A 115343-nucleotide genomic window follows, 5' to 3' on the forward strand; every position below is an offset into this window, starting at 1 on the left:
ACTCTATCGCTGGTGGCTGGAGGAATACCGGGTTTCGCTGTTCGCCCAGCAACTGGGGACCAAGGTGCCGATCTCCGACAAGCGCTTGAACAAGCAATGGACCCAGGTCGAACCCTAGGGGCGGAGGCTTGCACAATACCTGTGGGAGCGGGCTTTTGTGGTGAGGGGATTTATCTGTGGCGAGGGGATTTATCCCCGTTGGGGTGGCGAAGCCGCCCCAAAACCTGCAGCCTTGGTCTATCAGGCACACCGAGTGCGCTGGTTTCACGACTGCTTCGCAGCCGAACGGGGATAAATCCCCTCGCCACATAGGTTTACACAGGTCCTCCGTTGCTTTCGCAAATGGCGCCAAAACCCAATGTTTATGGCAAACTTCGCGCCTATAAACGCCGGTCCCGCGGTTTTGAGCCTCTCAAGGTTCGGGCGGTACGGAATAAAGCGATGCCAGGTGTGCTTCCCGTGACGGGAACAGACCCTTTGTGTGTTGGTACGTCGGTGCCAATGCTTTCTGCCTGAACAGATTAGAGAAACGACCATGCATAACGTCGTCATCAGCGGCACCGGCCTGTACACCCCGGCCAACAGCATCTCCAATGAAGAGCTGGTGCAGTCTTTCAACGCTTACGTCGCGCTATTCAACGCCGACAACGCTGACGCCATTGCCCGTGGTGAAGTCGAAGCGTTGACCGAATCCAGCGCTGCGTTTATCGAAAAGGCGTCCGGCATCAAGAGCCGCTTTGTCATGGACAAGGACGGCATCCTCGACCCGCAACGCATGGCCCCGCGTCTGCCTGAGCGTTCCAACGACGAATGGTCGGTGCTTTGCCAGATGGCCATCGGCGCGGCCGAACAAGCCTTGCAGCGTGCCGGCAAGACCGCCGCGGACATCGACGGTGTGATCGTCGCCTGCTCCAACCTGCAACGCGCCTACCCGGCCATCGCCATCGAAGTCCAGGAAGCGTTGGGCATCCAGGGTTTCGGTTTCGACATGAACGTGGCCTGCTCCTCGGCGACCTTCGGCATCCAGGCCGCCGCCAACAGCGTGCAACTGGGCCAGGCCCGGGCAGTCCTGATGGTCAACCCGGAAGTCTGCACCGGTCACCTGAACTTCCGCGACCGTGACAGCCACTTCATCTTTGGCGACGCGGCGACGGCGGTGATCATCGAGCGTGCAGACCTGGCGACGTCCAAGTATCAGTTCGACGTGGTCAGTACCAAACTGCTGACCAAGTTCTCCAACAACATCCGCAACAACTTCGGCTTCCTCAACCGCGCAGCGGAAGAGGGCATCGGTGCCAAGGACAAACTGTTCGTGCAGGAAGGCCGCAAGGTGTTCCGCGACGTCTGCCCGATGGTCGCCGAGCTGATCGCCACGCACCTGGAAGAGAACAAGCTCAACGTCAGCGACGTGAAGCGCTTCTGGTTGCACCAGGCCAACCTCAGCATGAACCACCTGATCGTCAAGAAACTGCTGGGCCGCGAAGCCACCGAAGAAGAAGCACCGGTGATTCTCGACACCTACGCCAATACCAGCTCCGCCGGCTCGGTGATTTCGTTTCACAAACATCAGGACGATCTGCCTGCCGGTTCCTTGGCCGTGCTCAGTTCGTTCGGCGCCGGTTACTCGATTGGCAGCGTGCTGTTGCGCAAACGTTGAGGGGGAAGGCTGTCGTTCTTTACTTGGATTCGTGATGGCTTTTCCTACAGCCGAAACAGTCGGGACGCTGTAACTTTCGGAAATGACAGTAGGATGTTGCCGACGGCGAAGTCCTGCTGACTCATTTTTCGAGGTCAGGACAAGGGGTTTGTGAATGGCGGCTGACGACGCGAAACTGCTGGAACGATTGCTGGCAGGTGAGCAACAGGCCTTCAAAGAGTTGGTCAGCACTTATCAGAGCCCGATGCGTGCGGTGGCTTATGCGATCGTCGGCAGCCGGCATGCCGACGAAGTGGTGCAGGACGCGTGGCTGTCAGCCGTGCGCCATCTGAGCAAGTTTGAGGCGCGTTCGAGCCTCAAGACGTGGTTGCTGACCATCACCGCAAACTCGGCAAAAGGTCGCTACAAACAAAACCGTCGTGAAGTGCTGCTCGATGACCTTCCATCGCCGCATGGCAGCGTTGATGACGATCGTTTTTCTGCCGCGGACGGCCACTGGCTGGTGGCGCCATTCGCCTGGCATCAAGACACGCCAGAGGCGCTGTTGACCGAAAACGAACTACGTGAATGCCTCGAACACACCTTGCTCAGCCTGTCGGAACTGCAAAGCAGCGTCTTGTTACTTCGTGAACGTCAGGGCCTGGAGCTGGAAGAGATCTGTAATCTTCTGGAAATCTCGCTCTCCAATGTTCGCGTGCTGCTGCATCGGGCACGGTTGAAGGTCTTTGCGACCGTAGAACATTTTGAGGAAACCGGTGAATGCTGACCTGTAAGGAGCAAGTGGCACGCTCCAGTGATTATCTCGATGGCCAGTTGAGCTTTCGGGAGAAGTTGCTGGTGCGGCATCATTTAATGTTCTGCCCCAATTGCCGGCGGTTCATTCGTCAGATGCGCTTGATGCAGGCGACGCTGCGCGTCTTGCCGGAGGAGGCTGTGCCGGAGGTCGATGCACTTGCCGAACGTCTCGCTGCGGAGCGTCGCAAGGACATTCCGTAAAGTCGTGGCGTTATCGCAGGGAAGAGAAGCAGGCCGGCGTGGATGCATCGAACGGATGATGGGGATCGATCCATCCACGCCAGACTGTAAAGCACCTCAAGCGTCCATGACCTGAGGCGTGCAACGGTGCTGCTTAGAACTTGGCTTCGGCATCCAGTTGCAGGGTGTTGATGTCCGAATCCTTGAGGGTGGCGTTGGTGTAGTCAGAGTTAGCCATGAAGTACGTCGCGCCCAGGGCGAAGTTCTTGTCCAGCTCGTAACTCACTTTCAACTTGCTGCCACGCGAACCGGTGAAACCGTTGGCGAAGTCGGAGTCGGTGAAGGCACCGACCACCGCGTTACGCTGTACGTCGCGATAGTTGTAGTCCACGGCGAAGCCATAGAACTTGGTCTTTACACCCGCCAGCCAGGCAGAATCCTGATCGTTGCTGGCATCTTTGTTGTTGACGTACTGGCCGTACAGCGAGAGCGGCAGTGGCAGGCCGGTGATGTCGATCTGGCCAAAGCCTTCGTACAGTTTGAATTGCTCGTTCGGGGTGTTGCCGTTGGTGGCCAGCACGGATGGAATGCTGGTGCCGCCTGCGGTGATGTCGTCGTCGTTGTCGTAGCCGTAGACACTGCCGCCCAGGGTCAGTTTCAGGTTGTCGGTGAGGGCGAAACGCGCGCCCAACTGGCCGGCGTACAGACGCAAATCGTGCTTGAACTGCACGCCGTCGCCGTCGACGTTGTCTTTGAGGGTGTAGTGGCCGGCGCTACCGAACAGCTCGGTGCTGGCGCCCAGCGGGTATTTGTAAGTGAGTGCCAGGCCTTCGGGGCTGATGTCGCTATCCCAGATGATGTCGCCCATGCTCACCCATTGCTGTGGCATCTTGCCGCCCACGATGTGCAGGTTTTTGGCGAAGTCCGGGTGGTAGTCGACGTAACCCTGGTCCAGCCAGATCGACTTCTTGTCGAAGTAATTGTCCAGGCTCTGGTTGGTGGAACGGGCGTCGTCGTTGTTACCGGTGGCGATACGGATGCCGGTGTCGACTTGTGGGTTGATCTCGGTGTAGGCACCCAGGCGGGCACGAACGCGCTGACGATCCTGGTCGCGGTTGTTGGAAACGCCATCGTTCTTGACTGTCTCCTGGCGGAAACGCACGTCGCCCTTGAATTGGGTCTTGGCGGCCCAGGCCAGTTTCTGGTCAAAGGTGCTCAGTTCATTGGTTTTCTTCGCAGTGGCCGCGATCTGCTCGTTGGTTTCCTGCTGAGCCTGACGGGCGATTTGCTGGTCTTTCTGATCCCTGGCTAACTCGGCTTGCAGTTCGCTGTATTGCGCGTTAGTAATCGAGCCGTTTGCCTTGAGCATGTCGAGCAGTTTGGCGTCGACTGCGGCGCTGGCCGGAACGCTCATGGCCAGCAGCAGACCGCCACACAGGGCCGCCGCAGTTTTCGTGGAAGCAAGACGCATATCAATCTCCGAAGATGTAAGGGGATGACTGAGCCATCCGGGACACAACCGACCATTGACGGACGGAAACAGTGGCCGGGTAGAACCCGACGCTCTAAAAACTGGCGCCAGTATCGCGATGGTTTATTACAGAGCAGTGGCAAAGTGATGGCGTCTCGATGACGATACAAAGACTGTCTGAACTTTTGATCCAGAGCCCTGTCGGCGCTTTTTGACGGATGTGTAATGGCGGGCGATAGGCGATACTCGCCGGGCTGTTACGCGAAGAAGTCGAGAGGGTGTCAATGCCGCTGCAACGTCTGGAAAGCCTGTCCGATATTGGTCCGCGCACGTGGGATGCCCTGGTGCCGGATAATCAGCCGTTCCTGCGCCATGCCTTTCTCAGCGCGCTGGAAGACAGTGGCAGCGTCGCCGCCCATTCCGGCTGGCAGCCCGAGCATCTGTTGCATATCGAAGAGGGGCGGCTGATCGCCGCGCTACCCAGCTACCGCAAGTGGCATTCCTACGGCGAGTACGTGTTCGATCACGCCTGGGCCGATGCCTGTGAGCGTGCCGGCATCGACTATTACCCGAAGCTGTTGACCGCCGTGCCGTTCAGCCCGGTCAGCGGGCCACGGTTGCTGGCGCGCAGTGTCGAGGACGGTTTCGAGCTGCTCAAGAGCCTGCCGGGCTACCTGGAGATCGAAGAACTCTCCAGCGCTCACATCAATTTCACAGACCCTTTCACCGACGCGGCATTGGCCGAACAACCCGGCTGGTTGCAGCGGATCGGCTGTCAGTACCACTGGCAGAATCGCGGTTATCGGGACTTTCAGGATTTCCTCGACGTACTCAGTTCGCGCAAACGTAAGCAGATGCGCAAGGAGCGCGAGCAAGTGGCGGGGCAGGGGATTGATTTCGAATGGCTGGAAGGCAAGCAGCTGGATCAGGCGCAGTGGGATTTTGTCTATGCCTGCTACGCCAATACCTACGCGGTGCGTCGGCAAAGGCCCTATTTGACGCGGGAGTTTTTCAGTCTGCTGGCCGAGCGCATGCCCGAAGCCATTCGCGTGGTGCTGGCCAAACAAGGTTCACGACCCGTGGCCATGGCCTTCAGCCTGGTGGGCGGCGACAGTTTTTACGGGCGTTACTGGGGCTGCCTGGCGGAGTTCGACCGTTTGCATTTCGAGACCTGTTTCTACCAGGGCATGGACTACGCGATTGCCAATGGCTTCCAGCGTTTTGATGCCGGCGCCCAAGGCGAACACAAGTTGATTCGCGGCTTTGAACCGGTGATCACCCATTCCTGGCATTACCTGCGTCACCCCGGACTGAAAGCCGCGGTCAAAGACTTCCTGCACCAGGAACGTCTTGGGGTGTTGGCCTATGCCGAGGAAGCGAGGACCGCGTTGCCTTATCGGCAGGCATGACCCTCGCCCGTGGCATCAAGTGACTTCCTTGCCCAGCCAGCGATACGTCACGCCGCCAACCACCGCGCCCAGCAGCGGCGCCACCCAGAACATCCACAATTGCGCGATGGCCCAGCCACCGACCATCAACGCCGGACCGGTGCTGCGGGCCGGGTTGACCGAGGTGTTGGTGACGGGAATCGAGATCAAGTGAATCAGTGTCAAGGCCAGGCCGATGGCAATCGGTGCAAGCCCGGCGGGCGCACGTTTGTCGGTGGCACCGAGGATGATCAGTACGAACATTGCGGTCATCACCAGTTCACAGACAAAGCCTGCGGCCATTGAGTACTTGCCCGGGGAGTGTTCGCCATAGCCGTTCGAGGCCAGGCCGGCGGAGAGGTCGAAACCTTCCTTGCCGCTGGCGATGTAGTAGATCAGCGCGGCGGCGATGATCGCGCCAATCACCTGGGCGATGATGTACGCAGGCAACTCCCGGGCCGGAAACCGGCCTCCGACACACAGGCCGACGGAGACGGCAGGGTTGAGGTGACAACCGGAAATATGGCCAATGGCGAAGGCCATGGTCAACACGGTGAGACCAAACGCGATGGCCACACCCAGCACCCCGATCCCGAGGGGCGAAGACGCGGCGAGCACCGCACTGCCGCAACCTCCCAATACGAGCCAGAACGTACCTAACAGCTCAGTGACTGAACGTTTGAACAGAGGCATGAGAGCGTCCTTGATAGGCGACCTATCGAGACTGTATCGCGTGATGCATCCTGCAGGCTTACGACAGGCTCATCTCCAGAACCTTGGCTGAGTACAGCAGGGATTTTGCGGATTTCCAGCGGCCACAAAAAACCGCCAGGGCCTGTGGGTAGCAGGCTGTGGCGGTTTTTCAGTCTGGCGGAGATCAATGTGGGAGCGAGCCTGCTCGCGATAGCGGTGTATCAAACGGCAAAAATGCTGACTGACACACCGCTATCGCGAGCAGGCTCGCTCCTACAGGTTCTGTGTTGATCTCGCGGTATCAATCGATCCCGACAAACCCACCCGTCTGGTGCTGCCACAGCCGCGCATACAACCCGCCATGCGCCAGCAGTTCGGCGTGGGTGCCGGTTTCGGCGATCTTGCCTTTTTCCAGCACCACCAGCCGATCCATCCGGGCGATGGTCGAGAGCCGGTGGGCGATGGCGATCACGGTTTTGCCCTGCATCAGGGTTTCCAGGCTTTCCTGGATCGCCGCTTCGACTTCCGAATCCAGTGCCGAGGTCGCCTCGTCCATGATCAGGATCGGTGCATCCTTGAGCAGCACGCGAGCGATCGCAATCCGCTGACGCTGGCCGCCGGAGAGTTTCACCCCGCGTTCACCCACATGCGCATCGAAACCGGTACGGCCTTCGGCGTCCGACAGCAACGGAATGAACTCATCGGCGCGGGCTTTGTGCACCGCTTCCCACAGCTCCGCGTCGGTGGCGTCGGGCCTGCCATAAAGCAAATTGTCGCGGATCGAACGGTGCAGCAACGAGGTGTCCTGAGTGATCATGCCGATGCGCTCGCGCAGGCTTTCCTGGCCGACTTCGGCGATGTCCTGCCCATCGATGAGGATTCGCCCGCCCTGCACGTCATACAGGCGCAGCAGTAGGTTGACCAGGGTCGATTTGCCCGCGCCGGACGGTCCGATCAAGCCGATTTTCTCACCGGGCTTGATCGTCAGGTTGAGGTCGCCAATGATCCCGCTCTTCTTGCCGTAGTGAAAATCCACATGTTCGAAGCGCACTTCGCCACGGGGCACGGTCAGCGGTTTGGCCTGATCGCGGTCGGTGATGCTGACCGGTTGGGCGATGGTGCGCAAACCGTCCTGGACCATGCCGATGTTTTCGAAGATGCCGGTGACTACCCACATGATCCAGCCGGACATGTTGACGATACGAATCACCAGGCCTGTCGCCAGGGCAATCGCGCCGACCGAGATCAGCGACTGCGTCCACAGCCACAGGGCCAGGCCGGTGGTGGTGACGATCAGCAGGCCGTTCATGCTGGTGATGGCCACGTCCATGCTGGTGACCACGCGCCCGGCCAGTTGCGCTTTTTCGGTTTGCTCCTTGATGGCTTCCTTGGCGTATTGCTGTTCATGGTTGGTGTGGGCGAACAGCTTCAAGGTGGTGATGTTGGTGTAGCCGTCGACGATCCGTCCCATGAGTTTGGAGCGCGCATCGGAGGATTGCACCGAGCGGTCCTTGACCCGCGGCACGAAGTAATAAAGCGCGCCGATGAACCCGGCGATCCAGGTCGTCAGCGGGATCATCAGGCGCCAGTCGGCTTCGGCAAACAGCACCAGCGCGCTGATGGCGTAGATCAGCACGTGCCAAAGGGCATCCACCGCTTGCACGGCAGAGTCGCGCAGGGCGTTGCCGGTCTGCATGATGCGCTGGGCGATGCGCCCGGCGAAGTCGTTCTGAAAGAAATTCAGGCTCTGTTTGAGCACGTAGCGGTGGTTCTGCCAGAGAATCAGGCTGGTCATGCCGGGGTTCAGCGTCTGGTGTACCAGCAGGTCGTGCAGACCGAAGAAAATCGGTCGCAGAACCAGGGTCACCACCACCATCCAGGTCAGCTCAAGTGCGTGCTCCTGGAAGAAATCCGGGTTCGGCGTGCCTTGGGCCAGGTCGATGATGCGGCTCAGGTAGTTGAACAGCGCGACTTCGATCAGGGAGGCGAATAGGCCGACGATCAGCAGGGCGGCGAAACTTGGCCAGACCTGCTTCAAGTAGTAGGTATAGAAGGGGAGAACCCGATCCGGCGGAGCCGTCGTCGGAGCGTCGCGGAATATGTCGATCAGTTTCTCGAAACGGCGATAAAGCATCAGTTCTCCGCCCGCGCACGGGCTCTCCTTTAAACAATATGAGCGGCGCCGGATACCGGCAGCCGCTCAAGCACTCCTGTGCAGATTAGTCGATAACTTTGGCAGATTTGATGAACACAGGGTCGGCCGGTACGTCTTTCATGCCGCTTTTGGTGGTGGTCTGGGAGTTGACGATGACATCGACCACATCCATGCCTTTGACGACTTTACCGAACACGGCATAGCCATCGCCCTGGTCCAGGAAGTCGTTGTCCTTGACGTTGATGAAGAATTGGCTGGTGGCCGAATCCGGGTTCGAGGTGCGGGCCATGGACAGCGTGCCACGCACGTTATGCAAGCCGTTCTTGGATTCGTTCTTGATCGGTGCCTTGGTTTCTTTTTGCTGCATCTGTTGCGTGAAACCACCGCCCTGGACCATGAAGCCAGGAATCACACGGTGGAAAATCGTGTTGTTGTAGAAGCCGCTGTTGACGTAATCAAGGAAGTTCTTGGTACTGATCGGTGCCTTGACCGAGTCCAGTTCGATTTCGATCTGGCCGTTGGTGGTTTCCAGCAACACGTGTGGCGCCTTGGCGGGCGTTGCGGCCATCAGGTTGGCGGCAAACAGAACGGAGCCGGCGACGAGGGCGATTTTTTTCAGCATGGGTCAGTGATCCTGAGTGAGGTGGTGTCGACTGCGGTGAGAAACTCGAGCAGGGTTTGGTTGAAGCGTTCGGGTTGATCCAGCGGGGTGGCGTGACGCGAATCGGCGATCACCACCAGCCGTGCATCGGGCAGCAGTTTTACGTAGGTTTCCTTCAGCGAGACCGGCGTGTAATCACGGTCGGCGGTGACGATGAGGGTTGGACAGGCGACCTTCGAAAGTCGTTCCTGAACACCCCAGCCAACGATGGCATCGAAGCTGGCGAGATAAGCATGTTTGTCGTTTTTTGCCCAGCGCTCGGCCATCTTTTGACGCAAATCAGCTTGTTCTGGATTGGGAAATAGCTTGGCGCCCAGGGCCTTGCCGATGGTGCCCAGACTGAGGACACGCATCAGGCTCCAGCGCTTGAACCACTGCCAGTAATCGTCGCGGCTGCGCAGTTTGACTTCGGGTGCGCTGTTGACGATGCACAGGCTTTTGAGCATGTGCGGCTGATCCACGGCCAGTTGAAAACCGATCATGCCGCCCATGGATAAGCCCACATAATGCGTGGGGCCGAGGTTCAGGTGCTCCATCAGGGCGACCAGGTCGGCGCTGAATCCGGCGATGCTGTAGCGTTCGCGGGGTTTATCGGATCGACCGTGACCGCGTACGTCCGGGACGATCACGCGGTAATGAGCTGACAGCGCCGGGATCTGCTTTTCCCAGTCCAGGGTGCTGGACCCCAGCCCGTGGACCAGCAGCAACGGCGTGCCGTGGCCGTATTCCTCATAGTGCAGGTTGCAACCTTCATGTTCGAAATAGGCCATGCAGATACTCCGTATCAGGCTTGTTCAGGGGCGGCGAACGGCGCATCCAGCGGCGCGGTGTCGAAGGTGCGCAGCAGTTCGATCAGGATTTGCGTCGCCGGGCCCAAGGGTTTGTCCTTGTTTGAATACAGATAGAAGCTCGGGTTGCGGCTGCCGCCCTGGTCCAACGGTAGCAGCTTGAGCGTGCCTTCCCTCAGTTCGCGTTCGATCATGTGCCGGGGCAGCCAGGCGAAACCCAGGCCGCTGCTGACAAATGTCGCCGCGGTGGCCAGGCTGCCGACGGTCCAGCGCTGTTCGGCGCCGAGCCAGCCGACGTCCCGTGGTTGCTGGCGGCCGGAGTCGCGGATGACCACTTGCATCTGGGTTTCCAGGTCCTGGAAGTTCAGTTCGCGGTTCAGACGATGCAGCGGGTGATCGGGATGGGCAACGGCGACGAATTCAACATCGCTCAATTCCGCGCCGAGATAGCCGGGAATGCTGAAGCCGGTGATCGCCAGGTCAGCTACGCCTTCGAGCAACACTTCTTCGACACCCGACAGCACTTCTTCGCGCAGACGCACCCGGCAGCCACGGCTTTGCGGCATGAACGCGGTCAACGCACGGACGAGGCGGGCGCTCGGGTAAGCGGCGTCGACCACCAGCCGCACTTCCGCTTCCCAGCCTTGCTCCATGTGGTGGGCCAGGTCTTCCAGCTGGCTGGCCTGTTTCACCAGTTGCCGCGAGCGACGCAGCAACACGCCGCCGGCTTCGGTCAGCACTGCTTTGCGGCCGTCGATGCGCAACAGCGGCACGCCGAGTTGGTCCTGCATACGCGCCACGGTGTAGCTCACCGAGGATTGCGAACGGTGCAGCGCTTCGGCGGCCTGGGCGAAACCGCCGTGGTCAACCACGGCTTGCAAGGTTCGCCATTGATCAAGGGTCACGCGGGGCGCTTTCATGAATAGCTCCTCTTGTCCTAAGCTGGCAGTCCTTATTGGAGACTGCTGAATGAAAAAATTCTGTTATGTGGTGCTGGCGCTGCTGCCGTTGACTGCGTTTGCGTATCCGATCGATGTGACAAAGCAGCTTAATGGCATGAAGATCGACTACAACGCGTTCGATACGGATAACGACATCGCCTCCATCCAGGTCAACAACTACGGCGACACCGATGCGATCTGTAAGGTGGTTTTCAACAATGGCCCGGAAGCGCCGCGCACCCGCTCTATCGAAGTGGCCGCCGGCAAACACAAAAATGCCACCGCCAAGTTCACCCGCACCATTATCAAGATGCGAATCAACCTGACCTGCAGCCCCAAATGACTTTCAACTCTGTGGGAGCAACAGGCTCGCTCCCACGGGGCATGCTCAGCTTATAAACGAATTTATTGATGGGTTGTAGCAGTTATTTGCGCTTTTTCATCGATATGACTCTGTTTAACCTTCACTCCATCGCCTTACAGCATTCTCAGATGGAGCCTACAACCCATGTCACGCGTTCTGATCATCGAAAGCAGCGCCCGTCAGCAAGACTCGGTTTCCCGTCAGTTGACCCAGACCTTCATCAGCCAGTGGAAAGCCGCGCACCCGAACGACCAGATCACCGTGCGTGACCTCGCCGTCAACCCGGTTCCGCATCTGGACATCAATCTGCTGGGCGGCTGGATGAAACCTGCCGAACAGCGCAGCGATATCGAACAGGTCTCCCTGGAACGCTCCAACCAGTTGACCGACGAACTGCTGGCCGCCGATGTGCTGGTCATGGCCGCGCCGATGTACAACTTTGCCATTCCCAGCACCCTCAAAGCCTGGCTCGACCATGTGCTGCGTGCGGGCGTGACGTTCAAGTACACCGAGACCGGCCCGCAAGGTTTGCTCAGCGGCAAGCGCGCCTACGTGCTGACTGCTCGCGGCGGGATCTACGCAGGCAGCACGGCCGATCACCAGGAACCGTACCTGCGTCAGGTCATGGGCTTCATCGGGATCCACGACGTGACGTTTATTCACGCAGAAGGCATGAACCTGGGCGGTGACTTCCAGGAGAAAGGCCTGAACCAGGCCAACGCCAAGCTTTCCCAAGTGGCTTGAGGCTTTAATCGCCAGATAATCCCTTGATGTTCAAGTGGCCTGGCGCAACCCCTTCAAGGCTTTACGCGCATCGAACCTCCCTTTGCACTTGTTGCTCCTGAGTGCTGTCGCCCGATTGAACGCTTTAGCGAGATCGGGCTTTTTTTTGCCTGGGATTTATTGGATCGGCACACAGTCCCTGCTGGAGCGAGCTTTTGTGGTGAGGGGATTTATCCCCGTAGGGCTGCGAAGCGGCCCCAAAATCGGAATACCCGGTGTGTCAGGTACACCGCAAACAATTGTTTACGACTGCTTCGCAGCCGGACGGGGATAAATCCCCTCGCCACAAAGGCTCGGTCCCACAGGGGATCTGTGTGTGGCCGGCTGTCGCGGTGAAGGGCAAAACCCGTTATCGTCGCCGCCATTCGAAACGAGGCGAGCATGGGCTATCTACTTTTTGTCACGCTGATCCAGGCGTTTTCCTTCAGTCTGATCGGCGAATACCTGGCCGGTCATGTCGACAGTTACTTCGCGGTGCTGGTGCGTGTGCTGCTGGCGGGGCTGGTGTTTATTCCGTTGACCCGCTGGCGCTCGGTCGAGCCGGCGTTCATGCGTGGCATGCTGCTGATCGGCGCGTTGCAGTTCGGCGTGACCTACGTCTGCCTGTACCTGAGCTTCCGGGTGTTGACGGTGCCGGAAGTGTTGCTGTTTACCATCCTCACGCCGCTGCACGTGACCCTGATCGAAGACGCCCTGAACCGGCGCTTCAATCCGTGGGCGCTGGTGGCGGCACTGGTAGCGGTGCTCGGCGCGGCGGTGATCCGTTACGACCGGATCAACCCGGATTTCTTCATGGGCTTCCTGCTGCTGCAACTGGCCAACTTCACCTACGCCGCCGGGCAAGTGCTTTATAAGCATCTGGTGGCGCGTCATCCGAGCGATCTGCCGCATTACCGACGTTTTGGCTATTTCTACCTGGGCGCGCTGGCGGTGGCATTGCCGGCGTTCCTGATGTTCGGCAAACAGAACTTCCTGCCCGAGGCACCGTTGCAGTGGGGCGTGCTGCTGTTCCTCGGCCTGGTCTCGACCGCGTTGGGGTTGTACTGGTGGAACAAGGGCGCCTGCCTGGTGAATGGCGGGACGCTGGCGGTGATGAACAACCTGCATGTGCCAGTGGGATTGCTGATCAATCTGCTGATCTGGAATCAGCATGAAGAGCTGGGGCGGTTGTTGTTTGGTGGATCGGTGATTTTGATAGCGGTGTGGATCAGTCGGTTGGGCATCAGACCCACCGCAATCCGTACCTTGTAGGAGCGAGGCTTGCCCGCGAAGACGGTGTGTCAATCAACATTAATGTAGGCTGATACACCGCCTTCGCGGGCAAGCCTCGCTCCTACAGGGGGATGTGGTGCTACATGATGTGCTTTTCAGGCTCGGGAATGTGGCTTGCGCCGAGCACGGCAGGGAGCAGCCCCGAGCGCAAATCCCCGCCACTCGGCTGCTGATACAGGCTCAACCCGAACTCCGGCAGCACCGCCAGCAGGTAATCAAAAATATCCCCCTGAATCCGCTCGTAATCCGCCCACGCCGTGGTGCGGGTGAAGCAGTAGATTTCCAGCGGAATGCCCTGCGCAGTGGTTTGCATCTGGCGGACCATGCAGGTCATGTTCGGCTGGACCTCCGGGTGACTCTTCAGATACGCCAACGCATAGGCGCGGAACGTCCCTATGTTGGTCATCCGCCGCCGGTTGGCCGACATCGCCGCGACGTTGCCCTGAGCCTCGTTCCAGGCCTTGAGTTCAGCCTGCTTGCGGCTGATGTAATCAGTCAGCAGGTGCACCTGGGACAGCTTCTTTTCTTCGTCATCACGAATGAAGCGCACACCGCTGGCGTCGATGAACAGACTGCGCTTGATCCGTCGGCCGCCGGACTGCTGCATGCCGCGCCAGTTCTTGAACGACTCGGACATCAGGCGCCAGGTCGGGATCGAAACGATGGTTTTGTCGAAATTCTGCACCTTCACCGTGTGCAGGGTGATGTCGACCACGTCACCGTCGGCACCGACCTGCGGCATCTCGATCCAGTCGCCAACCCGCAGCATGTCGTTGCTGGTCAGTTGCACGCTGGCGACAAACGACAGCAGCGTGTCCTTGTAGACCAACAGAATCACCGCCGACATGGCACCCAGACCGGACAGCAACAACAGCGGCGAACGGTCGATCAGCGTCGCGACAATGATGATCGCGCCAAACACGTACAAGACCATTTTCGCCAGCTGCACGTAGCCTTTGATCGAGCGGGTGCGGGCGTGTTCGGTGCGGGCGTAGATGTCCAGCAGCGCACTGAGCAGGGCACTGACCGACAGCACCAGGAACAGGATGGTGAAAGCGAGTGCGACGTTGCCGAGGAAAATCAGGCTGGTCTTGCTCAGATCCGGCACCAGGTACAGGCCGAACTGGATCACCAGTGATGGCGTCATCTGCGCCAACCGGTGAAAAACTTTGTTGTGTCGAAAATCGTTGACCCAGTGCAGGGCCGGTTGGCGGCCGAGCATTTTGGTCGCGTGAATAATGAGGTAGCGCGCCACTCGTCCGAGGACCAGCGCCACCACCAGCAGCAGGATCAACGCCAGGGTGGAATGCAGGAGCGGGTGCTGATCGAGGGCACCCCAGAGGTCTTGGACGTTGAGCCAGAGCTGTTTGATATCCATGGGCAAAAACGGTTCTTCTATAGGACGCGACGGGGCGATTAGAGCATTTAAGACGCTTTGCATGACGTTTAGAGACAAATCAGGCAACAAAAAAGCCACTGTTTACCGCCGTTTGCATAAAGAAACTCGGCCTCGGCGCTCGAAACCGTTACCCTATGCAGCTGTTTTTTTGTATTTCTTCGAGGTAGCACCCGTGTTTTCCCAATTCGCCCTGCACGAACGCCTGCTCAAAGCCGTGGCCGAGCTTAAATTTGTCGAGCCAACGCCTGTGCAAGCAGCGGCTATCCCGCTGGCGCTCCAGGGGCGTGACCTGCGGGTGACAGCGCAAACCGGTAGCGGCAAAACCGCTGCCTTCGTTTTGCCGATCCTCAACCGCTTGATCGGCCCGGCCAAAGTCCGTGTCAGCATCAAGACCCTGATCCTGCTGCCGACCCGCGAGCTGGCCCAGCAGACCATCAAGGAAGTTGAGCGCTTCGCGCAATTCACGTTCATCAAGTCCGGCCTGATCACTGGCGGTGAAGACTTCAAGGTTCAGGCCGCCATGCTGCGCAAGGTACCGGACATCCTGATCGGTACGCCGGGTCGGATGATCGAGCAACTGAACGCTGGCAACCTGGACTTGAAAGAAGTCGAAGTGCTGGTCCTCGACGAAGCCGACCGCATGCTCGACATGGGCTTTGCCGAAGACGTACAGCGTCTGGTGGAAGAGTGCACCAACCGTCAGCAGACCATGCTGTTCTCGGCCACCACCGGTGGTTCGGGCTTGCGCGAGATGGTCGCCAAGGTCCTGAACAATCCGGAACACTTGCAGCTGAACAACGTCAGCGATCTGAACGCGACCACCCGTCAGCAGATCATCACCGCTGACCACAACCAGCACAAAGAACAGATCGTGAACTGGCTGCTGGCCAACGAGACCTATCAGAAGGCCATCGTGTTCACCAATACCCGGGCCATGGCCGACCGTATCTACGGCCGTCTGGTGGCGCAGGAATACAAAGCGTTCGTGCTGCACGGTGACAAAGACCAGAAAGACCGCAAGCTGGCCATCGACCGCCTGAAGCAGGGCGGCGTGAAAATCCTCGTCGCCACCGACGTCGCTGCTCGCGGCCTCGACGTGGAAGGCCTGGACCTGGTGATCAACTTCGACATGCCGCGCAGCGGCGACGAATACGTTCACCGCATCGGTCGCACCGGCCGCGCCGGCAACGATGGCCTGGCCATCTCGCTGATCTGCCACGGCGACTGGAACCTGATGTCGAGCGTCGAGCGCTATCTCAAGCAGAGCTTCGAGCGCCGCACCATCAAGGAAGTCAAAGGCACCTACGGCGGACCGAAAAAGGTCAAGGCCTCCGGCAAAGCCGTTGGCGTGAAGAAGAAAAAGGTCGACGCCAAGGGCGACAAGAAGAAAACCGGCGCCAAGGCACCGACCAAGCGCAAGATCGCCAATCGCCCGAAGACCGACGCCCTGTCGCTGGTCAGCAAGGACGGCATGGCACCGCTCAAACGCCGCAAGCCGGAAGCGCCAGCAGCTGAATAAAGCGCGGTCAGTCAGTTAAGGTACGGCGAGCACAAAACCTGTGGCTAGGGGCTTTTGTGGCGAGGGGGCTTGCCCCCGTTGGGTCGCGAAGCGGCCCCCCATGCTCTCTGGAAAGAAGGGACTGCTGCGCAGTCCAACGGGGGCAAGCCCCCTCGCCACAGGGTTAGTGTCGTGCCTGACTGATCGCCAATAGCTGTAGCTTTTCAATAAAAAACCCGGACAGTGTCCGGGTTTTTTTACGTCCAATGTTTGTCAGCTCCCCAACAGCCCACGGGTGTCCGCATCGAAGCGTTGTTTGGCTTGATCAGCCTTCGGTTTGAGCAGGGCGAGTAGCGCGGTTTCGCTGTACAACTGAGTGACCGCCAGTTCCCTGGGGGTCGGCTCAATCGGGATCAGCACGTCGCTATCGTCTGCATGCAGCCAGATCGCCACCAAGTGCAATGCCGAAACAAACAACACCCGCAGTTCAACGGTTTTACCCTGCAGTTGCGGCGACTGTTCCGCCAGTTTCAACGCGCCGACCGTCGCGGCCGCCATGGCCCCGTGGTTCAGCGAAGAGAACTCGACATGGCCACGGACATCAGCCAGTTGCGCATCGGCAATCGTCACGCCATCGGAAAACACCAGGTAATGCCAATCGCCAACCTTGGCGTCTTTCAGGCCTTTGCCCTGGCTCACGTCCTCGAGGCTGAGCGAGTAACCACGGTAAGCCTCGCTGACGCTGATCTTGCCGGGCGTGGCGGCAGCAAACTGGCGATTGACGCCGAAGCCTTGGGTTTGCAAGGCGGCTTGCAGCGCCGGACGCAATGTCTGCACGCCGTTGGAAGGCGCCTTTGGATAAGTCAGTTGCATGATGTCGCCCTCCTAGTTTTTAACGGTGAAGTAAGTGTTGGTCCAGCTGCCGCCGCCGTTGTAAGAACCGGGGAACGAGTTCAACGCGCGGGTCGAGTAGCCGTAGATCGAGTCCGCAACCAGCACGTAATTACCGTTGGTGCCATAGATCGTCAGGAAGTGCGCACCGCCACCGTACCAGGCACAACGCAAACCGATCGGTCTGCCCATGTTGATCTGGTTCTGGATGGCCGTCATCTGCAGCGAACCCTGGTTCATGCCGTTGAAACTGCGGGTAATCGTCAGGGCTGAATCCAGATAGCCATACACGTTGCACGGCCCCGGTTGATTGCAGCAGTTGCGGTCCAGCGCAGCGGTGGCCACGCCGCATTGGGTCCAGGACCCGGTGCCGTAATAGTTGCCGACCGAGGCGGAAACGGCTGCCCAACACCAGTTGGTCTGGGTTTGTTTCTGCATCGTGAAGTTCAGGCTGGCAGCAGCCAGTGCACTGAGTGGTGCAGCTGATTTGACATCGGACAGTTGCGGGTTGAGCAGATGACCGGTCAGGCACCTTGGCAGGGTTTCGCCGGTGAATTGCGTTGCTTCAGTGGTTAACATTTTTCAATCCTCCATGAGTGAAAACTAGCGTCCAGCTAGTGGGTCTGTGGCGGTGTTGCTGAGCGATCGGCGTGTGCGGTTCGCCATGCTGGATGGCCGGCTCCGATCCGGGCTCGAGGTAACCTTAGGTGGTTTATGCGTTTATGCAAATAACTAAATGCACTAGTGCAAATTCCAGAACGAAAGATCGGCGCTTTTGGCAGCGCCGGAGGAACCGTCATTCTTGGGTAGGAATGCCCGGAGGCTGCAATACCTGTTTTCAACTCTCGGCTTTTTTATCCGCCGTCTTCAGCTCTTTCAACCGCTGATCAATCAACTGGCATTTGTCGGGTAAATCCGCGCTGGCGGTCCCCATATCCATCTTCTGCAACTCGGCATTGATCTCTTTGGCCTTGGCCGGATTCTGTTCCGTGAGTCTGGTCACTTCCTTGGCCAGTTGTTCGCGCTTGGCGGTGGCTTCCTCGGGGGTGCAAGCCCAGGCTGGGAGGGCGCAGGCAAATGTGGCAACGAGAGTAAGCGTCATTAACGTTTTCATGGAAAGCCTCGAGTTCCGTGTTGGGCGGTTAAACGGTGGAGGCTCTGCCTTGGCGAAAGTTCAGCTTTCTGTAGGACACATCGTCTTTCGGAAATGCCCTGTCAGTCGTGGTCGCTTTTCTTGAATGCATCAGGAAACGTCCTGCGCGCTAGCAGGAAGCAGCTGATTTTACCGTGACCGTTCGTCGCCTAATCTATTTGAGTGGATCCATTATTTGACGTCAGAATGATGGCTCTCTAACATCGCGCCACTATTGTGCTATCAGTCTCCATTTCGAGGGATCGAACATGTACCCAGCCGCCCTCGCGGCGAGGTTGTGCCTGGCTTTGCTGTGCCTTTCTCCGCTGAATCTTGCTCATGGCGCCCCCACTCCAGGGGAAACCGACCTCATCCGTGAACGCCAGGATCGCCTGCTCGAAGAGCAACGTCGGCGTCTCGAAGAGCTCAAGGAATTACCCGGCAAGGAAGTCAAACCCGCCGCCCCGACGGCGCCCACCGACACCCGTTGCTTCCCGATCAAGGACATCGAACTCAAAGGCGCCGACAGCCTTTCCGAGCGCGAGAAAAACCGCCTGCTCAAGCCGTACATCGGGCAGTGCCTGGGCGTCACGCAGCTCAATGAGTTGCTGAAAGTCATCACCGATCACTACATCGAAAAAGGCCTGGTCACCAGCCGTGCCTATTTGCCGCAGCAGGATTTGTCCGGTGGGCATTTGAAGGTGCTGGTGGTCGAAGGCAAGCTCGAAGGCTTGAAGGGCGCGGAGGGCAGCAAGCTGTCGGATCGTGAGTTGGGCATGGCTTTTCCCGGCAAGACTGGCGAGCTGGTCAATCTGCGGGAAATCGAGCAACTGGTCGATCAGCTCAACCGTTTGCCATCGAATCAGGCGCAGATGGAATTGGCGCCGGGCAAGAACGTCGGCGGCAGCGAAGTGCTGGTCAAGAACTCGCCGCAAAAGCCCTGGCGTGCCGGGTTGTCCCGCAGCAACGATGGCCAGCGCAGTACTGGCGAGCAGCAGTGGGGCACCACGTTTGACTGGGACAGTCCGCTGGGTTTGGCGGATCAGTTGAATCTGCGCGGCGGTCACGATGCGATGACCGATCACCAGCACACCTCCAACAACGCGCTGCTCAATTACAACTTGCCGTTGGGCTGGTGGAACTTCAATTACACCTACAGCCAGAGTGAGTACCGCTCGCAGGCGCAAGCCAACGGCTTCAACTTCAAGCAGACCGGCGACAGCGAAAACCATCAATTGCGCGCCGAGCGGGTGATCCATCGCGACGCCGTAAGCAAGACTTCCCTCAGCACCGGCTTGTCGTACCTGCGCACCAATAACTTCATCGAAGACAGCAAGCTCAAGCTGAGCAGCAACCGCATCAGCGAAGCGCAGTTCGGCATCAACCACGGTCGGCGAGTCGGCAGTGCGTTCGTCAACCTTGACCTCGGCATGCAGCAAGGCATCGGCGCGTTCGATGCCCAGGGCAACGGTCACCCGGGTCCCGGTGAACCGGATGCGCGCTACCGCAAATACACCGCCACCGCGAGCTATCTGCAACCGTTCAAGGTGTGGGGCGAGTCGTTCAGTTTCAGCAGCCTGATGACCGGCCAACGCAGTGAAGACGTGCTGTTCAGCCCGCAGCGCACCAGCCTCGGCGGGCAGTCGTCGATCCGTGGTTACAAGGATCAATCCTTGTCCGGCGACAGCGGCGGTTACTGGCGCAACGACCTGCGCTGGAGCCGTCCAGTGACGCTGGAATGGTTGCGCCCGGTGTTCGCCGAATACGGCACCAGCCTCGGTTACGACCAGGGTGTGATTCGTGGCGATCGCTACAACGGCGACCAGCACGGACGCCTGTCCAGCAACTCGGTGGAGGTGTTTGCCCGAGGTCAGCACCTCGCCGCCAGCGTGACCTTTGCTCATTCCCTCGAACGTCCGGACACCCTGACCGAGCGCGAAGCGCCGATCTATTTCCGCATGGATTTCTTCCTCTAACTTCGTTGCATCGAGACCTACCACATGGACGTTCGCCAGTACGCCTTTCTCGCTCGCCAACCTTCTGCCGCCGTGAAAACCCGCGAGCACTTCTGGGGCATGCCCAAGCGGGGAGTGGCGTTCCTGTTGGCCAACGTAATGTTCTGGCAACCGATGTGGGCGCAGGCGGAAGGGATCGTCGTGGCCTCGCCGGGCACCAGTCTCGGTCAGGCGGGCAACGGTGTGCCGATCGTCAATATTGCCACGCCCAATGGCACCGGCCTGTCGCATAACCAGTTTCACGATTACAACGTCGGCACCCAAGGCGTCATCCTCAACAACGTCGCCAACCAGACCGGCGCGACGCAATTGGGCGGCATCATCGTCGGCAACCCCAACCTCACCAACCGCGTCGCGGCGCAAACCATCCTCAACGAAGTGGTTGGCGGCAGCCCGAGCCAGTTGCGCGGTTATACGGAAGTGGCGGGGCAGTCGGCGCGGGTGATCGTCGCCAACCCGTACGGCATCAGCTGCAACGGCTGTGGGTTTATCAATACGCCGCGTGTGACGTTGACCACCGGCAAACCGGTGCTGGACAACGGTCGTCTGGATCGCTTTCAGGTCGATCAGGGCAGCGTTTCCATCGACGGCGCCGGGCTGAATGCCAACAACGTCGACAGCTTCGAAATCATCACCCGCAGCGCGAAGATCAATGCCGAGATTCAGGCGAAAAACCTGACGATTGTGGCCGGTCGCAACGACGTCAATGCACAGACGCTCAACGCCATCGCTCGCGCCGATGACGGCAGCGCGAAACCGCAACTGGCCATCGACTCGTCGGCACTGGGCGGGATGTACGCCGGGGCGATCAAACTGGTCGGTACCGAAGCCGGGGTCGGGGTGAAACTGGCCGGCAACCTGGCGGCCAGTGGCGGTGATATCCAGATCGACGCCAATGGCCATCTGAGCCTGGCGCAGACCTCTGCCGCCGGCGCGGTGAACGTCAAAGCCGCCAGCCTCGACGCCCAGGGACCGGTCTATGCCGGCAGTTCCGTCAATGTGCAAACCCAAGGCGACCTGACCAACCAGCAAACCCTCGCGGCCCGGGACGGCATCGCCCTCAGTGCCGGCGGGCAGTTGACCAACAATGGCGTGATCGAGGCCGGGGTCAATGCCGATAACAGTCGCAATGCCAATGGCGATGTAAGTCTGATCGCACAAAACCTCAACAACACCGGCAAAAGCGTGGTTGCCAGCCGCAACCTGTCGATCAATACCGCACAGACATTAAGTAACCAGGGCGGCACGCTTAGCGCTCAACACGCCACCAACATCAACGCCGGGACTTTGGACAACCAGAACAATGGGCGGGTGCAGGGCAGTGGCGCGGTGAATTTGAGCGCTACTCAGGTTCTCAACACCCAGGGTGTGATCACCAGCAACGGCAACCTCACCGCCACCCTCGGGCACTTGAACAACCACAATGGCGAAGTCTCAAGCGCGGGCAATACCAGCGTTTCCGCGACAACCCTGGACAACAGTGACGGTCAGGTGACGGGTGACGTTGCGCTGAACATCGGCCTGATCGGTGCTCTGAATAACCAGAATGGTGTACTGGGTTCGGGGCAGAGCGTGAGTATCTACGCGGCCAGCCTGGACAATAGTCATGGCGGCGGTCTGGTCAGCGATGGCAGCCTGACCGCGCGCATCACGGGTTTGTTCGACAACCAGAACGGTGATCTGAGCGCCAAAGGTGCGGTCGACCTGCAGACCGGCAGCCTCGACAACCGTAATGGCAACCTGACCGGCAAGGACCGTCTGACCCTGCGCAGCGATTCGCTGGACAACCGCACCGGCAAAGTGCGCGCCGGCAACGACCTGCAACTGAACGTCGGGCAACTGGATAACCGCCAGCAAGGCCTGCTCAACAGTCAGGCGTCCGTCACCTTCAACGGTACTCATCTGGACAACCGCGGTGGCCTGCTTAGTGCGGCAGGCCCGGTGCGTCTGGACGCGGCCAGCGTCGACAACAGCAGCGGCCGCATCTCCAGCAAAACCGATCTGACGGCAAACGTTGCGCAGTTCACCAACCAGAGCGGTGAACTGGTCGCCCAAGGGATGCTGGCGCTCAACGGCAAGGGCCTCGATAACCGCAACGGCGGTCTGGTAGGCGCGACAAAAGCGCTGAAACTCAATGTCGATGAGATAGACAACCGTGGCGGTGAAATCTCCAGTGCCGTTGATGTGAGTCTGCAAGGCCTGCGCCTGAACAACAGCGACAACGGCAAGATTCTGGCCGGGACCGATCTGGGCCTGAAAGTGGCGCAGATCATCAACCAGACCAAGGGGCTGTTGTTCGGCAAGGGCATCACTGAAGTTGCGGGCCAGAGCCTGGACAATAGCGGCGGCAGCCTCGTCGCGCAGTCAGGGCTGGATATTCGTCTCGACAACGCCTTGAGCACTATCGATGGGCTGATCAGCAGCGAAGGCACGCTGACGGTCAATGCCGCCAGTCTCGACAACACCCGCGGTAGCCTGTCGAGCGCCGGCGTGTTGGCGGTGACCACGACCGGCGCATTGATCAACCAGGGTGGTTCCATCACCACCAACAGCGGTCTGACGCTCAAGAGCCAAAACCTGAACAACAGCCAGAGCGGTCTGCTCAGTGGCAAAAATGCGATCACCGTAACGACCGGCGCGTTCGATAACACCCAGGGCGGTCGCTTGATCAGCGGCGACACCCTCGACCTGACCGCGACTCAGGTCAGCAATGGCGTGGGCAGCCGGATCGCCAGCGAAAAGGCGTTGACCGCCAGTGTTACCGGTTTCGATCAACAGGGCGGTCAGCTTTTCAGCAAAACCTCTCTGAGCCTGGATGTGAATAACGGGCAACTGAACAACCAGAATGGCCTGATCAACGCTCCTTTGCTGATGTTGAAGAACCTCAATGACGTCAACAACCAAGGCGGTGAAATCTCCAGCGCCCAGGCCTTCACACTGGCCGCCCGCAGCCTGGACAACAGCAACGGCAGGTTGATCAGCAACCAGGGCCTGACCCTGCGCATCGAACAACTGCTTGCCAGCATCAAAGGCCTGATCGCTGCCCAGACTGTGGATGTGCACAGCGCGCGCCTGGACAACAGCGGCGGGCTGATCAGCAGTCGCGGCACGCTCGGGCTGACGGTTGAGGGTCAGCTCGTCAACCAGGACGGCACACTGATCGCCGACGGTGATGTGCACCTCAGCGCCGACAACCTCGACAACACCGGTGGCCAGATCGCCGGTAAAACCGATGTCACGGCCAACGTCGCGACGCTCGACAACCACGGCGGCCAACTGGTCGCAACCGGTGCCTTGACGCTGACGGGCACTCACCTCGACAACCGCAACGGCGGTCTCGTCGGCGCGAACAATGCGCTGCAATTGAACGTCGGGTCCATCGACAACCGCGGTGGTGAGTTGTCGAGCAAGTCACACGTCACCGTGATCGGTAACAGTCTGAACAACAGCGATGGCGGCCAGGTGTTCGCCGAAGGTGCGCTGTCCTTGACGGTGGATCAGGTAATCAACCGCGCCAAAGGCTTGCTGTCCGGCAAGACTGACCTGACGTTGACCGGCCGCGAACTGGACAACAGCGGCGGCACTCTGTTGAGCCAGAAAAACCTGAAGGTCGATCTCACGGCTGATCTGAACAACAGTCAGGGCGTGCTGAGCGCCGAAGGCACATTGAGTGTCACGGCCGCCAGTCTGACCAATACACTCGGCACCCTGTCCGCTGCCGGGCCGTTGACCCTGACCACCACAGGCGTGGTGCTCAACCAGGGCGGCGAAATTGTGACGGACGCCGGCCTCACGCTTAAAAGCGCCAGCCTCGACAACCGCAACAAGGGCAGCATCAGCGGCAAAGGCGCAGTCGTCGTCAACACCGGGTCGCTCGATAACAGCCACAACGGACGCTTGAACAGCGGCGACAGCCTGGACCTGACGGCCACCCAACTGACCAACCAGGACAAAGGCCGTATCGCCAGTGTCGGTGCGCTGACCGCCAGCGTCACGGGCCTGGATCAACAAGGCGGGCAGTTGTTCAGCAACACGTCCCTCGAACTGGACCTGAACCACGGCCAGTTGAACAATCAAAAAGGGTTGATCAGCGCACCCTTGCTGATGCTCAAGAACCTGGCGGACGTCAACAACACCGGCGACGGTGAAATCTCCAGCGCCCAGGCCTTCACACTGGCAGCGCGCAGCCTGGACAACAGCACCGGCAAGGTGCTGAGCAATCAAAGCCTGACCCTGCGCATCGAGCAGGCGCTGACCAGCATCAAAGGCATGATTGCGGCCGCAGCGCTCGACGTCAAAGCGGCCAGCCTGGACAACAGCGGCGGCACCTTGACCAGTCTCGCCAGTCTCAACCTGAACCTCGACGGACAATTGAAAAACCAGGACCTGGGGCTGATCAACGGCACCACTGGTCTGACCATCAACAGCAGCGGTATCAACAACCAGAACGGTTCGCTGCTGGGCAGCGCGATTGCCATCGATTTCGGCGCAGCCACCGGTGACCTGAACAACAGCGGTGGCGGGCTGATCACCACAACCGGTGCCCTGAGCATCCAGCACCTGCGTGACTTGAATAACCGCAGCGGCGAAATTTCCAGCAGCCAGAGTATCGACCTGAAACCCCGTGCGCTGGATAACGGCAGCGGCCGACTGATCAGCAAAAACCTGCTGACGGTAAACGCTGATACCGTGAACAACCAGGGCGGCCTGATCTCCGGCTGGAAAGGCCTGAGCCTGACCAGCAACAGCCTGGATAACCGCAACAAAGGCACGCTGTCGAGTGGTCATGTCGACACCGGCATAAACGTTCCCGGTGACATGGCCGTCACGGTCAGCGGTGACCTGCTCAACAGCGCAAACGGCGCGCTGGTCAGCCTGGGGAACCTGAGCGTCAACGCGGCGAACCTGGATAACAGCAGCACTGGCATCCTCTCCAGTGCCGGTGCCCAGACCCTGACCCTCAGTGGTCTGTTGAACAACGCCCAAGGCGGTTTGATTTCCAGTGGCGCAACCCTGGCCATGCAAGCCATGACCCTGGGCAACGCCAGCGGCACCGTCAACGCCGAACAGGCCCTGAGTTTCACCGGCAGCACGCTGGATAACACCGGTGGCAATCTGGCCGGCAACGCCGCGGTCACCGTGGATCTGCTCGGTGCCCTGACCAACACCAACGGCAAACTCGCTAGCGGCGGCTCGCTGCTGATCCAGCGCACCACCCAGATCAATAACCAGGGCGGCCAACTCGCCAGCCAAGGCTTGATGACGCTGCTCACCGGTGGCCTGGACAACCGCAATCGCGGCACCGTCGCGGCCAACAACTTGCTGACCATCACCACGCCGGGCGCCGTTCAGAACAGCGCCGACGGCCTGATCTACAGCCAGAATGGCGACCTGAAAATCCAGGCCGCCAGCCTCGCCAACGCCAAGGGCACTCTGCAAAGTGGCGGGACGCTAAACCTGATTGCAGGCAGCGATATCGACAACCAAAGCGGCCGGATCGTCGCCAAGGCCGGTGACCTGAGCATCACTGCCGGCAACCTCGACAACCGTGGCGGCGTGCTCTCCAGCCTGCAAGCCGCGTTCACCGCTCACCTGACCGGCGTGCTGAAAAACGGCTATGACCTGAATAACAACCGTCAGGGCGGCATCACCCAGGCCCAACGCCTGAACCTGACCGCCCTGGGCGGGATCGACAACTATGGCGGGCGCATTTCTGCGCAAAGCGGTGACGCGATCATCGCCACCGGTAACTTCGACAACCGTAACGGCGGTCTGTATGCCAAAGGCAAAATCAATGTCACGGGCAACAATTTTGACAACAGTGGCGACAACGGCGGGCAAGTCGCCGGTCAACAAATCGACCTCAACCTCACCGGCGCCCTGAACAACCGCCTGGGCATCATCGAGAGCGACAGCACCCTGGCGATCAAGGCCGCCAGCCTCGACAACCAGACCGGTCAACTGCGCGCCCTGGGCACCAGCGGTAAAACCAGCTTCCAGATTGGCGGTCTCTTCGATAACCGCAATGGCACCCTCGAAAGCGCCAACACCGACCTCGGTATGGCGGTGGGCAGTTTCCTCAACGGCGGCGGCAGCCTGCTGCATGTGGGCAACGGCACCTTCGACATTTCCACCGCGAACGTTACTGGTGCCGGTGGCACCATCGTTACTCGCGGCGGTTTGACGCTTAACGCCGATACCTGGAGCAACAGCAACGTCATTCAGGCCGGACGCCTGACCGTCAACGTCAACAACTTCACCCAGACCGCAAGCGGCCAGTTGCTGGCTTCCGACAGCCTCGTCGGGACCGGCGTCAATTGGTTCAACGAAGGCTTGATTGCCAGTGATGGCAGCCTGAGCGTCGGTCTGAGCGGTGCTTACTGGGGCGGCGGGCGTCTCAGCAGTCTTGGAACTCTTGGCCTGAGCGCCGCGCAAGTGAGCCTCAATGCCGCCACGTCGAGCATTGCCGGTGGTGGTAACACCACGCTCAATGTCAGTGGGCAACTGGATAATGGCGGGCGGCTGACCTCCGGGAGCGGGATGACGATCACCGCAGGCGGGGTAAGAAACTACGGCACACTGGCAGCCGGTGGCGACCTGACACTCACGACCGGAAACCTGGTCAACAGCGGCGGTCTGATTTTCAGCGGCGGCAACATGTCGCTGCGCGTTGCCGACTTCAACAACAGCTACGCCAACGTCTACAGCCTGCGAAACCTGAGCATCGATCGTGATGGCAACGGCGGACGTGCCAACAGCATCTTGAACAGTTCGTCGTCTATTCAAAGCGACGGCACCATGAGCCTGGCAGCCAGCACGATCCAGAACATTCGGGCCGTGCTCACCGTCAACAACGCAGGCATCTACACCGCCCGGATTGGCGAAGTCACGTGCATTGAAGGGGTCAACGCCGGTGACTGCAGCGGCAAGCAGAACCACGCCTGGGAGATCGTGCAGCGCGACAAACTCGAAGTCACCGACGCCAGCGCCGCCTCCAGCATCACCGCCGGCGGGGACTTGACCCTGACGGGCGGCGACCTGCTGAACCAGAGCAGCACCATCGCCACAGGCGGGAACCTGACGGCCTCGCTGGTCAACCTGACCAACAGCGGTGTGGAAACCGGTGAAACCGAAACCACCCGAATCTACATGTCGGAACGGACCAGCAGCGCAGGCGGCTGGTACAGCGCCGCCAATAACTTCACGAACAAGTACTGGTATGAAAGCAGCGGCTACAACGCCAATGACCTGAGTGGCCTTGAAGCCGGCATGGCCAACTTTATCGGCATGACCGAAAGAGAGTTACCGGGATTGGGCAGCACCCGGAAAATTGCCTCCAGCGACCAGAGTTTTGCCGCCGTGATCCAGGCTGCAGGCTCGGTCAACATCAACGCCCAGAACAACATCAACAACAGTGTCGTGCGCCCGGGCTACACCTACGTGGGCAGCGGTCCACGGACCGGTACTGGCACGTCCGGCAGTCAGTATTCCACCCGTATCACCCTCAACCAGCAGTTGCCGCCTAACCTGGCGCAGCAGCAAGTCAACCCATTGGCCTTGCCAGGCTTCGCGTTGCCCACCGGGCAGAACGGCCTGTTCCGAATGAGCGGCCAGGACACCAGCACGCCAGTGGCCACCGGCCCGCAAAGCTGGACCATGGGCGGCGCCAGTGTTAACCCGACCCAGCGTCAGCAAACGCTGCCCGGCGTCCAGCCTCGGAGCATTCTGCTGGGCAGCAACGCTCAGGCTTCGGCCAGCACCGTTAACCTGAGCCCGGCAGATCGCCAGGCAGCGAACGTGGGCGTTGGCGCCAGCGCTATCGACGCCAGTACCCCGGCGTCAGACGCCACCGGCTCGGCACTGCCGGGTCGCTCCACAGCCTTCACGGTTAACCGTGTCCAGGGTCTGCCGTCCAGCAGTGGCCAGTCCAAACCTCAGAAATACCTGATCGAAACCAACCCGGTCCTGACCGACCTCAAGCAGTTCATGAGTTCGGATTACCTGCTGTCGAACCTCGGCTACGACCCGGATCAAAGCGCCAAGCGCCTGGGTGACGGTTTCTACGAACAGAACCTGATCCAACAGGCCGTGGTCGCCCGTACCGGCCAGCGCTTCATCGGTGGACAGACCTCAGACGAGAGCATGTTCAAGTACCTGATGAACAACGCGGTCGCCAGCAAACAGGAACTCAACCTGTCGCTCGGCGTCAGCCTGACCTCCGAACAAGTCGCGGCCCTGACCCACGACATTGTCTGGATGGAAACCGCTGAAGTGAACGGCGAACAAGTGCTGGTGCCGGTGCTGTACCTGGCCAACGCGAACAATCGCCTGGCCGCAAACGGTGCCCTGATCCAGGGCAGCGACGTGACCCTCATCGCCGGCAAGGACCTGAACAACGCCGGTACCCTGAAGGCCACCAGCAACCTGTCGGCCACCGCCGGCAACGACCTGGTCAACAGCGGCCTGGTGGAAGCGGGCAATCGCCTCGACTTGCTGGCTGGCAACAACCTGATCAACAAGGCCGGCGGCGTCATCTCCGGCCGCGACGTCTCGCTGACCGCCACCCGTGGCGACGTGATCAACGAACGCACCGTCACCACACACGAAAGCAGCAGCGGCTATCGCGACGAGCGTACCGACTTCGTAGACAGCGCGGCGCGTATCGAAGCGGCCAACAGCCTGACTATCAAGGCCGGGCAAGACTTCAACAACACGGGCGGCGTACTCAAGAGTGGGGCGGATACCACGATCAATGCGGGTCGTGACGTCAACCTCGTGTCTGCCGAACAAGTTGTCAATGGCGAGCGCGGTCTGCACCGTGATCAGACCATTACGCAATACGGCTCGACTGTTGATGTAGGGCAGGACCTGAAGGTCAATGCCGGTCGAGACATCACCGCCATCGCCAGTCAGATCGATGCCAAGCGCGACATCAACATGAGCGCTGTTGGCGACCTGACGTTGGCTTCGGCGGCGGATGAACAGCATGCCTATGACAAGACCAAAAAGGTGACGAGTCAGGAAGATCACGTCAGTCAGGTGTCTACGACCGTCAATGCAGGGGGCAACATCACCCTCAGCGCGGGCAAGGATCTGGACCTGATCGCCAGCCGAGTGAGCGCGGGCGATGAAGCCTATCTGTACGCCGGCGATGACGTGAACATGGAGACAGCGGACAACGTCGACTACTCCTACTATTCGAAAACCAAGAAGGGGTCGTTCGGCAAGAAAAAGTCGACGATGACTGAGAGCGAATCGGATGTATCCGTCAGCTCGAGTGTCTCGGCTACGAACAAACTGGTCATCTCGGCCGGTCAGGATTTCAACGCCACCGGCGCCAAACTGAGCAGTGATGGAACGTTGCTCGCCACTGCTGGCCGGGATATCAATCTTGATGCCGCCGAAGACTTTGCGAGTGAAGCCAGCTCCTCATCCAAAAAGGGTTGGTCTTCCAGCAAGTCCAGCAGCTCGGAAGTCACGCAGACCCGCCTGAACAGCACTGAGCTGGTCGCAAAAAACATCGAACTGAAAGCCGACAACGACATCTCGCTGACCGCTGCTGCGTTGCGTGCCGAAGAAGCGGTGAAACTCACCGCGGGTAACGATGTGCTGATTGGTGCCGGCGAGGAAACTCAAACGTCCACTCAATCGAAAAGCTCCAGCAAGACCAGCGCAACGTTCACGGGCTTGTTGTCCTCCTCGCAAAAATCCCAAGAGGGGCAATCCACCTCAACCCAGAGCATCGGCACTGATATCAGTGGCGGCAGCATTCAAATCAAGAGTGGTCGTGACACTGTCATCGAGGGCAGTACGCTGGTCGCTGACAAGAACATCACTATCAATGCCGCTCGTGATCTGGAAATCACCAGCGCAGAAAATACCGAAAGCGCTAGCTCTTCTTCCGGCAGCAAGAAAGTCGGGGAGATCGGCTCCTGGTGGCAGGGTGCGACGGGAATCGTCAAGCAGAAGGAAGCTGATGAATACACCTCCACCCGCCAATCGGGCAGCCAGATCGCATCGTTGGGCGGCAATATCAGCCTGACGGCAGGTGATCACTACACCCAGACGGCCAGCCAATTGGTCGCGCCACAAGGTGATATCAGCATTACCGCCAAGCATGTCGACATCGAGGCCGGTTTCGACACGATGGAATCGACCAAAACGGCGAGCACCAGCCGAACGGCCGTTGGTGGTTCCGTGAGCGTCCCTCTACTCGATGCCTTGCGTGGCATTCAGCAAATGGGCGACGCGGCACAGAAAACCAGTGACGACCGGATGGTTGCGTTGGCTGCGGTGAACGCGGCGATGAGTGCTGATCAGGCGCTGGACGCCGGTAAATCAATGGTTCAGGACCCTAAGGCCGGAGTGAAGGTCAGCGTCAACCTCAGCAATACCCAAAGCAACATGAACAGCAGTCAAAGCGGTCGTAACGTTGTAGGCAGCGGGGTCATTGCCGGAGGAAACATCAACATCGTCTCCACTGGAGCCGGGGCTGATAGCGACATCAATGTGGTCGGCAGCCGGATCGAAGGCGGTGGCGATGTCTCCCTCAAAGCCGATGGTGAGATCAACGTGCTGTCCGCGCAGAACACGGCGCATCAGGAAAGCACCAACAGTAACAGTGGCTGGAGCGCCGGCATCGGTTTCGGTTTTGGTGAAAGCAATGGCATCACCTTTGAGCTCGCCGCAAACAAGGGGCGCGGCAGCGCTGATGGCGATGACGTCACCCAGACCAATTCATCGATCAAGTCCGGCCATACGCTGAGCCTGCAAAGTGGTGGCGATACCAATATCAAAGGCGGCGTTGTCAGCGGTGAAACGGTCAAGGTCAAGGTGGGCGGTGATCTCAACATCGAGAGCTTGCAGGACACCAGTACTTACGAATCGAAACAGTCGAGCGCCAACGTAGGGGTGAGTCTATGCATTCCACCGTTCTGCTATGGCAATAGCAGCGTCAGTGGTGGTGTCGCTCAGCAACACATGCAAAGCGATTACGCCAGCGTCAGTGAACAGTCGGGGATCAAGGCTGGCGATGGCGGCTTCCAGGTTGAAGTCACCGGCAATACCGATTTGGTCGGGGCGATCATCGCCAGTACCGACAAAGCGGTGGCCGACGGCAAGAACACCCTGAGTACCGGGACACTGACCAGCTCCGATGTCGAAAACAAGGCGGAGTACGACGCCAGCAGCATCAACCTCAGTGGTGGTTATGGCGGCGACATGGGCCGTGATGCAAACGGAAATGCCAGCGCCACGGCCAACCGAGGTGGCCCAGTCGTTGCCAGCAAGGATGGCGTGAGCGCGACAACGCCAATCGTTCTGTTCGCCAGCGGCAACTCCAGCAGCACCACCCACAGCGGGATCAGCGGCGCAGCGGTCACCATCACCAATACCGTCAAGCAGCAGGAGCTGACCGGTCAGACGGCTGAGCAGGCAGTTGCTGCGATCAATACCGATGTCTCCAGCGAGCGTGATGGGAGTAACAAACTCAAACCGATCTTCGATGCAGAAGAAATCGGTGTGGATTTTGAGATTGTCGGCAAGTTTGTGCAGAACGTTTCGCAGCTCATCGAGAGCAAAGCGCGGGAAGTCGACCAGATGAAGGAGCAAGCCGAGAAGGAAAAAGCGCTTTTTAATACTTCGGGACTGTCTGAGGCCGATCAACTCAAGCACCTCAAGAATTATCAGGCGCTCAAGCAACAGATCAAGGAAGTCGAAGAAAACTGGGGCGCGGGAGGCACTTATCGGCAAATTGCTACAGCTCTGGTCGCGGGTATCAGCGGCAATGTGGCCGGTAGTGGTGCCCAGTTCGCACAAAACATGGTGGTCAACTACGTCCAGCAGCAAGGCTCGGCGTACATCGGCGATCTGGTGAAAAAGGGCCTGAAAGAAGGTAGCCCTGAACACGCGGCACTCCATGCGATTCTCGGTTGTGCCGGCGCGGCGGCCAGTAGCCAGAGCTGTTCGGCTGGCGCCTTGGGTGGTTCCGCCGCCAGCGTGCTGGCGGGGCTGTTCGCTGATGCTGATCCGAACGAAACCGCTGTGGAGCGCGAAGCAAAGCGAAACATCATCACCAGCCTGGTGACCGGCATTGCCGCCATGAGCAATCCGAACGGTGCTGCTACTGCGAACAACGCGGCCACGGCGAACGTCGATAACAACTGGTTGGCGACGCAGCAATTTGTACAGATGCAAAAGGAGTTGGAAGTAGCCAAGAGCGAGGGACTATTAGCTCAGCTGCAATTCTACGCCAAGTGGGCAGGTACCTCAGCCAAGCAAGATGTACTCACGGCTGTCGGGGTCAGGCAGGGCCTATCTGAAGGTGGCTTGCAAGATATAGAAGGTTTGGCGCAATTCCTGGCTCATCCTATTGATGGATTGCAGGGACTCGTTTCAGTAGTCAATGATCCTGACGTACGCGCCAAATTAGGCGATGAGGCGACGGATAGCCTATTGGCCAGCATCGACCGGATAAAGTTCGCGCTTGAAACCGGTGGGGATGATCAGGCGGTCCAACTGGGACGCGATCTGGGTCTGTTGATTTACACCGTCGGGAGCGTAGTGACCGGTGTCGGTGGGGCGGCTAAAGCAGGACTGACCCTGGCAAAAGTAGGGATTGAGGTATCGAGCAAAACCTTGAGTAAAATGCTTGTCAAGGATGGTGCTGAACTTGGCGAGCGAGTTGCCGAGCTGGAAATCAAGTCCACGAAAAACCTGGATACCATCAAAGACGCGACGGATTCAGGTGCCAAAGTAACAGATATTGAATTTTTGCCGAAAGCTACTCGCAATAGTGCAGGACAAATCGAGGCTAAAATTACTCCGGACAGCGCCATAAACGCGCTAGAGTCTAACGGGTATAAGAAGACCATTTCTCAGGATGGATCAGTTACCGTCTTAACGAATGGTGTGAAGACATATCGCTTCTATCCGTCCTCGACTTCCACTGGGAAACCTTCAGCCTCATTGACCATCGAAGGCATTAAAAAGCCAGTAACAAAAATAAGATTTTCTGAGGAGTAGTGATGACTGCGCGAAATATAAGTTCCGAGAAGTTGGGTTTTTTACTCGATGAGCTATCAGGAGTTATTGATTTTAATAAAGATCTCCCCTCCAATGTGTTTGTTGGCGGCGGTTTTGTGTTTTGGTTCTTCGAGAGGCCATTGCTTTCTTTCTTTGATCTTTTTCATGGTCTGATTTCGGCAAGTCTTTCCAGCTTTAAATCAGATGTTTTCATTAAATTCTCAGGGCGTGAGTTTTTGGTCGACTCCTGTTTTTCTGTGAGTGGAGTTGATAGTTTTAGTGATGCACAGTGGATAAGCAAAGAATCTGTTGATTTTTTTGGTGGGAAAGTTGGCTATCCAATAATTTTATTTAACGGTACATATGATTGGGTCGCGTTAGAAAGTGCACGCGAGGAGTTTGGTGTGGTTGCGATGAAAGTGAAAAGTAGTCAGGTGGTGTTCTCTGAATACTTGGAGTCGAATTTTATATCCAGTGAAGATCTTATTTTGCTAGCATCTGGAACCTCGGCAGAAAGTGTGATTGCAAAAGCGTTTATCTGTTCCTATTGTAGTTAGAATTCACAAAAAATAGGGTGGGATTAATTTGTCTTAGAAAAGGGACAGAAAAGGGGACGGATTTGAATGGCACTTACTTAACATGTTTTGCGTGCCCATTTTTCCTGACATCTGCCCTTGCTGACCGACGCGGTTTGGTCAGCAAGGGGTAGGCTTGAGGTCTTCGTTTTATGGCTCGCGGCTCGATACGACCAGGCCGATTCCCGACGCGCCTCTGAGCAATCAACATCAATAAATTCGACAGGCCATCTTCGTCTTCGAGGCCGCCATATTGTCGCAGCGCCAGCCATAGCTGAAGGCTGTGTTTGAAGCTCAGCTCGCGAGGTAAACAGTCCGCTAACAGAGCCGAATGAAAAGGGGACAGATTTATTTATTTTGCTGTGTGACCGGAAAATAAATCTGTCCCCTTTTATTTGGACTTGGTCAACTCCCGCAGGCCTTGACTATGGCGAAGGGTCTGAACAAGATAATCGCGTTAAGCACGTGCTTGAGCATTCGGTCCCTAATCCGAATAAAAGAACGCACAGTGTTTTCAGTGTGGATAAAAAAGATATTTTAGGCGTTGTGGATGAGGCTTGGATGAAAAAAGGAACCCCAGTGGCAGGAGATCCTGGCGCTTATATTGTTCCAATGTCACGGGTTGTGGGTACCGCGGGCGAGACAAATATTAAGATTGTTGTTCGTCCTGGTACGAATGAAGTAATTACTGCATATCCGTTTAAGTAGTGAGGTGTTAAATGTGGTGTCCGCGTTGTGATCAGGGTGATGTGGTAAAAGCAGTAGTTAAAGGGTGTGGGGTGACTATTTATTTGTGCGGCGAATGCGAGGCTACCTGGTTTTCATTGGAGCAAATCGGAGTTGGCGAGTTTGTTGATTTCGGTACTTATATGAGGTCAATAGGGTTGCCTCCATTATGGAGTTCAATAGATGTGTTGCGCGGGTGGGATAAAGAGTAGTCAAAAATTACGCAGAAAAAAGTAAAGGTGTGGATTTATTTTATTTGGTTTTGAGGCCGGAAAATAAATCTGTCCCTTTTTATTGCTTTTATTGCTGATCCATATGTTGAATTCAAAGTTGCCGTGGGCCAAAGAACTGATGCTTTTGGAAATCCGGTAACTAGAAGAGGCCCAGATAATCGCACCTCAATTGACTTTGATCTGTGAGAACCTACATGAACTATTACGAGATTTTGTCGCTCTCAAATTTTTATCTCGAAGATAGCTACGTTTTATCAATTAATGAAGTAGTAGGGGCACTGGTTTTTGAGCTAGAAACTATTCTTACTAAAAGTCACCCACAATATGAGGAACCTGAAAAAGGAGAGCGATATTGCTATCGGAAGGCTTTGTTACGTTTTTTTAGTGTGGATTCTATTGAGTGGCTTGATAAGCGATTCATAGGGTTTGAAGATAGTGCGGGTGAGTTGGATTATGGAAATATAGATAGCTTTTTTTGGAATGATGGTTCTTATGCTCTGTCTGGCGATTGGGGCAGGGTCATAATTCGGGGGGGCGAGGTAGAAGCGATAATCGCTGAATAGTTAAGTCCAAAAAAATAAATCTGTCCCGAATGGTACTTAAAATTAATGAAGCAGTACATGGTGGGCAGTCGGTGCTTAAAAAGAGTGCTCGCTATATAACAAGAGATCTTGATAGGCATAATGATGATGCTTGGAAGAAAATGGCAAGTTCATTTAAAAATCTCGGGAGTAAAGAAACGCGATCTGGGGCTTTCGATGTGAACTTGAATCGTATCGGAGATTAATATGGTTGATGAAAATAAATCTGATTGGTTGAGTCGAGGGAAAACAATTAAGCAACTCGTAAAGGAACTGCAGTCTTTCGAGAATCAAGAGCTGCAAGTTGAGATATCAACGGACGATGGTGCGACCCAAAAACCGATTAGCTTGGTTGTGAAGTCTGGCAATACATGTGTTCTTATAAATTGTGAGTAGGAGGTTTTTTTTGCATTGGTTCAGGGGCTACGACTAGCAGCATTGGCTTGAGACCGGTTAATGGGTGTCCCATTTTTTTCATCAAGGTTTCAAGAGTGCATTGGGAATAAAAGTAAGTGGGGAGGATGAAATGATTTTTGGTGATCCAATAAATTTTGCCATTTTGATCAAGTACATCCCGCAGTGGAGTCAGAAGGGTAGTTATAAAAATGGAATGTTCCACTTTATTATTGACTCTGCTATTTTTCCTGAGGTCGCGGGAGTTGCTACTTTGGGGGGCGATGTTTGTTGTGTGAAGTCCGATAATGCGTTGATTCGACCAGTTGATGATTTTGAATTGTTTCATTTGGATGCCAAAAGCGCATTTCTGTCGATGCTGGAGGGTATGTTGCCCGCGAGATTGGGCGTTGAGGTTGATGAGGGATTTGTTGAGGATTATAGGTTTCAAGCCTCGACAAATAATCTCGAAGAGTTTGGGTGCTTTGTTTTTGCAGTAGGCTTTGAGGATGAGGTGCGAATACTAGGGGCTAACCTTAATTGTCTTACCAGTGAGGGTGATGTAATAACCGGATTGAAATTTATTAAAGTCTCTGAAGTGATCATAACTAAGAAAAAAGCTTCAGAGGTGGTGGCTGGTGTGGTTAAGGAGTATGAGTCGATGCAAGAAATCTGGTGAGGAGCGTGGAGGGTTTGATGAGCAGTAATAAAGCAGTATTGGTTTGCCCTGTTTGTTTGTACCTGGATCTGGATGAGGCACCCTACGATAGTTTTGGATGCGCTTCATACAATATTTGTCCGTGTTGCGGTACTGAATTTGGATATGACGACTCGTCAGTTACTCATGTTGAATTACGCCGGAAGTGGGTGGCGGGAGGGATGAGGTGGTGGAGCATCAATCGAAATCCCCCATCGGGGTGGAATGCAGAGCAGCAACTGAAAAATACGTAAGATTAAACAAACCCTGCAGTCGATACTGCGCGCCAAGTTGGCTTGGCCTTGACTCGAGAACGGCTAATGAGGGGGCTCCTTTCACGGTCATTTTCCGGACTTGTGATTAGCTCAACGACCTCTTGAATTGATATCGTGCGGTTATCCCCTCTATGTCACGGATCGGACATGCTTCCAAAATTAGTGTTGATGGTACTGGCCCTGTCGCTATCCGCTTGCGGACCCTCTCGTTCAGCATGGATCGACAGCGCCAACAGTCTGGTCGGGCAACCAATGCCCGACCTCGAAAACGGCCCGTGCGATGTTCGCTGTCGGGTAATGTTGTGGTCCCCGAACAATCACGAACACCGCTATGAGCGAGTGGTAGAAGGCGACGGCAATCGCTATTACTTCAACTGGATGTTCGACTGCAGCTACTCGGTGTACACCACGGCCGATGGCGTGATCCGGTCGTGGCGGTTCGAGACATCGCGGCCTGAAAGTTGTTATGTGTTCTAGCGCACTATCCCCCGTGGCAGCAGCTGGATGACGTCTCGTCTCCGTATTTGTCGTGATGCTGCACCCACTCCATGATTTGCTCTTCATTGCGACCCTTGGGCGTGAGGTCGAGGTTGAGGTTGAGAAAAGGGGACGGATTTATTCTTCTGGCATGTCCCGTCCTGAATAAGGTTTACACCTTCTGATCTATTTTCAGGAGGGTGTAATGGAAGCAGCTAATCAGCAAGACTACACGCTGACTTTTAAATTGTCGCACGTCGACCAGGTCGAAATCGGAGTGATCAACAAAAAATAGTATTATGCCGAAAACGAATTCCGGCCCCATCAGCTAAACCAACGACTATCAGGACATATTTACATGAAACAACGCGCACTCCTGCTGGTTCCTCTGATCCTGGCATTGCCAGGCTGTCACTCCAACACCAGAGACTCTTCGCCCAGTTTTCTAAAAGACGGCGTCCAGCTCCATCAGAACACCGTGACGGTGGATGCGCAGCACGCCAAGGTCATCATGAAGGCATCGGGTAATACGCACCCTGTACAATTTTCGATCAGGCGTGCAGCAGATTCTGACCAGCGCATGGAGGTGCTTGGAAGGGTAGTGGACTCGGGTCGTGGGAAGGTGTTTGGCTGGATCGCCAAACTCAACGAAGTGGCCAACAGTGCGACGGTGAAACGATTCCCTCAGCTGGAAGCGCAGGCCGATGTCGATCAGCCCTTCCTGGTGTCGGGTTATTCAATGGATGGGAGACAAGGGATGGTTTATACCTGCGGCCCACTCGAAGCCACCTTTACTCCGCAAAGAAGCAGGGTCTATCTGGTGGAATTCCAGTTTATTGATGATCGCTGCGAGCAGCATGTTTACGACATTACCGAGCCTCAGCAGCGCATTCTCGTGATTAGCTCGCCTGGAGCGTAAACGGCATTCATTTAGTTGGACTCACAGAACGACCTGTTCCGCCTGAGCGGTTAGGACACTGGACTATAAAGGGGACGGGTTTATTTGTTGGCTAAGAGCAGAAAATAAATCTGACCCCTTTGCTCCGATTCATCGAGACAGGAAATATGTAATGGAAAGGAAGTTCATTGTCGTTTTTGATCGGAATGATCAATTGCCGGAAAGGCAGGAGTGGTTAAATGTGGCGTGGGGCGATGTCCCGACCTCTCATTTCCAAAGCGACGAAAGTATGCTCGATTCAATATTCATTGATCTCAAGATTAATAAGTGGGAGTTGAATGCCGCTTGGAGCACTCGACAGGGGGGCGCACCGATTATCAGGGTCGAGATCTTGCGAAATGAAAGTTTGGTGGAGTTTGTCAATAATCATGCTTCGCTGATCGGTGATGAGGTGGATGCGAAGGCTCTCATGGTTTTTGAGTTGGAAGGAGATAGCATGGATATTGACTTTTTTATATTAAAGCGATTGGTCGCTGCTATTTATGGACGGGGGCGTTGTTACCGGTGGGTAGAGATACTGGAATATCTCGACGACAAAACGTTTGCTGATTTGCCGTCTTCAGTTGAATTAAAGAATATGCTCATCACCTGTCAGTAGTTTTTTATGTTTACAAAAGAAAAGAGGGCAGGCTTATTCTATTTTTGAGAAAAGGGGACAGATTTATGTTGTTTGGTTGTGAGGCCGGAAAATAAATCTGTCCCCTTTATTTTATTTTTGTTCCGGGTCATGGTCAGCTCCAGAGCTAGTAGGAACAATTAAAAATTAAATGAGGCCTTGATATGGATCAGATGTTGTTAGTGAGAAGCGCGGAGAGGTTAGAGGAGGTTATCTCTAAATATTCGTCTGCTGATACAGAGGTCAGAGGGCTATTTGAGTCGTTATCAAAATTGATCGCAGATGCTCGCGCGGGAAAAATTGTATCTCCTATGGAGTGGGGAGACGTTCCAGGTGCATATGGTTTTACCGAAGGGGGACTGCGGAAATATGCTGATCTTGAAATCGCTTATGCTGAATTTAAAATAGAAATTACTGGCGGTGAGAGTCCGTTCCTGAGGAATCTACGTTTAAAACCGAGTGGTGAGGCATAAGTATTAGTTTGGCACGGGAGCAGTTCATTTAATCAAAACGAGCCGTCCCGCCTTTTGAAAAGACTAGAAAAGGGAGTGGATTTATTTTGTTTGGTTGTGAGGCCGGAAAATAAATATGTCCCCTTTGTTGTTTCTTTGTTGTTTCTTTGTTGTTTCTTTGTTGTTTCTTTGTTTCTTTGTTTCTTTGTTTCTTTGTTTCTTTGTTTCTTTGTTGTTTTGTTGGTATGGAAAACATTTGTAAATGCGCCCGGAGGGGTATGACGGATGAGTGAAGACGAGATCTATCTGCAGATTGGAGAAATACTGTTAGATACCGCTCCGCCTTCGGCGGTTGAAGTTATAGTTGAAGCCGAGATTTCTCCAGAGGATGATCACTGTCAATTGCTATTTGATTACATCGACGAGCACGGGAAAAAAGACTGGTTCAGTCCAAAGAGCGGTCATGTTGATGTGGGGTTGCTGAAAAGCCTGGTTGAACTGAGAAAAATATACAAGGAGAGTGGAAAGACAGCCGGTTTGCCCGTCTGGAGTGGTTGCACCATTACCCTGAAAGTTGTGCCTGCCAAGTTGCTAATTGCTTTCAAGTATGACTAAACGAAAAGACAGGCTTAACGCCGCATGTCCCCATGAAACAGGCGACCCATTGGTCGCCCGTTTTTATTCACAAAAATTAGCTTTGATAGTACTTGCCCTGTCGTTATCCGCTTGCGGACCTTCTCGTTCAGCGTGGGTCGATAGCGCTAACAGCCTGGTAGGGCAACCAATGCCTGACCTCGAAAACAGCCCTTGCGATGTTCGCTGTCAGGTCATGCTGTGGTCCCCAAACAATCACGAACACCGCTATGAGCGAGTGGTCGAGGGCGATGGCAATCGTTACTACTTCAACTGACTGTTCGATTGCCGCTACTCGGTGTACACCACGGCCGATGGCGTGATCCGGTCGTGGCGTTTCGAGACTTCGCGGCCTGAAAGTTGTTATGTGTTTTAGCGCACTATCCCCCGTGGCAGCAGCTGGACGGCGTCTTTTCTTCGTATTTGTCGTGGTGTTGCACCCACTCCATGATTTCCTCTTCATTACGGCCCTTGGGCGTCAGGTCGAGGTAGTTGTAGGCGCCGACCAGCAGGTCGAGACCACGGGCATAAGTGGAATAGGTGTGAAAAATTTCGCCCGTTTCATTGCGATAAAACACGCTGAGGCCGGGGAGTTCTTCTTCTGCGCCGTCGGATTTTTCGTAGTTGTAGGTGGCTTTTCCGGCAGCGACGTCTTCGGCTCGGGCAGAGACGCCGAAGTCGTAGTTGAAATCGCAGCCTTCTGACGACACCCAGTCAAATTTCCAGCCCATACGCCGTTTAAAGGCCTGGAATTCGGCGAACGGTGCGTGGGAAACCGCGACCACTGCCACGTCGTGATGGGCCAGATGCTGGTTGGCGCCGTCGATGTGGTCGGACAGGAACGAGCAGCCAGGGCAGCCTTCGTCCCATCCGGCGGCGAACATGAAGTGGTAGATGACCAATTGGCTGCGGCCGCCGAACAGGTCGGCAAGTTTCAGTTCGCCGTTGGGGCCTTGGAAGTGGTAGTCCTTGTCGATTTTCACCCAGGGCAGGGCGCGGCGTTCGGCGCTGAGTTTGTCTCGTTCTTTGGTGAAGGCTTTTTCGTTGGCCAAGTGTTGTATGCGGGCGGCGAGCCATTCTTCGCGGGACACGACGGGATGATTCTGAACGTTCATCAGGTTTCTCCTTCGCAATGCAGGGAGGCGACTTACACAGCCTAGTCGTTTGACCTACGCCCAATTCGACATGCCGTCGGTCGGTAGCCGAAAAAAACTCGGCTGAACGGCTGCGCGCGGTGCCGGTCACAACTTAAGAAGGCCATCTCACTCACAGGCTTTGGAGGTTGAATCAGGATGACAACTTACAACTGGGATTTGATTGAACGCTTGCTGCACGAAGTGCAACACGGTGAGGCCAGTTTTACGCCGCGACCGTATGCCGAGCAGTACGCGGCGGAGAAAGCGTCGGAAGGCGAAGAGACTGAAAACCTGGATCACCTGAAAGCGGTGGCCGGCGAGTACGAAAAATTACTGCTGGAGCGCGGATATATCGAGCCTCGGCCCGAAGAGCAGGGCGGCACCGGCTCCAATTACATTTTGACGGCGCGGGGCTCGAGTTTGTTGAGCCTGATCGACAGCAGCATTCCGGGTAATGATCATCCGCGGCAGGTATTGGATGAGCAGGAAGATGCGCTGGATGAGGCGACGTTTGATGAGGTGGCGTCGAAGGCGCAGATTGCCTGAAGACCACCGATAACTAATGTGGGAGTGACGGTGCGACGATTCGACCTGCTCGCGATTGCGGAGTGTCAGTCGACATCGTCTTTGTCTGACACTCCGCAATCGCGAGCAGGCTCACTCCCACATTTTGATTTGTATTGTGTTTAGCCCTGTTTGGCGGCTTTCAGGCATTTCAAATCGTTGAAATCCTTGCGCACCCCTTCGATCTTTTTCAACAGCCGCTGGCGCTGAGCCGGCGTGCTCTCGGCCATCAAATCCACCATCAATCCTCGGGCCTGCGCTTCAGTGTTGGCGTAGGCCTGACGGTACGCCGGCGTCCATAAACTCTCACGATTCACCAGAAGCGTCTCGATGCGCTGTGGGAATTCCGGACTCTGGCGCTGCGAAACCGCTGCACTGAACTGCTTCTGCCAATGGACACGGTTGGCGATCCATTGCGTGTTCTGGTCACCCAGGGCGTTCGACCATGTCACGACCCGTTGTTGCTGGGTCGGGCTGAGCGGACCCAGCCAGTCATTCAGGCGCTTTTCCATGCGCTCGGCGCGCTGCTTGATCTGCTGGTCAAGATGCGGTTTGACGTAATCCTCCTGGCGCTTGCGCTGATCCTTGGCGAAGGCGTCGTTCATTTCCGCGACTTGCTTGTCATCCAGCCCCTGCAACAGCTCGATGGCCGAGGGCGTGATTTCCCGGGCGGTCTGGGCGATGGCGGCTTTGGCTTCCTGAGTGCGGGTTTGCAGCGCGGCGTCGGTGACCTGATTGGTCTCGACCATGGTCTGCAAGCGGTCCATCCAGTCGAGATAGCCCGGCAGTTGCGTGGTGCAGTGCCAGCTCAAATGTTCCTTGAGGCGGTCGTTGAACCAGCCTTTCTGTTCGCCATTCATGTCCAGGTAGTCGCTGAGCGTCCACGGAATGATCACGTCGAGGTTGCGGTAGGCCAGGCCCACGCGGCTGCACGCGCCAAGGGCGAGACTGAGGGTGATGATGAGGGCGACATACTTCAACCAGCGCGACATGGGCGAGTCCTTGCGAAGGTCTGGCTTCTTTAGTGGATTCTTATGTGAACGCAGAATGTGCCCGGCAGTTCAGCCGATCAATAGAAGGCGCGCTCGGCCTTGAGGGTGACCAGCCCATCGCATTGGGTGTTGTGCCCGGAATAGGCGGAGCAGTCGCTGCCGCTGAGGCTTGAGTCGCTGTAGATCAGGTCGAGGTCAACGCCCATGAACGGCCGGGAAAGTTGCACGGACCAATCGGTGAAACTGCCGATATACCCACCGTCGACGGACGCCGGCGTGTTGAGCTGGTGGGTGGTGTATTTCATGCTGATCCCGATACCGAACGGCTGATTTCCGCCCAGGTCGGCGAATACGGTGCTGTTCTGTTTGTCCGGGTCGTTGCTGAACGCAGCGCCGAAACGGCTGCCGAGAAAGGTCAGGCCACCGAAAAGCTCCTGGCTGTCGAGGGTGTCTACCTTCGGATAGCTGTAACGGATCAGGCCGACTTCGTACCCGAGGGTATTATCGAAAGGTTGTTTAAAGCCCATGTAGGAGTCGACTTCGAGTTTGGCTCCCTGCGATAACCCCATGCTCGGCGCCCACTGGCCCACGTAAAAACCGCTGTCGTGGCTCAGGTCGAGACCACCGTGGAACGAGCCGGTGCTGGAAGGCTTGACCAGCCCCTGGGCCATGCTGCGGCTGGGGGTGGTGCCGAGTTTGAGATCGAAGTCGCCCAATTCACGCTGAAAGATTTGCGCGTTGGCGACCGAACACGACAGCAGACTGCCGAGCAATAAACAGGAGGGTTTGAGCATGCGTCACTCCATGACAGCGGGGAGCAGGAACGAAACCTACTGAAACGCTTGATCTAGACGTGTGCAAGCATACCGGCGAATGCTCGGCAACGATGGCCGTTCGTCGATTTTTAAAATATGGGTGGGTTTGGCGGGGTGTTGCGGGGAGGTTCCAGTCCAAGCGCTTCGAAGCTCAAAGCGCTTACGGACCAGGTGACGCGGCGGATCTTTGGGGGAGTGTTACTTCTTACCCAGAGTGATCTGCTTGGACGGGCCAAACGTCTGGCCGCTGACGCCTTTGGCAATTTGCTGGATCTCGCCGCCGGACTTGAGGAACGCAGCAATCTGGTTGTTGATCGATTCGCTGGTTTCAACGGCTGGAGCTGGCTTTGCTTTGCTGTTGGATGCTTTTACACGCATGGCGGCCATTAACCTGTAGAAAATTAACTTGGCCAGGCATCGTACAGGAAATACTTGACAATTGCTTGGCAAATATCTCCTCAAAATACACATTGTAGGGGCACAATTACTCACAAGTTAATATTAGAAATACGCCCCTAAGCTGCTGTTTTAACTAAGAACGACGGTACAAACGTCAGGGTTCCTGATGGTCTGGCAGGGGTGAAAATCTCCCGTTCGGCCTGACGAGCGGCCAAAGGCCTGAGGCGGAGCCCAAGAAAATGAAGGCCTTCAGAAGAATTTCTGGTGTCACCGGGCTGGCCACAGAAACGTTGCCCGCAAAAACGGGTAGAATGCCGCCCACGCAATGAGGGTATTGGAAATGGCTTTAGTCGGGCGCTACAACAGTTTGCAAGTGGTTAAACACACTAACTTCGGTTTATATCTTGACGGTGGCGCGGATGGCGAAATCCTCCTGCCTAATCGTTATATTCCCAAAGATATTCCCAGCGAAGATGAAGATTGGCTCAACGTTTTTGTTTATCTGGACAGCGATGACAAACTCATCGCAACTACCGAAACGCCGAAAGTTCAGGTCGGTGAATTCGCCAGTTTGAAAGTCGTTGAAGTCAACAGCATCGGTGTCTTCCTGGATTGGGGTCTGCCGAAGGATCTGCTGCTGCCGTACTCCGAAGAAAAGCGCCAGATGACGGCAGGCGAGTATGTCGTGGTGCACGTCTACCTCGACAAACACACCCGCCGCATCACCGCGACGGCGCGCCTGGATCGTTACCTCGACAAGACCCCGGCCAGTTACACCCCGGGCCAGGAAGTTGATTTGCTGGTGGCCGAAGCGACCGATATGGGTTTCAAGGCAATCATCAACAACAAGCACTGGGGCCTGATCCACAAGAACGAAATCTTCAAGTTCATGCGCGCCGGCAAGGAAGAGAAAGGCTTTATCAAAGAAGTCCGTACCGACGGCAAGATCAGCCTGAGCCTGCAACCAGTGGGCGAAGAGGCCGCCACCAGCCTCAACTCGAAGATCCTCGCCAAGTTGCGTGAAAACAACGGCACCCTGCCGGTCAGCGACAAGAGCGATCCGGCGGTGATTACCAGCCTGTTTGGTGTCAGCAAAGGCAACTTCAAGAAGGCCATCGGTGCGCTGTACAAGAACGGCCAGATCGTCATTCATGCGGATCGCATTGAACTAAGCTGACCGCGCGCCGGCCCCATGTAGGTCAATCACACGGGGTTGGACTGCGATGAAAAAAGCTCTCTTGGCTTACGTCAGCACCTTGTTGGCGTTTCTCGTGCTCGACGGCCTCTGGCTCGGCGTGCTCATGGCGCCGACCTATCGCGCGCTGCTCGGTCCGCTGATGCTCGACCAACCGCTGCTGGCCCCGGCAGCGGTGTTCTATCTCCTTTATGTATTCGGTTGTTTGGTGTTCGTAGTGTTGCCGGCAAAGACCTTGGCGACGAGCCTCGGCGCTGGGCGCGTTGTTGGGGCTGGTGGCTTACGGCACCTATGACTTGAGTAATTGGGCGACATTGACCGGATGGTCGGCACAGCTGGCGTTGATGGACATGGCCTGGGGCACCTTGGCCACCTGCATTGCCTGCACCGTTGGGTATTGGGTTACGCGAAAGGTGCTGTGATTCCCGTTGCCTTCAATGACGCCTTCGCGGGCAAGCCCGCTCCCACAGTGGATTTGTGTTGAGCCGAAGATGTTCATGGCGACGAATATCCTTGTGGGAGCGGGCTTGCCCGCGATTGCCCGCACAGCAGCACTCATCCAAGTTGTATACAGATAAATTTGCACTGAATGCAGGCATTCATGCCCTGTTGATGGGCGTTATCTACGCCGAGATCTGTCTGAGACCTCGCTCTGCCTCGTGTGAAAGCCGCGACTTGTCACACATTCAATGCCTATGGCACGCATTCTGCGTAGCAACTCGTATACAAACCACGCCAGCTCCCGTGCGCAGTGTGGTCGCCGCATCAATTCCGGGGGCTGCTTCAAGGAGTCCCGCGATGACCGAGCAATTGCCCAACGGCTACAGCCCCCGCCTGTATAACCAGGACTTGGGGCCGGTGCCGCAGAAATGGAACTGGTACAACATCTTCGCTTTCTGGATGAGCGATGTGCACAGCGTCGGGGGTTATGTGTTCGCCGCCAGCCTGTTCGCCCTGGGCCTGGCCAGTTGGCAGGTGTTGATCGCGTTGCTTGGCGGAATCTGCATCGTGCAACTGATCGCCAATCTGGTGGCCAGGCCGAGCCAGCAAGCGGCGGTGCCGTACCCGGTAATCTGTCGCCTGGCCTTCGGCGTGTTCGGAGCGAATATTCCTGCGGTCATCCGCGGCCTGATCGCCGTGGCCTGGTACGGGATTCAGACGTACCTTGCGTCCAGCGCCTTGATCATCGTCGTGTTGCGATTCTTTCCTGCAATGGCGGCCTACGCCGAACCGCATTTTGCCGGTTTGTCCTACCTTGGCTGGTTCGGTTTCCTCAGCCTGTGGTGCTTACAGGCGATGGTGTTCTGGGCCGGCATGGAGTCGATCCGACGTTTCATCGATTGGGCAGGTCCGGTGGTTTACGGCGTGATGTTCATGCTCGCCGGTTGGATCGTCTGGCAGGCCGGCTGGAGCAACATCAGTTTCACCCTTGCGGAAAAATCCCTGTCCGGCTGGGAAGCGTTCGGACAAGTGATTGTCGCCACGGCGCTGGTGGTGTCGTACTTTTCCGGCCCTACCCTGAATTTCGGTGACTTCAGTCGCTATTGCCGCAGCATGAAGGACGTGCGGCGTGGAAACTTCTGGGGCTTGCCGGTCAATTTTCTCGCCTTTTCCCTGGTCACCGTGGTCATTGTTTCCGGCACCTTGCCGGTGTTCGGTGAAATGCTGCACGACCCGATCGCCACCGTGGCGCGCATCGACAACAGTGTTGCCGTGCTGCTCGGTGCCTTCGCCTTTGTCACCGCGACCATCGGCATCAACATCGTTGCCAACTTCGTGTCCCCGGCATTCGATTTCGCCAACGTAGCCCCGAGCAAAATCAGCTGGCGTGCGGGCGGGATGATTGCGGCGGTGGCCTCGATTTTCATCACCCCGTGGAACCTGTTCAACAACCCGGAAGTGATTCACTACACCCTCGACGTACTGGCGGCCTTCATCGGCCCGCTGTTCGGGATTCTGTTGGTGGATTACTACCTGATCAAAAAGCAGCAGATCAATGTCGATGCGCTGTTTGATGACGGCCCCAACGGTCAGTATTACTACAGCGGCGGGGTCAATTGGACCGCGGTGAAAGCGCTGATTCCTGCAACCCTCATGGGCGTGGCGATCACCTTCACCCCGGTGCTGCAACCGATGGCCAATTTTGCCTGGTTCACGGGTTGCTTCCTCGGTGGCGCGATTTACTTCGTTTTGGCTTGGCGCGAGCAAACCCATCAAACGGCAGCGGTTGCCACCGCGGGATAACGCAACCCCCTGGGGGAGCGGGCTTGCTCGCGAAGGGGTCGGGTCAGTCAGCATTGATGTTGTCTGGCACACCGGCTTCGCGAGCAAGCCCGCTCCCACAGGAATTGCCTTTAACCGGCCTATCTCTTACAGGCGGCATTTTCTGGCCATCTGGTTAATAATCGACAGCATAATTTTTCGCCCCAGCCTTGAGCTGGGGCTTTACTTTTTACTGTCGAGTCCCTGCCATGGATTGTGTTTTCGAGGGCTTCCGGTGAACGCCACCCGGCGTAGCGCCGATGGGTTTGCCCTGCAAGTGATGATCGGGTTGTGCCTGATCTGGGGCGTGCAGCAGGTGATGATCAAATGGGCGGCGCCCGACATCGCACCGGTCATGCAGGCGGCGGGGCGGTCGGGTATTTCCGCGCTGCTTGTAGGACTGTTGATCTGCTGGAAGGGTGGCTGGGACCAGGTCAGCAGCACCTGGCGCGGTGGCTTGTTGGCCGGTGCGTTGTTTGGTCTGGAGTTCTTTTTCATTTCCGAAGGTTTGCAACTGACCACGGCAGCGCATATGTCGGTGTTCCTTTACACCGCGCCGATTTTTACCGCGTTGGGCGTGCACTGGCTGCTGCCGAGCGAACGTCTGAGGCCGGTGCAATGGCTGGGGATTTTCCTTGCCTTCGTCGGGATCGCCATCGCGTTTGCCGGCGGCGTGTCCTGGGACAACCTCGATCACCGCATGCTGATGGGTGATGCGTTGGGCGTGCTGGCCGGCGCATCCTGGGGCGCGACCACGGTGGTGGTGCGCGCTTCGCGACTGTCAGAAGCCCCGGTCACGTTGACACTGTTCTATCAACTGATCGTCGGCTTCGTCGGTTTGCTGCTGATCGCGATCCTCAGCGGCCAAGTAACCCATGTCAGCCTGACCACCGTCGCGGTGGCCAGCGTGCTGTTCCAGGGATTGGTGGTGTCGTTCTTCAGCTACCTGACATGGTTCTGGTTGTTGCGCCGTTATCTGGCGGCGAACCTGGCGGTGTTTTCGTTCATGACGCCGCTGTTCGGCGTCACGTTCGGCGTGGTGTTGCTGGGTGAAGAGCTGAGCCTGAACTTCGTCATCGGCGCGGTGCTGGTGCTGCTGGGCATCACGTTTGTCAGCGCTGAGCAGTGGGTGCGCCGTCGTTTGCGCAAAGCCCTTGGGCAGCAGTGACGGGACGCAGTAACAACCCACCGGCGACAAGCAAGCCGCTGCCGGCAACCACCAGCGCTGGCTGCAAACCACCACTGAAATGGCTGCTCAGCGCTGCCAGCAACGGTCCGGCGAGCTGACCCACGGCAAAGCAGGCCGTTAGCATCCCGGCGTTGCGTTGAGTAGCGTGGGGCGCCAGTTCCCGGGAGCGTTGCATCACCAATTGCATGCAGGCCAGGAACGGCGTGCCGCAAAGAATCACCCCCAGCGCCAGGCCCGACCCGCTGCCCAACAAGCAGGCAAAGACGCCGGCGGCTTGCAGCCACAGCGTCACCATCAGCCAGTGACGAGTGCCATTCGGGGTTTGCCGACGCAGGCTGACCAGCACCACCCCGATAGCCGACGCCAGGCCGAAGCTCGGCCAGAACAGGTCGGCCTGCCATTGGCCATGGAACTGTGCGCTGGCCATTTGCGAAAGGAACGTGGCGGGGATGATGTAGCCCAAGCCGTACAACCCGTAGATCACACCTAGACGACCAATGCCTCGCTGGTTCGAAGTGGCTGTGCTCGGTGCGGCAACCGCAGTCGCGGTCGATTGCGGCAAAAACGGCAGAATCCCCAGCAGCATTGCCAATGCGACACCGGCATACACCAGCCACAGGGTTGCAGACGTCTGCCCCAGCAGGTGCGAGCCCAACGCCAACATTCCTGTGAGAAAAATCCCCAAGCCCGGTCCGGCAAATACCTGGGCGCCCAGTCGTGGGCGGCCGGCTGCCGCTGCCAGTGGCTGGCTCAACGCCGTGATCATCACCAGCACCCAGGCGCTGGCCACGCCGGTACCGAATCGCAGCACCAGGTGCGACCAGAACCCGTTGGCCCAGAACGACGCCAGCGTCAGCAGCACACACAGCCACAACCCACCGAGCAGTCGCCGACGAACTTGTTCGGGACGGCGAGAGAACATGGCGTCCACGGCGCCGACGAAGTAGCCGAGGTAGTTGGCGGCGGCAATCAGACCGGCGGCAGTCAGGTCGATCTGACCTTCGCTGAGCAAGTGCGGCATTTGCGGCGTGAGGGCGAAACGCCCGATGCCCATGGCCATCATCAGGGCAATAAAACTGGCGAGTAAGCGAATCAAGGGAGACATGGTCTGGATTCCGGCAAAGGATCAATGACCGTCAGGCTAGGACTGATTGACTTTCTTTAAAAATGAATAATAGTGAGTAACTTGTTCTGATTTGGAGAAGATCGTGGAGTTCAGCCAGTTACGAATCTTCCAGGCCGTGGCGCAAGAGGGCTCGATCACCCGTGCTGCCGAACGATTGCACCGGGTGCCATCGAACCTGTCGACGCGGCTCAAGCAACTTGAAGAGCAGCTTGGTGTAGAGCTTTTCGTCCGCGAGCGTCAGCGCCTGCAATTGTCGCCTGCGGGAAAAGTCCTGCTGGACTACACCGCCAAACTCTTCAGCTTGCGCGACGAAGCCCAGGCAGCAGTGCAGGGCGGGCAACCGGCCGGGGACTTTGTGCTGGGCACCATGTACAGCACGGCGGCGATTCATTTGCCGGGACTACTGGCGCGTTATCACCGCACGTATCCGGCGGTGAACCTGCAAGTGCAGTCCGGGCCCAGCGGCGAATTGCTTGAAGGTTTACTCACCGGTCGTCTCGACGCGGCGCTAGTGGACGGCCCGCTGGAGTTGGCCGGCCTGGACGGTGTGCCGTTGTGCGACGAGCGGCTGGTGCTTATCAGCGAGGCCGATCACCCGCCGGTGCGCAGCGCACTGGATGTCGAAGGGCGCTCGGTGTTTACCTTTCGTCAGGGCTGTTCCTACCGAATGCGCCTTGAAGCCTGGTTCGCCCATGACCACGCGGCCATGGGCCGGGCGATGGAGATTGAATCCTATCCGGGCATGCTGGCTTGTGTGATTGCCGGCTCGGGCGTGGCGCTGATGTCGGAGTCGATGCTTGCCAGCCTGCCGGGCCGCGAAAGCGTGGCGGTGCACCCCTTGGCGGAACCGTTTGCCCACGCGACGACCTGGCTGATGTGGCGCAAGGGCATGGTCGGGGCCAATCTGAACGCATGGATTGAGCAGCAACAGGCGATCTATCCATCGGCGCCGATGCAGGCTGCGGCGATTGCTTGAACTATCGGTCAGGTATTTTGATCCATTCAGTAACAGATCATTGCGGATTTGGCCGAGCATTGCGTAGGACTTCGGACTATTATCAGTGCGAAGGGGCTACAGAATTTCAGCCGCTCGGCACTACCCTGAAGGGGGCACCATGAAAGAGAAAATCCAAAACTGGCTGCACGATCTGGGTGTTGCACTCGGTTTGATCGAGCCGCCTCTGCAACCTGTGCCTATTCGCACTGATGACGAACAGCGCCGACGCCAGCAGCGCCGTCGGTGACTGCCAACACAGGGCCCGTGACGAGCGGGCTTGTTGTGGCGAGGGGATTTATCCCCGTTCGGCTGCGAAGCAGTCGTAAATAGCTTGACGCGGTCAGGCAGATACCACCCGGTTGAATGGTCTTGGGGCTGCTCCGCAGCCCAACGGGGATAAATCTCCTCGCCACAGGTCCACTGTTCACCACCAGAGCGTGTTGGACATTCGGATTCAATCCCGCCCAATCTCCACCAAAAACCGACTCAAATCATTCGCCGTCCTGGCGTCCTTGAGCATCCGGTCTTCTTGCGCCGTAAATGCCGTCAACCCCAGCTCATCTTCCAGATGGAAGATCAGCTCTTCAATATCCTGTTTATCCAATCCCAACTGCGCCAGGCTGGCGTTGTCGTCGAAGTCATCCTGACTCTCCAACAGGCGGCTGATGAAGCGATGCACGGCAGCACGAACGGCAGCTCTTTTCATGGTTGTCTTCGAGGGCGTTATTGTTGTTTTCCCTGTGCTTGAGTACAGCAGTCTTCAGGCGTGTGAGCGCTGCCACTCGTCAATCATCGTGCGCAAATGATCCCCGGAAAAACTGCCGAAATGCCCGCCGTGCACCGTGCGTATCGGCAACGCGCGCAGGCGTTGCAGGCTGCGAGCGTAGTCGTCGAGATTGGAATGGTAGGCGTCTTCGATCAGCGGCCCGTCGTAGATGATGTCCCCGCTGAACAAGGTCTCGGTCGCGGCTTCATACAGGCTGATGCCACCCGGTGAATGCCCCGGCGTGTGCAGCACTTGCAGCACCCGATTGCCCAGATCCAGCACGTCGCCTTCTTCAATCATCCCAGTGGCCGGCGCGGCTTTGACCCGGTATTCGGCGTAGCACAACGGGCAGTCCGGGTGCGCCTCGAACATCTCGTCGCCGACAAACGCCCGGCTCAAATCGTTTTCGCCGTCAGGTGCCGCCAGGATGTCGGCCTCGGCTGGATGCACCAGGCGTTCGGAAAATTCGTGATGCCCGGCAATGTGGTCGAAATGGCAATGACTGGCCACCGCCACCAAGGGCCGCTCGGTGATCCACGGCAGTTGCTCGCGCAGACTGACCAGCCCGGAACCGCTGTCCAGCAGCAAGTCCCTGTCGCGGCCCTGAATGTGCCAGAGGTTGCAGCGATAGAAGGGCCGGATGTAAGGCTCGTGAATCAGCCGAATGCCGTCACTGAGCTGTTTGACCTCGAACCACTGATCGCGGCTGACGATCTTCATAAGCAGTTTCCTTCAGACGAAAAAAACGGGTGTGGCAACCGACGCCACACCCGTCGAAGAAAGCATCAAGTCGTTATGTTCAGCTTAGATGGCGCTCGCCACCGCTGTCGGACGACGGGACAGCAAGCTGACCACGACGAAGCTCACCAGGCTAACGCCGAGGCTGTAGTAGATCGGGGTGTTGGCGTCCATACCGTCCTTGAACATGAACACCAGCGCGGTGACGAAGCCCAGAGCCATACTGGTGATCGCGCCGGCCGTAGTGGCGCGTTTCCAGTAGATAGCCCCCATCAACGGGATCAGCATGCCGCCCACCAAAAGGTTGTACGCCAGGGTCAATGCGCTGATTACGTCGTTCACCACCAAAGCGATGCCGAGTACCGCAATGCCGGTCAGCAGGGTAAACAGGCGGTTAACGTTCACGTTCGATTGCTTGCCGCCACGCAGCTTCGGTAGCAGGTCTTCACTGAGGGTGGTGGATGCGGCGAGCAGGCCGGCGCTGGCGGTGGACATCATGGCCGCCAGTGCTGCAGCGATTACCAGGCCGCGGATACCGTCCGGCAGGGACACTTTGACGATGGCGGCAAAGGCATTGTTGACGTTGTCCAGGTCCGGAATAAGCACATGAGCGGCCATGCCGATCAGCGCACACACCAGGCCGTAGACAATGCAGTAGATCCCGGCAGACGTACCCGCGTACTTGGCGACTTTCTCGCTTCGTGCGGTGAACACCCGTTGCCAGATGTCTTGACCGATCAGGATGCCAAAGAAGTAGATCATGAAGTAGGTGATGATGGTGTCCCAGCCGATGCTGGTGAAGCTGAAGCTGGCGGCTGGCAATTGGGCAACCAGTTGATCCCAGCCACCGACACGGTACAGGCAAATCGGCAGCAACAGGAACATCAGGCCCACGGTCTGGATACCGAACTGGACGATGTCGGTCAGGGTCAGGGACCACATGCCCCCGATGGTCGAGTAAATCACCACCACACCACCGCCGAGCAGTATCGAGACCCAGAATGGCAAGCCGAACAGCACTTCCAGAACGGTGCCGATCGCCAGGATCGACGTCACGCCGATCATTAGTGCATAGGCCAGCATGATGGTCGCGCTCGCCGTACGAGCCATTGGGTTATAGCGCTTTTCCAGCACCTGGGTAACGGTGAATACCTTCAGTTTCAGCAGCGGTTTGGCGAGGAACAGGTTCAGCGCCACGATCCCGCAACCCAGTGCGGCGCACAGCCAGAAACCGGAAATGCCATGAACATAACCCAGGCGCACGGTGCCCACAGTGGACGCGCCACCCAGAACGGTGGCGGCCATGGTGCCCATGTACAGGCCCGGACCGAGGTTTCGACCGGCGACCAAGTAGTCTTCGTTGGTTTTGGCCTTGCGCATGCCAAAGTAGCCGAGTATCAGCATCGCGGCGGCGTAGATGAGTACGACGAATAAATCCAAAGCCATGATGGCGTGTCTCCGATTGTCTTTTTTATGGTGAGGCGAAAATCAATCCCTGTGGGAACATCAATCCCTGTGGGAGCGTGGCTTGCCCGCGAAGGCGATGTGTCAGTCAACATCGATGTTGAATGTGCCGCCCCCTTCGCGGGCAAGCCACGCTCCCACAGGTATTGCGTTGATCACAGGTAATGTGTTGAATCAGGCGGCTTGTCGCAGCGCCGGTTTACCGAGCGAATCCTTGCCCTTGCTACGTGCATCATTCGGCCCGAACACCGCAGCCGGTTCCGGGAACAGGCTCAGCAGCGTCAGGTACACCAGCGACGCGAGGCCGAGGGTCACCGGCAGGCTGATGTCGATGCCGCCCGCCAGTTCGCCCAGTGGGCCAACGAATTGCCCCGGCAGGTTCACAAAGCACAAACCCACCAGTGCACTCGGGATCCAGGCACCCAGCCCACGCCAGTTCCAGCCGTGGGTGAACCAGTAGCGGCCACCTTTCTCGCCGCGGGTGAACACTTGCAGGTCATCCGGGCAGTAGAAGCCGCGGCGCACCAGCAGGCCGATGATCATGATCACCATCCATGGGGTGGTGCAGGTGATGATCAGCACGGCGAAGGTCGACACGCTCTGCACCAGGTTCGCCGCAAAGCGCCCGATGAAGATGAAGGCAATCGACATCACGCCGATCAGCAAGGTCGCCTTGACCCGCGACAGCACCCGAGGGAACACGCTGGACATGTCCAGCCCGGTGCCATAGAGCGAGGTGGTGCCGGTGGACATACCGCCGATCACCGCAATCAGGCACACCGGCAGGAAGAACCAGCTCGGCGAGACCGCCAGCAGACCACCGACGTAGTTGTTGGCCGCGATGTAGTCCGGTGCCTTGATCGCCACGATGGTGGCGGTGGCGAGGCCGAACAGGAACGGGATGAACGTGGCGATCTGCGAGATCACCACGGCGGCCATGATCCGGCGCTTGGAGGTGTCACGCGGGATGTAGCGCGACCAGTCACCGAGAAACGCGCCGAAGGAAATCGGGTTGCTCATCGCGACCAGTGCGGCGCCGATGAAGGCGGCCCAGAAACCCGGTTGGCCCAGGCTGACGGTGCCGGCGTAGTTCACATCGAAGGGCCCGACGAACGCGAAGATGCCCAGCAGGAACAGCAGACTGGCGCTCCACACCGCAATCTTGTTCACCCACAACAGGAAGCGGAAGCCATAGATGCAAACCGTCAGCACCAGAATCGCGAACAGACCGTAGGCCAGGCCCAGGGTCAGGTCGGTTTCCGGCAGGCCGATCAGGCGTTTCGCACCACCGATCAGCGCATCACCCGAACTCCACACCGAGAGCGAGAAGAAGGCGATGGCGGTCAGCAGCGACAGGAATGAACCGACGATCCGCCCGTGTACGCCGAAGTGCGCACCGGAAGACACGGCGTTGTTGGTGCCATTGAGCGGCCCGAACAGGCCCATTGGCGCGAGGATCAGCGAGCCCAGCAACACGCCCAGCACAATCGCCCAGACGCCGGCCTGAAAAGACAGGCCGAACAGTACCGGGAAACTGCCGAGCACGGCGGTGGCAAAGGTGTTGGAACCGCCGAAGATCATCCGGAACAAGTCCGTCGGGCCTGCGGTGCGTTCGTTGTCCGGGATCTGTTCGACCCCGTGGGTTTCAATCTGCGTAAGGCTTTGGTCTTTGTTGTTGTTATTCATGATCAGCTCCGATCATAAAGGCGCGCTCATCGTGTGTGAGCGTCACCTGTTTGGCTAAGGGGGTGGCAGCCCTTCCGGCATCGCGGACAAATGTTCGTGGCAGGCCAGCCATAGGCCTTGTTGTTGTCGGCGAAACACAATCGTCTCGCGCTCCTGGCTGAAGTGTTGCTCCCCTTGCATGCGCAGCTCGGTGGCCACGTCATGGATGAAAATCGCCACGTCACCTTGCAGGCTGACGAAAGCGTTGCTTGACGTGCACGCAAGCACCTCGAAGCCATCCTCGGCGCGCCAGGTGTCCCACAACGCCTGATAGGCATCGCGCGACAGCAGGGGCTGCTCGAGGGTGTAGAACACGAAGCTGGCATCGGCGCTGAACGCGCCGAAGTAGGCTTCGCGATCGTTACGGGCGAAGGCTGACACCAGATCGGCGGCGGCTTTCAAAACCTGATCACGTTCGGTCATGACCGATCCTCAGCGGTGGGCCACGCCAGGCAGTACGCAGAGCATTTCGTACAGCAGGTTGGCGGCCAGCAGCGAGGTGTTGCCGGTGGTGTCGTAAGCGGGCGAGACTTCTACCAGATCGCAGCCGATCAGGTCGAGGCCTTGGCAGCCGCGAATGATCTCAATCGCCTGAATGGTCGTCAGACCACCGATTTCCGGGGTGCCGGTGCCTGGTGCCCAGGCTGGGTCGATGCCGTCGATGTCAAATGTCAGGTACACCGGACCGCCACCGACTTTCTCGCGGACTTCAGCCATCAGCGGGGCCAGGGATTTGTGCCAGCACTCTTCAGCCTGAACGACACGGAAGCCTTGTTTACGGCTCCAGTTGAAGTCTTCGGAGGTGTAACCCTGAGCGCGCAGGCCGATTTGCACCACGCGGTCGCAGTCGATCAGGCCTTCTTCGGCCGCGCGACGGAACGTGGTGCCGTGGGCGACTTTCTCGCCAAACATGTGATCGTTCACATCGGCGTGAGCGTCGATGTGCACCAGACCGACCTTGCCGTGCTTTTTGTGAATCGCACGCAGGATCGGCAGGGTGATGGTGTGGTCGCCGCCCAGGGTCAGCGGGATCACGTTGTGTTCGAGGATGGCGTCGTAGGATTCTTCGATGATCCGTACGGCGTCCAACAGGTTGAACGTGTTGATCGCCACGTCGCCGATGTCGGCAACCGACAGCGAGTCAAACGGCGCAGCGCCGGTCGCCATGTTGTACGGGCGGATCATCACCGATTCAGCGCGGATTTCGCGAGGTCCGAAGCGAGTGCCGGGGCGCAGCGAGGTGCCGATGTCCAGCGGAACGCCAACAAAGGCAGCATCCAGGCCGGCAGCGGTAGGCAAATGGGGGAGTCGCATCATGGTGGCGATGCCGCCGAAGCGCGGCATTTCATTGCCGCCCAGTGGTTGGTGAAGAATCTTGTCCACGGGTAAGGCCTCATCGTCGTTGTTTTATTTATGTCGGTTGCGCCGCTCCGGGGAGGTTCGGGCACCGTTAGGGGCCGATTCTGCGAAATGTAGTGGCCGGGAAGAATCGCTACGGGCAAATACTTAGTTCAGATTTTTCTAAACTAATGCAGATGACGGCGATAGACTCGCAATGCTTATGTAGCAGCTGCCGAGCCTGCGAGGCTGCGTTCGGCTGCGCAGCAGTCGTAAACCTGAGCGCGAGGTTATCCTGAAACACCGCGTCGCCTGATTTCACGACTGCTGCGCAGCCGAACGCAGCCTCGCAGGCTCGGCAGCTGCTACAAGACCTCATCGTCTACATGTGCTTTTGCCGGAGCCCCCATGGCCAACGCTTTACCCGACCTGAAACTGTTACGCATCTTCGTCAGCGTGGTGCGTCATCAGGGGTTCGCCAACGCCCAGCAAGAGCTCAACCTCTCGACTTCGGCCATCAGCACCTACATGAGCCAGCTCGAAGCGGCCCTTGGCCTGGTGCTCTGCCATCGCGGTCGCGGCGGTTTCAGCCTGACCAGCAAAGGCGAGTTGTTCCATCAGGAAACCCTGCGTCTGCTCGGCGAACTCGAAGGCTTCGAGCAATACGCGGCGGCGTTGAAGGGCGAATTGCGCGGCACGCTGAACCTGGGTGTGATCGACTCCACCGTCAGCGACAAGGCCTTGCCGTTCGCCGAAGCCATCGGCGCCTACAGCCAGGAACACCCGGCCGTGCATTTACACCTGTCGGTCATGAGTCCCTACGAATTGCAGCTCGGCGTACAGGACAACCGTCTTGACCTCGCCATCGGTGCGTTTTCCACGCGCATGAGCGGTCTGGTCTACATGCCGCTCTACCGCGAACAACACTGGCTGTATTGCAGCAGCCGTCATCCGCTGTTCACCGAACGGCGCATCCCCGAGCAAGTCATTACCCAGCAGCGCATGGTGGGTCGCGGTTACTGGAGCCAGGCCGAACTGGCCCGTCACGGTTTCAAGCACAGCGCCGCCACCGTGGAAAGTATGGAGGCGCAGCTGATTTTGGTGCTGTCCGGCGCCTACATCGGTTACCTGCCGGAGCACTACGCCCAGGCCTGGGCGGACAAGGGCGATTTGCGCGTGTTGCTGCCCGCGACCTTCGGTTATCAGGCGCCGTTCTCGATGATCGTGCGCCGTGGCCGCAGCCGTGAGCCGCTGATCCAGACTTTCCGCGATCTGCTCAAAGCACAACTGAACCAGGCCTGAGAACATGTCCAGAATCCAGTGTCCACGCTGCCTGCGCCCACAAACCCACTGCCTGTGCCCGTTGATCCCGAGCCTCGACAGCCGCACCCGGGTGTTGCTGCTGCAGCACCCGAGCGAAGTGAACCATGCGCTGAACACGGCGCGACTCGCCGCGTTGGGCTTGAAGAATGCCGAGTTGATTGTCGGTGAGGTGTTCGAGGACTTGCCGGCGCTGTTGAATCCGCCGGGGTATCAGGCGCGATTGTTGTTTCCTGCCGACGATGCGCAGCCGTTGCAGGCGTACACCACGAATGACCAGCCGCTTTTGCTGGTAGTCCCGGACGGCACCTGGCGCAAGGCGCGCAAGATGTTGCACCTCAATCCGTTGCTGGCGGCGTTGCCGAGGGTGATGTTGGCGGAGGGTGGGGTGTCGAGATATCGACTGCGCAAGGCGCCGGGGCCGGGAGCGTTGTCGACGGTGGAGGCGATTGTCCAGGCGTTGCAGACGCTGGAAGCGCCGATCTCTTTTGAACCCTTGCTAAAACCGTTCGAGGCGCTGATCGAGGGGCAGATTGCGGCGATGGGGGAGGAGACCTTCCAGCGCAATCATGGCGACAGATAAGTATTGTCTGTACCGGCCCCATCGCTAGCAGGCTAGCTCCCACATTTGATCAGTTGTGAATACAAACATGTGTTCACTCCAAGTTCCCTGTGGGAGCTAGCCTGCTAGCGATAGCCATTGCACAGTCAATAAAGATTCCGGCCGAATCTACCGTTCCCGCATCGCCTCGGTCCGTGCTTTCAGCACCGGTTTCAACAAGTAATCCAGCACACTTTTCTCGCCCGTGATGATATCCACCGTCGCCACCATCCCCGGAATAATCAGCAACGGTTTCACATCCCCGCCCAGGTGATTCTTGTCGGTCCTTACCTGGATCAGATAAAAGCTGTTGCCCTTGTCATCAGTTATCGTGTCCGCACCAATCAACTCCAGCTTGGCCGTCAACCCGCCATAAATCGTGTAGTCGTACGCGCTGAATTTCACCATCGCTTTCTGCCCCGGATGCAGGAACGCCACGTCCTGCGGCCGCACCTTGGCTTCGATCAGCAAGTTGTCTTCAATGGGGACTATTTCCACCATGTCGCTGCCCGGTTGAACCACGCCGCCGATGGTATTGACCTTCAGCATCTTGATAATCCCGTGCACCGGCGACACCACGGTGGTGCGGGTCACGCGGTCATCGATGGCGATGCTCGACGCTGTGATTTTCGACAGGTCGGTGCGTTTTTCATTCAGCTCTTTCGCCGCGTCCGAGCGAAAGGATTGTTCCGATTCATCAATCTTGCTTTTGATCTCGTTGATCGCCGATTCCGCCCGGGGAATTGCCAGCGTCGTGGCGTTCAGCGAGCCGCGAATCTCCACCGCGCTGCGTTTGAGCCGCAGGATTTCCACCGGTGAAACTGCCCCGGTGCCCACCAGCGGCGCGGACATGTTCATCTCTTGTTGCAGCAACGCCAGGCTCGAACTGAACTGGCCCTGTTTGGAACGGAATTCCGCCAGTTCCTGAGTCTTTTGCCGCAGTTGTTCGGTCAGTGTCCGTTGCTCGCTGGCCAGCCGGCGCTGACGTTGTTCGTACAGCGAGCGCTCGTCTTCGGCCACCTGCGGGGCCTTGGCGATCACCTCAGGCGACAGCTTGAACGGCCGGCCTTCCGCTTCGGCCGACAGACGCTCGACCTGCGCGGTCAGCGCATAACGATCCGCTTCGCTTTCGCCCTTGTTCGACAGGAATCGCGTGTCATCGAGGCGCAGCAAGGTGTCGCCCTTGTTCACCATTTGCCCTTCGCGCACGAAGATCTCGGTGACGATGCCGCCCTCGAGATTCTGGATCACCTGGATCTTGCTTGATGGGATCGCCTTGCCTTCGCCCATGGTGACTTCTTGCAGCACTGCAAACTTGGCCCAGACCAGCGCGGTAATCAGCAGCGCTGCGGCCAGCCACACGGTGATCCGCGACCAGCGCGGCGAATCCTGCAGCGAAGCGCCGGCGGTTTCCGGCATGAATTCGCTTTCTGCGGTTTTGCCGAAGCTGCCGAAGTAGCCCCGGTCTTGTGGCGTGTCGGACGATGAACGGGCCATGGGTAGCTCCTAGACAGCCGCAGAGCCGACACGGCCCTTGCGCAGTGCATCGATGACCGCTTCTTTCGGACCGTCGGCAACGATCCGCCCGTTGTCCAGCACCAACAGCCGATCCACCAGACTGAGCATCGAGGTGCGGTGGGTCACCAGCAGTAAGGTCTTGCCCTGTACCCAACCGTGGAGTTTTTGCCGCAAAACGTCTTCGCTGCTGTTGTCCATGGCGCTGGTGGGTTCGTCGAGCAGCATGATCGGTGGATCCAGCAACAAGGCCCGGGCCAGCAGCACGGCCTGGCGTTGACCGCCGGACAGCAACTGCCCGCGTTCGCCCACGGGCCGGTCAAACCCTTGCGGATGCTGACGCGCCAGCTCGGTGACGCCAGTCAGCTCGGCGACTTCGAGCATTCGTGAATCGCTGATGTAACGGGCGCCGAGGGTCAGGTTGTCGCGCAAGCTACCGGCCAACAGCGGCAGGTCATGGGCGACGTAACCGATTTGCTGGCGCAGGTCGGCGACATCGAGTTGCCGCAGGTCCAGTCCATCGAGCAAGAGTTGGCCTTCTTCTGGCGCATAGAACCCCATCACCAAGCGCGCCAAGGTGCTTTTGCCAGAACCGCTGCGGCCAATGATGCCGATCCGTTCGCCGGGTTTGACGCTGAAACTGACGTTGGCCAGGGCTGGGGCGTTCTGGCCGTTGTAGTGGAAGGTCACGCCGCTGACATCCATCGCGCCTTGCAGCTGCGTACGCTCCAGCGGCCGCTGGTTGGCGTCGCGCTCTTGCGGCAAGGACATCAGCGCATCGGTGCTTTTCATGGTCAGCTGCGCTTGCTGGTAGCGGGTGATCAACCCGGCGATTTGCCCCAAGGGCGCGAGTACGCGGCTGCCGAGCATGTAGGTCGCCACCAGCGCACCGACGCTGAGGTTGCCGGCGATGATGCTGTAGACCCCGGCGACGATGGTCGCCATGCCGGAGAACTGCTGGATGAACAGCGTGCCGTTGGTGGCCAGCGCCGAGAGGTTGCGCGCATGGCTGTCGAGGCGGGTGAGGGCGCCGTGGGTGCTTTCCCATTTGTGCTGGCGTTCGCTTTCGGCGCTGCACGCTTTCAGGGTTTCCAGGCCGCCGAGGGTTTCAATCAGCAGGGCCTGGCGCTCGGCGCCGAGGCTCAGGCTTTTCTGCACGGTGTCGCGCAGGCGCACCTGAATCACCATCGCAAAAATGATCGTAATCGGAAACGCTAACAATGGAATCACCACCAGCCAGCCGCCGAGCAAGCCGATCACCACCAGCATCAGCACGGCGAAGGGCAGGTCGATCAGGCTGGTCAGCGTGACGGCGGTGAGGAATTCGCGCAGGCCCTGGAAGTCATGGATGCTCTGGGCGAAACCGCCGATGGTCGCCGGCCGCGCCTTCATTGCCATGCCGGTGATGCGTTCGAACAAGGTCGCGGAAAGAATCACATCGGTTTTCTTCCCGGCGGTGTCCAGCAAGTGTGCGCGAACCACCCGCAACACCAGTTCGAAACCGGTGCCGATCAGCAAGCCGATCGACAGCACCCACAAGGTCGAGGTGGCCTGGTTAGGCACCACGCGGTCGTAGGTTTGCATCACGAACAGCGGCACCATCAACCCCAAGAGGTTGATCAGGAAACTCGCCAGAATCGCATCGCTGTACAGCCATTTCGACAGCTTCAAGGTGTCGCGAAACCACGCTTCCACGCGCGGCACCAGCGGCGAGCGCAGGTCTTCGAGTTCATGGCGTGGCCGGGCGAATAGCGCCTGGCCACTGTAGTTTTCGGCCAGCTCTTCGCGGCCGACCCATTGTTCACCGCCGTCCGCTTCGCTGGGTAGAATCAGCAACCGGCCGTCATCGCCGAAGCGTCGCAAGATGGCGGTGCGGCCGTTGTTGAGGATCAGCATCACAGGCAGGTTGAGCGCGGAAATGTCTGCCAGTTCGCGGCGCAGCACCCGCGCCTGCAAGCTGGCGCGGGCGGCTGCACGCGGCAACAGGTCCAGGCTCAAGCGCTGCTTGTTCAGGGGCAGCCCGGCACTCAGGCTGGCGCGACTGACCGTCGCGCCATGGAGTTTGCAGAGGATCAACAGACCGTCCAGAAGCGGGTCATCGAAGCTCAGGCGCGGATCGACACCGATGTTGCCGGGTTCCATGCTGGTCAAATTGATCTCTCCACAGGCCTACTTCAGTTCAGGCAAACGAGCTTCGTTTTTCACTTCGGTGGAGGCAATTGCATCGGCGGGCAATACCACTCGCTGTTTGCTCAGCAACTGGCCCATGTTCGCCAGCACGCGGTACATCGAGAACTCCTCGGTGTAGCGCACTTCGGTGTAGCGGCGGTTGGCGTTGTAGAGTTCGTTTTCACTGTCGAGCAAGTCGAGCAGGGTGCGTTGGCCGAGGCCGAACTGATCCTGATACGCCACGCGCACACGTCGGCTGGTATCCGCGTATTCGCGGGCAGTCGGGGTCTGCTTCTTGGCGTTGACCATGGCGTTCCAGGCCAGGTGGATGTTCTCGTTGAGTTGGCGCAGGGCGTTGTTGCGGATGTCCATCGCCTGGTTGATCTGATGCGCATTGGACTGCAGGCGCGCCTTGTCGCTGCCACCGCGGAACAGGTTGTAGTTCATCACCACGCCCACGCGCCATTCGTTGTCGTGGCCTTCATCGCCTTGCACGTTGTTGTTCGCGCCCACCGCCGCTTCGGCATCAAAACGTGGGTAGAACGGCGACTTGGAGACTTCGTACTGGCTCTCGGCCGATTGCACGTCAGCCTGGGCGGATTTCAAGTACGGGTTGTTTTCCACCATGCTCTGCTGGGCTTCCGGCAGGGTGGCGGGCAGTTCGCCGCGGATCGACGGCGGTGCTTCGAGTTCATCGGGCATGCGCCCGGTGACGGCGTAGAAATTCGACTCGGCATCCGCCAGATCGACCTCGGCGGTGTCGAGGTTGTTTTGCGCCAGTGCCCGGCGCGCGCCGGATTGGTCGGAGTCGGCGTTGCTGCCTACACCACGCTGGGTGCGCAGGCCGATCTGGTCGTTGACCCGCAAGTGAGCCTGCAGGTTGTTCGTGGCCAGGGTCACCAGTTCGCGGCGCTTGAGCACTTCGAGGTAGACCTCGGTGGTGCGCAATGCCAGGTCTTGGGCGGTGCCTTGCGCGTAATAGGCCCGGGAGTTGACCACGCCTTTGGTGCGTTCGACTTCGTTCGCGGTGTTGAAACCGTCGAACAGCATCTGCCGCAGGCGCAGCTCGGATTGGGTGTAGGTGAGGATTTCGGTGTTGTGATTGCCGAACGCCCGGGTGTTGGTGTTATCGCTGTACCCGCGCCCGTAGGCGGCGTTCAGGTCCACGGATGGATAAAAGCCCCCTTTGGCGACTTTCACTTGCTCATCGGCCGAGAGACGGCTGTCCACCCGCGACGCCAGTTCGGGGTGAGTTGCGATGGTGCTCTGGATCGCCTCGGTCAACGACATGGCCTGGGCCTGGGATGTGCAGGCCATGGCCAACAGAATTGCGCTGCAAAGGGGGGTTAAAACGCGCATGGGTACATCTCCCTGATTCCTGATGGTTCTTTATCAGTCGCCAAATATTTGACGACATTTATAGGCAAAACCGTTTCATGCTTGTAACAACGTAGCTAAGAACATTCTAGAGCGTAGCTAAGAAATTTTTTTCATAGGGTTTATTCCAAAAAAAACTTATGCGCTCTGCAAAATCCAGCACATTGTTCACTCTGAAAGCCCTTGATTCAGGAGCTCTAGAGAGTATTCGAGGGTTTGAGGAAAGTTCCATCCACTTATCGACATAGGGCGGAGAAGTGCTGGAGGGGAGGGACGCGAAACGGTTTTGAGGCGACATTTTTTTGTCACTCAATAGGTTCAAAATCGTTACGCATCGCTCGATGGGCAATGTGTCGGCGATTGGATCCCCAAGGTGGTTGATTGCATTGGGGTTTTGCCAAAAACGGACACATTGCCCGCGAGCGGCACGCTTGGTGAGACGATCGCCGGGGCAGCGGCTTACTCAGGTAAACGCACCTGCGGACGATCCGCCAGGCAACCTGCTTCAACCATGAGCACGTTCTTCGCACAAACAGGGTGCCGACAGCGGTTGGCAGCGGAGGAAATGCACATGGCAACGCTCATCGGTATCGTCAGTAAAGTTATTGGTCAGGTGTTCGCGGAAAGCGGTGGCACCCGACGTGCGCTGGTCGAGGGCGATCGATTGTTCGCCGGCGACCAATTGATCACCGGGGCCGAAGGCGCGGTGGCCGTGCGTCTGCAAAATGGCCAGGAGCTGACCCTCGGGCGCGGCAGCAGCCTGCAAATGACTTCCCAGTTACTGGCGCATCAGGCGCCCCATGTGGATACCGCTGAAGCGGTAACGCCGACTCAGGCGCAACTGACCGATGTCGAGCAACTGCAAAAAGCTATCGCTGCCGGCGATGACCCGACTCAAACGGCTGAAGCCACGGCGGCCGGACCTGCTCCGACCGGCGCACCCGGTGGGGCGGCGGGCGGCGGCCACAGTTTCGTCATGCTCGAAGAAGTGGGCGGGCGGGTCGATCCCGTCATTGGCTTCCCCACCGCAGGCTTCAACGGCATTCCCGAATTTCCGCTGGAACGTCTGGCCGGTGACCCGGACAACGGCGACAACGGCGACGGCGGTGCCGGTTCAGGGGGCACAGGCGTCTTGCCGAACAACCCGGTTACCCTCGCGGGCCTGTCGGTCGCGGGGGGCGAACTGACCCTCAACGAAGCCAACCTCGCCGACGGTTCTGCCAGCAATCCGGGCGCGCTGATCCAGAACGGCACCTTCACCGTGTCCGCGCCCGACGGGCTGACCAGCCTGAGCATCGGCGGGATCAACGTGATCACTGGCGGCGTGGCCGCAGGCTTCCCGCAGTCGATCACCACGCAACTGGGCAACACCCTGACAATCACCGGTTACAACCCGGCCACTGGCGTGGTGAGTTACAGCTACACCCTGGTCGGCAACGACACCCATTCGGCTGGCGAAGGGGCCAACACCCTCAGCGAACAGTTCACCGTGGTCGCTAATGATTCCAATGGCGACACCGCCACCGGCACGCTGGACGTGAACATCACCGACGACGTGCCCAAAGCGGTCGATGACACCAACGCCAGCACCGCTTCGGAAACCCTGCTGACCTTGACCGGCAGCGTGCTGCCCAACGACTCGCAAGGCGCTGACCGCATTCCCACCGGCCCCAACAGCGGGCCGATCATCGGCGGCACCTTCACCGGGACATACGGCACCCTGGTGCTCAATCCCAACGGCAGTTACACCTACACGCTGAACATCAGCGACGCCGATTTCAAGGCGCTGCACGGTGGTGGCAGCGGCACCGAAACCTTCACCTACACCCTGACTGATGCCGATGGCGACACCAGCACCGCCAACCTGGTGCTGGAGATCCACAACAACGATGACCCGGTCACGCTTGGCGGCCTCAACGTCGAAGGCGGCGAACTGGTCGTCTACGAGAAAAACCTCAGCGACGGCACTAGCCCCGATGCACCAGCGCTGACCCAGAACGGCACCTTCACCATCACCGCCCTCGACGGCGTACAAACCCTCAGCGTCGGCGGCATCAACGTGGTGGTCGGCGGCGTGTCCGCAGGGTTCCCGCAATCGATCGTCACGCCGCTCGGCAGCACGTTGACCATCACCGGGTTCGACAGCGCCACCGGCGTGGTCAGTTACAGCTACACCCTGGCCGATAACGAAGCGCATCCGACGGCGAATGGCGCCAACGGCATCTCCGAGCAATTCGCCGTGACCGTGGTCGACGACAACGGGACTACCGCCAACGGCAATCTCGACGTCAACATCGTCGACGACCTGCCCCAAGCGGTCGATGACAGCAACGCCGGCACCGCATCGGAAACCTTGCTGACCCTCAACGGCAACGTGCTGACCAATGATTCGCAAGGCGCCGACCGCGTGACCGTCGGCGAGAATGCCGGCCCGATCACCCCCGGCACGTTCGTCGGGACTTATGGCACCCTGGTGCTGAACGCCAACGGCACGTACACCTACACCCTCAACACCAGCGATGCGGATTTCAAAGCCCTGCACGGCGGTGGCACGGGCACCGAAACCTTCGCCTACACCATTACCGATGCCGACGGCGATACCAGCACCGCCAACCTGGTGCTGGAAATCCACAACAACGATGACCCGGTGACCATTGACGGCCTCAACGTCAATGGCGGCGAACTCACCATCTACGAGAAAAACCTCAGCGACGGCACCAGCCCGAACACGCCAGCCCTGACCCAGAGCGGCACCTTCACCGTGACGGCGCTCGATGGTCTGCAAACCCTGACCGTGGGCGGGATCAACGTGGTGACCGGTGGCGTGGCCGCAGGTTTCCCGCAATCGATTGTCACACCGCTCGGCAGCACGCTGACCATCACCGGCTACAACCCGGCGACCGGCGTGATCAGCTACAGCTACACCTTGGCCGATAACGAAGCGCATCCGACCGCCGACGGCGCCAACAGCCTCACCGAGAACTTCAACGTGGTGGCGACGGACACCGACGGCAGCACCGCGTCAGGCCAGATCAACGTCAACATCGTCGACGACCTGCCCACTGCGCACCCCGATTTCGCCTCGGTGGACGAGGGCGCGACGATCTCGGGCAACGTGCTGGATAACGACATCGGCGGTGCCGACGGCCCGGCGCTCAGCGGCGCCGTGGTTGGCGTGCGCGCAGGCAGCGACACCTCGACTTCGGCCATCGGTGGCCTGGGCACGAACATCAACGGCACCTACGGTTACCTGACGCTGGATGCCAACGGCAACGCGACCTACCACAGCAATCCCAACGCGGTGAACGGCCCGGGTGCGATCGACGTGTTCACCTACACCGTGCGTGATGCCGATGGTGACGAAAGCACCACCACCATCACCATCGACGTGTCCAACAGCAGCATCGTCGCCTCCACCGATACCGACGTGACCGTCTACGAAAAAGCCCTCGACCTGACCCAGGACGGGCAAGACCTGGCGGCCGGCACGGTCATCGGCAGCGATCCGACCAGCACCGGCGAAACCGCCAAGGGCACGCTGGTCGGCTCCGTCACCGGTGCGGTCGGCGCGATTACTTACACGCTGGTGGGCAGCGCCACGGGCAACTATGGCCAGCTCCAGCTCAACCCCAGCGGCACGTACACCTACACCCTGACGTCGCCTGCGACCACCACGCCGCATGTCAACGATGGCGCGAACACCCTGACCGAGAGCTTCACCTACCAGGCCACCGACTCGCTGGGCAACAGCACCACCAGCACCATCGTGGTGAAGATTGTCGATGACGTGCCAAAAGCCTTCGACGACAGTAACGCCGTCAAGGCGTCGGAAACCGCCCTGACACTCAACGGCAACGTCCTGACCAACGACGTCCAGGGCGCGGACCTCGTCGCCACCGGGCCAAATGCCGGGCCTGTGACTCCAGGCACCTTCACCGGGACTTACGGCACACTCGTCCTGAACGCCAACGGCACGTACACCTACACGCTGAACACCAACGATGCCGACTTCAAAAACCTGCACGGCGGCGGCACGGGCACCGAAACCTTCGCCTACACCATTACCGATGCCGACGGCGATACCAGCACCGCCAACCTGGTGCTGAACATCCAGAACAACAACGATCCGGTGACCCTCAACGGCCTCGATGTGTACGGCGGCGAACTGACCGTCTACGAAAAAAACCTCAGCGACGGGACCACCCCGAACGCGCCAGCCCTGACTCAGAGCGGCACCTTCACCGTGACCGCGCTGGACGGACTGCAAACCCTGACCGTCGGCGGCATCGCGCTGGTCACCGGCGGCGTGGCGGCAGGCTTCCCGCAATCGGTGGTCACACCGCTCGGCAGCACGCTGACCATCACCGGTTACAACCCGGCGACCGGCGTGGTCAGTTACAGCTACACCCTGGCGGACAACGAAACCCATCCGAATGCCAACGGCGCCAACGGCATCACCGAGAACTTCAATGTGGTGGCGACGGACACCGACGGCAGCACCGCTACAGGTCAGATCAACGTCAACATCGTCGATGATTTGCCGACCGCCAAAGCGGACACGGCGAGCGTGGTCGAAGGCGGCACGGTCAGCGGCAACGTGCTGGACAATGACATCAAGGGCGCCGACGGCGCGGCAGCCGGTGGGGCTGTGGTCGGCGTGCGCGCAGGCTCGGACACGTCGTCCTCGGCCATTGGCGGCCTGGGCACGAACATCAACGGCACTTACGGTTACCTGACGCTGGATGCCAACGGCAACGCGGTCTATCACAGCAATCCCAACGCCGTGAGCGGAGCGGGCGCCACGGACACGTTCACCTACACAGTGCGCGATGCCGACGGCGATGAAAGCACCACCACCATCACCATTGACGTGTCGAACAGCTGCATCAAAGCGGTCACCGACACCGATGTCACCGTCTACGAGAAAGCGCTGGACCTGACCAGGGACGGGCAGGACCTGACGGCCGGCACCGTTACCGGCAGCGAGCCCGGCAACACCGGCGAAACGGCCACCGGCACCCTGGTCGGCTCCGTCACCGGCGCGAGTGGCGCCATCACCTACACCCTGGTCGGCAGCGCCACCGGGACGTACGGGCAAATGCTGCTCAACCCCAACGGCACCTACACCTACACCCTGACCTCGGCGCCGAAAACCTCGCCGAACGCCAACGACGGCCCGAACACCCTGAGCGAAAGCTTCACCTACAAAGCTACGGATGCACTGGGCAACAGCACCACCAGTACCATCGTGGTGAGCATCGTCGATGACGTGCCCAAGGCGGTTGCCGCCGATCGTTCGGTGGCCGCGGTCGAGATCGATTCCAACCTGCTGTTGGTGATCGACGTCTCCGGCAGCATGGTCGACCCCTCCGGCGTACCCGGGCTGTCGCGGTTGGCGCTGGCCAAGCAGGCGATCAGTGCCTTGCTCGACAAGTACGACGACCTGGGCGATGTGAAAGTGCAGATCGTCACCTTCAGCAGCAACGCCACCGACAAGACATCGATCTGGGTTGATGTAGCGACCGCCAAGTCGATCATCTCCGGCCTGACTGCCGGCGGTGGCACCAACTACGACGCGGCAGTCGCGACGATGCAAACCGCGTTCAACACCTCGGGCAAACTGACCGGGGCGCAGAACGTCGGCTACTTCTTCTCCGACGGCAAACCCAATGAAGGCAACATCGGCAGCGCAGACGAAGCCGCGCTCAAAGCCTTCCTCGACGCCAACAGCATCAAGAACTACGCGATCGGCCTGGGCAGTGGCGTGAGCAACGCCTACCTCGATCCGCTGGCTTATGACGGCAGCACCCACACCAACACCAACGCTGTTGTGGTGACCGATCTCAACCAACTCAACTCGGTGCTCTCGGGCACGGTGATGGGGGCGCCAGTCACGGGCACCTTGCTGGAGGGCGGAACATTCGGCGCCGATGGCGGCTTCATCAAAACCCTCGTGGTCGACGGCACCACGTACACCTACGACCCGAAAGGCAACAGTAATCAGGGCGCGCTGAACTTCAGTGGCGGCGCCAACCACGGCACGTTCAACACGGTGAACAACAGCATCAGTATCGCCACCAACAATGGCGGCACCCTGGTGGTGAACCTCGACACCGGCGAGTTCACCTACACCTCACAAAAAACCACGTCGGTGGTGATCACTGAAAACATCGGTTTCACCGCCAGCGACAACGATGGCGACCTGGCCAGCTCGACGCTGACGGTCAAAGTCATTCCGAACGCGGCCCCGGTCGCGGTCGATGACCACATCATAACCAACGTGCTCTCGGGCAACATCGTGGTGCCGGGCGAGTTGCTGCTGGCCAACGACACCGATGCCAATGGCGATCCGCTGACGGCGTCTCCCACCAACTTCAACACCGGCTGGATTTCAAAAGGCGCCGACTTCACCGGCACCGGGGCGATCAGCTTTTCCTCGACCGGCAACAACACCTCTAATCAGGTCCTGGCGAACGTGCGCAGCGCCTTTACGGCGAACGCGGCGACCATGACGGCGGTGTTGGTGGTCAGTGGTTATCTGGGCGGGGTTACCACGGGCAACGCCAACGATGAGGACCGGATTACCGTCAACCTCAAACAGGGCGAAACCCTCAACCTGGACCACAACCTGGCGGGTGGACACATCGCCATGGAGTACTCGCTCAATGGCGGCGCGTGGATCGCTCTCGCGGACGGGCAAACCCTCACCGCGGCGGCGGACGGGACCTATCAGATCCACGTCACCAACATCACCAACACCAGCGGCAGCGGCGTGAACAACGCGGAATACTACCAGCTGACCATGACCCTCAATTACTCCGGCGGCCACGACATCGCTCCGGACGCCCACGGCACCTACACCGCCAACGACAACCATGGCGGCAGCGACGGCGCAGCGGTGACCATCAGCTACCAGGAAGGCCACACCCTCACCGGCACCGCAGGCGACGATGTGTTGGTGGCGGGCACTGGCAATAACGTCCTCAATGCCGGTGACGGCAACGATGTGCTCACCGCCGGCTCCGGCAACAACGAGCTACACGGCGGCGCCGGCAATGACTTGCTGTTCAGTGGCACCGGCAACGACCTGCTCGACGGCGGCACCGGCACCGACACCGTGAGTTACGCCCACGCCACCGCCGGGGTCACGGTCGACCTGAGCGTGGCCACCGCGCAAAACACCGGCGGCGCCGGCACCGATACCCTGACAGCCATCGAAAACCTTACCGGTTCCAACTTCAATGACTCGCTCACGGGCGACAACTTGAGCAACGTTATCACCGGCGGTTTGGGCGACGACATCCTCAAGGGTGGCGGCGGTGACGACTTCCTGATCGGCGGCCTGGGCAACAACACCCTCACCGGCGGGGCAGGGGCCGACACCTTCCAGTGGCTCAAAGGCAACAGCGGTCACGATGTCGTCACCGACTTCACCCCGGGCACCGACAAACTCGACCTGTCACAACTGCTGCAAGGCGAAAACGGCACGGCGGCGTCACTGGATGACTACCTGCACTTCAAAGTCGTCGGCAGCGGCGCCTCGGTCCTCACCAGCATCGACGTCAGCGCCATGGCCGGCGCGGCACCGAACCAGACCATCGACCTGGCCGGCGTCAACCTGGCCAGCCACTACGGCGTCACACCGGGAGCGGGCGGGGTGGTTGCGGGCGGGCATGACACGGCGACGATCATTAACGGCATGTTGAATGACCATTCGTTGAAGGTGGACACCGTGTGATCTGAAGGCTGACGTCTGAAACGACAAAACCCGCCATTCCGGTTGAAGGAATGGCGGGTTTTTTGTTGTCTGGAGATCGCTTTCGCGAGCAGGCTCACTCCCACATTTGATCTTCAGTAAACACAAAACTGACAAACACCCCCGATCACTGTGGGAGCGGGCTTGCCCGCGAAGAGGCCCGATAGACCACCACAGAACTCACAGCCTGAATGGCTTTTGTGGCGAGGGAGCTTGCTCCCGCTGGGTTGCGAAGCAGCCCCAAAACCATTCACCGCAGATTTTCAGGTAGACCGCCTATGCCGGGAGGGCGGCTGCTGCGCAGCCGAGCGGGAGCAAGCTCCCTCGCCACAGGTCAAGGTTCGTCGCAGGTTCTTCGCTAACCCTGCGGAACGAAATTATCCAGCATCCGATTCACCGCCAACTCCCCCAGCATCACCACCTGCTGAATCCCCAGCACCGTGTTGCGATGCGACCCCTCCATCAATCCCGCAAAACTACTCAGCATCACACTCGCCGACGCCAGGGTTTCACACGCGTTGACCAGCAGGGTTCGTCGATGGTGTCGGGGGCGATGGAGTAGATGGTGCTGGGTTTACGCGGGGTGTCTGTGGGAATGACCGGTTTGAGGTAGTAATCGAGGGCGCGGTCGGCGGCTTCGTTGAGTTTTTTGGAATCGGCGGTTTCGTAGGGGGAAACGTCGTCGGTTTCGGGTGGGTTGGGTGTGATCTTTGGCATTTGAAGCTCCTTGATGAGGGGAGCCGTCATCCATCGCTGCTAAACGAAGTGGGTGGCGACTGTACGCGGGTTAGCAGACCAGGCATCAAGGAACCCAGCGCACCGAAGTGCCCCACGCAAGCCGCCATAATGCAGACCAGCTGACGAAAAACACTGTCGGCTGATCAGGGGCGACACTGACGTGCCTTGATATTCCGAGCTGCTAAACCCGATCGCTGAATTGTCAGCGACCCGGAAACAATAGAGACCCGGTCCAAGGCACACAAGCCGGCGGATTCTGGCGCAGTCGTAGGCAACGGCGCAAGGATGTGTAGCCTGAGTGAGTATCTGGAGATGTCTTTTAAACATCGCTGTTTATTTTCTGCTCAAGCGAAAATAGAGAGTCCCTTTTCGTCGCTCCCGGCCAACTTATGCGCGCGCGAATTTGAAGTAATCGCACACTATGAGATCCATTCTGGGGGTCCTGATTTCGATGCTCCGGATGTAGTTATGGCCGGGTGTCGAATATGTAACTAGCTGTGGATTAAAGTTGTTAGCGAGATACATGTGGTGGAGGGTTTTTCCTGCCTCGTCGAAAAAGTAAACCGAAAGGTCATTGAACTGAGCAAATCGGCACTGAAAACTGACATAGGAATAATTCCAGTTGAATTGGATGTGCATGTGTTGCGCAGTGCCACTTGCCTGCCAATGCATCTCCAGAACCTGCCCGTAACTATAATCCGGTAGTTGGGGATAAGGACCCGTGATGACGTTGGCTAATGGAGTGATCCCCAAATAGCCGTCCCCTGCTGGGAACGTAATGGTCATGCTGTCCAGCACGATACTCCCACCGGGTGCGATAAGTTGCGTAGGGCAATGATCGAAGTTTTCCGACAAGATCGGGCGCTTGTTCCTGATGCTGTATTTCCTGGAGATCGGGAATGTGATCGTTATGGGGGATTTTTCGTTGAAATGGGCTTTTATTTCGACATGAAGAGATGAGTCGTCCTGAAGCAACAACAGTTGTGCCCGTGGCAGTGTTCTGCTGAACCCGTTGCTTTCCTCGTCCAGTGTCAGGGAATCTTTGGTGACCAGCTCAATAACACGCTCACTCCCATCGGCCCCTGTTCCCAAGACACTCATATCGTAAAGATAACGCCCGCCCCGAAATGGCCAGGTCTTGCACGAGACGGTGCCGTCACCTTCAAACTCATTGATATCCACTACCCCGGCACTGTCAGCTTGATCGATGATGGGGGCTCCCAATCGAACATCACCGTCGACGATCCGGCGAATGTTCAACGTCAACGGCAGCGATTCCCCCACGGAATTCCCGTCGCGAATCAACTGCCAATACAAGTTGGTTTCGCTACCCATTCGGGCCAAAAGATACGCAAAACTCAACTTGAGATTGGCCCGCTTGTTTTGATTGATCAACTGCACGGGAAACGGCTTATCGCCCGGCATTGGATTTGCGTATATAAACAGCGCCTTATCATTGGTCTTCGCAGGCAGGTGTTCCACCCTAACGGTGATTCCGTCGGGAGAGTCCAACACATCGATATTGTTGGTCGCTGGAGGCACCGCAAAGGGTGGCAGCAATTCACCGATCACTTCCTCGCCAAACATCAATTGCAGCAAGTTGGAAAATACCTCCACTTCACCCGGATTAGTCACCGTGCATTGCACGGTCAACGGGGTGTTGGCGTAGGGGGCGATGTATTTGGCGAGCACCTGAAAGATGACGAGCTGTGTCGGGTCGGTGACGATCAATTGAAAAATGAACAGGGTTTTAATCCCGTCCTTATCAGTGGTTTGCCAGTTGAGTTTGACAATCGCACCTATTTTCAATGGCCAGTATTTGGCGACCTGCACCGTGGCCGTGGCGGTATCGACCGGTAGCTTGCTGTTCACCAGTGGGGCGACAATCGGCAAACCCAAGGGCAGGGATGAGCCACTGAAAGTGGCATCGGCGGGTTTCGAGAACTGGGTCTTGCCGGCTCTGATCAATTGGTAGGACGCCCGCGCCGAACCTCCAATCAGGTTGCGCACCGAGTCATTCTCAACCGCAAAGTTCATGCTCCTGCTGGCGGCAGTGAGCGTGCGACTGAAGGTCTGGATAACCGGGTCGCCGCCTTTGGTGAGCCCTTCCAGCACTAGCTCGATCAGATCTTTCGCTGCAAATACCCCGGTGACCAGGACATTCAAGGGGCCGTCCATAAGCCCATCGTGATTCACCACATTGTCCAGATCAGCCTGTTCAAAAATCGGCGCGATCAGCAACACTATGCCGGGATTGAACGTGAGGATAAGCGCATCCGACCAGCCGCTGGTGTTTTCCACCACGTCGAACAATACGTAGCGCACCACCAGGCTGTTGGTGGGCATCAGGCTGGCGAGCATTTGCGGTGTCAGTTCAAAGACAATGTCACCCAGCGCGGTGACGGTGCTCTCCAGCAGCAGAGATCCAAAGGCAAGCACCACCACGTCATCGATGGACTGGTTGACGTACGCCAGCACGGTCACGAACATGCCTTCGTCGATCACGGTCTGATCGATGATGCTTTGCGAGGCGACGGGCAATTTCAGGCCCTGGTTGAACGGCTTGCCCCCGTCCGTGTCCGCTTCGCCCGGCGGCGGGTACTTGTAAAACAGCTCAACGGGTGGCGAGTCTTCGGTGCCGTTCCCGCTCACGCGCTCAACTTCGAACCATAAGGGCTGGTTCTTGGGCTGCAATGGCGCAAACCTGGCTTCCATGTCTTTGACGGAAATATAGAACGGAATGTTTTTCGCGTTACCGTTTGCATCGAAATACGCTTCGGTGACCGAGAGCTCAGTGACGGGAGCGTTTTTTGTTGCGATGTACACCCTGATGTAATCGCCGATGGCCATGTTCAGGTAGGCCAGGATGTAGACCAGCAAACCGTCACGATCACCGTGCACCATGTTGATGTTAATTCCCAACGCGCCGTCGCTCTGCGATTTGTAGCCAGGCGGGTAGGGCGGTGCGACCGCCAGCACGCCGATGCCGCGTTCGGGCGGGAAGACACGGACTTGTCCGTTGGACGTGGAGCCAGCGTTTGTCATGGGGCTGTTCATGATTGCGTACCTTCCAGAGAGGCGCCCGGTTTTCCGATTGGGCGGCACCGATATGGAGGGATTAGATCGTCGTCGTGGATGTTTGCCTACTGTCAGATCTGACAGGTGCTGGCAGGTTTGAGACGAGCGGTCATGCCCCGGTCGTAGCAATAAAGAAAAACAAGTACGCCGGGTTCAAAACCAGGCAGATTGTGAACGGGATAACCCTGCAGTAAAAACTGCAGGGCAAGTTGGCTTTTAGTCTTGATTGGTAACCAACTAATTGGGGAAGATAAATAAATGCATAGCCGTTTTCTTGAGTTTATTTAGCTTCTATAGTGTCCAAGAACATGTCATTTTTGTTGTTTAGTTCAAAAGATTTTATTCTGTTGCCTGGGTCTGAAAAAATAACGTACGCGCTTCCGAATAGATTGGTATATGGCAAGTGCGCGTAGCCCAAAATATTGCCAGTTTTATCTCTGTAAATCACTGCGTTATTTTCCTGTAATTGATGTGAGTCGATCAGAAAGCTTACATGTGAGGTGGGTTCAGGAAAAGTGAAGCGCACAGTTCCTAATATATTAAGCGTCACTGCTCCAAGTAAATGCGTGTGGTATTGGCCGGGCATGAGGTGGGAGTTTGTTAAGCCCATGAACCCCCCTAAATGTTCAAGCGTGATTCCGCTCGGCAAGGTATAAAGGCTGCCATAGGAGAAATTGACAAGTGGTGAGCTGTCGAAGTTTTCGGAGGCTTTAAAAGAAGCGAGCTTGAGAGTGTACTCGCGGTTTCTCAAGGTAATGGAGGTGGTTGTTGAATTGTTGTTCAGCGTTAGCACGGCTTCCAGTAAGATTTTTGTATCATTTGGTAAGTTGCTGAGCCATTGACGTGATATAGGCCATGTCAAACCAATTGCTGCGTCATCCCTTGTGAGGCGGTAATTTTTTAAAATTAATAGTGGTGCGCCGGCTCCGTTTGAAAGTGTAGCGTCAATAGATTGTCCTTCCTCAAGAAGTAGGGAGTTGTGAAGTTTGAATGAGGCGTCGCCAGAGAAGTTGTTGAGGTGTAATTCGTCCGCTACGTTCGCTTCACTAATATTCTGCATTGGAAGCCGCGGATCTTCGGCAGCAGTCGCCTTGATTTTCAACGCCAATGGTCCTGAGGACGCGACTTTTTTCCCGTCACGATTCAAGTTCCAGCAAACCTCTAACGACTTACCTTGTCGGGCGATAAGAAACGCCCGGCTCAGCGGAAAATTGGCGCGCTTGTTCTGGTTCAAAGGGATGAGCGGGAAGGGGAAGCGCCCGGAGTCTTCGGGCGCCTTCACTTCCACCAGTCTCGCTTTATCTTTCGCAATCGCCTCCAGGTATTCGACCCGCACCGTTGGGAGGGGATCCAGCGGGTCGATCGTGTAGCCGGCTGGCTTCACCAGAAACGGCGCAAGCAGTTCAAGATCACCCCCACCGCTGATATCGGCAGTTGCGGTCTTGGACGTGGCAATGACAGCCCCGTTCCTGATCAACTCATACCTCGCCCGCGCCACGCTGCCGGCGACTACCTTGGCATAGGGCACCATCAGCGAGTAGACGAGCGGAATCCGCGCAACGTCTTCTTCCACGATGTGTGTCACGACCGTTCCGCTGGCTGGGGTGGCGGTATAGGTCACGCGGATCTTGTCGTTGGGTTGCCACTTCGGGGCAAAGGTGTGCACCAACACGGTCAGGTCGTTCTGGCCGAGTTTGTCCCGGTCGATGGTGGTCGGGTCATCGTTCGGGTCGCCCGGGGCTTCGGCCATATCGGGTGCGACCAGCCGGGTCTCCCTGAGATGCACGTCGACCAGGTACGACGCCGAAAACGGCGAGTCGGTGTCCGGGCCATTACCGGGCAGGTCGGTGACGGTATAGGAAAATACGAAGCTCGGACTGTCGCCGGCTTGCTCGAACACCGACTCATCGATCATCACGCAAACAGTGGTGGGTACGGCGGTGGGAATGGCTGGCGCTTCGGCTACGGTGACGGTGTGGTAGATATCCTGGCCGTTGCAGTTCAGCCAGATCCGGTCATGCGCGCGGCAATAGGGATAAGAGAAACACACGCGCACGCCCTGTTTCGCGCGGTCGGCGTCGATGCCGTCTTCGATTACGTCTGGCGGCAGGATCAGCTCCAGCTCGGAATGAGCACCATCACCCGGTGTGGTGTCTTCGATGCCTGGGCGGATGGCGTTGTACAGCAACGTCAGGATCGGCGTGGAAGTTCCGATGTTCTGACTGCCTCGGGTAAAGGTGTAAACCAGCTCATTCAGCCGATTTGTCAGCAAAAGGCCTTTGGGGATGTACAGGGTGTTGACGGCGTTTTCCTCGCCCGGGTTGATGGGTTTACTGGCGACGGATTGTCCGTTCAAGACGAGTGCCAAGACATCGCCATCTTTGACCGTACCGGCGAGCGGCGGATCGATGTCCACTTTCAGGCCCATAGGCTTGAGGTCATACACATGTTTCGGCACCCCGTAATCGGCATCGATCACCGGGTGAGTTGCCTCGGGAACACGGGGGGGAGATAGCGCCAGTACGGTGTTGTCGAGTGGTTCGGGCGTGGTCATGTCTGAGGCTCCTGAGGCACTGATGACACAGAGAGCTATCAGAGCGTTTTTTCAGGCGGCGCGCACCTGTCAGATCTGACAGGTACGAACAGGTTTAAGACGAACGGTCAATCCCTCACATCGGCTCCGGCGGCCTATTCAGCCTTCCCATCACCCCAAACAACCCCAACTTCCGAATTACCTCCAATTCCCGCCCTTGGTCTCGCTAAAGGTGGATGCCGTGTGATCTGAAACGACAAAACCCGCATTTCTGTGAAAGGAATGGGCGGGTTTAATGAGATGGTCAGCCTGACCGAGAAGCCCTGCAGGTTTACGCTTGCAGGGCTTTTCTCGTTTTCGGCGGAGGATCTCTCATGAATACGATGACGCTTCTCGGTATCGATATTGGCAAACACAGTTTCCACCTGCATGGCCAGGATGCCAAAGGTCATCAGGTATTGCGCAAGAAAACCAACCGCGGCCAATTGCTCAGCACATTGGCGCAGGTACCGTCCTGTACGGTGGTAATGGAGTCCTGCGGCGGCGCCCATTGGCTGGCTCGACAGATTGGTGCATTGGGCCACGAGGTGAAGCTGATCGCCCCGCAGTACGTCAAACCATTCGTCAAAGGCAACAAAAACGACTTCATTGATGCCGAAGCGATTTGCGAGGCGGCGAGCCGCCCCGCGATGCGCTTCTGCTCGATCAAAACCGCAGAGCAACAAACGCTTTCAGCCCTGCATCGTGTCCGTAAATCTTTGATTGGCCAGCGAACCGTCGCGACCAACCAGATTCATGGCTTTCTGCTGGAGTTCGGGATCAGCCTGCCTATAGGTGCCGCTGCGTTGCACCGCGTGCCGGCGCTGTTGGACGACCCGCAGCACCCGGTTCCGTTGCGCCTAAAGGGCGTAGTGATGCGTCTCCATCATCAAATTCAACAGCTGAATGATGAAATCAAGGACATCGAGTCCGATCTGAAGCAGCAGCTGAAAGAAGACGATGCCGGGAGTCGTTTGCAGAGTATTCCTGGCATCGGCCCGATCACCGCCAGCGCGGTATTGGCGGATGTGGGCGATGCGTCGAACTATCGAAGTGGACGCGATTTTGCCGCTTCGCTAGGGCTGGTGCCGAGGCAGTATTCGACGGGCGGAAAAACAGTACTACTGGGGATCAGCAAGCGCGGCGACAAGCACATCCGCCAACTGCTGGTGCAGGGCGCGCGATCCATCATGCAGCATATCGATAAGCGGGAAGACGCCTTGGGGCCCTGGGTTCGAGAGCTGCTGACGCGTCGCCACTCCAATGTTGTCGCGTGCGCGCTGGCGAACAAACTGGCGCGCATCGTGTGGGCGGTACTGGCCAAAGGCGGCCAGTACGACCCACATCCGAACGCTTGAACGTACAGCTTTACTACCGGCTTTTGCGACGTCACTGACTGATGACAGTAAACGGCAAACGGCCCGACTGAGAACCTGGCAATAAAATCAGCTTTAGAGGCTGAGGGTTTTTTCAGGACAGTCGGGAGCGGCTACTCATCGAGGGCCGAGCGTTGTTGCAGCAACGCTCACAATGAGCCCGGATACATTAGCGCAAGCCAGCTTTACCGAAAACAGCCCATGAGGTTGCAGGAGATGGGCTGACCATACATTTTGTTGTCTATGGAATCGCCATCGCGAGCAGGCTCACTCCCACATTCTGATCTTTAGTGAACACAAATTGGCGAACAACCCAGATCACTGTGGGAGCGGGCTTGCCCGCGAAGAGGCCCAAAAGACCACCGCAAATTCGCAGCCTGGAACACCACTGTGGCGAGGGGATTTATCCCCGTTGGGCAGCGAAGCGGCCCTAAAAAATCAGCCATCGCAGTGAATCAAGCAGACCGCGTGTACTGGGTCTACGACTGCTTCGCAGCCGAACGGGGATAAATCCCCTCGCCACAGGTAAGCGTTTGTCGCAGGTTCTTCGCTAACCCTGCGGAACAAAATTATCCAGCATCCGATTCACCGCCAATTCCCCCAGCATCACCACCTGCTGAATCCCCAGCACCGTATTGCGATGTGACCCCTCCATCAACCCCGCAAAATTACTCAGCATCACACTCGCCGACGCCAGGGTTTCACAGGCATTGACCAGCAGGGTTTCGTCATTGGTGTCGGGGGCGATGGAATAAATCGTGCTGGGTTTGCGCGGGGTGTCTTTGGGAATGACCGGTTTGAGGTAGTAGTCGAGCGCGCGGTCGGCGGCTTCGTTGAGTTTTTTGGAATCGTGGGTTTCGTAGGGGGAAACGTCGTCGGTTTCGGGTGGGTTGGGTGTGATCTTGAACATTTGAAGCTCCTTGATTAATGGAGCTACCACGGTTCGCTGCGAAACGAGAGTAGGTGGCAGCTGTGCGCAGGTTCGCAGACCGGGAATCAAGGAACCCGGCAGACCCGAAGATCTCCCGCGCACAGCCGCCATAACGCAATAAAGTAGACGAAAAAAAACGCCAACTGAAAGGAAACGGTGGCGCTATGCGCCTTGATTGACCCGGGCTGCGAAACCCGACCACTGATAGGCAGTGGCAGGGAAACGATAGAGGCCGGGCCCAAGGCGCACAAGCCGGCGGATTCTGGCGCAGTCGTAGGCAGCGGCGCAAGGATGTGTAGCCTCAGAGAGTGTCTGAAGATGTGTGTTAAACATCGACGTTTAATACTTATTCAAGGTCCGGTGACCACGCACCGAATGGATAAATAGATCCGCCCCTTTTTACCCTCTGGAATCGCCATCGCGAGCAGGCTCATTCCCTCATTTTGATCTTCAGTGAACACAAAACAGGCGAACAACCCAGATCACTGTGGGAACGAGCTTGCTCGCGAAGAGGCCCGATAGCCCCCCACAAAATTCGCAGCCTGAAACGCCACAGGACAGTGTTCGTCGCAGGATTCGCGCTAGCCCTGCGAAATGATCCAGCATCCGATTCACCGCCTGCCTGGCTGGCACATCTGATAGCTGATGCCAACTTTTAAACCACGGTCATGCCCCTCACATAGGTTCCGGCGGCCCAATCAGCCTTCCCATCACCCCAAACAACCCCAACTCCCGAATCACCTCCAATTCCCCTTTGGTCTCGACCATCTCCGCTATCAACGGCAAATCAATGCTGTTGGTCGCCCTGTAAATCGCATCAATAAACAGCCGCTTGTCACTCTGCTCATCAATGTGGCGGATGTACGCCCCATCGATTTTCAAGTACGCCAACCCCAACTGAGTCAAGTTGCCGATCTGACTGAAGCTGCCGCCAAAGTGCTGCAAGCCGATGCGGTAACCGGTGTCGAGCAGGCTGTGGCTCAGGTGTTGTAATTCGTCGGGGGGCGGTAGTTGGCGTTCGTCGATTTCCAGTATCAGCAGATGGGCCAGCTCGGGCAGTGATTCGAGCATGTCGATGATTTGCCGCAGTTGCGCCGGGTCGCGCAAGCTGCTGCCGGACAGGCTTAACGCCAGTGGCCAACGGTTGACGATGAGGTAGTCGAGGGTGGCTTCGAGCATCGCCAGATCGAACCGTGCCGACCAGCCTAGGCGTTCGATCCACGGCAGGAAGTGTCCAGCCGCTATTGCTTCGCCATGCGGATCGATCAGGCGCGCGAGGACTTTGTGGTGCAGCACCTGGCTGGTGTCGGCGCATTGCACCACGGGTTGAAAATAAAGCTGCATTTTGCCCTCGGTGAGGGCGTCGTCGATCCAGGTGCGCCAGTCGTGTTGGGTATGGTTCGTTGCGGTATCGGAACGTGCCAGATGCACCCACGGCCGTTCGGGATGTTGCTGCGCCTGGGCCAGCGCTTGATCGAGGCGCAGCAGCACGTCGCTGGCCGGTTCGCCGGGCTGATAGGCAACCACGCCCAAGTGCGCCACGGGCATGCAATCGCTGGCGCCCGTCAGGCGCAGGTTTTCCAGGGTGGCGCTGATTTCCGAGGCGAGGCGGGCGGCACCGGTGCTGTCCAGGCCTGGTGTCAGCAGGCTGAATTCGCCGCCACGGTTGCGCGCCGCCAGCCAGGTACGTCGTTCCGGCAGCTGCGTCAGACGCTTGAGCAGTTCGCCGACGGCGCTGATCAGCCCGTCGGTGCGCAGTCCGCCCAGGCGTTGGTTGAGGCCGATCAGATCGTTGATCCGCAGCATCAGTAAATGGCCGTCGCTGCTTTGTTCGCCAACCAGCAAATGATCGGCCAATTGTTCATCCAGCAAGCGTCGATTGGCCAGGCCCGTGAGGCCGTCCTGATAGGACTCGGCGCGCAGTTTTTCGCTGCGCGTGGCCTCTTCGGCGAACAGCGCCTTGAGCTTTTCGACCATCTGATTCATGGCCAGCACCACGCGTTTCAACTCGGGTGTGCGCGGCAGTTTCGGCAGGCTTACGAACTCGCGTTTGCTGATGGCTTGCGCCTGTTTGACCATCTTGTCGAGCGGGCGCAATTGCCGACGCAGCAACCAACCACCGAACACGGCGCTGAGCAGTCCGCAGATCAACAGCCAGATCAGGCTGCCAAGGGTGCTGTCCCAGAGTTTGGCCAGGGCGAACTGCGGATTGCTCAGCACTTCGACCCTCGCCACCTGTTCCCAGCCGCGCGTGATCAGCGCATCGCCGCCTTCCGGGCGCAGGTTGACCAGACCCACAAACCAGCCCGGCACGCCTTCGATCTTTGCCGGTGCGATACGCTCCACCAACACCTTTTCATCAACGATAGTGACGACACGGATGCTGCGGAAATAGCCGCTGTCGAAAATCGAGCTGACCAACAGTTCGGTCATTGCCGGGTCGTCAATCTGCGCGGTCAGCGACAGGCCCAGCGCGGTGGCGGCGTCCTGAGCGTGAGAGCGCAACTGGCCGAGCATCTGTTCGCGAGAGCTTTCCAGGCTGACAAAAAAACTGCCGCTGAAGGCCACCAGCAAGAACAGGCAAATGGCGAGAAACAACTGTTTGCGCAGTGACATAAAACACTCCTTGCGACGGCGACTAGCCTTCGCCCACGGCGAAACCTTCGGCTTGCATCTTCTTCAACACGTCCTGCCAGCGGGACAATTTCTTCGAGTCGCTGCTACGTTTGCCGCCATTGGCCCCCGGCAGGTACAGACCTTCGGCGTTGAAGGCGTACACCGGCAACAGGTCTTTGCGTTGGGAGGCGGGGCGGATCTCGCCGATCAGGTTGTCGAGCACCAGCGGCTCGGCCGTGGGGCTGCTGTAGAAGGTCAGCACCATGTGCGCCTGGTTCTGGCTCAGGGCCTTGACGTAGGTGATGCGCAGCTTCTCGCTGGGAATCCCGAGTTGGCGCAGGCTGAAATATTTCGCCAGGGCGTAGTCTTCGCAATCGGCGGCGCCCTTGATCAAGGATTCTTCCGGCGTGGCCCAGTAATCGGTCTGACGCCAGATGCGCGTGTCGTCCTGAAAATTCAGCTGTTGATTGAAGAAGCGATTGACTGCGTCCAGTTGCTCGCGCTCGGGTTGGTTGAGTTCGCTCTTGAGCATTTGACTCCAGGCCTCGATTCTTCCTTGGGCGGGGCCGAGCGGGCCGTAGCGCTTTTCGGCGATTTGCAGGATCTGCGTAAATTCCCAGTCGGCCCAGACACTGCTCAGTCCCGTCAGCAGAAAACTCGCCAGCAGCAGCCATCCGCCGAGCCGAAGTCGGAGCGTTTGCCATCCTGGACTACGCCGGCGACGGGACATGTCTGGCTGCTCGGGTGCAGATGACTGAAGTCTAGGCGGAGTTTTCAGCGAGGCAGGACAAATTGTCGGGTGGTGAGGGGGTGGCAGATTGCTTTTGTGGCGAGGGGACTTGTCCCCGTTCGGCTGCGCAGCAGTCGTCAAACCAGGCAATGCGGTGTGTCAGAAGGAAATGGGTTGCAGGGTTTGGGGTCGCTTCGCAACCCAACGGGGACAAGTCCCCTCGCCACAAGAGCCCTTACAGCTCAGGGCTTGAGTCAGGGCTTTTTCAGGGTTTTCTGTTTGAGGATGTAGATCGTCACCAGCACCGCGCTGGTCAGCATGAACCCGCGCGCCCACGGCAGGGGCACCAGGTAGCAGGAGAAGAGGATGCTCACCCACATCAGGCCGATGGCGTAGACCTTGCCCTTGAGCGGGATGCCGTTGCCGTCGAGGTAGTCGCGAATCCACGGGCCGAGCCGTGGATGCCCCACCAGCCACTGATAAAACCGTGGCGAACTGCGGGCGAAGCAGGCAGCCGCCAACAGCAGGAAAGGCGTGGTGGGCAATACCGGCAGGAAAATACCGATCACCCCCAGCGCTACGCTCAGCCAGCCGATGGCCAGCAGTACGTAACGCAACATCAGGGAGCGGTTGCCTATGGGGTTGTCCATAGGCAAAACCTTAGTGGTGACGTGGCTTGAGGATCGCCGGTTTTTCGTCTGGCGCCTGGCACAGCAGGTACAGCGCGGTCAGGGCTTCCGGGATCTGCACGATCATGTCGTCCATCAGGTTGGCGTCTTTGGCGATGTCTTCGAACTCAGGCTGTTCGTCGAACAGACCCGAACCGACCATGATCGGCAGCAGCATTTCGCTGACTTCGTCTTCGGCGGTTTCGAACCAGGCCGCTTCGCGCAGGAACACGCCTTCCATGAAACCGATGCACCAGCCGCGCAGGTCGGAATCGTCCGGCTCTTCGCCCAGGTCCAGGTCGCATGGCAGCTCGAACTCTTCATCGGAAGCCAGTTGGCGGGCGATGTGAGCCTTGAGGGCCAGCAGGGTGGATTCGATCGCTTCACGCTCGGTGTCGTCGGCGTAATGCGGCTCTTCGGCGAAGAGGGCGTCGATCCATTCACGATCCGGAACCTCTTCGGAACAGATCGAAAGCGCAGTGAGGTAGCCGTGGGCGGCCACGTAGTCCAGCGCCTCGTCATGCAGTTCGTCGGCGTCGAGGAAGACTTGCAAACGGGTTAGTTGCTCAGCGAAGGACATTAAAGGGCTACCTTGGGGAATTAACAGATGCGGGAATTCTAGGCCTTCTTGAGCGCTCAGGCCAGCCGCGCGGGATATTTGCACCCCGGAACACCACAATCGCTGTGGTAGCGGGCTTGCTCGCGAAGGCGTCGTGTCAGGCAGCATTAATGTCGACTGATACTCCGCCTTCGCGAGCAAGCCCGCTCCCACAGGTTGCGCGGTGTTTGTCCTTGCGTGTCTTCTCAGCGGCACCCTTTGCCGGGCAGGCGTCGGGTATACTCGCGCGTTTTGTGATGCCCTGCTGGCGTCGCGGCTGTGATGTGAAGCGTCATGCAATGCGTACTTACGATTTGTCAGTGCAGCCTGCGTGGTTCTGAACCAGCCTTGCAGGGATGTTTTTGTGATATTTGGAGTTTTTATGCTCGAACAGGCTCAACGCGTCCTCAAGGACATCTTCGGCTACGACAGTTTCCGTGGCCGCCAGGGTGCAATCATTGAGCGCGTGGCCAGTGGCGGCGACGCCCTGGTGCTGATGCCTACCGGTGGCGGCAAATCCCTCTGTTTCCAGGTGCCGGCGCTGCTGCGCGAAGGCCTGGCCGTGGTGGTGTCGCCGCTGATCGCACTGATGGACGATCAGGTCGCGACCCTCGAAGAGCTCGGCGTCGCTGCCGCCGCATTGAACTCCACGCTGAGCGCCGAACAGCAGCGTGATCTTGCTGCGCGAATCAAGCGCGGCGAAGTGAAGATGCTGTATCTGGCGCCCGAGCGTCTGGTCCAGCCCCGCATGTTGGCCTTCCTGCAAAGTCTTGAAATCGCCCTGTTCGCCATCGATGAAGCGCACTGCGTGTCCCAATGGGGCCATGACTTCCGTCGCGAATACCTGCAACTGGGCCAGTTGGCGGAACTGTTCCCCAACGTCCCGCGCATTGCCCTGACGGCCACGGCCGACAAGCGCACCCGCGAAGAAATCGTTGATCGTCTGCATTTACAGGATGCCGAGCGCTTCCTGTCGAGCTTCGACCGTCCGAACATTTTTTACCGCATCGTGCCCAAGGAACAGCCGCGCAAGCAGTTGCTGGCGTTCCTCGCCGAGCGCCGCAGTGATGCCGGCATCGTCTATTGCCTGTCGCGCAAGAAAGTCGACGAAGTCGCGGTATTCCTCAGCGAACAAGGCTTCCCGGCGCTGCCGTACCACGCCGGTCTGCCCAATGACACCCGGGCCCATCACCAGAAGCGCTTCCTCAACGAAGAAGGCCTGATCATGGTCGCCACCGTGGCGTTCGGCATGGGCATCGACAAGCCCAACGTGCGCTTTGTCGCTCACCTCGATTTGCCGAAATCCCTTGAGGCGTACTACCAGGAAACCGGTCGCGGCGGTCGTGATGGGCTGCCGGCGGATGCCTGGATGGCCTACGGCCTGCAAGACGTGGTGATGCTCAAGCAGATGCTGCAAAACTCCGAGGGTGATGAGCGCCACAAGCGTCTGGAGCAGCACAAGCTCGACGCCATGCTCTCGCTCTGCGAAGAAACCCGCTGCCGTCGGCAAACGTTGCTGGCCTACTTCGACGAAGACATGCCCGAGCCGTGCGGCCATTGCGACAACTGCGTCGATGGCGTGCAGACCTGGGACGCCACCGAGCCGGCCCGTCAGGCGCTCTCGGCGATTTACCGCACCGGTCAGCGATATGGTGTCGGGCATCTGGTGGACGTGCTGCTGGGCAAGGACAACGAAAAGGTCCGCAGCTTCGGCCATCAACACCTGTCGGTGTACGGCGTCGGCAAGGCCATGGGCGAGAGTGAATGGCGCTCGCTGTTCCGCCAGCTGGTGGCCCGTGGTCTGGCCGACATTGACCTCGAAGGCTACGGCGGCTTGCGCCTGAGCGACACCTGCCGGCCGCTGCTCAAGGGCGAAGTAACCCTGGAACTGCGCCGCGACCTCAAGCCGCAAACCACCGCCAAAAGCAGCAAGAGCCAGGCGAGCCAATTGGTTCGCGGCGAAGAACGCGAACAGTGGGAAGCCTTGCGCGCCTTGCGTCGCAAACTCGCCGAGGAACACGGCGTGCCGCCGTACGTCATCTTCCCCGACTCCACACTGCTGGAAATGCTCCGCAGCCAGCCGACCTCGCTGGCGGAAATGGCCACGGTCAGCGGTGTCGGCGCACGCAAGCTCGAACGCTACGGCGAGGCCTTCCTCGAAGTGCTGGGCGGTCAGGTCGAGGCGCCGAAAGTCGTCGCCGACGTGCGCCACGAGCTGATCACCCTCGCTCGCGCCGGCATGACGCCGTTGCAGATCGCCAGCCAGCTGCAATGCTCGGAAAAGAACGTCTACACCATGCTCGCCGAAGCGATCGGCAAGCAGCAGTTGTCGTTGGAGCAAGCGCTGGACCTGCCCGAGGAATTGATGGGCGAGGTTCAGGATGCGTTCCTCGATGGCGAGGGCGAACTGCCACCGGTGTCGGAGATTGCCGCGCTGTTCGCCGGTCGAGTGCCGGAAGGTGTCTTGTACTGCGTTCGGGCGGCACTGCAGTCCGAATTTGAGGTTTAAATGACCTGTTACAGTGATGTAACGATTCACTACAGACCAGACCTTGCCTCAAGCCAACGGTCATGCTTAGCTGACTAATAATTAGTTTTTCTCTATTTCAGTCTAATCATGAGTGTTTTATGCCGTTAACCGATCAACACCGCTTTGGCATGCAACTGGCCCAGATGTCTCGCGGCTGGCGTGCCGAACTGGATCGCCGCCTGGCGGGTCTGGGTCTGTCTCAGGCGCGCTGGCTGGTGCTGCTGCACTTGGCGCGCTTCGAAGAAGCACCGACCCAGCGTGAACTGGCGCAAAGCGTCGGCGTCGAAGGCCCGACCCTGGCGCGCTTGCTCGACAGCCTGGAAACCCAGGGCCTGGTCCAGCGTCAATCGGTACTGGAAGACCGCCGGGCGAAAAAAATCGTCCTCTGTGCCCCGGCCCGTCCTCTGATCGAACAAATTGAAACCATTGCCACGCAACTGCGCCGTGAACTGTTCGACGGCGTCGACGAGGCGGACTTGAAGGTGTGCATGCGGGTCCACGGGCACATTCTGGCCAACCTGGAAAAATCTTGAGGCATAACCGCGCGTCAGCTTTTTGAGATACCCCGTTGGGCAGACTATAAAGAACTACTAGGCAATATCGTGTTCGTACCGGATGTGCGAACGCGTACAGGTTGGTTCTGGTTATCTAAGGGATGCTCATGCTCGAGAGTTGGCACGTTGTTTTGCGGTGTTGCGCCAGGCTGCTTCTGGTCGGTGGTGCTGTCACTTACTCGGCATTGGCCCCTGCGCTGGGATTGGGCGACATCACTCTTCATTCCGCGTTGAATCAGCCGTTGCGTGCTGACATCGCACTGGTGGATGTGGGTGGGCTGGAGGAGGGCGAGCTCTCGGTCAGCCTGGCGACAGCAGAGGAATTCACTCGTGCCGGCGTCGATCGGGTGTTCTTCCTCAACGACCTGAAGTTCACGCCGATCCTGCGGGGCAACCGCAGCCTGATTCGGGTGACCTCTAACAAACCGGTCAATGAGCCTTTCCTGAATTTCATGGTGCAGCTCAATCAGCCCAACGGCCGTTTGCTGCGCGAGTACACGGTGCTGATCGATCCGCCGGGCTCTCCGGGGATCGTGCCGTCCGACGACGAACCCGCCGCCAGCCCGCAAAACTCTCCATTCCCGAGCGTCAAACCGGCCACTGCGGCGGCACCCGCGGCGAAGAAGTCGGCGCCAGCACCTGCCGCCGTTCAACCTGCCGCACCTGTGCCCGATCCGGTTGCCGAACAACTGGCCGCCAGCGTGCTGCAAAACCAGCAGCTGCAAAAAACCATCGATGAGCTCAATGCAAAGCTTCAGGCTCAGGACGAGCAGATTGCGGGCCAGAAAAAACAGGTAACCGAACTGCAAACCCAATTGGCAGAGGTCAACCAGACGCCGCCGGTGACGCCGGCAGCGGTGGCGTCTGCCCCCGTCGTCGTTGAAGAACCCGAGGCTAGCCACTGGCCGCTGATCATCGGCTTGCTGGCGCTGATTGCGTTGGTGTTGTTTGGGCTGTTTGTTCGACGTCGGCGCCAGCAGCTTCAGGCGTTGCCCGATTCATCGCCCGTTTCACCAGCGCCACATGAGCCGGTACTAGAACGTCCGGCGCAACCGTCGGTGCAACAGCCCATAATCAAACCCGCTCCCGACCATCGTGAAGAAACGTCACCCGGCGATGTGCTGGAAGGTGTCGGTATTTACCTGGCCTATGGCCGTTTTTCCGAAGCGGTCGGTTTGTTGCGAGAAGCATTGGTCAAGGAACCACAGCGCGAAGAGCTGGGCGTGCAACTGCTGGAAGTCCTCGGCAAACAAGGCGACGTACCGGCTTACGACGCACAGGAAAAAAACCTGCGTGACGGCGGGTTCGACGAAGACAAGCTTCAGGCCATCCGCGCCCGCTCCCCGAAGCTCGGCAATGCGCCACCGGTGGCCAGCGCGGCAGTCATCGCTGCCGTACCAGCCGCAGCTGCCGACGAGTTCCAGTTGAACCTGGATGACCTGTCCATGGATTCCAGCTGGGATCTGATCAGCCCTTTCGACAACGCATCCACCGCCAAACCTTCGAATGAACCGTTACCCGCAACAGAACCTGCATTCGCTTCGAACCTGCACGTGTTGCCCGATGTGTTCGAGATGCCTGAAGAGTCGACGCTGGATGAACCCGAGCTTGAGTGGGTCGCCGAACCGGACTCACAGGCGCTGGACGGCGACTTTCTCGACGAATTCAGCGATGCCGACCCGTCACTGGAACTTGAGCCGTTAAATCCGCAGCCAGCCGATCCGACCAGCGCCGACAAACTGGAACAAGCCCAGACCTGCATCGATGACGGGGATCTGGACAGCGCCATCGAACTGCTCAACGAGTTGCTCAAGGAAGGTGATGAGCCGCTCAAGCAGACCGCCCGGAGCCTGTTGGCCGGAATCCGCTGAGCCTCTACTATAGCGGCGCCCTCTGGCTCAGGAGTCTTGCCCATCATGACCACGCATAAACCGGAAATCACCATCACCTATTGCACGCAATGCCAATGGCTGTTGCGTGCGGCCTGGCTGGCTCAGGAACTGCTCAGCACCTTCGGCGACGACCTGGGCAAAGTGTCGCTGGTGCCCGGCACCGGTGGGGTGTTCCATATTTTCTGTGGCGATGTACAGATCTGGGAGCGCAAGGCCGACGGCGGATTCCCCGACGCCAAGGTACTCAAACAGCGGGTTCGCGATCAGATCGACCCTGACCGCGACCTCGGCCACAACGACCGCACTCAGTGAGATGCGGCCTCGGCGGCCACAGTCTTTTTGCTTGAACCGCCAGACAATCTGCTGGAGACGACTATCGCGACGATGATCAAGGCGCCGCCGATCAGCATGCGCAACGTCGGGTTTTCATCGAATAACAGCCAGGCCATGGTGATCCCGTAAACCGGCTCCAGGGCAAACACCACGGCGGCGGTGCGCGCCTTGATCACCGCCAGGCTGGCGACGAACAAGCTGTGAGCGACGCCGGTGCAGAACACTCCGAGCAAACCGATCCACAGCCAGTCGATGGCGCGGACTTCGCTCAACTGCGGCGCCGCCACCGGCAGCAGGCACAGCGCGACCACCACGTTCTGACACAGCGCCGCCTGCACCGGCGGGATTCTGCCGGAGCTGGCGCGGTTGGTCAGCGACAGCAGGGCGAACAGCAAGCCTGAACCGACCGCCCACAGAAGGCCCGTGGTGGCACCGCTCGCCAGATCGAAGTCAGGCGTGACCAGCACCAGACCAATGCTCACCAGCACCACCAACAGGATTTCATTGGCGCGGATCCGCTCCCGGAATATCAGCCCTTCGAGGATGACGGTAAACGCCGGGAAGCTGGCGAAACCCAGGGTCGCGATCGCCACGCCGGCGACTTTCACCGCAATGAAGAAACTCACCCAGTGCCCGGCCAGCAGCAAACCGCTGAGCAGCAGACGGCGCAAGTCCTGCGCCTCGAGTTTGTACCAGCGCGTGTTGCTGGCGAACCGCGCGAACACCGCCAGGGCGAGCACGGCAAATGCCGCCCGGCCAAACACGATGACGGCGGGGGAGGCGGCAGCGAGTTTGCCGAACACACCGGTCAGGCCGAACATCAGTGCGCCGATATGCAGGGCGCCAAGGGCGGTACGGGGAGTCATTGCGATCCTTAACAACAAGACAAACAGAGAGGAACATTGAACCGCGCCACACACGCTGTGTCTGTCGCCAGACTATCGTCCTTTGTCGCCAGCCTCGCGCCGCAATTCGCCCGGGGTCTGGCCAAACTCGCGCAACACCGCCGCCGCAAATGCACTTTGAGAACTGTAACCGACCCGACTGGCGATCTCACCGATGGGCAATGGTGAATCCCGCAGCAGTCCCACCGCAATATGCAGCCGCCGACTGCGGATGTAATCCATTGGCGTCTGCCCGCATTCAGCGACAAACCGCGCATGCAAGCGGGCGCTGGAGAGACCGGCGACGCGCGCCAGATCGGCGACTTGCAGCGGATACGCCGCGTACTGATCGATATGCGCATTCAACGCCGCATACGGCAGGCGCCGGCCGCCCACGACTTCAGGCTTGGCGTTATTGAGGCTGGCCAACAACAACACCGCGCCTTGCTGGGCAATCAGCGGGTCACTGACCTGGCTGCCCGCCAGCCAACTCACCAGTTGGCTTTGCCCTGCATCCAGCGGCAGCCGGCCAGCATTATCGAGCAAACGACGGCTGGCGTCGGCGTGATCGCCAAGGGACTGCGAAACCCATTGATCGCTCGGTATATCCAGCACCAGACAACGGCTGCCATTGCTGCTGCCGCAGGCATGATGGAAACCCGACGGCACCACCACGAAACTCTGCTGAACCACCTGGCTGCCATGCCCGTCGACCTCGAAGTCCAGCGCACCCGACAGCCCGAACACCAGTTGCGCGTGGTCGTGGCTGTGGACGATCAGGTCTTTGGTGTATTGGCGAAGCGTGAGGATCGGTCTCATCGCAGGTCTCCAGGTGAAGATGCGGCCAGTCTACACCGGCCGGGCGTTGTCACAGGATTGACTCGCGGTTGTCATGGGCAATTAACCGGACCGGCGCAAGCTTGCCAAAACTTGCCCAGAGTGTTGCCCATGACCAGCGCCGAGCTCGCCAAACCCAGCCGTAAGCAACGTGTGCGGACCTTGTGGATTTCCGATGTGCATCTGGGCACCCGGGACTGCCAGGCCGAACACCTGTCGCAGTTTCTCAAGGGCTACCACGCGGACAAGATCTACCTGGTCGGCGACATCATCGACGGCTGGAAACTGCGCGGCGGCATGTACTGGCCTCAAGCGCACACTAACGTGATCCGCCGCCTGCTGACCATGAGCAAACGCGGCACCGAGGTGATCTACGTCACCGGCAACCACGACGAATTCCTGCGCCGCTATTCGAAGCTGATCCTGGGCAACATCCACCTGGTGGACGAAGCGGTGCACGTGACCGCCGATGGTCGCCATCTGCTGGTGATTCATGGCGACCAATTCGATGTGATCACCCGGTATCACCGCTGGCTGGCCTTTCTCGGCGACTCGGCCTACGAGTTCACCCTGACCCTCAACCGCTGGCTGAATCACTGGCGCGCCCGTTATGGCTACGGCTACTGGTCGTTGTCGGCCTACCTCAAGCACAAGGTCAAAACCGCGGTCAGTTTCATCAGTGATTTCGAAGAAGCCATCGCCCACGAGTGCGTGAAACGCGAGTTGCATGGGGTGGTGTGCGGGCACATTCACCATGCCGAGATTCGCAAGGTCGGCGGGGTGGACTACCTCAATTGCGGGGATTGGGTCGAGTCGTGCACGGCGTTGATCGAGCATTGGGACGGGTCGATCGAGTTATACCGGTTGGCGGATGCGCAGGCGCGGGAGGCCGAATTGAAAGCCATTAAAATTGCCGAGCCCGCCTAAAAGTCAGTGTGCGAGGTCTGGCCCCATCGCGAGCAGGCTCGCTCCCACAGTTTTGATCGTATTTTCCTGAAAAAACTCGGTCACCTGTGGGAGCGAGCCTGCTCGCGATGGACTGCGCAGCGGTCCCGCGGGATCTATCAGGCTGGCGAATGTAATTCCATCGCCGCCTTGTAGATCGAGTGCTTCGGATGCGCAAACAAGCGCTCCATCATCGGCTCAAAGAAGCTTAGCGGTAACGTCTCGTACGCCGGATCAAATGCCGCCGCATCGTATTGGGCGCAGAACTCGATGGTCGCCTGATACTGCGGATGCCCGCTGAATTGCTCGCGCAAATGCCGATCCATCCCCAGGTGATGAAAGAAGTAATACCCCTGGAATATCCCGTGCTTCTCAACCATCCACAGATTCTCGGCGCTGACGAACGGCTTGAGGATCGCCGCAGCAATGTCCGGATGATTGTAGGAACCCAGTGTGTCGCCGATGTCGTGAAGCAGCGCGCAGACCACATATTCTTCATCTCGGCCATCGCGCCAGGCACGGCTGGCGGTCTGCAAGGAATGGGTCAGACGATCCACCGGGAAGCCGCCAAAATCACCCTCCAGTAATTTCAGGTGCGCCACAATTCGTGACGGCAACTGCTTGGCATAGGCACTGAAGTCGGCGGCGATGATCGCCCAGTCTTCCTGCGTGCCATCCTTCATGTGGGTGAATCGTGCATTGGCGTTCATCAGCTATCCTCTTGTTCTATCGAAAGGGATGTCTTGAGTGTAGGACTTGGATCCAATGCCGCACTGGCTACGCAGGACGCTTTGGTGGCCAATGGAGCCTAGAACGGCACGCGACCCAGAAGCATGTCGCGGTACATGACAAAGTCGCCGAGCAGGCTATAAAGAGGATGCTGGAACGTGGCGGGGCGGTTTTTCTCGAAGAAGAAATGCCCGATCCAGGCGAAGCTGTAACCCGCCAGCGGCAAGGCCAGCAGCATCAACCAGGCGCCTTTGCCGATGGTCAGTGCCAGGATGAGGATGACCAGGCTGGTACCGACAAAATGCAGGCGTCGACAGGTGCTGTTGCTGTGTTCGCTGAGGTAATACGGGTAGAACTCAGCGAAGCTGTTGAAACGTCTGATGTTTTCCACGACTGCGATCTCTGTGGTTGTTGTTCTGATTGCAAGTTGTTCTGCGGGTAGCTTATTTGAGTCTAGAGTGATCATTGGCATCAGCCAGTGACAATGGGCGCCACTTTAGTATCCTTCGAAAACTTGCCGCGGTAGACGGCTCACAAAACAGTAAGTAAACGCCATGAGCGAACGAACGACTTCTGCAAGCTGGGCGATGGGGATTGTCAAAGCACTGGAGATGGACGGCCTGGATTGCCGGGTTCTGTTCAAGCAGCTGGGGCTCGATTACGCCTCTCTGGATGATCCGGATGCGCGCTTTCCGCAAGATTCCATGACACGCCTGTGGCAGCGCGCGGTCGAGCTGTCCGGCAACCCGGCGATTGGCCTGAACATGGGCAAAGTGGTGCGACCGGCTTCCTTTCATGTGGCCGGCTACGCGCTGATGTCGAGCCAGACCCTGGCCGAAGGCTTTCAGCGGCTGGTGCGTTATCAGCGGATCATTGCCGAAAGTGCCGACCTTAGTTTCCGTCTGCTGGATGAAGGTTATGCGCTGATTCTGACGGTGCATGGCGATCACTTGCCGCCAACCCGGCAGAGTGCCGAAGCGTCACTGGCCTGTGCGCTGGCGCTGTGCGGCTGGTTGACCGGGCGCACTTTGCAACCGCGCAAGGTGCTGATCCAGGGCGATCAGCCTGTCGATCTCGAACCCTATAAACAAGCGTTTCATGCGCCAATGGTGTTCAACGCGCCTTATGACGCCTTGATCTTCGAGCGTGCCGACATGGAGGCGCCGCTGCCGACGGCCAACGAGGCGATGGCGCTGTTGCATGACCGGTTTGCCGGCGAATACCTGGCGCGGTTTTCCGAGAGTCGCGTGACCCACAAGGCGCGCCAGGTACTGTGCCGGTTGCTGCCACAGGGCGAACCCAAGCGCGATACGGTTGCGCAGACGCTGCACTTGTCGCAACGCACCTTGCAGCGCCGCTTGCAGGAAGAAGGCACGAGTTTTCAGACGTTGCTGGATGACACGCGCCGTGAACTGGCCGAGCAATACCTGGCGCAGCCCACAATGACTTTGCTGGAAATTGCCTACCTGCTGGGGTTCGCCGATCCGAGCAACTTCTTCCGTGCCTTCAGGCGCTGGTTCGACGCGACGCCCGGCGAGTACCGGGCGCGGCTGTCAGAGACGCCCGCGGTTGTCAGTGCCGCCAGAACGCAGGAATACACAGAACAAACACCGTAATGATCTCCAGTCGGCCCAGCAGCATGCCGAACGAGAGAATCCACTTGGCGGCGTCCGGCAGGGTGGCGAAGTTACCCGCCGGGCCGATGGTCTCGCCCAAGCCCGGGCCGACGCCGGACACGGTGCTGGCGGCGCCGGTCAGGGCGGTCATCCAGTCGACACCAAGCAGCGATAGCAGCAACGCAATCACGCAGATGGTGATGGCGAAGAAGAACGAAAAGGTCAGGATCGACCGCACGATCTCTTCGTCGAGACGGTGGCCGTTGTACTTCTGCTTGATCACCGCGCGCGGGTGAATCAATTGGTTAAGGTTGGCCTTGAGCAGGATATAGGCGACCTGGAAGCGGAAAATCTTGATCCCGCCAGCCGTCGAGCCCGAGCAACCGCCGACAAAACCCAGATAGAAGAACAGCATCAGCGAGAAGTTGCCCCACAGGCTGTAATCCCCCAGTGCAAATCCTGTCGTCGTGACGACCGAGGTCACGTTCAGCGCCACATGCCGCAACGCTTCGAGCCAATGCAGTTGGGTGGTCCACCAGTACCAGGTGCCCAGCACCAGCCAGGTCACCAGCAACATACCGAGCAAGCCTTGAACCTGCTGATCCTTGATCAGTGCCCGACGGTTGCCGCGCAAGGTCGCCACGTACAGGGTGAACGGCAGGCTGCCGAGAATCATGATGACAATCGCCACCCAGTGCACCGCCGGTTGCGTCCACTTCGCCAGGGATTGGTCCGAGGTGGAGAACCCGCCCGTGGAGATCGCCGACATCGCATGGTTGATCGCATCGAACGGGCTCATCCCGGCCCACCAGAACGCCAGGCTGCCGAGGATGGTGATGCCCACGTAAGCGGCAACGATCAAGCGCGCCACCATGTGCGAACGGGGCATGACCTTTTCGGAGCGGTCAGACGACTCAGTCTGAAACAGCCGCATGCCACCGATTCGCAGCAACGGCAGAATCGCTACCGCCATGCCGATAAAGCCGATGCCGCCGATCCAGTGCAGCAACGAGCGCCACATCAGGATGCCGGGGGACATGTCGTCGAGGTGGTTCAGCACGGTTGCCCCGGTTGCCGTGATGCCGGACATGCTTTCGAAGAACGAGTCGGTGTAGCTGATGTGTTGGGTCAGCAGAAACGGCAACGCGGCGAAAATGCACACGACCAGCCAACTGCTGACGGTCAGCAGGTACATGTCGCGCGGACGCAGATGCACGTGCTCCGGGCGACCGGGGATCACCAGTGCGAGGCCGGCGACAAAGGTGATCATGCTCGCCCAGAGGAACGACGGCAGATCGCCCGTGCGTTCGAAAATCACCAGCGTGGCCATGGGCACGACCATGGCGATGGCCAGCGTGATCAGGAAGATGCCGATGATGAAACCAATAGTCCGTAAGGTCGGCAACGCCATGAAGTCCGCTCGGGCTGAAGAAGGGAAGGCCGCCATTCTACCTGCGGGGCAGGGCATGTAAACCGGCACCTCCACTGCAGTTGAAGCTAGAATAGCCGCACATATTTTTCAGGAGGTGGCCGATGCAGGCTCTCGACGCTTTGCTCAACCGTGTTTCCGTTCCACGACTGCTCGAACCGGCCCCCACCGCAGAACAGCGCGAAGTGCTGTTTTCTGCCGCGATGCGTGCGCCGGACCACGGCCATTTGCAGCCTTGGCGCTTCCTGACAGTCGAAGGTGCGGCGCGCGAGCAAATGGGCGAGTTGCTGGCCGAAGCGGCGAAGCTGCAGGACAGCGAAGTGTCCGAGGCGGCGCTGGACAAGGCGCGTAACGGTCCATTGCGCGCGCCGCTGGTGGTTGTTGTGATTGCGCGGATACAGGAACACGTCAAATACCCGAAATCCGAGCAACTGCTGGCGGCGGGGTGTGCGGCTCATGGGATTCTGCTGGCCGCTTACGCGCAAGGCATTGGCGCGGTGTGGCGCACTGGGGATCTGGCCTATTCGGCGCATGTGGCCAAGGGGTTGGGGTTGGCAGAGGGGGAAGAGGTGATTGCGTTTCTTTACCTGGGCACGCCGCAGAAAGAACCGCGTGTGGCAGAGAAAGTCGACCTCGCCGAATTCGTCAGCGCCTGGCCCGGAAAAGCCTGATACCACCGATCAAATGTGGGAGCGGGCTTGCTCGCGAATGCGGTGTGTCAGTTAACACCTACTTTGCCTGACACACCGCCTTCGCGAGCAAGCCCGCTCCCACAGGGGTTCAGGGTTGGACAACAGCGCCCGGTACCAACGGTAATTCCAGGCTGGCGATGAACCCGCCTTGCGGATGATTGGCCAGCACCAGACTCCCGCCATGCCGCTCTGCCGCGCGTCGCGCAATGGCCAGTCCCAGGCCATGCCCGGCCGCCGTCTGCCCCGGCGCACGATAGAACGGTTCCCCCAACTGAGTCAGATGCTCGGCATCGACACCGGGGCCATGGTCCCTGACGCTGACTACAATCCGCTCACCCTGGCGCACCGCCTGCATTTCAATCGACTGCCCCACCGGATTGAAGCGCTGTGCGTTGCGCAGCAGGTTGTCGACGGCACGCTCGATCATCGTCGGCCAGCCTTTGAGGTTCAGCTGCGGTTCGGCGTCGAGGCGAACGGTCTGCTCCGGCGAGCCCAGTTGCGCATCTTTTTGCAGCGTGTTGAGCAGCGCATTCAGGTCCACATCTTCAGCGCTGGCGTTGTCAGCATCGACCCGCGCCAATACCAGGATTTCGCTGATCAGCGCTTCGAGTCGATCGCACTCACGGGTCAAGCGTGGCGCGAGTTTTTCCCGTTCTTCGGGAGTGGCCCGTTCGGCCAGCGCCAAGGCAATGCGCAGTCGCGCCAGCGGTGAACGCAGTTCATGGGACACATCACGCAGCAATTGCCGTTGGCTGCCGATCAGGCTTTGCAGGCGCGCGCCCATGCGGTTGAAGTCGTTGGCCAATACACCAAACTCATCGCGACGGTTGGCCAGTTTCACCAGGCTGTTCTGCTGATAGGTGGTTTGCCCAAGGTCATGCACCGCGCCGCGCAAGCGGTTGAGCGGGCGGGTGATGGACAAGGTCACGAAGAGGCTGAAGAGGGTCAGCACCACCAGCGCAATACCCAGCGCACTCAACGGCCAGAGCAGGCTTTCGCGGTGCCATGAGTCCAGTTCCGGGTGTGGAATGCGATAGATCAGCAGGTAGGTGTCGCCGGTTTTTTTGCTGGTGTACTCATCGGTCAGGCGTCGCCACGGCAGGCGGCGATCATCGTTGTTCTGCCGTGCTTCGAAGGCGGCCGCACGCCGGGGGAAGGTGCCGCGCACCACCGGGTCGCCGCTCTCGTTGAGCACCTGAACGTCGATGTGATACTGGCGTTTGCGCTGTTCCAGAATGTCCTGGGCCGCTTCCTCGCCCTGGGCTTCGTAGGTTTGCGTCCACTGTTCGGCGAGGGTGTTGAGGCCCGGGTGGCGGCTGAGAATCCACGCGTCCTGATTGAGCATGTGCCCCAGCAGAATGGACAACCCTGCAACCAGAGCGATGGCCAGCCAGAAGCTGGCCAGGATACGCCAGAACAATGAGCGCACAGAAAATCCTCGAACAATCACAAATCCCATGTGGGAGCGAGCTTGTGTGGCGAGGGGATTTATCCCCGTTCGGCTGCGAAGCAGTCGTCAAACCATTGCTTGCGGTGTATCTGAAACACCGCAATGTTCGATTCGGGGCTGCTTTGCAGCCCAACGGGGATAAATCCCCTCGCCACGCAGGCTCGTTCCCGTAATGATCTGAATGGCAAAAAACCCGACGGGGTAAGCCGTCGGGTCCGGGTTAACGCATTATTGCGCTTTTTGCGGTTGTTGCGCTTTCCACGCCTTGAACTCGGCCCATTCGGCGCGGCGCTCAGCCTTTTTCTTCTGGATCTCGTCGAATTTCTTCTGTTGATCCGGTTTCAGCAGGCCACGGACATCGGCTTCGGCTTTCTTGTGGTTGGCGGCCATTTCATCTTTCATGGCTTTCTGGTCGGCTGGGGAGAGTTTCTCCAGGTACTTCTCGACCACTTGCTTACGCTCGTGCATCTGCTCGCCCATGATTTTGCGGATCTGCTCGCGCTGTTCGCGGCTCAGGTCCAGCTGGCTGTACGGGCCTTTACCGTGCATGCCGTGCATCTGACCGCCGTGGCGCGGGCCGTCCATCGGGCCACCCATCGGACCGGCACCTTCAGGCATGGCCATGGCAACGGTCGGCAGGGCGGCAGCGAACATCAGAGCGATAAGAGTCTTGCGCATGGTGAATCTCCTGTCTCGTTCCCGGTACGTTCCGGATGAGTTCAGATTACGGAGATCAAGGTCAGCGGCGGTCAGCGGAGCGTAAAGCTTGGGTAAAGACGATTTCTTGCCGACCTGACAAATCCACATCCCAGACAAAACAAGACCGTCGTAGCAGCTGTCGAGCCCCGGCGAGGCTGCGTTCGGCGGCGAAGCCGTCGTGAAATCAGGCGATGCATTTGTTCAGGTAAACCGCGTTCTCAGGTTTTACGACGGCTTCGCCGCCGAACGCAGCCTCGCTGGGGCTCGACAGCTGCTACGACGGACCGTATTCAGGGTTAGAGGCTGTAGTAGTAACCGCGGCTACGCAGGGCAATGATGCGCGGGCGGCCGTCGGGGTGCGGGCCGATCTTTTTGCGCAGGTTGCTGACGTGCATGTCCAGGCTGCGGTCGTACAGGGTCAGCTTGCGGCCGAGGGCGATTTGCGCCAGTTCCTGTTTGTCCAGCGGCTCGCCGGGTTGCTTGAGCAGGGCTTCGAGCAGACGGCTTTCGGAGACGGTGAGGGTGAACTCCTGTTCATCGATGCTGACCACGCCGCGCACCGGGCTGAAACACAGGTCGCCCAATTCGAGTTGGCTGGACACCGCCGTCGGATGACTGCGGCGCAACACGGCGCGCAGACGGGCAGTCAGCTCCCGTGGGTCGCACGGCTTGGCCAGGTAATCGTCGGCGCCGAGCTCCAGGCCGAGGATTCGATCCAATGGCTCGCCACGCGCAGACAGCATCAGCACCGGCAGGTCCGGATGGTCGCTGCGCAATTGCTTGAGCAGTTCCAGGCCGCTGCCGTCTGGCAGCATCACGTCCAGCACCACGGCGGCGGGGGAGGTTTCGGCCAGCGCACGGCGGGCACTCTGGCCGTCGTGACAGGCACGGACCTGAAAGCCTTCCTGGCTCAGCCAACTGCTCAGGAGCTCGCACAGCTCCTGGTCATCATCAATTAATAACAGCTCGCTCATCACTCACTCAATTTAGCCATTGCCGACGTTTTCTGGTGGCACCGCTGGCGAAGATACCGCAGAGCAGGGCCAATAGCGCAACCCCACCACCGATTACGAACCATTGCTGCTGATCAGTCAGCAGCCGTGGCAGCGGGTTGCTGGCCTGGGCTTCCTTGAGTTGCAGCTTGAGGCGCTGGTTCTCTTGGCGCAAACGGCTCAACTGAGCGCTTTCGCGTTCGCTGTCGGTATTTTGCAGTTGTTTGCTCAGTTCTTCCCGTTGCTGCTCACTTACCTTCAAGCGCTGCTGCAACTCACTGATCTGGCTGCCGGCACTCAGCGACAGTGGCGTCGAACTGCCACCCTCTGCGCTTTCTTCACCGTGGGCAGGGGCCACCATCGACAACGTCACCAACATCAGACACAACGGACCTTTGCGCATCGCGACTCCTGATTCCAATACGAGTATTGGGCAGGTTGTCGGCCGCGGAACGAGAATAATGAGCGTTGAGAGCACGATGAACCGGCAAGGTTCATCGCGCGGGCGCAATTTACGGCAGGACTTGCTTGAACGGCTTGACCGAAACGTTGGCGTAGACGCCGGCGGCGATGTACGGATCGGCGTCGGCCCAGGCCTGGGCGGCGCTCAGGGAATCGAACTCGGCGACGATCAGGCTGCCGGTGAAACCCGCAGCGCCCGGATCATTGCTGTCGACCGCCGGGTGCGGGCCGGCCAATACGATACGACCTTCGCCCTTGAGCACTTGCAGGCGCTCGAGGTGGGCAGGCCGTGCGGCCAGGCGGGCTTCCAGGGAGTTGGCGACGTCTGTGGCAATGATTGCGTAAAGCATGTCAGTCCTCGGTTTTTGGCGTTGTGGTATCGGCGTCGTGCAGGTGGCGGGACAGGTAAATGCCCTGGGCGACCAGGAACAGCAACGTCATGCCCAGGCTGCCGAAGACTTTGAAGTCGACCCAGTAGGTCTGGAACGTGAACGCGACGAACAGGTTGGCGGCGCCGCAAAACAGGAAAAAGCCGATCCAGGCGATGTTCAGGCGCGTCCAGACCTGGTCCGGCAGGGTCAGTGCGTGGCCCATGATGCGTTTGATCAGCAATTGGTCGCCGATGAAGTGGCTGCCAATGAACGCGAGGGCGAACAGCCAGTTGACCACCGGCGCTTTCCACTTCAGGAAGGTCTCGCTGTGGAACGCCAGGGTCAGGCTGCCGAAGACCAGGCAGGCGATGAGGGTCAGCCACTGGCTCTTCTCCAGCTTGCGCTGCTTGATGAACAGCGCACCGTAAACCACCAGGGAGCTGATGATCAGCATCGCGGTGGCGCTGTAAATACCGCCTACAGTCAGTTGATGACCGCCGATGTCGACGACCCGTGGATCAATTTTGAAAACGATGAAAAACAGCAGGAGCGGGATGAAATCGATGAATTGTTTCACAGTGGCAGCCAGAAGCAGGATGTGGCGGCATAATAACAAACATATGGGCGCGCGATAGCGCCAGCTGATTTGAGGTAACACATCCCCGTGAATGTCGATTTGCACTGCCATAGCACCGCCTCCGATGGCGCTCTCGCACCTGCTGTCCTGGTGGCGCGTGCGTTCGAGAAAGGCGTGCGAGTGCTGGCCTTGACCGATCACGACACCCTCGAAGGCCTCGATGAGGCCCGCAGTACGGCCACGGCGCTGGGGATGCAACTGGTCAACGGCGTCGAATTGTCCTGCACCTGGGGTGGCGCGACCATTCATGTGCTCGGCTACGGATTTGATGTCAATGCCGTACCGTTGGTCGATGCCATCGCCAAATTGCACGATGGCCGCTGGCTGCGGTCCGAAGAAATAAGCCGCAAGCTGGCGTTGAAAGGCATGCCGGGCGCGCTGGAAGGTGCACGGGCCATCCAGCAGGAACTGGGTGATAGCGGCAATGCGCCGGCCCGTCCGCACTTCGCCGACTGGATGGTGCGTGAAGGTTTCGTCAAGGATCGCGCCGAAGCGTTCCGCAAATGGCTGGGCGCCGGCAAACTGGGCGACGTCAAGCAGCACTGGCCGACCCTGGAAGACACGGTCGAAACCCTTCGGGCCGCGAAAGCCTGGGTCAGCCTGGCGCATCCGTGGCACTACGATTTCACTCGCAGCAAGCGTCGCCGCCTGATTTCTGACTATATTCAAGCCGGGGGCCACGCAATTGAAGTGGTCAATGGCCATCAGCCCGCCGAACAAGTGGGCAGCCTGGCGATTCTAGCTCGTGAGTTCGGTCTGCTGGTCAGCGCCGGCAGTGATTTTCATGGCCCTGGAGGCTGGTCCGAGATCGGCGAATACCGTCCGCTCCCGGAGGATCTGCCACCACTGTGGTGTCGATTCAAACATGACCCAATTATTGCCGCCGTCTGAACAGGTAGAGAATGTGAGTCAATTTTTCCAGATTCATCCGGAAAACCCGCAAGCGCGCCTGATAAAACAGGCTGTCGAGATCATCCGCAGCGGCGGGGTGGTGATTTATCCCACAGACTCGTCCTACGCCATTGGTTGCCAGATCGGCGACAAGGTTGCCGTAGAGCGCGTACGCCGTTTACGCGGGCTGGATGACAAGCACAACTTCGCGCTGATTTGCAGCGACCTGTCGCAACTGGGGCTGTTCGCCAAGATCGACACTGGCACCTTCCGCCTGCTCAAAGCGCACCTGCCAGGGCCGTACACCTTCATTCTCAACGCCACCCGCGAAGTCCCGCGGCTGTTGTTGCACCCGAAAAAACGCACCATAGGCCTGCGGGTGCCGAGCCATCCGATTGCCCTGGCGCTGCTGGAAGAACTGGGCGAGCCGCTGATGAGCGTGACCCTGATCATGCCCGGCGACACCGACCCGATGAGCGATCCGTACGAAATGCGCCAGTTGCTTGAGCATCAGGTCGACCTGATCATCGATGGCGGTTTCGGCGGGATCAAGGCGTCCACCGTGATCAACCTCGCCGACGGCGAGCCGGAAGTGATCCGCGTTGGTTGCGGCGACCCGACGCCGTTCATGGCCGAGGCGTAGATGTCTGCAGTGGAACCTGTTGTCGACAGTCAGGCCGGCGCCCAGCAGGAGCTGCCCTTCGCCATGGTCTATGGCCAGGCGGTCCTGGAAATGCCGCTGGACCTGTACATCCCGCCGGATGCGCTCGAGGTGTTTCTCGAAGCTTTCGAAGGCCCGCTCGACCTGCTGCTGTACCTGATCCGCAAACAGAACATCAACATCCTCGACATCCCGGTGGCGGAAATCACTCGCCAGTACATGGGCTATGTCGAGTTGATGCAGTCGGTGCGCCTGGAGCTGGCCGCCGAGTACCTGGTGATGGCCGCGATGCTGGCCGAGATCAAGTCGCGGATGCTGCTGCCGCGTGCCGAAACCATCGAAGACGAAGAAGACGACCCGCGCGCCGAGCTGATCCGTCGCTTGCAGGAGTACGAACGCTTCAAGGCGGCGGCGGAAGGCATCGATGGCCTGAGCCGTGTCGGACGTGACGTAGTAGTGCCCAAGCTCGACGCCCCGGAAGCCCGGGCGCGCAAGCTGTTGCCGGATGTGCGTTTGTCAGAGCTGCTGCTGTCCATGGCCGAGGTCCTGCGCCGTGGCGACATGTTCGAAAGCCACCAGGTCAGCCGCGAGGCACTGTCCACCCGCGAACGCATGAGCGATGTGCTGGACCGGCTCAAGGGCGGCGGTTTCGTGCCCTTTGTCGAATTGTTCACCGCTGAAGAGGGACGCCTGGGGGTGGTGGTGACCTTTATGGCGATCCTCGAACTGGTCAAGGAATCTTTGGTCGAGCTGGTGCAGAATGAGCCGTTCGCGGCGATCCACGTGCGAGCCCGAGCCGAATAACGAGTTGAATCATGAACCTGACTGAACCCCGCGAGCTGGCGCCACTGCTTGAAGCCTTTCTGTTGGCCTCGGGAAAACCGCAATCGCTTGAACGCCTGTTCGAACTCTTCGAAGAAGGCGAGCGGCCGGAGCCGCCGGTCTTCAAGAAAGCCCTGACGCTTCTGGCCAAGTCCTGCGACGGCCGCGCCTTCGAGCTGAAGGAAGTGGCCTCCGGTTATCGCTTGCAGATCCGCGAAAAGTTCTCGCCGTGGGTAGGACGGTTGTGGGAAGAACGCCCGCAGCGATATTCGCGTGCCATGCTCGAAACCATTGCTCTGATTGCCTATCGCCAGCCGATCACCCGGGGCGAGATCGAAGACGTGCGGGGCGTGGCGGTCAACAGTCACATCATCAAGACCCTGCTGGAACGCGAGTGGATCCGCATCGTCGGCTACCGCGACGTGCCCGGCAAACCGGCGATGTTTGCCACCACCAAGGCGTTTCTCGATCACTTCAACCTGAAGAACCTTGACGACTTGCCGCCGCTGGCTGAGTTGCGAGAACTGGAGCCTGATCCGGTACTGGACTTCGACGACGCGCCAGTCCCGGCAAGTTTGCAGGAGCTGGCGGATGCCAGCGCCGAGCCGGAGGAGCCCAAGGAGGAGACCAGTTTCCATACGCTGTTGCTGGAACTGGACACCATGGAGGAGGGGCTCAAGACCGACTTTGATGACATCCTGCGCGATAGCGCGGTGACGGAATCCGAAGAGGTGCTGGAGCTACCTGAGCCCGAGATCGAAGTTGAACTTCAGGTCGAGCCAGAAGCCACAGTCGAAGAAGAGCCGGAAGAAGCGCTTGAGGATGACGTGCTCGGCGTCGCCGAAGCGCGCGAAAAACTCCTGGCCGCTGTCGCCGCTCTAGAACAGCCAAAACCCGAGCCCGAATTGAGCGACGAAGAAGCCGAGGCCCGGGCCCTGGCCGAAGCCATCGAAGCCGAACGCCGCGAATTCGACGACTGAACCCATCCCTGTGGACAATGAAGGCCCTCTGTGGGAGCTAGCCTGCTAGCGATGAGGGAGTGTCAGGCAACAATGATGTCGACTGACACTCCCTCATCGCTAGCAGGCTAGCTCCCACAGTGGATTGGTGTTGACTGGAGTATTTGATGAGTTCTACCAAAGACCCGTGTATCAGCGTCTGCAAATTCACCGACGACATCTGCCTCGGCTGCGGTCGCAGCAAGCGTGAGATCAAGGCCTGGAAGAAACTCGACAAGGCCGACAAGCGCACGGTACTCGCGGAGTCGGCGCTCAGGTTGATCAAACTCGGCGGCGCCGTTCGGCGCAAAAGCAAATAAGCAGGCCATCATCAGCTAGTCTCTGATGCGCAAACGCTTCCATGAGCGTATGATTCGCGACCCTTCGGCGATCGCTTCGCCCAAGCTCTTCAAAAAGTACCCAGATTTACATCGCTTCAGGACGCTCAATTCAGGGCCGCCTGAACAGACCACACCGGGAGGTGCCCAGATGAGTATCAACGACCAGAAAGACGACCAGGAAATCGGCCCAGCAGGCGAAAAACTGCAGAAAGTCCTCGCCCGTATCGGCGTCGGCTCGCGCCGTGACGTGGAAGCCTGGATCAGCCACGGCCGCATCAAGGTCAACGGCAAAGACGCCACCCTCGGGCAGCGCGTCGACATGCACGACGCCATCACCATTGATGGCAAGGTGATCAAGCGCGAAGAAGCTGCCGAGTCGGTACGCCGCGTGATCATGTACAACAAGCCCGACGGCGAAATCTGCACCCGCCTTGATCCGGAAGGCCGTCCGACCGTTTTCGACAAGATGCCGCGCCCGAAAGAAGGTCGCTGGATCAACATCGGTCGTCTGGACATCAACACCACTGGCCTGCTGATGTTCACCACCGACGGTGAGCTGGCCAACCGCCTGATGCACCCTTCCTACGAAATGGACCGTGAATACGCGGTACGTGTGCGTGGCGAAGTCGATGACGAGATGATCGAGCGTCTGAAAGCAGGCGTCGTCCTTGAAGACGGCCCGGCCAAGTTCACCGACATCAAGCAAGCACCGGGTGGCGAAGGTTTCAACCACTGGTACCACTGCGTGGTGATGGAAGGTCGCAACCGCGAAGTTCGTCGTCTGTGGGAGTCCCAGGGCCTGGTGGTCAGCCGTCTGAAGCGCGTGCGTTTCGGTCCGGTGTTCCTCAACTCCGACCTGCCGATGGGCCGCTGGCGCGAAATGAGCCAGTACGAAGTCGATATTCTCAGTGCTGAAGTTGGCCTGACGCCTGTGGCCATGCCGCAGATGAACGCCAAGAGCAAAGACAAACTTGACCGCATGCAGCGTAAATCGTCGCGTCCAATGGGCAAGACCGAGCGCGTGCGTTCGTTGCGTCCAGCCATCGGTAACCAGACCGCTGCTACGCCGCGTGACTCCCGTGAGCCGCAAATCGAAGGCGAGCGTCCAGCCCGCAAACCAGCAGCGCCACGCGCTGATGGCGAGCGCGGTCCACGCACGCCGCGTCCGGCCAACGGTCGCACCGAGCGTGGCGAAGGCCGCGGTGCGCCAAGCGGCGGTCGTAGCGATCGCGGTGCTCCAGCCGGTCGTGGCGAGTCTCGTGGTGAGTCGGGTCGCGGTACACCAGTGGCAGACCGTCCTTCCGACACCAAGCGCCCGGCCAAGGCACCGGCGAAGAAGCGTCCAGGCATCGTTCTGGTCGACAAGGATGCACCGTCGGGCAAACGCCGTGGTGCGCCAGCCGGTTCGGGCCAGCGTCCGGGCTTCGGTCGTCGCAAGCCTGAGTAATCGGTAAGCGCCGCATAAAAAACGCCAACCTTCGGGTTGGCGTTTTTTTTGCCTCGGCATTAGCTCTGTGGTGTTTGTGCGGTCCCCTTCGCGGGCAAGCCTCGCTCCTACAGGATCGGCGATGTCCTTGTAGGAGCGAGGCTTGCCCGCGAAAGCGTCGGCCGCTAAAACACAAACCGCCCATCAAACACCGGCTCATCATCCAGCGCCAACACCCCACTGGAGAAGATCAGGTCCAGATGATGGCTGCCCTTGGCCCCACCGCCCAACCCCAGATGCAACCCGCAATGGCGCTCTTCAAACCCGGCATTTCGGGCATACAGACTCTTCACGCCTTCATTGGTGCCAATCCCCAACTCCTCAATACGCCGGTTCGACGGATTGGCTTCCAGGTACTTGTTGAAGTCATGTTCCAGCCCCGGTACATCCGTGGCGATCTTGCGGATGGTCGAATTCTCGATCCACAACTCCAGCGGCGAATCCAGCACCCCATACTTGCGGGCAAACGGAATCGTACTGAGGAACGTCCCCATGAACTTCACCTGGCCGTTGATCGCTTCGCTGTGCGTCGCAATTTCACCGGGCGCCAAGTCAAAGTTGCCGACGCCGTTGATATCGGTCCACTTCTTGATGCTATGCATCGGGGTTTCGAACCACGAGCCGTGATCATCTTTGAAACTTAACGTTTTCGCGTGAGACATGCGCTGGATCAAATGGCTGTTGAGCCCTGCTATACGCTGCGGAGTGACACTGAAAGTGTCGTAGAAGTAATCGCCGTAATCCTTGAACAGCAGCGACTTCTTCCAGTTCTCGGCCATCACGCCCTGCAGCGCACGGACAAATTCCGGGCCGTCGGGGCGAGGGTTGGGCAGGGTGGAAGAGTCGTAGAAGAAAATGTACAGATCGCTGTCGGCAATCGCCTGGGCCAGCAGTTCCGTGGGTTCCAGATCCAGCCGCATCGCGCTGAAGCTGAACCGTGGGCTGTCATCGGCCTGTTCGGCGATGGCGCCGGTCAGTACCTCGTAATCAGCGGTGTGGCCGAGCAAGACCTTCGCCGGGTTGATGCCGGCAAGGGCAGGGTGGTGTTCGAGGTAGTAAAGGAAATGCGAAATGGCGCGTTGCTTATCCATGTAGTCCTCCCTGACAAACCGAAAAAAGTGGCAGGCACAACCGGCCGGATCGTGCCTGCCGAGGTGTCTTACAGCGGCCACATCGCCGTGCCGAACGGAACGACCGCATCGGCTTGCATCATTTCAACGGCGGCTTCATGGGTCGGTGCTTCAAACCAATCGTCCAGTTGCAGTTCAGTTTCCAAGTCTTTTTCAAGTGCTTGCATTGTGAATCTCCCAGATGACTTTTCGGTAAGTACAGCGGCGTGTTTTTCAGTCATTGATTAACCCGCCAACTTGCCGGTCGATGCGTCTCGGCAAGTCGCTGAAAACCTAGTTCAGAGGATTTTAAATTGCAAAAAAATAATCAAATTAGTTTTAATTGAACTTTTTATTCTGTTTTTTGGCGGGGCTTTTATCGATAAAAAACAAAAAACTAACTCGACCTTTTCGTTAGGAAGCTTCCTACCGTCAATTTGCAGTCGTCCTACGGATTGATCTGATTTGGAAAATATGCGTTACAGCTTGTAAAGAAAAGCTGACGGAATCGCGCCTCAAAGCCCTTGGATTGACGCATGCGGAAGGGGTGTAAGGAAAACCTTCCGTAAACCAATCGATCGCTGATCCTGCAAGGCTCTGGCCCGCTTGTTTCAGCGGCGCTGGAAGGGTGAGATGCGTCCCATGCCTGTCGTGCAGGTGCATAACAAGAAGGAGGCGCAATGTACGCCGTGACTCATTTCCACTTCTCCCCAAGGGGCGATTTTTCCGTCGCCCTTATCGAAGACCCGCAAAGGTCTGACCCTATTTTTGCAGCCGCCCGAGACCCTCGGGGCGGACACAGGCAATCCCGGCAAACGACGCGCTGATCCAGCGGTGTCTGGCAGCAGGGGGTTACAGGTGTACAATGCGCCGCGTTTTAACTGTGACCTCCTGCGCACCTGCGCAAACCTCAAGGCTATCCGCCTTGTTCACTCCGCCGCGCCACAAGCGTGTCGGGTTCGATTTCGTCACAGATAAAAACAAACAGGTGACGCATGACCGTTGTAAAAACGCTGAACTCCTTTTGCCTTCGCTGGGGTTTGATCGGCGCTGCTTGAAATCGCAACCGAGCAGCAACGTCTAACGAACATCATCAAACCTTGCGTGAGACCCTTTTCATGAGTGGACAAAACTCGCATTCAGGCGAGCTGAAACGCGGCCTGAAAAATCGCCATATTCAACTGATCGCCCTCGGTGGCGCGATTGGTACCGGGCTGTTCCTGGGCTCGGCCGGCGTCCTGAAATCCGCCGGCCCGTCGATGATCCTCGGCTACGCCATCTGCGGCTTCATTGCGTTCATGATCATGCGCCAGCTCGGCGAAATGATTGTCGAAGAGCCGGTGGCCGGTTCCTTCAGCCACTTCGCGCACAAATACTGGGGCGGTTTCGCCGGCTTCCTGTCGGGCTGGAACTGCTGGATCCTGTACATTCTGGTGGGCATGTCGGAGCTGACCGCGGTCGGCAAGTACATCCACTACTGGGCGCCGCACATCCCGACCTGGGTCTCGGCCGCCGGCTTCTTCGTGCTGATCAACCTGATCAACCTCGCCAACGTCAAAGTCTTTGGCGAGGCCGAATTCTGGTTTGCGATCATCAAGGTCGTGGCGATCGTCGGCATGATCGCGCTCGGCAGTTACCTGCTGGTCAGCGGCCATGGCGGCCCGCAAGCCTCGGTGACCAACCTGTGGGCCCACGGCGGCTTCTTCCCGAACGGCGTCAGCGGTCTGGTGATGGCCATGGCGATCATCATGTTCTCCTTCGGCGGCCTGGAAATGCTCGGTTTCACCGCAGCCGAAGCCGACAAGCCGAAAACCGTGATCCCCAAAGCCATCAACCAGGTGATCTACCGGATCCTGATTTTCTACATCGGTGCACTGGTCATCCTGCTGTCGCTGACGCCGTGGGACGCCCTGTTGGCGACCTTGAACGCGTCGGGTGATTCGTACAGCGGCAGCCCGTTCGTTCAAGTGTTCTCGATGCTTGGCAGCGACACCGCCGCGCACATCCTCAACTTCGTGGTCCTGACTGCGGCGCTGTCGGTGTACAACAGCGGCACCTACTGCAACAGCCGTATGCTGCTGGGCATGGCCGAGCAGGGCGATGCGCCGAAAGCCCTGGCGAAGATCGACAAGCGCGGCGTGCCGGTACGCTCGATTCTCGCTTCGGCGGCGGTGACGTTGATCGCGGTGTTGCTGAACTACCTGATCCCGCAAAACGCGCTGGAATTGTTGATGTCGCTGGTGGTTGCCACCCTCGTGATCAACTGGGCGATGATCAGCTTCTCGCACTTCAAGTTCCGCCAGCACATGGACAAGACCAAACAGACGCCATTGTTCAAGGCCCTGTGGTACCCGTATGGGAACTACGTCTGCCTGGCGTTCGTGGTGTTCATTCTCGGCGTGATGCTGTTGATCCCGGGCATCCAGATTTCGGTGTATGCGATTCCGGTGTGGGTTGCGTTCATGTGGGTGTGCTACGGCATCAAGAACAAGCGCAGCGCTCAGCATGCGTTGCAGGCGGCAAACGCGAAGTAAGTTCAGTTTGCAGAAGCAACAAACCCGGCCATGCGCCGGGTTTTTTGTGCGCGCCGCAGAACCCTGTGGGAGCGAGCCTGCTCGCGATGGCAATCTGTCAGCCAACATGGATGTTGAATGCAACGACGCCATCGCGAGCAGGCTCGCTCCCACAATGGTCCGCATTCCCCTACCGGCTATTCGGGTATCCTGATGAACCCCAAATGCGGACCCCTTTTCCATGCTGGTGATTTCCAACAATGTGCATCTGCCGGATGCCGAGATCGAGTTGACGGCCATTCGCGCGCAAGGCGCCGGTGGGCAGAACGTCAATAAGGTCTCCAGCGCCGTGCACCTGCGCTTCGACATTCCGGCCTCGTCCTTGCCTGAGTTCTACAAGGAGCGGCTGCTGGCGCTGCGTGACAGTCGCATCACCAGCGACGGGGTGTTGATCATCAAGGCCCAGCAATACCGCACGCAGGAGGCCAATCGTGCCGATGCGCTGGAGCGGCTGGTCGAGTTGATCCTCAGCGCCACCAAAGTCGAGAAGAAACGCCGCCCGACCAAGCCGACCCTCGGGTCGAAGAAGCGTCGACTGGAGTCCAAGACCAAGCGTGGCAGCATCAAGGCCGGACGCGGCAAGATCGATTTCTAGCGCGCATCTCTTTCTTCGCGATACTTTTCATTAAGGTGCTTGGGCGCCTGCCGGTACAGATAAACGCTAAGCGCCAAACCGCTCAACGCGGCGAGTGCGGCGAACAGGAAGATCGAGGCAAAGCCAAACCCGGCGGCAATCGCACCGGCCAGCGGCCCGGTAATCCCCAGCGACAAATCGATGAACAGCGAATAAGCCCCGACCGCCGCACCGCGACTGGAGGCCGGCACCAGGTTGACCGCTTCCACGCCCAGCGCCGGAAACACCAGCGAGAAACCGAAACCGCTCAGCGCCGCGCCGGCCAGTGCCCAGTGAGCATCTGGTGCCAGCCACAGCAGCAATAACCCCAGGGTTTCCACCGACAGGCAGGCAATCGCCACACGAAAGCCGCCGAGGCGGTTGATCAGGTTGCCGAACAACAGCCGCGCACCAATGAAACTGGCGCCGAACAGGCTCAGGCACAGCACCGCGTTGTCCCAGTGTTGCGTGGCGTAATACAGGGTGATGAAGGTGGCGATGGTGCCGAATCCGATCGAGCCCAGGGCCAGGCCGCAACCATGGGGCAGTACCCGTCCCAGCACATGCATGAACGGCAGCCGTTCACCGACCACAATCGGCGCGGCAGTTTTCGGCCAGGCCAACGCAAGGCCAAGGATGGCCAGCAGCACGATGCTCACGCCCATGCTCCACAAGCCCAATTGACTGACCAGCAACACGCCCAACGGCGCGCCGACCGCCAGTGCGCCGTAACTGGCGATGCCGTTCCAGGAGATGACTTTGGCGGTATTCGCCGCACCGACCCGGCCGATGCCCCAGCCAATCGAGCCCGAACCCACCAGACTTTCCGCGCTGCCAAGTACCAAGCGACCGATCAACAGACTGATCAGGCTCAGCATCGGCAAGCTCTGGGTCCAGGCCGAAATCAGCATGAACACGCCGCTCAAACCGCAGCCGGCTAGGCCGTAAATGACGGCGAGTTTGCTGCCCTTGTTGTCGATGATTTTCCCGGCGTACGGCCGGCTGAGCAGGGTGGCCAGGTATTGCACGCTGATCACCAGTCCGGCGATCACGGCGCCGAAGCCGAGGTCGCTGTGGACATAGCCGGGCAATACGGCGAGGGGAATGCCGATGTTCAGGTAGCCGATGAAGGTAAAGAGAACGATGGAAACGACTTGCAGCGTGACCGCCAGGGGGCGCTGGTTTTCAGACATGGGTAAAGGTCCACGGGAAAGCGGGATAGATAGGCTGCTTATGATAGCGGCGCGAACGGCCGAGGGTCGTGGAAAAAGTAAAACTATTTGCCGGGCGGGGGTTATTCAGGTTTTTGCGGGGCAACCAGTTGCGTCGTGACCAGGGCAGCCAGGGCGTTTTCTTCGGTGCCGAAACGGGCGAGCAACGCGGCTTGTTTCTCGGGAGAGAGACGATTCCAGATCTCGATCATCTTCTCGGCGGTGCCGATCAGAACGCTGGCCTGGGTTTCAGAGAAGTCATCAGTCATTGTGTGGAACTCGGGGTTCAGGCGGTGTGGAAAGCGCATGTTAGCGCTTTCCACACGGTCTGGCATTGCAGGTGTTTCAGTCTTCGCTGTCGGCCTGGCGGCGTTCAGAGGCTTCTTTCGGCTCGGGCTGTTGGGCACCGGCTTGTTGCGTGGTTGTCTGCTCAGTTTCGTGCAGGCTTGGGAAGGGGAGATTAGGGATCTCGTGCATGTTTCGCGCTCCTCGCAAAGTCTGTTGATAGATCTGGTAGATCCGCGCTTTTAAAAAGCTTGGGCAGGATACAGCAGGAGAAATGACAAATAGACTTTTATATCCATTTGTTTCGACGGATGGAGTTGTCTAGACAGGTCGGTGCGAGCGATGCAAAACAATGTGGGAGCGAGCTTGCTCGCGATTGCAGGCTGTCAGTCAACATTGATGTCGACTGTCAGGCCCTCATCGCGAGCAAGCTCGCTCCCACAGGGATGGCGCAGGTACTTGAGGTTATTTGCAGGCTGCGGCGATGGCCTCGGCCAGCAGATCAAGGCGTGTCGCGTCGATACCAGCGACGTTCGCCCGGCCGGTGCCGACCATATAAACGCTGTGATGATCGCGCAGCTGTTTAACCTGCTCCGGCGACAAACCGGTGTAGGAAAACATACCGCGTTGCACACCGATGTGCGCAAAACGCTCACGCAAACCGTGGGGTTCAAGCGCTTCCACAAGACCGCTGCGCAATTGGGCGATGCGCAAGCGCATGGCTTCCACCTCGTCGGTCCACAGGCTTTTCAGCTCCGGATCGCCAAGGATCGTCGCCACCACGGCAGCGCCGTGATCCGGCGGTGTCGACCACAGGTTGCGGGCGATGTTGGCCAGTTGGCTGCGGATATCCACCAGCTTCTCAGCGGTTTTCGCGCAAACAATCAGCGCACCGATGCGATCGCGATACAGCCCGAAATTCTTCGAGCAGGAACTGGTGATCAGCACTTCCGGCAACTCGGCAGCGAACAGCCGCGTCGACCATGCGTCCTGTTCCAGTCCATCGCCGAAGCCTTGGTAAGCGAAGTCAATCAGCGGCACCAGATCGCGACTGCGCACCACGTCCAGCACTCGGCGCCAATCGTCATGGGACAGATCGAACCCGGTTGGGTTGTGGCAGCAGGCGTGCAGCAACACCACATCGCCCTTCGGCGCATCCTTGAGGACGGCGAGCATGGCTTCGACGTCGAGGCGGTTGTCGCTGCCGACGTACGGGTAATGACTGACCTTGACCCCGGCTGCCGCGAAGATGGTTTCGTGGATCGGCCAGGTCGGGTTGCTCAGCCATACGCCACGGCCCGGCAGGCACTGGGCGATGAAATCTGCGCTCAAGCGCAACGCGCCGGTGCCGCCCGGTGTCTGGGTAGCGCCGGCCCGTTGTTCGGCGATCAGCGGGGAATCGGCGCCGAGCACCAGCTCATTGATCGCCTTGCCGAACGCCGGTTCGCCGTGACCACCGATGTAGGTCTTGGTGGTCTGGCGATCCACCAGGCGCTGCTCGGCGAGCTTCACGGACTGGGGAATCGAGGTCAGGCCCTGGGCATCTTTATAGACGCCCACGCCAAGGTCGAATTTGCGCGGGTTGGGGTCCTGCGCATAGGCCTCCATCAGGCCGAGAATCGGGTCGCCGGGCACTCGACCTATGGCGTCGAAATGCATTATTTGCGGCCCTCGGCGTCCTTGGCCACTTCGTCAGTGCGGGCGGCCATGATGAAATCGTTGCGGTGCAGACCCTTGATGGAGTGGCTCCACCAGGTCACGGTAACTTTGCCCCACTCGGTCAGCAGGCCAGGGTGGTGACCTTCGGCCTCGGAGATTTCACCGACCGCGTTGGTGAATGCCAGCGCGTGCTTGAAATTCTTGAACAGGAAAACTTTTTCCAGCTGCATGACGCTGTCGCGGACTTCGATGTTCCAGTCCGGGATCTGCTTGATCAGGACCGGCAGTTCTTCGTCGCTGACCTGAGGGGCATCGGCGCGGCAGGCTTCGCAATGGGCTTGGTTCAATGTGGACATGATGGGTTCCTGAAATCGAATTATTGGAAATCGGCCGTCAGTTTCACCACGCTAAACCAAAGCGTCGTGTCCTGACAGGCTCACTTGATTCTAAAAGCTGCGGATCACGCAGCTTTCGGCGGAAATTTCGGGGTGTGCAAGCCTAGCTGCATGCCTTGCTTGACCATGCTCATGATGTCTTCATGAGCCACATCAAACAGGCGCTTGAGGTTCGGCAGGACAAAGTACAGCGGTTGCAGGATGTCGATGCGATACGGCGTACGCATGCATTCCAGCGGATCGAAGGCCTGATGCTCAGGTTCGTCCGACAGGCAGTAAACGGTTTCTTTTGGCGAGGAGAGAATACCGCCGCCGTAGATACGCAGGCCTTCTGGCGTATCGACCAGGCCGAACTCGATGGTCATCCAGTACAGACGCGCCAGGTACACGCGTTCTTCCTTGGTGGCCTGTAGGCCGAGTTTGCCGTAGGTGTGGGTAAATTCCGCGAACCAGGGGTTGGTCAGCAGCGGACAGTGGCCAAAGATCTCGTGGAAAATGTCCGGCTCTTGCAGGTAATCCAGCTCTTCGCGGGTACGAATAAAGGTCGCGACCGGAAACTGCTTGTTGGCCAGCAATTCGAAAAAGGTCTGGAAGGGGATCAGCGCCGGGACGCGGGCGACTTGCCAGCCGGTGGTTTCACCGAGGACTTTATTGATCTCGCCGAGTTGCGGAATGCGGTCGTGGGGCAGACCGAGTTTTTCGATACCGTCCAGGTATTCCTGGCACGCACGCCCC

At 58.7% G+C, this 115343-nt stretch carries 95 protein-coding genes and 5 pseudogenes (2 of these 100 running past the window's edge); 47 read left to right on the plus strand and 53 right to left on the minus strand.

Annotated elements, in window-relative coordinates:
* The 4 genes from hrpA to ACA053_RS07190 form a co-directional block, all read left to right on the plus strand.
* Positions 1–118, plus strand: partial view of an ATP-dependent RNA helicase HrpA gene (gene hrpA, locus ACA053_RS07175; RefSeq protein ID WP_497394831.1) — the 3' portion only. 3794 nt of this gene lie to the left of the window's left edge; only the last 118 of its 3912 coding nucleotides appear in the window; its start codon lies off the left edge, out of view; its stop codon occupies positions 116–118.
* A 417-nt stretch (positions 119–535) separates the two neighbouring features.
* Positions 536–1657, plus strand: a complete 1122-nt coding sequence (locus ACA053_RS07180) for a beta-ketoacyl-ACP synthase III (protein WP_109628480.1) — start codon at positions 536–538, stop codon at positions 1655–1657.
* Positions 1658–1811: 154 nt separating this feature from the next.
* Positions 1812–2423, plus strand: coding sequence for an RNA polymerase sigma factor (locus ACA053_RS07185; RefSeq protein WP_497316307.1), 612 nt, complete (start codon positions 1812–1814; stop codon positions 2421–2423).
* Entirely contained in the window at positions 2417–2653 is a 237-nt protein-coding gene (locus tag ACA053_RS07190) for an anti-sigma factor family protein (protein WP_109628482.1), read from the plus strand. Before ACA053_RS07185 ends, ACA053_RS07190 begins: the two co-directional genes overlap by 7 nt.
* Before the next feature lie 133 nt (positions 2654–2786).
* Here the strand turns inward: ACA053_RS07190 and ACA053_RS07195 are convergent, their stop codons facing one another.
* Positions 2787–4103 (minus strand): putative porin, encoded by a 1317-nt coding sequence (locus tag ACA053_RS07195; protein ID WP_497316309.1) that lies wholly within the window; start codon positions 4101–4103, stop codon positions 2787–2789.
* Positions 4104–4387: 284 nt separating this feature from the next.
* Between ACA053_RS07195 and ACA053_RS07200 the strand changes: the two genes are divergently transcribed.
* Positions 4388–5512, plus strand: coding sequence for a GNAT family N-acetyltransferase (locus ACA053_RS07200; protein ID WP_497394832.1), 1125 nt, complete (start codon positions 4388–4390; stop codon positions 5510–5512).
* 15 nt (positions 5513–5527) lie between these two features.
* Here ACA053_RS07200 and aqpZ read toward each other — a convergent pair whose 3' ends face one another.
* The 5 genes and pseudogenes from aqpZ to ACA053_RS07225 all read right to left on the minus strand — a co-directional run bounded on the left by aqpZ (position 5528) and on the right by ACA053_RS07225 (position 10747).
* Positions 5528–6223, minus strand: a complete 696-nt coding sequence (gene aqpZ, locus ACA053_RS07205; RefSeq protein WP_497316313.1) for an aquaporin Z — start codon at positions 6221–6223, stop codon at positions 5528–5530.
* 301 nt (positions 6224–6524) lie between these two features.
* Positions 6525–8357: an ABC transporter ATP-binding protein gene (locus ACA053_RS07210; RefSeq protein WP_497394833.1), complete on the minus strand. Its 1833-nt coding sequence runs from the start codon at positions 8355–8357 to the stop codon at positions 6525–6527.
* Between the two features lie 85 nt (positions 8358–8442).
* A complete protein-coding gene (locus ACA053_RS07215; RefSeq protein ID WP_497316317.1) occupies positions 8443–9000 on the minus strand; it encodes a peptidylprolyl isomerase in 558 nt (185 codons plus the stop codon).
* Positions 9001–9003: 3 nt separating this feature from the next.
* Positions 9004–9809: pseudogene (locus ACA053_RS07220) on the minus strand (alpha/beta fold hydrolase).
* A 14-nt stretch (positions 9810–9823) separates the two neighbouring features.
* A complete protein-coding gene (locus ACA053_RS07225; RefSeq protein WP_109628489.1) occupies positions 9824–10747 on the minus strand; it encodes a PA3225 family LysR-type transcriptional regulator in 924 nt (307 codons plus the stop codon).
* Positions 10748–10796: 49 nt separating this feature from the next.
* On the opposite strand from ACA053_RS07225, the gene ACA053_RS07230 reads away from it, so the two are divergent.
* From ACA053_RS07230 to ACA053_RS07240, 3 genes are all read left to right on the plus strand, one after another.
* Positions 10797–11111, plus strand: coding sequence for a 3-phosphoglycerate kinase (locus ACA053_RS07230; protein ID WP_109628490.1), 315 nt, complete (start codon positions 10797–10799; stop codon positions 11109–11111).
* Positions 11112–11276: 165 nt separating this feature from the next.
* Positions 11277–11876, plus strand: coding sequence for an FMN-dependent NADH-azoreductase (locus ACA053_RS07235; RefSeq protein WP_102594234.1), 600 nt, complete (start codon positions 11277–11279; stop codon positions 11874–11876).
* Between the two features lie 420 nt (positions 11877–12296).
* Entirely contained in the window at positions 12297–13166 is an 870-nt protein-coding gene (locus ACA053_RS07240) for a carboxylate/amino acid/amine transporter (RefSeq protein ID WP_497394834.1), read from the plus strand.
* Between the two features lie 100 nt (positions 13167–13266).
* Here ACA053_RS07240 and ACA053_RS07245 read toward each other — a convergent pair whose 3' ends face one another.
* Positions 13267–14565: a mechanosensitive ion channel family protein gene (locus ACA053_RS07245; protein ID WP_497394835.1), complete on the minus strand. Its 1299-nt coding sequence runs from the start codon at positions 14563–14565 to the stop codon at positions 13267–13269.
* Positions 14566–14758: 193 nt separating this feature from the next.
* Between ACA053_RS07245 and ACA053_RS07250 the strand changes: the two genes are divergently transcribed.
* Positions 14759–16105 carry a DEAD/DEAH box helicase gene (locus ACA053_RS07250; protein WP_008153197.1) on the plus strand — a complete coding sequence of 449 codons (1347 nt, stop codon included), beginning with the start codon at positions 14759–14761 and terminating at the stop codon, positions 16103–16105.
* A 252-nt stretch (positions 16106–16357) separates the two neighbouring features.
* On the opposite strand, the gene ACA053_RS07255 is transcribed toward ACA053_RS07250, so the two are convergent.
* The 3 genes from ACA053_RS07255 to ACA053_RS07265 form a co-directional block, all read right to left on the minus strand.
* Complete coding sequence (locus ACA053_RS07255) at positions 16358–16957, minus strand: hypothetical protein (RefSeq protein ID WP_497394836.1); 600 nt, start codon at positions 16955–16957, stop codon at positions 16358–16360.
* Between the two features lie 12 nt (positions 16958–16969).
* Complete coding sequence (locus tag ACA053_RS07260) at positions 16970–17554, minus strand: papain-like cysteine protease family protein (protein WP_497394837.1); 585 nt, start codon at positions 17552–17554, stop codon at positions 16970–16972.
* A 259-nt stretch (positions 17555–17813) separates the two neighbouring features.
* A complete protein-coding gene (locus ACA053_RS07265) occupies positions 17814–18089 on the minus strand; it encodes a hypothetical protein (RefSeq protein ID WP_497394839.1) in 276 nt (91 codons plus the stop codon).
* A gap of 287 nt (positions 18090–18376) precedes the next feature.
* Between ACA053_RS07265 and ACA053_RS07270 the strand changes: the two genes are divergently transcribed.
* From ACA053_RS07270 to ACA053_RS07280, 3 genes are read left to right on the plus strand one after another with little or no spacing between them, the layout of a single operon-like run.
* Complete coding sequence (locus ACA053_RS07270) at positions 18377–20083, plus strand: ShlB/FhaC/HecB family hemolysin secretion/activation protein (protein WP_497394841.1); 1707 nt, start codon at positions 18377–18379, stop codon at positions 20081–20083.
* A 24-nt stretch (positions 20084–20107) separates the two neighbouring features.
* The gene (locus ACA053_RS07275) at positions 20108–33145 is read left to right on the plus strand and encodes a hemagglutinin repeat-containing protein (RefSeq protein ID WP_497394843.1); all 13038 of its coding nucleotides are present in this window, start codon (positions 20108–20110) and stop codon (positions 33143–33145) included.
* 2 nt (positions 33146–33147) lie between these two features.
* Positions 33148–33702 carry a hypothetical protein gene (locus ACA053_RS07280; RefSeq protein ID WP_497394845.1) on the plus strand — a complete coding sequence of 185 codons (555 nt, stop codon included), beginning with the start codon at positions 33148–33150 and terminating at the stop codon, positions 33700–33702.
* Positions 33703–33775: 73 nt separating this feature from the next.
* Here ACA053_RS07280 and ACA053_RS07285 read toward each other — a convergent pair.
* Positions 33776–34051 (minus strand): annotated as a pseudogene (locus ACA053_RS07285) (IS4 family transposase); the annotation flags it as partial.
* A gap of 188 nt (positions 34052–34239) precedes the next feature.
* Here ACA053_RS07285 and ACA053_RS07290 point away from each other — a divergent pair.
* The 5 genes from ACA053_RS07290 (at position 34240) to ACA053_RS07310 (ending at position 37102) form a co-directional block, all read left to right on the plus strand.
* On the plus strand, positions 34240–34428 hold the full coding sequence (locus ACA053_RS07290) for a hypothetical protein (protein ID WP_497394847.1): 189 nt from the start codon (positions 34240–34242) through the stop codon (positions 34426–34428).
* 445 nt (positions 34429–34873) lie between these two features.
* On the plus strand, positions 34874–35242 hold the full coding sequence (locus tag ACA053_RS07295; RefSeq protein ID WP_497394849.1) for a hypothetical protein: 369 nt from the start codon (positions 34874–34876) through the stop codon (positions 35240–35242).
* A gap of 29 nt (positions 35243–35271) precedes the next feature.
* Positions 35272–35466, plus strand: a complete 195-nt coding sequence (locus ACA053_RS07300; protein WP_497394851.1) for a toxin C-terminal domain-containing protein — start codon at positions 35272–35274, stop codon at positions 35464–35466.
* A gap of 320 nt (positions 35467–35786) precedes the next feature.
* Entirely contained in the window at positions 35787–36332 is a 546-nt protein-coding gene (locus ACA053_RS07305; RefSeq protein WP_497394853.1) for an Imm42 family immunity protein, read from the plus strand.
* Between the two features lie 440 nt (positions 36333–36772).
* Entirely contained in the window at positions 36773–37102 is a 330-nt protein-coding gene (locus tag ACA053_RS07310; RefSeq protein WP_497394855.1) for a hypothetical protein, read from the plus strand.
* Between the two features lie 4 nt (positions 37103–37106).
* Here the strand turns inward: ACA053_RS07310 and ACA053_RS07315 are convergent.
* A pseudogene (locus tag ACA053_RS07315) lies at positions 37107–37214 on the minus strand (DUF899 domain-containing protein); the annotation flags it as partial.
* A gap of 246 nt (positions 37215–37460) precedes the next feature.
* On the opposite strand from ACA053_RS07315, the gene ACA053_RS07320 reads away from it, so the two are divergent.
* The 4 genes from ACA053_RS07320 (at position 37461) to ACA053_RS07335 (ending at position 39743) form a co-directional block, all read left to right on the plus strand.
* Positions 37461–38021 carry a hypothetical protein gene (locus ACA053_RS07320; protein ID WP_497394857.1) on the plus strand — a complete coding sequence of 187 codons (561 nt, stop codon included), beginning with the start codon at positions 37461–37463 and terminating at the stop codon, positions 38019–38021.
* 151 nt (positions 38022–38172) lie between these two features.
* The gene (locus ACA053_RS07325; RefSeq protein WP_497394859.1) at positions 38173–38658 is read left to right on the plus strand and encodes a hypothetical protein; all 486 of its coding nucleotides are present in this window, start codon (positions 38173–38175) and stop codon (positions 38656–38658) included.
* A 182-nt stretch (positions 38659–38840) separates the two neighbouring features.
* Positions 38841–39149, plus strand: coding sequence for a hypothetical protein (locus tag ACA053_RS07330; RefSeq protein ID WP_497394861.1), 309 nt, complete (start codon positions 38841–38843; stop codon positions 39147–39149).
* A 264-nt stretch (positions 39150–39413) separates the two neighbouring features.
* Positions 39414–39743, plus strand: a complete 330-nt coding sequence (locus ACA053_RS07335) for a hypothetical protein (RefSeq protein ID WP_497394863.1) — start codon at positions 39414–39416, stop codon at positions 39741–39743.
* Between the two features lie 398 nt (positions 39744–40141).
* On the opposite strand, the gene ACA053_RS07340 is transcribed toward ACA053_RS07335, so the two are convergent.
* Entirely contained in the window at positions 40142–40876 is a 735-nt protein-coding gene (locus ACA053_RS07340) for a DUF899 domain-containing protein (protein ID WP_497394865.1), read from the minus strand.
* Between the two features lie 177 nt (positions 40877–41053).
* Here ACA053_RS07340 and ACA053_RS07345 point away from each other — a divergent pair, with 177 nt between their 5' ends.
* Positions 41054–41443 (plus strand): transcriptional regulator, encoded by a 390-nt coding sequence (locus tag ACA053_RS07345; protein ID WP_497394867.1) that lies wholly within the window; start codon positions 41054–41056, stop codon positions 41441–41443.
* Between the two features lie 140 nt (positions 41444–41583).
* Here the strand turns inward: ACA053_RS07345 and ACA053_RS07350 are convergent, their stop codons facing one another.
* From ACA053_RS07350 to ACA053_RS07360, 3 genes are all read right to left on the minus strand, one after another.
* Entirely contained in the window at positions 41584–42453 is an 870-nt protein-coding gene (locus ACA053_RS07350; RefSeq protein ID WP_497394869.1) for a DUF6279 family lipoprotein, read from the minus strand.
* Between the two features lie 77 nt (positions 42454–42530).
* Positions 42531–43247, minus strand: a complete 717-nt coding sequence (locus tag ACA053_RS07355) for a TorF family putative porin (protein ID WP_497394871.1) — start codon at positions 43245–43247, stop codon at positions 42531–42533.
* A 219-nt stretch (positions 43248–43466) separates the two neighbouring features.
* Positions 43467–43655 carry a PFL_1563 family small protein gene (locus ACA053_RS07360; RefSeq protein ID WP_017337097.1) on the minus strand — a complete coding sequence of 63 codons (189 nt, stop codon included), beginning with the start codon at positions 43653–43655 and terminating at the stop codon, positions 43467–43469.
* Between the two features lie 352 nt (positions 43656–44007).
* Between ACA053_RS07360 and ACA053_RS07365 the strand changes: the two genes are divergently transcribed.
* From ACA053_RS07365 to ACA053_RS07380, 4 genes and pseudogenes are all read left to right on the plus strand, one after another.
* Entirely contained in the window at positions 44008–44844 is an 837-nt protein-coding gene (locus tag ACA053_RS07365) for a CvfB family protein (protein WP_497394873.1), read from the plus strand.
* Positions 44845–44890: 46 nt separating this feature from the next.
* A pseudogene (locus ACA053_RS07370) lies at positions 44891–45284 on the plus strand (DUF2177 family protein).
* Positions 45285–45660: 376 nt separating this feature from the next.
* Positions 45661–47106, plus strand: a complete 1446-nt coding sequence (locus tag ACA053_RS07375) for an NCS1 family nucleobase:cation symporter-1 (protein ID WP_497316336.1) — start codon at positions 45661–45663, stop codon at positions 47104–47106.
* A gap of 253 nt (positions 47107–47359) precedes the next feature.
* On the plus strand, positions 47360–48292 hold the full coding sequence (locus ACA053_RS07380) for a DMT family transporter (protein WP_109628505.1): 933 nt from the start codon (positions 47360–47362) through the stop codon (positions 48290–48292).
* Here the strand turns inward: ACA053_RS07380 and ACA053_RS07385 are convergent.
* On the minus strand, positions 48237–49418 hold the full coding sequence (locus ACA053_RS07385) for an MFS transporter (protein ID WP_497316338.1): 1182 nt from the start codon (positions 49416–49418) through the stop codon (positions 48237–48239). The genes ACA053_RS07380 and ACA053_RS07385 overlap by 56 nt on opposite strands.
* A 103-nt stretch (positions 49419–49521) precedes the next feature.
* On the opposite strand from ACA053_RS07385, the gene ptrR reads away from it, so the two are divergent.
* Together ptrR and ACA053_RS07395 are read left to right on the plus strand one after the other, a co-directional pair.
* On the plus strand, positions 49522–50415 hold the full coding sequence (ptrR, locus tag ACA053_RS07390; protein WP_109635971.1) for a putrescine utilization regulator PtrR: 894 nt from the start codon (positions 49522–49524) through the stop codon (positions 50413–50415).
* Between the two features lie 139 nt (positions 50416–50554).
* Positions 50555–50683, plus strand: a complete 129-nt coding sequence (locus tag ACA053_RS07395; RefSeq protein ID WP_007914492.1) for a PA1414 family protein — start codon at positions 50555–50557, stop codon at positions 50681–50683.
* A gap of 207 nt (positions 50684–50890) precedes the next feature.
* On the opposite strand, the gene ACA053_RS07400 is transcribed toward ACA053_RS07395, so the two are convergent.
* From ACA053_RS07400 to speB, 6 genes are all read right to left on the minus strand, one after another.
* Complete coding sequence (locus ACA053_RS07400; protein WP_109628507.1) at positions 50891–51142, minus strand: HAD family hydrolase; 252 nt, start codon at positions 51140–51142, stop codon at positions 50891–50893.
* A 54-nt stretch (positions 51143–51196) separates the two neighbouring features.
* Entirely contained in the window at positions 51197–51922 is a 726-nt protein-coding gene (locus tag ACA053_RS07405) for an MBL fold metallo-hydrolase (RefSeq protein ID WP_497316341.1), read from the minus strand.
* Between the two features lie 84 nt (positions 51923–52006).
* Positions 52007–53386 carry a sodium:solute symporter family protein gene (locus tag ACA053_RS07410; protein WP_497316343.1) on the minus strand — a complete coding sequence of 460 codons (1380 nt, stop codon included), beginning with the start codon at positions 53384–53386 and terminating at the stop codon, positions 52007–52009.
* A gap of 192 nt (positions 53387–53578) precedes the next feature.
* Positions 53579–55090 carry a purine-cytosine permease family protein gene (locus tag ACA053_RS07415; protein WP_497394875.1) on the minus strand — a complete coding sequence of 504 codons (1512 nt, stop codon included), beginning with the start codon at positions 55088–55090 and terminating at the stop codon, positions 53579–53581.
* A gap of 54 nt (positions 55091–55144) precedes the next feature.
* Positions 55145–55552: a YybH family protein gene (locus ACA053_RS07420; RefSeq protein ID WP_010462006.1), complete on the minus strand. Its 408-nt coding sequence runs from the start codon at positions 55550–55552 to the stop codon at positions 55145–55147.
* A 9-nt stretch (positions 55553–55561) separates the two neighbouring features.
* The gene (gene speB / locus ACA053_RS07425) at positions 55562–56512 is read right to left on the minus strand and encodes an agmatinase (RefSeq protein WP_010462004.1); all 951 of its coding nucleotides are present in this window, start codon (positions 56510–56512) and stop codon (positions 55562–55564) included.
* A 363-nt stretch (positions 56513–56875) separates the two neighbouring features.
* On the opposite strand from speB, the gene ACA053_RS07430 reads away from it, so the two are divergent.
* Together ACA053_RS07430 and ACA053_RS07435 are read left to right on the plus strand one after the other, a co-directional pair.
* A complete protein-coding gene (locus ACA053_RS07430) occupies positions 56876–57769 on the plus strand; it encodes a LysR family transcriptional regulator (RefSeq protein WP_007945995.1) in 894 nt (297 codons plus the stop codon).
* A 4-nt stretch (positions 57770–57773) separates the two neighbouring features.
* Entirely contained in the window at positions 57774–58370 is a 597-nt protein-coding gene (locus tag ACA053_RS07435; protein WP_497316347.1) for a tRNA-uridine aminocarboxypropyltransferase, read from the plus strand.
* Between the two features lie 147 nt (positions 58371–58517).
* On the opposite strand, the gene ACA053_RS07440 is transcribed toward ACA053_RS07435, so the two are convergent.
* The 3 genes from ACA053_RS07440 to ACA053_RS07450 are packed head-to-tail and all read right to left on the minus strand — an operon-like array spanning position 58518 to position 63431.
* Positions 58518–59885, minus strand: a complete 1368-nt coding sequence (locus tag ACA053_RS07440) for an HlyD family type I secretion periplasmic adaptor subunit (RefSeq protein WP_109628512.1) — start codon at positions 59883–59885, stop codon at positions 58518–58520.
* Between the two features lie 9 nt (positions 59886–59894).
* Entirely contained in the window at positions 59895–62054 is a 2160-nt protein-coding gene (locus tag ACA053_RS07445) for a type I secretion system permease/ATPase (protein ID WP_109628513.1), read from the minus strand.
* 18 nt (positions 62055–62072) lie between these two features.
* Positions 62073–63431, minus strand: coding sequence for a TolC family outer membrane protein (locus ACA053_RS07450; protein ID WP_497316350.1), 1359 nt, complete (start codon positions 63429–63431; stop codon positions 62073–62075).
* 589 nt (positions 63432–64020) lie between these two features.
* Here ACA053_RS07450 and ACA053_RS07455 point away from each other — a divergent pair.
* Positions 64021–71187, plus strand: coding sequence for a retention module-containing protein (locus tag ACA053_RS07455; protein WP_497316352.1), 7167 nt, complete (start codon positions 64021–64023; stop codon positions 71185–71187).
* Between the two features lie 376 nt (positions 71188–71563).
* Here the strand turns inward: ACA053_RS07455 and ACA053_RS07460 are convergent.
* The 3 genes and pseudogenes from ACA053_RS07460 to ACA053_RS07470 form a co-directional block, all read right to left on the minus strand.
* Positions 71564–71922, minus strand: a pseudogene (locus tag ACA053_RS07460) (DUF6124 family protein).
* A 408-nt stretch (positions 71923–72330) separates the two neighbouring features.
* Positions 72331–75000, minus strand: coding sequence for a hypothetical protein (locus ACA053_RS07465; protein ID WP_497394877.1), 2670 nt, complete (start codon positions 74998–75000; stop codon positions 72331–72333).
* A gap of 301 nt (positions 75001–75301) precedes the next feature.
* Positions 75302–77575, minus strand: coding sequence for a hypothetical protein (locus ACA053_RS07470; protein ID WP_497394879.1), 2274 nt, complete (start codon positions 77573–77575; stop codon positions 75302–75304).
* 353 nt (positions 77576–77928) lie between these two features.
* Between ACA053_RS07470 and ACA053_RS07475 the strand changes: the two genes are divergently transcribed.
* A complete protein-coding gene (locus ACA053_RS07475) occupies positions 77929–78951 on the plus strand; it encodes an IS110 family RNA-guided transposase (RefSeq protein WP_015093115.1) in 1023 nt (340 codons plus the stop codon).
* Between the two features lie 568 nt (positions 78952–79519).
* Here the strand turns inward: ACA053_RS07475 and ACA053_RS07480 are convergent.
* The 5 genes from ACA053_RS07480 to ACA053_RS07500 all read right to left on the minus strand — a co-directional run bounded on the left by ACA053_RS07480 (position 79520) and on the right by ACA053_RS07500 (position 84494).
* Positions 79520–79879, minus strand: coding sequence for a DUF6124 family protein (locus tag ACA053_RS07480; protein ID WP_497394881.1), 360 nt, complete (start codon positions 79877–79879; stop codon positions 79520–79522).
* Positions 79880–80575: 696 nt separating this feature from the next.
* Positions 80576–82516: a cyclic di-GMP receptor LapD gene (gene lapD, locus ACA053_RS07485; protein WP_497394883.1), complete on the minus strand. Its 1941-nt coding sequence runs from the start codon at positions 82514–82516 to the stop codon at positions 80576–80578.
* A gap of 22 nt (positions 82517–82538) precedes the next feature.
* A complete protein-coding gene (gene lapG / locus ACA053_RS07490; protein WP_497316360.1) occupies positions 82539–83246 on the minus strand; it encodes a cysteine protease LapG in 708 nt (235 codons plus the stop codon).
* Between the two features lie 254 nt (positions 83247–83500).
* Positions 83501–83896 (minus strand): YbaN family protein, encoded by a 396-nt coding sequence (locus ACA053_RS07495; protein ID WP_109628523.1) that lies wholly within the window; start codon positions 83894–83896, stop codon positions 83501–83503.
* 10 nt (positions 83897–83906) lie between these two features.
* The gene (locus ACA053_RS07500) at positions 83907–84494 is read right to left on the minus strand and encodes a UPF0149 family protein (protein WP_010461974.1); all 588 of its coding nucleotides are present in this window, start codon (positions 84492–84494) and stop codon (positions 83907–83909) included.
* A gap of 400 nt (positions 84495–84894) precedes the next feature.
* Between ACA053_RS07500 and recQ the strand changes: the two genes are divergently transcribed.
* The 4 genes from recQ to ACA053_RS07520 all read left to right on the plus strand — a co-directional run bounded on the left by recQ (position 84895) and on the right by ACA053_RS07520 (position 89800).
* The gene (recQ, locus tag ACA053_RS07505; protein WP_497394885.1) at positions 84895–87021 is read left to right on the plus strand and encodes a DNA helicase RecQ; all 2127 of its coding nucleotides are present in this window, start codon (positions 84895–84897) and stop codon (positions 87019–87021) included.
* Between the two features lie 119 nt (positions 87022–87140).
* Positions 87141–87575 carry a MarR family transcriptional regulator gene (locus ACA053_RS07510; RefSeq protein ID WP_010461972.1) on the plus strand — a complete coding sequence of 145 codons (435 nt, stop codon included), beginning with the start codon at positions 87141–87143 and terminating at the stop codon, positions 87573–87575.
* 128 nt (positions 87576–87703) lie between these two features.
* Positions 87704–89467: a motility hub landmark protein FimV gene (locus tag ACA053_RS07515; protein WP_497394887.1), complete on the plus strand. Its 1764-nt coding sequence runs from the start codon at positions 87704–87706 to the stop codon at positions 89465–89467.
* A gap of 45 nt (positions 89468–89512) precedes the next feature.
* A complete protein-coding gene (locus ACA053_RS07520) occupies positions 89513–89800 on the plus strand; it encodes an Rdx family protein (protein ID WP_497394889.1) in 288 nt (95 codons plus the stop codon).
* On the opposite strand, the gene ACA053_RS07525 is transcribed toward ACA053_RS07520, so the two are convergent.
* Together ACA053_RS07525 and ACA053_RS07530 are read right to left on the minus strand one after the other, a co-directional pair.
* Positions 89794–90687 (minus strand): DMT family transporter, encoded by an 894-nt coding sequence (locus ACA053_RS07525; protein WP_109628525.1) that lies wholly within the window; start codon positions 90685–90687, stop codon positions 89794–89796. The genes ACA053_RS07520 and ACA053_RS07525 overlap by 7 nt on opposite strands.
* A gap of 72 nt (positions 90688–90759) precedes the next feature.
* Entirely contained in the window at positions 90760–91524 is a 765-nt protein-coding gene (locus ACA053_RS07530) for a helix-turn-helix transcriptional regulator (protein ID WP_109628526.1), read from the minus strand.
* Positions 91525–91653: 129 nt separating this feature from the next.
* Between ACA053_RS07530 and ACA053_RS07535 the strand changes: the two genes are divergently transcribed.
* Positions 91654–92469: a UDP-2,3-diacylglucosamine diphosphatase gene (locus ACA053_RS07535; protein WP_497316369.1), complete on the plus strand. Its 816-nt coding sequence runs from the start codon at positions 91654–91656 to the stop codon at positions 92467–92469.
* Positions 92470–92606: 137 nt separating this feature from the next.
* Here ACA053_RS07535 and ACA053_RS07540 read toward each other — a convergent pair whose 3' ends face one another.
* Positions 92607–93197, minus strand: a complete 591-nt coding sequence (locus tag ACA053_RS07540) for an HD domain-containing protein (RefSeq protein WP_497316371.1) — start codon at positions 93195–93197, stop codon at positions 92607–92609.
* 98 nt (positions 93198–93295) lie between these two features.
* Positions 93296–93607, minus strand: coding sequence for an Mpo1-like protein (locus tag ACA053_RS07545; protein WP_109628529.1), 312 nt, complete (start codon positions 93605–93607; stop codon positions 93296–93298).
* A 163-nt stretch (positions 93608–93770) separates the two neighbouring features.
* Here ACA053_RS07545 and ACA053_RS07550 point away from each other — a divergent pair, with 163 nt between their 5' ends.
* The gene (locus tag ACA053_RS07550) at positions 93771–94832 is read left to right on the plus strand and encodes an AraC family transcriptional regulator (protein WP_218277777.1); all 1062 of its coding nucleotides are present in this window, start codon (positions 93771–93773) and stop codon (positions 94830–94832) included.
* Here ACA053_RS07550 and ACA053_RS07555 read toward each other — a convergent pair.
* Positions 94789–96243 (minus strand): TrkH family potassium uptake protein, encoded by a 1455-nt coding sequence (locus ACA053_RS07555; RefSeq protein WP_109628531.1) that lies wholly within the window; start codon positions 96241–96243, stop codon positions 94789–94791. The genes ACA053_RS07550 and ACA053_RS07555 overlap by 44 nt on opposite strands.
* 122 nt (positions 96244–96365) lie before the next feature.
* On the opposite strand from ACA053_RS07555, the gene ACA053_RS07560 reads away from it, so the two are divergent.
* Positions 96366–96932: an NAD(P)H nitroreductase gene (locus ACA053_RS07560; protein ID WP_497316374.1), complete on the plus strand. Its 567-nt coding sequence runs from the start codon at positions 96366–96368 to the stop codon at positions 96930–96932.
* A gap of 109 nt (positions 96933–97041) precedes the next feature.
* On the opposite strand, the gene ACA053_RS07565 is transcribed toward ACA053_RS07560, so the two are convergent.
* The 6 genes from ACA053_RS07565 to ACA053_RS07590 form a co-directional block, all read right to left on the minus strand.
* Complete coding sequence (locus tag ACA053_RS07565) at positions 97042–98382, minus strand: sensor histidine kinase (RefSeq protein ID WP_497316376.1); 1341 nt, start codon at positions 98380–98382, stop codon at positions 97042–97044.
* Between the two features lie 249 nt (positions 98383–98631).
* On the minus strand, positions 98632–99081 hold the full coding sequence (locus ACA053_RS07570) for a Spy/CpxP family protein refolding chaperone (RefSeq protein ID WP_109628534.1): 450 nt from the start codon (positions 99079–99081) through the stop codon (positions 98632–98634).
* Between the two features lie 317 nt (positions 99082–99398).
* On the minus strand, positions 99399–100076 hold the full coding sequence (locus ACA053_RS07575; protein ID WP_109628535.1) for a response regulator transcription factor: 678 nt from the start codon (positions 100074–100076) through the stop codon (positions 99399–99401).
* A gap of 7 nt (positions 100077–100083) precedes the next feature.
* Positions 100084–100497, minus strand: coding sequence for an SH3 domain-containing protein (locus ACA053_RS07580; RefSeq protein WP_497316379.1), 414 nt, complete (start codon positions 100495–100497; stop codon positions 100084–100086).
* Positions 100498–100606: 109 nt separating this feature from the next.
* A complete protein-coding gene (locus tag ACA053_RS07585; protein ID WP_008156126.1) occupies positions 100607–100906 on the minus strand; it encodes a YciI family protein in 300 nt (99 codons plus the stop codon).
* 1 nt (position 100907) lies between these two features.
* Positions 100908–101504, minus strand: a complete 597-nt coding sequence (locus tag ACA053_RS07590) for a septation protein A (RefSeq protein ID WP_497394891.1) — start codon at positions 101502–101504, stop codon at positions 100908–100910.
* Between the two features lie 87 nt (positions 101505–101591).
* On the opposite strand from ACA053_RS07590, the gene ACA053_RS07595 reads away from it, so the two are divergent.
* The 6 genes from ACA053_RS07595 (at position 101592) to rluB (ending at position 106724) form a co-directional block, all read left to right on the plus strand.
* Complete coding sequence (locus ACA053_RS07595; protein ID WP_497316381.1) at positions 101592–102455, plus strand: PHP domain-containing protein; 864 nt, start codon at positions 101592–101594, stop codon at positions 102453–102455.
* Between the two features lie 13 nt (positions 102456–102468).
* Positions 102469–103098, plus strand: a complete 630-nt coding sequence (locus ACA053_RS07600) for an L-threonylcarbamoyladenylate synthase (protein ID WP_438657550.1) — start codon at positions 102469–102471, stop codon at positions 103096–103098.
* Positions 103099–103920 (plus strand): segregation and condensation protein A, encoded by an 822-nt coding sequence (locus tag ACA053_RS07605; RefSeq protein WP_046032782.1) that lies wholly within the window; start codon positions 103099–103101, stop codon positions 103918–103920.
* 11 nt (positions 103921–103931) lie between these two features.
* Entirely contained in the window at positions 103932–104918 is a 987-nt protein-coding gene (scpB, locus tag ACA053_RS07610) for an SMC-Scp complex subunit ScpB (protein WP_497394893.1), read from the plus strand.
* Positions 104919–105064: 146 nt separating this feature from the next.
* The gene (locus ACA053_RS07615; RefSeq protein ID WP_109628541.1) at positions 105065–105256 is read left to right on the plus strand and encodes a DUF1289 domain-containing protein; all 192 of its coding nucleotides are present in this window, start codon (positions 105065–105067) and stop codon (positions 105254–105256) included.
* 169 nt (positions 105257–105425) lie between these two features.
* The gene (gene rluB, locus ACA053_RS07620; RefSeq protein ID WP_010461925.1) at positions 105426–106724 is read left to right on the plus strand and encodes a 23S rRNA pseudouridine(2605) synthase RluB; all 1299 of its coding nucleotides are present in this window, start codon (positions 105426–105428) and stop codon (positions 106722–106724) included.
* Between the two features lie 164 nt (positions 106725–106888).
* Here rluB and ACA053_RS07625 read toward each other — a convergent pair whose 3' ends face one another.
* Both ACA053_RS07625 and ACA053_RS07630 read right to left on the minus strand, forming a co-directional pair.
* Positions 106889–107854 carry a M29 family metallopeptidase gene (locus tag ACA053_RS07625; protein ID WP_497394895.1) on the minus strand — a complete coding sequence of 322 codons (966 nt, stop codon included), beginning with the start codon at positions 107852–107854 and terminating at the stop codon, positions 106889–106891.
* Between the two features lie 68 nt (positions 107855–107922).
* Positions 107923–108060 carry a hypothetical protein gene (locus ACA053_RS07630; RefSeq protein ID WP_010461921.1) on the minus strand — a complete coding sequence of 46 codons (138 nt, stop codon included), beginning with the start codon at positions 108058–108060 and terminating at the stop codon, positions 107923–107925.
* A gap of 930 nt (positions 108061–108990) precedes the next feature.
* Here ACA053_RS07630 and ACA053_RS07635 point away from each other — a divergent pair.
* On the plus strand, positions 108991–110406 hold the full coding sequence (locus ACA053_RS07635) for an amino acid permease (protein WP_109628543.1): 1416 nt from the start codon (positions 108991–108993) through the stop codon (positions 110404–110406).
* Between the two features lie 220 nt (positions 110407–110626).
* Positions 110627–111040, plus strand: coding sequence for an alternative ribosome rescue aminoacyl-tRNA hydrolase ArfB (gene arfB, locus ACA053_RS07640; protein ID WP_497316389.1), 414 nt, complete (start codon positions 110627–110629; stop codon positions 111038–111040).
* Here arfB and ACA053_RS07645 read toward each other — a convergent pair.
* The 6 genes from ACA053_RS07645 to phhA form a co-directional block, all read right to left on the minus strand.
* The gene (locus ACA053_RS07645) at positions 111037–112251 is read right to left on the minus strand and encodes an MFS transporter (protein WP_109628545.1); all 1215 of its coding nucleotides are present in this window, start codon (positions 112249–112251) and stop codon (positions 111037–111039) included. The two genes, arfB and ACA053_RS07645, sit on opposite strands and share 4 nt — an antisense overlap.
* A 101-nt stretch (positions 112252–112352) precedes the next feature.
* Entirely contained in the window at positions 112353–112538 is a 186-nt protein-coding gene (locus tag ACA053_RS07650) for a hypothetical protein (RefSeq protein WP_497318195.1), read from the minus strand.
* A 76-nt stretch (positions 112539–112614) separates the two neighbouring features.
* Positions 112615–112746 (minus strand): hypothetical protein, encoded by a 132-nt coding sequence (locus tag ACA053_RS07655; protein ID WP_307328006.1) that lies wholly within the window; start codon positions 112744–112746, stop codon positions 112615–112617.
* 273 nt (positions 112747–113019) lie between these two features.
* Entirely contained in the window at positions 113020–114213 is a 1194-nt protein-coding gene (locus tag ACA053_RS07660) for an amino acid aminotransferase (protein WP_497394897.1), read from the minus strand.
* Positions 114213–114569 carry a 4a-hydroxytetrahydrobiopterin dehydratase gene (locus ACA053_RS07665; RefSeq protein ID WP_008030478.1) on the minus strand — a complete coding sequence of 119 codons (357 nt, stop codon included), beginning with the start codon at positions 114567–114569 and terminating at the stop codon, positions 114213–114215. Before ACA053_RS07665 ends, ACA053_RS07660 begins: the two co-directional genes overlap by 1 nt.
* Positions 114570–114673: 104 nt before the next feature.
* Positions 114674–115343, minus strand: the 3' portion of a protein-coding gene (gene phhA / locus ACA053_RS07670; protein WP_109628547.1) for a phenylalanine 4-monooxygenase. Its footprint extends 116 nt past the window's final position; the window shows 670 of its 786 coding nt (coding positions 117–786); its start codon lies off the right edge, out of view — the gene reads right to left on this strand; it ends in the stop codon at positions 114674–114676.

This window comes from Pseudomonas sp. LBUM1672 (assembly GCF_059695655.1).

Bases quoted from the DNA above. Each gene is read 5' to 3' on its own strand.
- ACA053_RS07180 (WP_109628480.1), top strand. From the start codon at position 536: ATGCATAACGTCGTCATCAGCGGCACCGGCCTGTACACCCCGGCCAAC.
- ACA053_RS07185 (WP_497316307.1), top strand. From the start codon at position 1,812: ATGGCGGCTGACGACGCGAAACTGCTGGAACGATTGCTGGCAGGTGAG.
- ACA053_RS07190 (WP_109628482.1), top strand. From the start codon at position 2,417: ATGCTGACCTGTAAGGAGCAAGTGGCACGCTCCAGTGATTATCTCGAT.
- ACA053_RS07195 (WP_497316309.1), bottom strand. From the start codon at position 4,103: ATGCGTCTTGCTTCCACGAAAACTGCGGCGGCCCTGTGTGGCGGTCTG.
- ACA053_RS07200 (WP_497394832.1), top strand. From the start codon at position 4,388: ATGCCGCTGCAACGTCTGGAAAGCCTGTCCGATATTGGTCCGCGCACG.
- aqpZ (WP_497316313.1), bottom strand. From the start codon at position 6,223: ATGCCTCTGTTCAAACGTTCAGTCACTGAGCTGTTAGGTACGTTCTGG.
- ACA053_RS07210 (WP_497394833.1), bottom strand. From the start codon at position 8,357: ATGCTTTATCGCCGTTTCGAGAAACTGATCGACATATTCCGCGACGCT.
- ACA053_RS07215 (WP_497316317.1), bottom strand. From the start codon at position 9,000: ATGCTGAAAAAAATCGCCCTCGTCGCCGGCTCCGTTCTGTTTGCCGCC.
- ACA053_RS07225 (WP_109628489.1), bottom strand. From the start codon at position 10,747: ATGAAAGCGCCCCGCGTGACCCTTGATCAATGGCGAACCTTGCAAGCC.
- ACA053_RS07230 (WP_109628490.1), top strand. From the start codon at position 10,797: ATGAAAAAATTCTGTTATGTGGTGCTGGCGCTGCTGCCGTTGACTGCG.
- ACA053_RS07235 (WP_102594234.1), top strand. From the start codon at position 11,277: ATGTCACGCGTTCTGATCATCGAAAGCAGCGCCCGTCAGCAAGACTCG.
- ACA053_RS07240 (WP_497394834.1), top strand. From the start codon at position 12,297: ATGGGCTATCTACTTTTTGTCACGCTGATCCAGGCGTTTTCCTTCAGT.
- ACA053_RS07245 (WP_497394835.1), bottom strand. From the start codon at position 14,565: ATGGATATCAAACAGCTCTGGCTCAACGTCCAAGACCTCTGGGGTGCC.
- ACA053_RS07255 (WP_497394836.1), bottom strand. From the start codon at position 16,957: ATGCAACTGACTTATCCAAAGGCGCCTTCCAACGGCGTGCAGACATTG.
- ACA053_RS07260 (WP_497394837.1), bottom strand. From the start codon at position 17,554: ATGTTAACCACTGAAGCAACGCAATTCACCGGCGAAACCCTGCCAAGG.
- ACA053_RS07265 (WP_497394839.1), bottom strand. From the start codon at position 18,089: ATGAAAACGTTAATGACGCTTACTCTCGTTGCCACATTTGCCTGCGCC.
- ACA053_RS07270 (WP_497394841.1), top strand. From the start codon at position 18,377: ATGTACCCAGCCGCCCTCGCGGCGAGGTTGTGCCTGGCTTTGCTGTGC.
- ACA053_RS07275 (WP_497394843.1), top strand. From the start codon at position 20,108: ATGGACGTTCGCCAGTACGCCTTTCTCGCTCGCCAACCTTCTGCCGCC.
- ACA053_RS07280 (WP_497394845.1), top strand. From the start codon at position 33,148: ATGACTGCGCGAAATATAAGTTCCGAGAAGTTGGGTTTTTTACTCGAT.
- ACA053_RS07295 (WP_497394849.1), top strand. From the start codon at position 34,874: ATGAACTATTACGAGATTTTGTCGCTCTCAAATTTTTATCTCGAAGAT.
- ACA053_RS07300 (WP_497394851.1), top strand. From the start codon at position 35,272: ATGGTACTTAAAATTAATGAAGCAGTACATGGTGGGCAGTCGGTGCTT.
- ACA053_RS07305 (WP_497394853.1), top strand. From the start codon at position 35,787: ATGATTTTTGGTGATCCAATAAATTTTGCCATTTTGATCAAGTACATC.
- ACA053_RS07310 (WP_497394855.1), top strand. From the start codon at position 36,773: ATGCTTCCAAAATTAGTGTTGATGGTACTGGCCCTGTCGCTATCCGCT.
- ACA053_RS07320 (WP_497394857.1), top strand. From the start codon at position 37,461: ATGAAACAACGCGCACTCCTGCTGGTTCCTCTGATCCTGGCATTGCCA.
- ACA053_RS07325 (WP_497394859.1), top strand. From the start codon at position 38,173: ATGGAAAGGAAGTTCATTGTCGTTTTTGATCGGAATGATCAATTGCCG.
- ACA053_RS07330 (WP_497394861.1), top strand. From the start codon at position 38,841: ATGGATCAGATGTTGTTAGTGAGAAGCGCGGAGAGGTTAGAGGAGGTT.
- ACA053_RS07335 (WP_497394863.1), top strand. From the start codon at position 39,414: ATGAGTGAAGACGAGATCTATCTGCAGATTGGAGAAATACTGTTAGAT.
- ACA053_RS07340 (WP_497394865.1), bottom strand. From the start codon at position 40,876: ATGAACGTTCAGAATCATCCCGTCGTGTCCCGCGAAGAATGGCTCGCC.
- ACA053_RS07345 (WP_497394867.1), top strand. From the start codon at position 41,054: ATGACAACTTACAACTGGGATTTGATTGAACGCTTGCTGCACGAAGTG.
- ACA053_RS07350 (WP_497394869.1), bottom strand. From the start codon at position 42,453: ATGTCGCGCTGGTTGAAGTATGTCGCCCTCATCATCACCCTCAGTCTC.
- ACA053_RS07355 (WP_497394871.1), bottom strand. From the start codon at position 43,247: ATGCTCAAACCCTCCTGTTTATTGCTCGGCAGTCTGCTGTCGTGTTCG.
- ACA053_RS07360 (WP_017337097.1), bottom strand. From the start codon at position 43,655: ATGGCCGCCATGCGTGTAAAAGCATCCAACAGCAAAGCAAAGCCAGCT.
- ACA053_RS07365 (WP_497394873.1), top strand. From the start codon at position 44,008: ATGGCTTTAGTCGGGCGCTACAACAGTTTGCAAGTGGTTAAACACACT.
- ACA053_RS07375 (WP_497316336.1), top strand. From the start codon at position 45,661: ATGACCGAGCAATTGCCCAACGGCTACAGCCCCCGCCTGTATAACCAG.
- ACA053_RS07385 (WP_497316338.1), bottom strand. From the start codon at position 49,418: ATGTCTCCCTTGATTCGCTTACTCGCCAGTTTTATTGCCCTGATGATG.
- ACA053_RS07395 (WP_007914492.1), top strand. From the start codon at position 50,555: ATGAAAGAGAAAATCCAAAACTGGCTGCACGATCTGGGTGTTGCACTC.
- ACA053_RS07400 (WP_109628507.1), bottom strand. From the start codon at position 51,142: ATGAAAAGAGCTGCCGTTCGTGCTGCCGTGCATCGCTTCATCAGCCGC.
- ACA053_RS07405 (WP_497316341.1), bottom strand. From the start codon at position 51,922: ATGAAGATCGTCAGCCGCGATCAGTGGTTCGAGGTCAAACAGCTCAGT.
- ACA053_RS07410 (WP_497316343.1), bottom strand. From the start codon at position 53,386: ATGGCTTTGGATTTATTCGTCGTACTCATCTACGCCGCCGCGATGCTG.
- ACA053_RS07415 (WP_497394875.1), bottom strand. From the start codon at position 55,090: ATGAATAACAACAACAAAGACCAAAGCCTTACGCAGATTGAAACCCAC.
- ACA053_RS07420 (WP_010462006.1), bottom strand. From the start codon at position 55,552: ATGACCGAACGTGATCAGGTTTTGAAAGCCGCCGCCGATCTGGTGTCA.
- ACA053_RS07430 (WP_007945995.1), top strand. From the start codon at position 56,876: ATGGCCAACGCTTTACCCGACCTGAAACTGTTACGCATCTTCGTCAGC.
- ACA053_RS07435 (WP_497316347.1), top strand. From the start codon at position 57,774: ATGTCCAGAATCCAGTGTCCACGCTGCCTGCGCCCACAAACCCACTGC.
- ACA053_RS07440 (WP_109628512.1), bottom strand. From the start codon at position 59,885: ATGGCCCGTTCATCGTCCGACACGCCACAAGACCGGGGCTACTTCGGC.
- ACA053_RS07450 (WP_497316350.1), bottom strand. From the start codon at position 63,431: ATGCGCGTTTTAACCCCCCTTTGCAGCGCAATTCTGTTGGCCATGGCC.
- ACA053_RS07455 (WP_497316352.1), top strand. From the start codon at position 64,021: ATGGCAACGCTCATCGGTATCGTCAGTAAAGTTATTGGTCAGGTGTTC.
- ACA053_RS07465 (WP_497394877.1), bottom strand. From the start codon at position 75,000: ATGAACAGCCCCATGACAAACGCTGGCTCCACGTCCAACGGACAAGTC.
- ACA053_RS07470 (WP_497394879.1), bottom strand. From the start codon at position 77,575: ATGACCACGCCCGAACCACTCGACAACACCGTACTGGCGCTATCTCCC.
- ACA053_RS07475 (WP_015093115.1), top strand. From the start codon at position 77,929: ATGAATACGATGACGCTTCTCGGTATCGATATTGGCAAACACAGTTTC.
- ACA053_RS07480 (WP_497394881.1), bottom strand. From the start codon at position 79,879: ATGTTCAAGATCACACCCAACCCACCCGAAACCGACGACGTTTCCCCC.
- lapD (WP_497394883.1), bottom strand. From the start codon at position 82,516: ATGTCACTGCGCAAACAGTTGTTTCTCGCCATTTGCCTGTTCTTGCTG.
- lapG (WP_497316360.1), bottom strand. From the start codon at position 83,246: ATGTCCCGTCGCCGGCGTAGTCCAGGATGGCAAACGCTCCGACTTCGG.
- ACA053_RS07495 (WP_109628523.1), bottom strand. From the start codon at position 83,896: ATGGACAACCCCATAGGCAACCGCTCCCTGATGTTGCGTTACGTACTG.
- ACA053_RS07500 (WP_010461974.1), bottom strand. From the start codon at position 84,494: ATGTCCTTCGCTGAGCAACTAACCCGTTTGCAAGTCTTCCTCGACGCC.
- recQ (WP_497394885.1), top strand. From the start codon at position 84,895: ATGCTCGAACAGGCTCAACGCGTCCTCAAGGACATCTTCGGCTACGAC.
- ACA053_RS07510 (WP_010461972.1), top strand. From the start codon at position 87,141: ATGCCGTTAACCGATCAACACCGCTTTGGCATGCAACTGGCCCAGATG.
- ACA053_RS07515 (WP_497394887.1), top strand. From the start codon at position 87,704: ATGCTCGAGAGTTGGCACGTTGTTTTGCGGTGTTGCGCCAGGCTGCTT.
- ACA053_RS07520 (WP_497394889.1), top strand. From the start codon at position 89,513: ATGACCACGCATAAACCGGAAATCACCATCACCTATTGCACGCAATGC.
- ACA053_RS07525 (WP_109628525.1), bottom strand. From the start codon at position 90,687: ATGACTCCCCGTACCGCCCTTGGCGCCCTGCATATCGGCGCACTGATG.
- ACA053_RS07530 (WP_109628526.1), bottom strand. From the start codon at position 91,524: ATGAGACCGATCCTCACGCTTCGCCAATACACCAAAGACCTGATCGTC.
- ACA053_RS07535 (WP_497316369.1), top strand. From the start codon at position 91,654: ATGACCAGCGCCGAGCTCGCCAAACCCAGCCGTAAGCAACGTGTGCGG.
- ACA053_RS07540 (WP_497316371.1), bottom strand. From the start codon at position 93,197: ATGAACGCCAATGCACGATTCACCCACATGAAGGATGGCACGCAGGAA.
- ACA053_RS07550 (WP_218277777.1), top strand. From the start codon at position 93,771: ATGAGCGAACGAACGACTTCTGCAAGCTGGGCGATGGGGATTGTCAAA.
- ACA053_RS07555 (WP_109628531.1), bottom strand. From the start codon at position 96,243: ATGGCGTTGCCGACCTTACGGACTATTGGTTTCATCATCGGCATCTTC.
- ACA053_RS07560 (WP_497316374.1), top strand. From the start codon at position 96,366: ATGCAGGCTCTCGACGCTTTGCTCAACCGTGTTTCCGTTCCACGACTG.
- ACA053_RS07570 (WP_109628534.1), bottom strand. From the start codon at position 99,081: ATGCGCAAGACTCTTATCGCTCTGATGTTCGCTGCCGCCCTGCCGACC.
- ACA053_RS07575 (WP_109628535.1), bottom strand. From the start codon at position 100,076: ATGAGCGAGCTGTTATTAATTGATGATGACCAGGAGCTGTGCGAGCTC.
- ACA053_RS07580 (WP_497316379.1), bottom strand. From the start codon at position 100,497: ATGCGCAAAGGTCCGTTGTGTCTGATGTTGGTGACGTTGTCGATGGTG.
- ACA053_RS07585 (WP_008156126.1), bottom strand. From the start codon at position 100,906: ATGCTTTACGCAATCATTGCCACAGACGTCGCCAACTCCCTGGAAGCC.
- ACA053_RS07605 (WP_046032782.1), top strand. From the start codon at position 103,099: ATGTCTGCAGTGGAACCTGTTGTCGACAGTCAGGCCGGCGCCCAGCAG.
- scpB (WP_497394893.1), top strand. From the start codon at position 103,932: ATGAACCTGACTGAACCCCGCGAGCTGGCGCCACTGCTTGAAGCCTTT.
- ACA053_RS07615 (WP_109628541.1), top strand. From the start codon at position 105,065: ATGAGTTCTACCAAAGACCCGTGTATCAGCGTCTGCAAATTCACCGAC.
- rluB (WP_010461925.1), top strand. From the start codon at position 105,426: ATGAGTATCAACGACCAGAAAGACGACCAGGAAATCGGCCCAGCAGGC.
- ACA053_RS07625 (WP_497394895.1), bottom strand. From the start codon at position 107,854: ATGGATAAGCAACGCGCCATTTCGCATTTCCTTTACTACCTCGAACAC.
- ACA053_RS07630 (WP_010461921.1), bottom strand. From the start codon at position 108,060: ATGCAAGCACTTGAAAAAGACTTGGAAACTGAACTGCAACTGGACGAT.
- ACA053_RS07635 (WP_109628543.1), top strand. From the start codon at position 108,991: ATGAGTGGACAAAACTCGCATTCAGGCGAGCTGAAACGCGGCCTGAAA.
- arfB (WP_497316389.1), top strand. From the start codon at position 110,627: ATGCTGGTGATTTCCAACAATGTGCATCTGCCGGATGCCGAGATCGAG.
- ACA053_RS07645 (WP_109628545.1), bottom strand. From the start codon at position 112,251: ATGTCTGAAAACCAGCGCCCCCTGGCGGTCACGCTGCAAGTCGTTTCC.
- ACA053_RS07650 (WP_497318195.1), bottom strand. From the start codon at position 112,538: ATGACTGATGACTTCTCTGAAACCCAGGCCAGCGTTCTGATCGGCACC.
- ACA053_RS07655 (WP_307328006.1), bottom strand. From the start codon at position 112,746: ATGCACGAGATCCCTAATCTCCCCTTCCCAAGCCTGCACGAAACTGAG.
- ACA053_RS07660 (WP_497394897.1), bottom strand. From the start codon at position 114,213: ATGCATTTCGACGCCATAGGTCGAGTGCCCGGCGACCCGATTCTCGGC.
- ACA053_RS07665 (WP_008030478.1), bottom strand. From the start codon at position 114,569: ATGTCCACATTGAACCAAGCCCATTGCGAAGCCTGCCGCGCCGATGCC.